The sequence below is a fragment of the Mucilaginibacter kameinonensis genome (genome assembly GCF_003675385.1).
In the GTDB taxonomy this organism is placed as follows: Bacteria; Bacteroidota; Bacteroidia; order Sphingobacteriales; family Sphingobacteriaceae; genus Mucilaginibacter; species Mucilaginibacter kameinonensis.
Genome location: NZ_RCWZ01000001.1, coordinates 344,435 through 459,777, shown reverse-complemented (window position 1 = coordinate 459,777; position 115,343 = coordinate 344,435). Strand labels below are relative to the sequence as shown.

General features: G+C 43.9%; 110 protein-coding genes (1 of these 110 cut by a window edge). 55 read left to right on the top strand and 55 right to left on the bottom strand.

All coding sequences use genetic code 11. The features are described 5' to 3' along the window. The first annotated feature begins 7 nt into the window (after positions 1-7). Positions 8-523, top strand: a complete 516-nt coding sequence (locus EAH55_RS02025; protein WP_091210258.1) for a glutathione peroxidase — start codon at positions 8-10, stop codon at positions 521-523. A gap of 479 nt (positions 524-1,002) precedes the next feature. Further along, positions 1,003-1,884 carry a DMT family transporter gene (locus EAH55_RS02020; RefSeq protein ID WP_121808281.1) on the top strand — a complete coding sequence of 294 codons (882 nt, stop codon included), beginning with the start codon at positions 1,003-1,005 and terminating at the stop codon, positions 1,882-1,884. 54 nt (positions 1,885-1,938) lie between these two features. On the opposite strand, the gene EAH55_RS02015 is transcribed toward EAH55_RS02020, so the two are convergent. Then, positions 1,939-2,379, bottom strand: coding sequence for a nuclear transport factor 2 family protein (locus tag EAH55_RS02015; protein ID WP_121808280.1), 441 nt, complete (start codon positions 2,377-2,379; stop codon positions 1,939-1,941). Between the two features lie 125 nt (positions 2,380-2,504). Between EAH55_RS02015 and epsC the strand changes: the two genes are divergently transcribed. Genes epsC through EAH55_RS02000 form a run of 3 tightly spaced genes read left to right on the top strand, consistent with a single transcriptional unit; the run spans position 2,505 to position 4,444 of the window. Next, positions 2,505-3,335 (top strand): serine O-acetyltransferase EpsC, encoded by an 831-nt coding sequence (gene epsC, locus EAH55_RS02010; RefSeq protein ID WP_121808279.1) that lies wholly within the window; start codon positions 2,505-2,507, stop codon positions 3,333-3,335. A 23-nt stretch (positions 3,336-3,358) separates the two neighbouring features. Continuing rightward, positions 3,359-4,231, top strand: coding sequence for a cysteine synthase CysM (cysM, locus tag EAH55_RS02005; RefSeq protein WP_121808278.1), 873 nt, complete (start codon positions 3,359-3,361; stop codon positions 4,229-4,231). Between the two features lie 15 nt (positions 4,232-4,246). Next, complete coding sequence (locus EAH55_RS02000) at positions 4,247-4,444, top strand: DUF5808 domain-containing protein (RefSeq protein ID WP_112568264.1); 198 nt, start codon at positions 4,247-4,249, stop codon at positions 4,442-4,444. Between the two features lie 149 nt (positions 4,445-4,593). Here EAH55_RS02000 and EAH55_RS01995 read toward each other — a convergent pair whose 3' ends face one another. After that, on the bottom strand, positions 4,594-5,199 hold the full coding sequence (locus tag EAH55_RS01995) for an HAD family hydrolase (RefSeq protein WP_121808277.1): 606 nt from the start codon (positions 5,197-5,199) through the stop codon (positions 4,594-4,596). Between the two features lie 70 nt (positions 5,200-5,269). Here EAH55_RS01995 and EAH55_RS01990 point away from each other — a divergent pair, with 70 nt between their 5' ends. Both EAH55_RS01990 and EAH55_RS01985 read left to right on the top strand, forming a co-directional pair. Then, positions 5,270-5,455, top strand: a complete 186-nt coding sequence (locus EAH55_RS01990) for a hypothetical protein (protein WP_208644771.1) — start codon at positions 5,270-5,272, stop codon at positions 5,453-5,455. Continuing rightward, positions 5,443-5,655 (top strand): type II toxin-antitoxin system RelE/ParE family toxin, encoded by a 213-nt coding sequence (locus EAH55_RS01985; protein ID WP_208644770.1) that lies wholly within the window; start codon positions 5,443-5,445, stop codon positions 5,653-5,655. Before EAH55_RS01990 ends, EAH55_RS01985 begins: the two co-directional genes overlap by 13 nt. Positions 5,656-5,750: 95 nt before the next feature. On the opposite strand, the gene EAH55_RS01980 is transcribed toward EAH55_RS01985, so the two are convergent. The 4 genes from EAH55_RS01980 to thrA form a co-directional block, all read right to left on the bottom strand. After that, a complete protein-coding gene (locus EAH55_RS01980) occupies positions 5,751-6,107 on the bottom strand; it encodes a hypothetical protein (protein ID WP_121808276.1) in 357 nt (118 codons plus the stop codon). A gap of 185 nt (positions 6,108-6,292) precedes the next feature. After that, a complete protein-coding gene (gene thrC, locus EAH55_RS01975) occupies positions 6,293-7,603 on the bottom strand; it encodes a threonine synthase (protein WP_121808275.1) in 1,311 nt (436 codons plus the stop codon). Between the two features lie 200 nt (positions 7,604-7,803). Further along, on the bottom strand, positions 7,804-8,802 hold the full coding sequence (locus EAH55_RS01970; protein ID WP_121808274.1) for a homoserine kinase: 999 nt from the start codon (positions 8,800-8,802) through the stop codon (positions 7,804-7,806). Between the two features lie 173 nt (positions 8,803-8,975). Then, positions 8,976-11,426 carry a bifunctional aspartate kinase/homoserine dehydrogenase I gene (gene thrA, locus EAH55_RS01965; RefSeq protein WP_121808273.1) on the bottom strand — a complete coding sequence of 817 codons (2,451 nt, stop codon included), beginning with the start codon at positions 11,424-11,426 and terminating at the stop codon, positions 8,976-8,978. Between the two features lie 1,074 nt (positions 11,427-12,500). On the opposite strand from thrA, the gene rsgA reads away from it, so the two are divergent. Next, positions 12,501-13,421 carry a ribosome small subunit-dependent GTPase A gene (gene rsgA / locus EAH55_RS01960; RefSeq protein WP_121808272.1) on the top strand — a complete coding sequence of 307 codons (921 nt, stop codon included), beginning with the start codon at positions 12,501-12,503 and terminating at the stop codon, positions 13,419-13,421. 245 nt (positions 13,422-13,666) lie between these two features. Here the strand turns inward: rsgA and EAH55_RS01955 are convergent, their stop codons facing one another. Both EAH55_RS01955 and EAH55_RS01950 read right to left on the bottom strand, forming a co-directional pair. Continuing rightward, on the bottom strand, positions 13,667-14,860 hold the full coding sequence (locus EAH55_RS01955; protein WP_121808271.1) for a serine hydrolase domain-containing protein: 1,194 nt from the start codon (positions 14,858-14,860) through the stop codon (positions 13,667-13,669). Positions 14,861-14,993: 133 nt separating this feature from the next. Then, positions 14,994-16,232 carry a cystathionine gamma-synthase family protein gene (locus EAH55_RS01950; RefSeq protein ID WP_121808270.1) on the bottom strand — a complete coding sequence of 413 codons (1,239 nt, stop codon included), beginning with the start codon at positions 16,230-16,232 and terminating at the stop codon, positions 14,994-14,996. 185 nt (positions 16,233-16,417) lie between these two features. Here EAH55_RS01950 and dtd point away from each other — a divergent pair, with 185 nt between their 5' ends. From dtd to EAH55_RS01930, 4 genes are all read left to right on the top strand, one after another. Continuing rightward, a complete protein-coding gene (gene dtd, locus EAH55_RS01945) occupies positions 16,418-16,876 on the top strand; it encodes a D-aminoacyl-tRNA deacylase (RefSeq protein WP_121808269.1) in 459 nt (152 codons plus the stop codon). Positions 16,877-16,980: 104 nt separating this feature from the next. After that, the gene (locus tag EAH55_RS01940) at positions 16,981-17,838 is read left to right on the top strand and encodes a KilA-N domain-containing protein (RefSeq protein ID WP_121808268.1); all 858 of its coding nucleotides are present in this window, start codon (positions 16,981-16,983) and stop codon (positions 17,836-17,838) included. A 5-nt stretch (positions 17,839-17,843) separates the two neighbouring features. Next, positions 17,844-19,172, top strand: coding sequence for an APC family permease (locus tag EAH55_RS01935; protein WP_121808267.1), 1,329 nt, complete (start codon positions 17,844-17,846; stop codon positions 19,170-19,172). 107 nt (positions 19,173-19,279) lie between these two features. After that, positions 19,280-20,926, top strand: coding sequence for a M28 family metallopeptidase (locus EAH55_RS01930; RefSeq protein WP_121808266.1), 1,647 nt, complete (start codon positions 19,280-19,282; stop codon positions 20,924-20,926). A gap of 201 nt (positions 20,927-21,127) precedes the next feature. Here the strand turns inward: EAH55_RS01930 and EAH55_RS01925 are convergent, their stop codons facing one another. From EAH55_RS01925 to EAH55_RS01915, 3 genes are all read right to left on the bottom strand, one after another. Next, on the bottom strand, positions 21,128-21,490 hold the full coding sequence (locus EAH55_RS01925) for a TM2 domain-containing protein (protein WP_121808265.1): 363 nt from the start codon (positions 21,488-21,490) through the stop codon (positions 21,128-21,130). Positions 21,491-21,815: 325 nt separating this feature from the next. Then, positions 21,816-22,124 (bottom strand): DUF2752 domain-containing protein, encoded by a 309-nt coding sequence (locus EAH55_RS01920; protein ID WP_244228077.1) that lies wholly within the window; start codon positions 22,122-22,124, stop codon positions 21,816-21,818. Further along, positions 22,117-22,527: a DUF4199 domain-containing protein gene (locus EAH55_RS01915; protein WP_112568296.1), complete on the bottom strand. Its 411-nt coding sequence runs from the start codon at positions 22,525-22,527 to the stop codon at positions 22,117-22,119. Before EAH55_RS01915 ends, EAH55_RS01920 begins: the two co-directional genes overlap by 8 nt. A 156-nt stretch (positions 22,528-22,683) precedes the next feature. Between EAH55_RS01915 and mfd the strand changes: the two genes are divergently transcribed. Continuing rightward, positions 22,684-26,031, top strand: coding sequence for a transcription-repair coupling factor (gene mfd, locus EAH55_RS01910; RefSeq protein WP_121808263.1), 3,348 nt, complete (start codon positions 22,684-22,686; stop codon positions 26,029-26,031). A gap of 315 nt (positions 26,032-26,346) precedes the next feature. Here mfd and EAH55_RS01905 read toward each other — a convergent pair whose 3' ends face one another. Further along, complete coding sequence (locus EAH55_RS01905; RefSeq protein ID WP_112568303.1) at positions 26,347-26,847, bottom strand: hypothetical protein; 501 nt, start codon at positions 26,845-26,847, stop codon at positions 26,347-26,349. Between the two features lie 95 nt (positions 26,848-26,942). Continuing rightward, entirely contained in the window at positions 26,943-27,482 is a 540-nt protein-coding gene (hpt, locus tag EAH55_RS01900; RefSeq protein WP_121808262.1) for a hypoxanthine phosphoribosyltransferase, read from the bottom strand. Positions 27,483-27,629: 147 nt separating this feature from the next. Here hpt and EAH55_RS01895 point away from each other — a divergent pair, with 147 nt between their 5' ends. The 11 genes from EAH55_RS01895 (at position 27,630) to EAH55_RS01845 (ending at position 37,968) form a co-directional block, all read left to right on the top strand. Then, a complete protein-coding gene (locus EAH55_RS01895; protein WP_208644807.1) occupies positions 27,630-28,859 on the top strand; it encodes a M16 family metallopeptidase in 1,230 nt (409 codons plus the stop codon). 17 nt (positions 28,860-28,876) lie between these two features. Then, positions 28,877-29,449: a peptide deformylase gene (gene def, locus EAH55_RS01890; protein WP_112568308.1), complete on the top strand. Its 573-nt coding sequence runs from the start codon at positions 28,877-28,879 to the stop codon at positions 29,447-29,449. A gap of 170 nt (positions 29,450-29,619) precedes the next feature. Then, entirely contained in the window at positions 29,620-30,504 is an 885-nt protein-coding gene (locus tag EAH55_RS01885; protein ID WP_121808260.1) for a sugar phosphate isomerase/epimerase family protein, read from the top strand. Positions 30,505-30,625: 121 nt separating this feature from the next. After that, the gene (locus EAH55_RS01880) at positions 30,626-31,156 is read left to right on the top strand and encodes a peroxiredoxin (protein ID WP_112568533.1); all 531 of its coding nucleotides are present in this window, start codon (positions 30,626-30,628) and stop codon (positions 31,154-31,156) included. Further along, the gene (locus EAH55_RS01875) at positions 31,157-31,492 is read left to right on the top strand and encodes a DUF1475 family protein (RefSeq protein ID WP_121808259.1); all 336 of its coding nucleotides are present in this window, start codon (positions 31,157-31,159) and stop codon (positions 31,490-31,492) included. Continuing rightward, complete coding sequence (locus tag EAH55_RS01870) at positions 31,485-32,276, top strand: DUF1295 domain-containing protein (RefSeq protein ID WP_121808258.1); 792 nt, start codon at positions 31,485-31,487, stop codon at positions 32,274-32,276. Before EAH55_RS01875 ends, EAH55_RS01870 begins: the two co-directional genes overlap by 8 nt. Positions 32,277-32,372: 96 nt before the next feature. After that, positions 32,373-33,407: an SAM-dependent methyltransferase gene (locus tag EAH55_RS01865; protein WP_121808257.1), complete on the top strand. Its 1,035-nt coding sequence runs from the start codon at positions 32,373-32,375 to the stop codon at positions 33,405-33,407. Next, complete coding sequence (locus EAH55_RS01860; protein ID WP_121808256.1) at positions 33,404-34,540, top strand: alpha/beta hydrolase; 1,137 nt, start codon at positions 33,404-33,406, stop codon at positions 34,538-34,540. The genes EAH55_RS01865 and EAH55_RS01860 overlap by 4 nt, the downstream gene beginning before the upstream one ends. Before the next feature lies 1 nt (position 34,541). Next, positions 34,542-35,828 (top strand): NAD(P)/FAD-dependent oxidoreductase, encoded by a 1,287-nt coding sequence (locus EAH55_RS01855; RefSeq protein WP_121808255.1) that lies wholly within the window; start codon positions 34,542-34,544, stop codon positions 35,826-35,828. Positions 35,829-35,844: 16 nt separating this feature from the next. Then, the gene (locus EAH55_RS01850; protein ID WP_162996719.1) at positions 35,845-36,654 is read left to right on the top strand and encodes a DUF1365 domain-containing protein; all 810 of its coding nucleotides are present in this window, start codon (positions 35,845-35,847) and stop codon (positions 36,652-36,654) included. A gap of 75 nt (positions 36,655-36,729) precedes the next feature. Continuing rightward, positions 36,730-37,968, top strand: coding sequence for an SAM-dependent methyltransferase (locus tag EAH55_RS01845; protein WP_121808253.1), 1,239 nt, complete (start codon positions 36,730-36,732; stop codon positions 37,966-37,968). A 17-nt stretch (positions 37,969-37,985) separates the two neighbouring features. Here EAH55_RS01845 and EAH55_RS01840 read toward each other — a convergent pair whose 3' ends face one another. From EAH55_RS01840 to EAH55_RS01825, 4 genes are read right to left on the bottom strand one after another with little or no spacing between them, the layout of a single operon-like run. Then, the gene (locus tag EAH55_RS01840; protein ID WP_112568326.1) at positions 37,986-39,338 is read right to left on the bottom strand and encodes an MFS transporter; all 1,353 of its coding nucleotides are present in this window, start codon (positions 39,336-39,338) and stop codon (positions 37,986-37,988) included. 53 nt (positions 39,339-39,391) lie between these two features. Beyond that, on the bottom strand, positions 39,392-40,201 hold the full coding sequence (locus EAH55_RS01835) for a molybdopterin-dependent oxidoreductase (protein ID WP_162996718.1): 810 nt from the start codon (positions 40,199-40,201) through the stop codon (positions 39,392-39,394). Beyond that, a complete protein-coding gene (locus EAH55_RS01830; protein WP_162996717.1) occupies positions 40,176-40,883 on the bottom strand; it encodes a cytochrome b/b6 domain-containing protein in 708 nt (235 codons plus the stop codon). Before EAH55_RS01830 ends, EAH55_RS01835 begins: the two co-directional genes overlap by 26 nt. Positions 40,884-40,915: 32 nt before the next feature. Further along, positions 40,916-41,752, bottom strand: coding sequence for a DUF1223 domain-containing protein (locus EAH55_RS01825; protein WP_121808252.1), 837 nt, complete (start codon positions 41,750-41,752; stop codon positions 40,916-40,918). A gap of 244 nt (positions 41,753-41,996) precedes the next feature. Between EAH55_RS01825 and EAH55_RS01820 the strand changes: the two genes are divergently transcribed. Both EAH55_RS01820 and EAH55_RS01815 read left to right on the top strand, forming a co-directional pair. Next, positions 41,997-42,572, top strand: a complete 576-nt coding sequence (locus EAH55_RS01820) for a sigma-70 family RNA polymerase sigma factor (protein WP_121808251.1) — start codon at positions 41,997-41,999, stop codon at positions 42,570-42,572. Between the two features lies 1 nt (position 42,573). Then, a complete protein-coding gene (locus EAH55_RS01815; RefSeq protein ID WP_121808250.1) occupies positions 42,574-42,849 on the top strand; it encodes a hypothetical protein in 276 nt (91 codons plus the stop codon). A 299-nt stretch (positions 42,850-43,148) separates the two neighbouring features. On the opposite strand, the gene EAH55_RS01810 is transcribed toward EAH55_RS01815, so the two are convergent. Beyond that, positions 43,149-44,903 (bottom strand): M61 family metallopeptidase, encoded by a 1,755-nt coding sequence (locus EAH55_RS01810; protein ID WP_121808249.1) that lies wholly within the window; start codon positions 44,901-44,903, stop codon positions 43,149-43,151. 182 nt (positions 44,904-45,085) lie between these two features. Between EAH55_RS01810 and EAH55_RS01805 the strand changes: the two genes are divergently transcribed. The 8 genes from EAH55_RS01805 (at position 45,086) to EAH55_RS01770 (ending at position 54,214) form a co-directional block, all read left to right on the top strand. Further along, the gene (locus EAH55_RS01805; RefSeq protein WP_121808248.1) at positions 45,086-45,553 is read left to right on the top strand and encodes a MarR family winged helix-turn-helix transcriptional regulator; all 468 of its coding nucleotides are present in this window, start codon (positions 45,086-45,088) and stop codon (positions 45,551-45,553) included. Positions 45,554-45,560: 7 nt separating this feature from the next. Next, positions 45,561-46,643 (top strand): efflux RND transporter periplasmic adaptor subunit, encoded by a 1,083-nt coding sequence (locus tag EAH55_RS01800; protein ID WP_121808247.1) that lies wholly within the window; start codon positions 45,561-45,563, stop codon positions 46,641-46,643. Positions 46,644-46,650: 7 nt separating this feature from the next. Next, positions 46,651-49,809, top strand: coding sequence for an efflux RND transporter permease subunit (locus tag EAH55_RS01795; protein WP_121808246.1), 3,159 nt, complete (start codon positions 46,651-46,653; stop codon positions 49,807-49,809). A 6-nt stretch (positions 49,810-49,815) separates the two neighbouring features. Beyond that, positions 49,816-51,138 (top strand): TolC family protein, encoded by a 1,323-nt coding sequence (locus tag EAH55_RS01790; protein WP_244228076.1) that lies wholly within the window; start codon positions 49,816-49,818, stop codon positions 51,136-51,138. 41 nt (positions 51,139-51,179) lie between these two features. After that, the gene (locus EAH55_RS01785; protein WP_112568344.1) at positions 51,180-51,560 is read left to right on the top strand and encodes a response regulator; all 381 of its coding nucleotides are present in this window, start codon (positions 51,180-51,182) and stop codon (positions 51,558-51,560) included. Further along, on the top strand, positions 51,557-52,423 hold the full coding sequence (locus EAH55_RS01780) for an N-acetylglucosamine kinase (protein ID WP_121808244.1): 867 nt from the start codon (positions 51,557-51,559) through the stop codon (positions 52,421-52,423). Before EAH55_RS01785 ends, EAH55_RS01780 begins: the two co-directional genes overlap by 4 nt. A gap of 354 nt (positions 52,424-52,777) precedes the next feature. Continuing rightward, positions 52,778-53,527 carry a glucose 1-dehydrogenase gene (locus EAH55_RS01775; protein ID WP_121808243.1) on the top strand — a complete coding sequence of 250 codons (750 nt, stop codon included), beginning with the start codon at positions 52,778-52,780 and terminating at the stop codon, positions 53,525-53,527. A 105-nt stretch (positions 53,528-53,632) separates the two neighbouring features. Continuing rightward, entirely contained in the window at positions 53,633-54,214 is a 582-nt protein-coding gene (locus EAH55_RS01770; protein WP_121808242.1) for a TetR/AcrR family transcriptional regulator, read from the top strand. Here the strand turns inward: EAH55_RS01770 and lnt are convergent. Continuing rightward, positions 54,211-55,845, bottom strand: a complete 1,635-nt coding sequence (gene lnt, locus EAH55_RS01765; protein WP_121808241.1) for an apolipoprotein N-acyltransferase — start codon at positions 55,843-55,845, stop codon at positions 54,211-54,213. The genes EAH55_RS01770 and lnt overlap by 4 nt on opposite strands. A gap of 229 nt (positions 55,846-56,074) precedes the next feature. Next, positions 56,075-56,806 (bottom strand): 16S rRNA (cytidine(1402)-2'-O)-methyltransferase, encoded by a 732-nt coding sequence (gene rsmI, locus EAH55_RS01760; protein ID WP_121808240.1) that lies wholly within the window; start codon positions 56,804-56,806, stop codon positions 56,075-56,077. 118 nt (positions 56,807-56,924) lie between these two features. On the opposite strand from rsmI, the gene serS reads away from it, so the two are divergent. After that, complete coding sequence (gene serS, locus EAH55_RS01755; RefSeq protein ID WP_121808239.1) at positions 56,925-58,196, top strand: serine--tRNA ligase; 1,272 nt, start codon at positions 56,925-56,927, stop codon at positions 58,194-58,196. A 183-nt stretch (positions 58,197-58,379) separates the two neighbouring features. Here serS and ypfJ read toward each other — a convergent pair whose 3' ends face one another. Both ypfJ and EAH55_RS01745 read right to left on the bottom strand, forming a co-directional pair. Further along, positions 58,380-59,231, bottom strand: coding sequence for a KPN_02809 family neutral zinc metallopeptidase (gene ypfJ / locus EAH55_RS01750; RefSeq protein WP_121808238.1), 852 nt, complete (start codon positions 59,229-59,231; stop codon positions 58,380-58,382). Between the two features lie 115 nt (positions 59,232-59,346). Then, positions 59,347-60,042, bottom strand: coding sequence for an SIMPL domain-containing protein (locus EAH55_RS01745; RefSeq protein WP_121808237.1), 696 nt, complete (start codon positions 60,040-60,042; stop codon positions 59,347-59,349). 309 nt (positions 60,043-60,351) lie between these two features. On the opposite strand from EAH55_RS01745, the gene ku reads away from it, so the two are divergent. The 3 genes from ku to EAH55_RS01730 all read left to right on the top strand — a co-directional run bounded on the left by ku (position 60,352) and on the right by EAH55_RS01730 (position 63,617). Next, a complete protein-coding gene (ku, locus tag EAH55_RS01740; RefSeq protein ID WP_121808236.1) occupies positions 60,352-61,122 on the top strand; it encodes a non-homologous end joining protein Ku in 771 nt (256 codons plus the stop codon). A gap of 232 nt (positions 61,123-61,354) precedes the next feature. Next, the gene (locus EAH55_RS01735) at positions 61,355-61,900 is read left to right on the top strand and encodes a YciE/YciF ferroxidase family protein (protein WP_208644769.1); all 546 of its coding nucleotides are present in this window, start codon (positions 61,355-61,357) and stop codon (positions 61,898-61,900) included. Between the two features lie 325 nt (positions 61,901-62,225). Further along, the gene (locus EAH55_RS01730) at positions 62,226-63,617 is read left to right on the top strand and encodes a hypothetical protein (protein WP_121808235.1); all 1,392 of its coding nucleotides are present in this window, start codon (positions 62,226-62,228) and stop codon (positions 63,615-63,617) included. A 1-nt stretch (position 63,618) separates the two neighbouring features. On the opposite strand, the gene EAH55_RS01725 is transcribed toward EAH55_RS01730, so the two are convergent. Continuing rightward, positions 63,619-64,785 carry a hypothetical protein gene (locus EAH55_RS01725; RefSeq protein ID WP_162996715.1) on the bottom strand — a complete coding sequence of 389 codons (1,167 nt, stop codon included), beginning with the start codon at positions 64,783-64,785 and terminating at the stop codon, positions 63,619-63,621. Positions 64,786-64,952: 167 nt separating this feature from the next. Between EAH55_RS01725 and EAH55_RS01720 the strand changes: the two genes are divergently transcribed. From EAH55_RS01720 to EAH55_RS01705, 4 genes are all read left to right on the top strand, one after another. Beyond that, the gene (locus EAH55_RS01720) at positions 64,953-65,108 is read left to right on the top strand and encodes a lmo0937 family membrane protein (RefSeq protein ID WP_112568370.1); all 156 of its coding nucleotides are present in this window, start codon (positions 64,953-64,955) and stop codon (positions 65,106-65,108) included. Positions 65,109-65,279: 171 nt separating this feature from the next. Next, positions 65,280-66,107, top strand: a complete 828-nt coding sequence (locus tag EAH55_RS01715) for an N-acetylmuramoyl-L-alanine amidase (RefSeq protein WP_208644768.1) — start codon at positions 65,280-65,282, stop codon at positions 66,105-66,107. Between the two features lie 81 nt (positions 66,108-66,188). Next, a complete protein-coding gene (locus EAH55_RS01710; RefSeq protein ID WP_121808233.1) occupies positions 66,189-66,998 on the top strand; it encodes an AraC family transcriptional regulator in 810 nt (269 codons plus the stop codon). A 77-nt stretch (positions 66,999-67,075) separates the two neighbouring features. Beyond that, positions 67,076-68,017, top strand: a complete 942-nt coding sequence (locus tag EAH55_RS01705; RefSeq protein ID WP_121808998.1) for a nitrilase family protein — start codon at positions 67,076-67,078, stop codon at positions 68,015-68,017. Here the strand turns inward: EAH55_RS01705 and EAH55_RS01700 are convergent. From EAH55_RS01700 to EAH55_RS01670, 7 genes are all read right to left on the bottom strand, one after another. After that, positions 67,958-68,428, bottom strand: a complete 471-nt coding sequence (locus EAH55_RS01700; RefSeq protein ID WP_121808232.1) for a hypothetical protein — start codon at positions 68,426-68,428, stop codon at positions 67,958-67,960. The genes EAH55_RS01705 and EAH55_RS01700 overlap by 60 nt on opposite strands. Position 68,429: 1 nt before the next feature. Continuing rightward, positions 68,430-70,184, bottom strand: a complete 1,755-nt coding sequence (locus EAH55_RS01695; protein WP_121808231.1) for a carboxypeptidase-like regulatory domain-containing protein — start codon at positions 70,182-70,184, stop codon at positions 68,430-68,432. Between the two features lie 146 nt (positions 70,185-70,330). Continuing rightward, entirely contained in the window at positions 70,331-71,326 is a 996-nt protein-coding gene (locus EAH55_RS01690; protein WP_121808230.1) for a FecR domain-containing protein, read from the bottom strand. Continuing rightward, on the bottom strand, positions 71,323-71,961 hold the full coding sequence (locus EAH55_RS01685) for an RNA polymerase sigma-70 factor (protein ID WP_114939501.1): 639 nt from the start codon (positions 71,959-71,961) through the stop codon (positions 71,323-71,325). The genes EAH55_RS01690 and EAH55_RS01685 overlap by 4 nt, the downstream gene beginning before the upstream one ends. A gap of 23 nt (positions 71,962-71,984) precedes the next feature. Further along, positions 71,985-72,668, bottom strand: a complete 684-nt coding sequence (locus EAH55_RS01680; RefSeq protein ID WP_121808229.1) for a DUF6134 family protein — start codon at positions 72,666-72,668, stop codon at positions 71,985-71,987. Positions 72,669-72,845: 177 nt separating this feature from the next. Continuing rightward, positions 72,846-73,229, bottom strand: coding sequence for a (deoxy)nucleoside triphosphate pyrophosphohydrolase (locus EAH55_RS01675; protein ID WP_121808228.1), 384 nt, complete (start codon positions 73,227-73,229; stop codon positions 72,846-72,848). Positions 73,230-74,278: 1,049 nt separating this feature from the next. Next, positions 74,279-75,814, bottom strand: coding sequence for a Do family serine endopeptidase (locus EAH55_RS01670; RefSeq protein WP_121808227.1), 1,536 nt, complete (start codon positions 75,812-75,814; stop codon positions 74,279-74,281). 192 nt (positions 75,815-76,006) lie between these two features. Between EAH55_RS01670 and dapF the strand changes: the two genes are divergently transcribed. Beyond that, positions 76,007-76,792: a diaminopimelate epimerase gene (gene dapF / locus EAH55_RS01665; RefSeq protein ID WP_121808226.1), complete on the top strand. Its 786-nt coding sequence runs from the start codon at positions 76,007-76,009 to the stop codon at positions 76,790-76,792. A 172-nt stretch (positions 76,793-76,964) separates the two neighbouring features. On the opposite strand, the gene EAH55_RS01660 is transcribed toward dapF, so the two are convergent. The 3 genes from EAH55_RS01660 to EAH55_RS01650 form a co-directional block, all read right to left on the bottom strand. Beyond that, a complete protein-coding gene (locus tag EAH55_RS01660) occupies positions 76,965-77,378 on the bottom strand; it encodes a hypothetical protein (RefSeq protein ID WP_114939495.1) in 414 nt (137 codons plus the stop codon). A gap of 169 nt (positions 77,379-77,547) precedes the next feature. Further along, positions 77,548-78,423 (bottom strand): DUF4349 domain-containing protein, encoded by an 876-nt coding sequence (locus EAH55_RS01655; protein WP_162996714.1) that lies wholly within the window; start codon positions 78,421-78,423, stop codon positions 77,548-77,550. 116 nt (positions 78,424-78,539) lie between these two features. Beyond that, positions 78,540-78,866, bottom strand: a complete 327-nt coding sequence (locus EAH55_RS01650; protein WP_121808224.1) for a nucleotide pyrophosphohydrolase — start codon at positions 78,864-78,866, stop codon at positions 78,540-78,542. Between the two features lie 140 nt (positions 78,867-79,006). On the opposite strand from EAH55_RS01650, the gene EAH55_RS01645 reads away from it, so the two are divergent. Then, complete coding sequence (locus EAH55_RS01645; protein WP_121808223.1) at positions 79,007-79,375, top strand: pentapeptide MXKDX repeat protein; 369 nt, start codon at positions 79,007-79,009, stop codon at positions 79,373-79,375. A 57-nt stretch (positions 79,376-79,432) separates the two neighbouring features. Here EAH55_RS01645 and EAH55_RS01640 read toward each other — a convergent pair whose 3' ends face one another. Continuing rightward, positions 79,433-81,856 carry an outer membrane beta-barrel family protein gene (locus EAH55_RS01640; protein ID WP_121808222.1) on the bottom strand — a complete coding sequence of 808 codons (2,424 nt, stop codon included), beginning with the start codon at positions 81,854-81,856 and terminating at the stop codon, positions 79,433-79,435. Between the two features lie 457 nt (positions 81,857-82,313). On the opposite strand from EAH55_RS01640, the gene EAH55_RS01635 reads away from it, so the two are divergent. Then, entirely contained in the window at positions 82,314-82,910 is a 597-nt protein-coding gene (locus EAH55_RS01635; RefSeq protein WP_112568402.1) for a Crp/Fnr family transcriptional regulator, read from the top strand. A gap of 115 nt (positions 82,911-83,025) precedes the next feature. Then, positions 83,026-83,613, top strand: a complete 588-nt coding sequence (locus EAH55_RS01630) for a DUF308 domain-containing protein (RefSeq protein ID WP_121808997.1) — start codon at positions 83,026-83,028, stop codon at positions 83,611-83,613. Positions 83,614-83,939: 326 nt separating this feature from the next. Here the strand turns inward: EAH55_RS01630 and EAH55_RS01625 are convergent, their stop codons facing one another. From EAH55_RS01625 to EAH55_RS01535, 18 genes are all read right to left on the bottom strand, one after another. Then, complete coding sequence (locus EAH55_RS01625) at positions 83,940-84,299, bottom strand: 3-hydroxyacyl-ACP dehydratase (RefSeq protein ID WP_121808221.1); 360 nt, start codon at positions 84,297-84,299, stop codon at positions 83,940-83,942. Then, a complete protein-coding gene (locus EAH55_RS01620; RefSeq protein WP_121808220.1) occupies positions 84,299-84,934 on the bottom strand; it encodes a hypothetical protein in 636 nt (211 codons plus the stop codon). The genes EAH55_RS01625 and EAH55_RS01620 overlap by 1 nt, the downstream gene beginning before the upstream one ends. Then, positions 84,897-85,520, bottom strand: a complete 624-nt coding sequence (locus EAH55_RS01615) for a LolA family protein (RefSeq protein WP_121808219.1) — start codon at positions 85,518-85,520, stop codon at positions 84,897-84,899. The genes EAH55_RS01620 and EAH55_RS01615 overlap by 38 nt, the downstream gene beginning before the upstream one ends. Before the next feature lie 157 nt (positions 85,521-85,677). Continuing rightward, positions 85,678-86,451: a polysaccharide deacetylase family protein gene (locus tag EAH55_RS01610; RefSeq protein ID WP_121808218.1), complete on the bottom strand. Its 774-nt coding sequence runs from the start codon at positions 86,449-86,451 to the stop codon at positions 85,678-85,680. Beyond that, a complete protein-coding gene (locus EAH55_RS01605; protein ID WP_121808217.1) occupies positions 86,445-87,494 on the bottom strand; it encodes a beta-ketoacyl synthase N-terminal-like domain-containing protein in 1,050 nt (349 codons plus the stop codon). Before EAH55_RS01605 ends, EAH55_RS01610 begins: the two co-directional genes overlap by 7 nt. Before the next feature lie 3 nt (positions 87,495-87,497). Next, positions 87,498-88,697: a beta-ketoacyl-[acyl-carrier-protein] synthase family protein gene (locus tag EAH55_RS01600; protein WP_121808216.1), complete on the bottom strand. Its 1,200-nt coding sequence runs from the start codon at positions 88,695-88,697 to the stop codon at positions 87,498-87,500. Positions 88,698-88,700: 3 nt separating this feature from the next. Beyond that, on the bottom strand, positions 88,701-88,964 hold the full coding sequence (locus EAH55_RS01595) for a phosphopantetheine-binding protein (RefSeq protein ID WP_121808215.1): 264 nt from the start codon (positions 88,962-88,964) through the stop codon (positions 88,701-88,703). Beyond that, a complete protein-coding gene (locus tag EAH55_RS01590) occupies positions 88,957-89,571 on the bottom strand; it encodes a hypothetical protein (RefSeq protein ID WP_121808214.1) in 615 nt (204 codons plus the stop codon). The genes EAH55_RS01595 and EAH55_RS01590 overlap by 8 nt, the downstream gene beginning before the upstream one ends. An 87-nt stretch (positions 89,572-89,658) precedes the next feature. Then, the gene (locus EAH55_RS01585; protein WP_121808213.1) at positions 89,659-90,909 is read right to left on the bottom strand and encodes an NAD(P)/FAD-dependent oxidoreductase; all 1,251 of its coding nucleotides are present in this window, start codon (positions 90,907-90,909) and stop codon (positions 89,659-89,661) included. 1 nt (position 90,910) lies between these two features. Further along, entirely contained in the window at positions 90,911-92,050 is a 1,140-nt protein-coding gene (locus EAH55_RS01580) for a beta-ketoacyl synthase N-terminal-like domain-containing protein (RefSeq protein ID WP_121808212.1), read from the bottom strand. Positions 92,051-92,062: 12 nt separating this feature from the next. Beyond that, positions 92,063-92,488 carry an acyl-CoA thioesterase gene (locus EAH55_RS01575; protein WP_208644767.1) on the bottom strand — a complete coding sequence of 142 codons (426 nt, stop codon included), beginning with the start codon at positions 92,486-92,488 and terminating at the stop codon, positions 92,063-92,065. Positions 92,489-92,500: 12 nt separating this feature from the next. After that, positions 92,501-93,145: a hypothetical protein gene (locus EAH55_RS01570; protein WP_121808211.1), complete on the bottom strand. Its 645-nt coding sequence runs from the start codon at positions 93,143-93,145 to the stop codon at positions 92,501-92,503. An 8-nt stretch (positions 93,146-93,153) separates the two neighbouring features. Continuing rightward, positions 93,154-93,579 (bottom strand): 3-hydroxyacyl-ACP dehydratase, encoded by a 426-nt coding sequence (locus EAH55_RS01565; RefSeq protein WP_121808210.1) that lies wholly within the window; start codon positions 93,577-93,579, stop codon positions 93,154-93,156. After that, complete coding sequence (locus tag EAH55_RS01560) at positions 93,576-94,454, bottom strand: LpxL/LpxP family acyltransferase (RefSeq protein ID WP_121808209.1); 879 nt, start codon at positions 94,452-94,454, stop codon at positions 93,576-93,578. The genes EAH55_RS01565 and EAH55_RS01560 overlap by 4 nt, the downstream gene beginning before the upstream one ends. Continuing rightward, positions 94,454-94,711: an acyl carrier protein gene (locus EAH55_RS01555; protein ID WP_112568432.1), complete on the bottom strand. Its 258-nt coding sequence runs from the start codon at positions 94,709-94,711 to the stop codon at positions 94,454-94,456. Before EAH55_RS01555 ends, EAH55_RS01560 begins: the two co-directional genes overlap by 1 nt. 10 nt (positions 94,712-94,721) lie before the next feature. Next, on the bottom strand, positions 94,722-95,942 hold the full coding sequence (locus EAH55_RS01550) for a beta-ketoacyl-[acyl-carrier-protein] synthase family protein (protein ID WP_121808208.1): 1,221 nt from the start codon (positions 95,940-95,942) through the stop codon (positions 94,722-94,724). A gap of 412 nt (positions 95,943-96,354) precedes the next feature. Next, positions 96,355-97,083 carry a 3-oxoacyl-ACP reductase FabG gene (fabG, locus tag EAH55_RS01540; RefSeq protein ID WP_121808206.1) on the bottom strand — a complete coding sequence of 243 codons (729 nt, stop codon included), beginning with the start codon at positions 97,081-97,083 and terminating at the stop codon, positions 96,355-96,357. A 32-nt stretch (positions 97,084-97,115) separates the two neighbouring features. Next, entirely contained in the window at positions 97,116-98,660 is a 1,545-nt protein-coding gene (locus EAH55_RS01535; protein ID WP_244228075.1) for an HAL/PAL/TAL family ammonia-lyase, read from the bottom strand. A 382-nt stretch (positions 98,661-99,042) separates the two neighbouring features. Between EAH55_RS01535 and EAH55_RS01530 the strand changes: the two genes are divergently transcribed. The 8 genes from EAH55_RS01530 to EAH55_RS01495 all read left to right on the top strand — a co-directional run bounded on the left by EAH55_RS01530 (position 99,043) and on the right by EAH55_RS01495 (position 111,012). After that, positions 99,043-100,239, top strand: a complete 1,197-nt coding sequence (locus EAH55_RS01530; RefSeq protein ID WP_121808205.1) for a DUF2062 domain-containing protein — start codon at positions 99,043-99,045, stop codon at positions 100,237-100,239. A 3-nt stretch (positions 100,240-100,242) separates the two neighbouring features. Beyond that, a complete protein-coding gene (locus EAH55_RS01525; protein WP_121808204.1) occupies positions 100,243-104,097 on the top strand; it encodes a trifunctional MMPL family transporter/lysophospholipid acyltransferase/class I SAM-dependent methyltransferase in 3,855 nt (1,284 codons plus the stop codon). Next, positions 104,098-105,612 carry a phytoene desaturase family protein gene (locus tag EAH55_RS01520; protein ID WP_121808203.1) on the top strand — a complete coding sequence of 505 codons (1,515 nt, stop codon included), beginning with the start codon at positions 104,098-104,100 and terminating at the stop codon, positions 105,610-105,612. Beyond that, positions 105,605-107,287: a C45 family autoproteolytic acyltransferase/hydolase gene (locus tag EAH55_RS01515; RefSeq protein ID WP_121808202.1), complete on the top strand. Its 1,683-nt coding sequence runs from the start codon at positions 105,605-105,607 to the stop codon at positions 107,285-107,287. The genes EAH55_RS01520 and EAH55_RS01515 overlap by 8 nt, the downstream gene beginning before the upstream one ends. Then, complete coding sequence (gene acpS, locus EAH55_RS01510; protein WP_114939471.1) at positions 107,284-107,661, top strand: holo-ACP synthase; 378 nt, start codon at positions 107,284-107,286, stop codon at positions 107,659-107,661. Before EAH55_RS01515 ends, acpS begins: the two co-directional genes overlap by 4 nt. Further along, positions 107,658-108,959: a phenylacetate--CoA ligase family protein gene (locus EAH55_RS01505; RefSeq protein ID WP_244228074.1), complete on the top strand. Its 1,302-nt coding sequence runs from the start codon at positions 107,658-107,660 to the stop codon at positions 108,957-108,959. The genes acpS and EAH55_RS01505 overlap by 4 nt, the downstream gene beginning before the upstream one ends. A gap of 24 nt (positions 108,960-108,983) precedes the next feature. After that, the gene (locus EAH55_RS01500; RefSeq protein ID WP_121808201.1) at positions 108,984-110,237 is read left to right on the top strand and encodes a cation:proton antiporter; all 1,254 of its coding nucleotides are present in this window, start codon (positions 108,984-108,986) and stop codon (positions 110,235-110,237) included. 193 nt (positions 110,238-110,430) lie between these two features. Beyond that, entirely contained in the window at positions 110,431-111,012 is a 582-nt protein-coding gene (locus EAH55_RS01495) for an HPP family protein (RefSeq protein ID WP_121808200.1), read from the top strand. A 223-nt stretch (positions 111,013-111,235) separates the two neighbouring features. Here the strand turns inward: EAH55_RS01495 and EAH55_RS01490 are convergent, their stop codons facing one another. The 3 genes from EAH55_RS01490 to EAH55_RS01480 all read right to left on the bottom strand — a co-directional run bounded on the left by EAH55_RS01490 (position 111,236) and on the right by EAH55_RS01480 (position 114,803). Further along, positions 111,236-111,724, bottom strand: a complete 489-nt coding sequence (locus EAH55_RS01490; protein ID WP_121808199.1) for a hypothetical protein — start codon at positions 111,722-111,724, stop codon at positions 111,236-111,238. Between the two features lie 69 nt (positions 111,725-111,793). Next, positions 111,794-112,573, bottom strand: a complete 780-nt coding sequence (locus EAH55_RS01485; protein ID WP_121808198.1) for a DUF4261 domain-containing protein — start codon at positions 112,571-112,573, stop codon at positions 111,794-111,796. A gap of 13 nt (positions 112,574-112,586) precedes the next feature. Next, a complete protein-coding gene (locus tag EAH55_RS01480; protein ID WP_244228073.1) occupies positions 112,587-114,803 on the bottom strand; it encodes a CRTAC1 family protein in 2,217 nt (738 codons plus the stop codon). A gap of 357 nt (positions 114,804-115,160) precedes the next feature. On the opposite strand from EAH55_RS01480, the gene EAH55_RS01475 reads away from it, so the two are divergent. Further along, positions 115,161-115,343: the 5' portion of a DUF4242 domain-containing protein gene (locus tag EAH55_RS01475; protein WP_112568454.1), read on the top strand. Its footprint extends 99 nt past the window's final position; the window shows 183 of its 282 coding nt (coding positions 1-183); it begins with the start codon at positions 115,161-115,163; the stop codon falls past the right edge of the window.

The following is a 115,343-nucleotide window of genomic DNA, read 5'->3' as shown; positions in this document are numbered from 1 at the left end:
AAAAACCATGAAAACACTGGCACTCATCATCGCCTTATTATTTGCTGCCGCACCATCTTCAGTATATGATTTTAAACTGAAAACTATCGACGGCAAGGATTTTAGCTTAGCTAAATACAAAGGCAAAAAAGTATTGATCGTAAACACCGCTTCAAAATGTGGCTTCACCAAACAATACGCCGATCTGGAAAAACTGTCTGAGCAATACAAAGGCAAGCTGGTAGTAGTAGGCTTCCCAGCCAATAACTTTGGCGGCCAGGAACCAGGTACAAACCAGGACATCAAAACCTTTTGTAAAGAAAATTTCAACGTGAAATTTCCGATGAGCGGAAAGGTTAGCGTTTTAGGTTTGGATATCGATCCCTTGTTCCAATACCTTACAACTGCTCCAAACCCAGATTTTACCGGCGACATTAAATGGAACTTTGAAAAATTCCTGATAGACGAAAATGGCAAACTAATCCACCGTTTCAGGTCACAAACAACACCGCTATCTGAGGATATCACTAAATATCTGAACTAAACGTTTTGTTATTGAAGAAATGCAGGCCCCGGCGATAGCCGGGGCCTTTTTTGTTGACGGAAATTAAAAAAGCCGATGTCATTTCGATAGAGCAAGGGAGGAGCGGTGCGTAGGGGCGAAAGAGAAATCTTATACGCCAACTGCTTGCGAGGAAAGGACAGTTTGATCCGATTTTTAGTGTCAAAACAACACAATGTATTGGCGCAATAAAACTTTTTCCTATCTTTGGCTTATCAACAAATGATAACAGCAAACATTAAATATGGCGCCAAAGAGAATCTCAAATCTCTAATCCGGACATTTTTGGTCTCGGAGCCTTTTTTTAATGATCCACCATTCTTTCTTTTTTGCTAATCAAAACCGGTTGTAGTGCAACTGTATTTGATCCTTTTTCAACACTATTTTCAAAACAATTTAATTCAACGCGGGCAATCATATGCATCGTTGTGTTTGCCCGCTCAATCTTATTTTAGCAAAAAATGAAAAAAACATTTGTTCTGTTACATATAGCTGTAGTTCTTGCCGGTTTTACTGGCGTGTTCGGGAAACTTATCTCTTTAAATGAATATTTACTTACCTGGTACCGCACCCTGTTTTCTTTTTTATTCCTTGTAGTTATTGTTTGGATTCAAAGGGCGCAGTTTAACCACTCACGGGCCAACATTTGGGAAATGGGGAAGGCCGGGTTATTGATAGCCTTTCACTGGGTGTTTTTTTATGCCAGTATCAAATATTCAAATGTATCTGTAGGCGTAGTTTGTTATTGCCTTACCAGCTTCTTTACCGCGTTCCTGGCCCCGCTTATCAACAGGAAGCCATTTAACATAACCGAGCTGCTGTTGAGCACGCTTACATTGGCTGGCATTGGTTTGATCTTTCATTTCGATACCTCGTTCCGTACCGGGATTGTGCTTGGGGTAATATCGTCTTTCCTGGCATCACTGTATACTATTTTTAATGAACGACTGGTTAAAAAGTATGATGCCACCGTGATGAATATGTACCAGATGCTGACCGGAAGCGCTGCCTTAACTATAGTACTGCCGGTATATCTGTATTTCTTCCCGTCAAAAACAATATTGCCGGGCACTTTGGACATATTTTACCTGCTCATTCTGGCGCTTTTTTGCACCGTTGGGTTATATGTAATGGTAGCTGAGGTTTTAAAAAAGATCTCGGCCTTTACGGTTAACCTCACCTTTAACCTGGAACCCGTTTATAGCATTTTACTGGCGATGATTTTATTCAATGAATCCCGCCAGCTTAATGTATCTTTTTATGCGGGGTTGTTAGTGATCATCGTTTCTGTGATATTGCAGGCGGGATTAAGCCGGAGAAAAAGGATAGAGGCAGATTTATAGTGTAAACCCAGACTTACGAAGTTTTTAAAACTTCGTAAGTCTTCAATTTTACAGTTAATCCTGCTCCGAAACTCTGGCCGCGGCCTTCGCCGGTAAATCCATATTACCATCCTGCTTAATGAGGTTAAGCTTATGCTTGGTGATGATCCATTTGCCATCCGTTTCAATAAGTTCGGTATCATAAGTGCCTTCCACAATCCATAGCTCGTCGCCAATAAAATGATCGGCCTTGCCGTAATAATGCACCAGGGCTACCGTGCCGTTTTGCATCACATAAAAATCTGCCAGTTGATGATGTGTCCTGTCGAAGCCGGGCAAGAAGCCCCGCCATGCGGCAATGATATCAGCGGATGATGCGATGCTGGCCGGGTTTCCGGTCATGGAGCTATAGTCAAGTTCTACATTTTCGGCAAATGCGTTTTTTACTTTGGCCCAGTCCCGTTCATCGGCTCCGCTAAACAGGGCAGTTACTGTAGCAATTATTTGATCTTTCATAGGTTGGGTATCGATGTTTTATAATCAAATATCAATTATCCGGTTCATTTTACATATTAACAACAATCTTTTATATAAACTTGTACTGTTAATGGTTGTTTTCCCAAAACAGCCCACCATAAAACATGAGTCAGGATTTTTATCAACATATTTTTGCTAAACAGCAAAACCTGGAGGCTGTGCCTTCAAACCGTGAAATTACGGCCTGGGCGCTTAAAGTGATCCATTTGCTGTATCCCGAACAAACCGGCAAACAGTTTGCTTCGGTGGAGGAGCTGAAGGATGAGTTTTTAAGGCTTGAGAATGAATTGTGTGAAATTATGCATGCCACCAAAGCCTGCAGCAATTGCGATACGTCAAAACTGTCAAAAAAATTTTTTGAGGGGCTTCCAGAATTATTTCGTGTGCTGAATACCGATATTCAGGCCATTTTTAACGGCGACCCTGCTGCCCGCAGCGAGTTTGAGGTGATCCGTACTTATCCGGGCTTTTATGCCATTTCGCTTTATCGTGTTGCGCATAGCCTGTATGTTGATGATATACCTTTGCTGCCGCGCATCCTTACCGAATACGCGCATTCAAAAACGGGAATCGATATTCATCCTGCTGCCAAAATAGACGAGTATTTCTATATAGATCATGGCACCGGTATTGTTATTGGCGAAAGCTGTATAATAGGCAAGCATGTAAAACTATACCAGGGCGTTACCCTTGGTGCCTTGAGCGTAGATAAAAGCATGGCGAATACCAAAAGACACCCTACAGTTCAGGATAATGTTGTAATTTACTCTGGCGCTACTATTTTAGGCGGAGAAACCGTTATTGGGCATAACAGTGTGGTAGGAGGGAACGTTTGGCTGACCAAAAGTTTGCCACCCAACTCAAAGGTTTATCATGCCCCAAATCACAGGATTTTGAAAAGGCTGAGCATAAAACTGTTCGGACATAAAAAATAAAATTTACCTAATAAAAATATACAATGGCTGGATTAATAGACCTGATAGGCAATACGCCTATGGTAGAAATAAAAAAGCTGAACCCGAATCCCAAAGTGCAGATCTTCGCCAAATTGGAGGGTAATAACCCCGGTGGCAGTGTGAAAGATCGTGCATCACTCAATATGATCAGGAGCGCCATTGAGCGTGGTGATATCAAACCCGGTACCAAGCTGATTGAAGCAACAAGCGGTAACACGGGTATTGCGCTGGCGATGATAGCCCGTTTATTTGATCTGGAGATAGAACTGGTTATGCCCTCAAACTCCACCCGCGAACGTACGCTTACCATGGAAGCCTTTGGTGCTAAAGTTACCTTGCTGGAAGGTATTGAGCTTTGCCGCGATTATGCCGAAGAAAAAGCCGCTACCGGCGAATATTTTCTGCTGAACCAATTCGCCAATCCGGATAACTATATGGCGCACGTGAAAACTACCGGCCCCGAGATCTGGAAGGATACGGAAGGCAAGATCACTCACTTTGTAAGTGCTATGGGTACAACCGGTACCATTATGGGCTGTTCGAGATATTTGAAGGGGCAAAATGCCAATGTGCAGATTGTAGGCTGTCAGCCCGTTGAGGGTTCATCGATCCCGGGTATCCGCAGGTGGCCGGAGGAATATTTACCTAAGATTTTTGATGCCACACGGGTTGACCGGGTTATGGATATCTCACAGGAAGATGCAACTCAAATGGCACGCCAGATGGCCAAGGTAGAAGGTGTGTTTGCCGGGATGAGTAGCGGTGGTGCGTTGTCAGCTGCTATAAAGCTGGCCCGGGAACTGGAAGAAGGCGTAATCGTATTCATCTGCTGCGACCGTGGCGACAGGTATTTAAGCAGCGAGCTGTTTGGATAATAGTATCCTTTAATTATGGAGCCTACAGAAGACCTAAGCAATTATAAATACGGCGTGTTTTACTACAACAAGGATGACAACCGTATAATCGTACCCAAAAGGATCAAGTACCTCGGCTGGACACTGAATTTTGCCCGGCCGGTTAGTTATTTGATTATGGGCATATTATTAGCGTTGGTAGTTGTAGCGTGGATAATAGCGCCAAGTAAGTAGAGGTAAAGAATTCATGTCATTGCGAGGAGGAACGACGAAGAAATCGCATGCTATACAGGGCGACCCTGCTTCCGTGCGGTTGCCACGCTTCGCTCGCAATGACATTTTTTAATCAAAGGCCGTGTCCCCATGGCCGACTTGAAAAGTGTTTATAACACCTCCAGGCTTTTCAACTCTGCCTCTAAAGCCTCTGATGATGTAAAGTGAATACTTTTAATCCCCATTTTTTCGGCTGCTAATATATTGCGATAATTATCGTCAATAAATAAAGCTTCGTTGGCTTTTACATCATAACGATCAAGTAAGAGCTGGTAAAAAGCAGGTGATGGCTTTCGCATTTTTTCGGCGCCGGACATTACAATGCCGTCAAACCAGTTCAAAAAAGCATAACGCTCTAAAGCAAATGGGAAAGTTTCGGCCGACCAATTGGTTAACGCGTAGATCCTGTATCTGCCGCTCGCTTTTAATTGTTTAAAAATTTCAACTGTGCCATGAAGTGGCTCGCCCAGCATCTCAACCCAGCGGGAATAAAAGGCACGAATATTAGCTTCGTGTTTGGGATATTGAGCAACAAGCAGATCTGTTCCTTCCTGTAGTGGCCGGCCGGCATCCTGCTCTTCATTCCAGTCGGAGGTACAGATATTGGCCAGAAAATCTTTCATTTCCTGCTCATCGGTAAACAGGGTGTGATATAAATAATGCGGGTTCCAATCAATCAGGACAGCGCCCAGATCAAATATTATGGTGTTGATCATGCTATGTGAAAACTTAAAGCTAATAAACACTTTAAATTTTAATTAGTAAATTTAGATTATTAAATAGTTAATGATGTTGACGAAAGAAGAAGTGTTGAAAACGGTAAATGAGCTTCCGGGAGAATTTAGCTTTGAGGAAATATTAGACCGGTTAATGCTGTTGAATAAAATCGAAATTGGTATTGAGGAATCAAACAAAAACGAAATACTTTCAACGGAAGAAGCAAAGAAAAGTCTGGGTAAATGGTTGAAATAAACTGGACTAAACAGGCTGTTAAAGACATTGACAACATAGCCGAATTTATAGCCAAGGATTCAGAGCATTACGCCCAAATACAGGTTCAACGCTTACTATTAAGCGTTAAGCCATTGGAACGATTCCCGAAAAGAGGTAAAGTTGTTCCCGAAAAACAAGATCCTTCAATAAGAGAGGTGCTTGTTGGTAGTATCGGGTGATTTATAGAATTGTAAGCAAAACCAGAATAGATGTGCTTACCGTTCATCACAGCAAACGATTACTTAAAAACAGCCCTGCCTTCAAAACAAAATAATCATTTCTTCTTCGGATGGGTTTCATGAACCTCGGCCTTGGTAACCACCGAATCTTTCAGGAAAACAACAAGTGTTTGGGTGTAAGTTAATACTCCCTTGTCGTATTTCCTGTCAAGGTCGTACACCATACTGTCCTTGCTGCTTAACTGCGGTCGGTGAAGCAGGTGTATCACCTGTTGATATTTAAGGTTATTGAGCTGCTTACTGGCTATCAGGTCATCCACCAAAGCTGGCCGGTAGGCAAATGTTAAGCCATCGCCATCATCCCATTTATCACGGTCGAACTTTTGTTTGCGATTGCAGGCTGTCAAGAAAACTGCCACAAGGCAGGTAAATATCAGGGTTTTGTTAAGCATTTTATATTTCGGTATTGAATCAGACGCTGGGTGTGCCTACCCACGATGTCATTGCGAGCGATAGCGCGGCAATCGCATGCTATACAGAGCGGATCTGCACAGCTACGGGATTGCTTCGTCGTTCCTCCTCGCAATGACATGGTGGGTAATTGAGGGGCTATTTCCAGCATCTAAAAATACTGAAATTAATCAACCCCTAAAAGGTAGCCTTTAAAATCAGCAAAATCTTTACTGATGGCTATAGCCAGCTTTGTTTTTGATTCCAGTTCTTTTACCTGTTCCGGTACTTCAATTTTAGCTGCAACCTTTTCGCTGAAAACATCAGGGAATTTACAAGGATGTGCGGTTGAAAGGAATACGCCCGCAGTATCAGCGGCGGCGTGGTCTTGCTTATAATCGGTTAGTGCCTGCCATGCAATAGCTGTATGCGGGCAAACTACATAGTCGTAATTGTCAAATACCCAGTTAATGGCTTTTACAGTTTCCTCATCATCATATTTAAAACCTACAACCAGCTCTTTAAGGGCTTCGGTATCGTTTTTAAACAGGTCGGCAATACGTACCCAGTTGCTTGGGTTACCTACGTCCATCGCGTTTGAAAGCGTGGCTACGGATGGTTTTGGCTGATAAACGCCGGTTTTTAAAAACTCAGGCACGGTATCATTAACATTGGTAGCCGCGATAAATTTTTCGACAGGTAAGCCCATTTTCCAGGCTAACAAACCTGCGCCAATATTACCGAAGTTACCGCTTGGTACCGAGAATACTACTTTTTTAATGCCTTGTCTTAATAACTGGGCGTAAGCATTGAAGTAATAAAAAGTTTGCGGAACCAGACGTGCTATATTGATAGAATTGGCCGATGTAAGGCGGAACCTTTCATTCAACTCATCATCAACAAAAGCTTGTTTTACCAGTGCCTGGCAATCATCAAAAGTACCGTCAACTTCTAATGCGCGGATATTTTGACCGTTGGTAGTTAGTTGCTGCTCCTGTACGCCGCTCACCTTGCCTTTTGGATATAGGATAGTTACCCGGGTATTTGGAACGCCTAAAAAGCCAAGGGCAACAGCACCACCGGTATCGCCGCTGGTGGCAACCAGTACGTCCAGTTGTTTCTCGCCTGGTTCAAGGAAATAGCTCATGACACGGCTCATAAAGCGAGCACCAAAATCCTTGAACGCCAATGATGGTCCGTGGAAAAGCTCAAGGACGTAAACATTGTCCTCCAGCTTTACAATAGGGGCAGGGAAGTTAATGGCATCGTCAATCAGGGCTTTCAGGTCAGCCTCCGGGATGGAATCTCCAAGCAGGTTTTGAGCTACTTTAAACGCAATTTCGGGCAGGGAATATTTATCAAGGTTATTGATAAACTCATCATCCAAGCGAGGGATGGTGTATGGCATGTAAAGGCCTTTATCCTGCGGCATGCTGTTAAAAACCGCGTCTTTGAACGATACTTCGGATAGGGTATTATTGGTACTGTAGAGTTTCATTTTTTGATTTCGGAATTCGGATGTTCGATTTCGGATTTAATTTCAATTTGTGGATTTCTCCATCTCGTCACTGCGAGGTACGAAGCAATCGCGAACTATACAGGGCGAACCTGCTAATCGGGGATTGCTTCGTACCTCGCAATGACGTGGCTTTTATTATTTCGACTTAAAACTTATAACTCAAAACCTCAGACTTAGGACTATCTCAAAACCTTTGGTCCTGCGTCATTAATGGTTGATACGTAGCTGTTTGAACCGATCTTAAGGCCGGTTAAATGGTGTTGTAGCTTTTGGGTGATGGCGCGGGCTGTTGCTTCATCTTTAGTAAAGGCAAAAACCGAAGGGCCTGAGCCTGATATACCAAAGCTTACAGCGCCAAGTTCCATCGCCATTTCGCGCATTTTATAAAAGTCGGGGATGAGCATGGAGCGCACAGGTTCAACCAACACATCTTTCATGCTGCGGCCAATCAGGTCGATATCCTGCATAAACAAGCCACTCACCAGACCGGCAATATTGCCCCACTGGGTTACGGCATCCTTCATCTGGATGTTTTTGCGGATAATCTGACGAGCTTCTCTTGTTGGTACATCCACATCCGGGAATACGATAGCACACCACAGGTTTTTAGGGTGTGGCAGCCTAACCACATCAAGCGGCTCATAACTGCGGATCAGCACAAAACCGCCAAACAAGGCAGGGGCAACGTTATCCGCGTGACCATGACCGCAGGCCATTTCTTCGCCTTTCATTGCAAAAGGCAACAGTTTTATCGGGTCGGCATCATCGCCTAATAATGTTTTGATGGCAAACAAACCTGCAACAGTACTGGCCGAGCTTGAGCCCAAGCCGCTGCCAATGGGCATTTTTTTATGCAGTTCGATATCTAAACCAATATCGCTACGGCCAACACTTTGTAAATAATGCTGAACACTAACGCTTACGGTGTTTTTTGCCGGATCAAGCGGCAGGCGACCGTCATCGCCGGTAATTTTGCTGATGGTGATACCTGGTTTGCCGGTCAGGCGCATGATTACCTCATCACCAGGCTCATCAACCGCGAAACCCAGTACATCAAAACCGCAAACCACGTTGGCCACAGTTGCCGGAGCAAAAACGTGGATGCTCTCCCGGCCCCCGCCCACTGAAAGGGGAGCCGAAGGTGTAGGGGCTAATTCTTGTAACTTATTATCTTCCATTATTCAAAATATCAAACTATCATTCGTCGCTTTTAAAGCGAGGCCTGTGCGATTCCCCTCTTGAGAGGGGTGGAGGGGTGTGTTTCTGCTTTTTGCCTATCGCCTGGATAACACACCCCTGCTTTCGCTCATTTCCTGCGCGCCCCCTCTCAAGAGGGGATTGAAAACGGCTCTTAATTTGCGCCTACGTTTATTAAATCAGCAAATACGCCGGCGGCGGTTACTTCGGCACCTGCGCCAGGGCCTTTTACAACCAGCGGGCGCTCACGGTACCTGTCGGTAGTGAAGGATATGATGTTATCACTGCCCGACAGCATGTAGAACGGATGGTTTTCATCAACCATTTGTAGGGTAATGCTTACTTTACCATCTTCCAGTTTACCAATATAGCGCAATACTTTGCCGTCTTTTTCGGCTGCATCTTTTAGTTTGGCAAAATGCGCATCTTCAGTTTTTAGTGTCGCGTAAAAATCTTCAACGCTTTTTGCTTCCAGACTTGCTTTTGGCAGTACGCTTTCAATTTGTACGTCACTTTCTTCAAGCGCATAACCGGCATCGCGGGCCAGGATAAGCATTTTGCGCATAAAATCCTTTCCGCTCAGGTCATCACGCGGGTCTGGTTCGGTGTAGCCTTTGTCTTGTGCCTCTTTTACCACGTCGTGGAAATTGGCATCACCCTTAAAATTATTAAAGATGAACGATATAGTGCCCGACAGTATTGCTTCAATGCGTTGCACCCTGTCGCCGCTGTTCATCAGGTTTTTAAGGGTATTGATGATTGGCAGACCGGCACCAACGTTGGTTTCATAAAAGAAATCGACACCATGGGCGCGGGCGGTATCTTTAAAAGTACGGTATTGCTGATAGCTGCCAGAGTTGCCTATTTTATTACAGGTGATCACCGAGATATTGGCTTTAAAAACCTCTTCGTAAAAACCAATCGGAACCGGACTTGCAGTATTGTCGATAAACACACAGTTTGGCAGGTTCATTTCCTTCATCCGGTTGATGAATGATTGCAGATCGGCCTCATAAGGAGACGCCTGCAAATCATCCTGCCAGGTATCTAACGAAATACCATCACTGTTGAATGTCATTTTGCGGGTATTGCTGATACCGGCTATTTTAACCTGGATGCCGTTATTGTCTTTCAGATACTCGCTGTGGGCGTTAAGCTGGTTAAACATAGTTTTGCCGATGTTGCCGGTGCCCAGGCAAAATGCATGCAGGGTTTTGGTAAGCTGCACAAAGAAAGCGTCATGCACGGCATTCAATGCCTTTGACAGGTCATTAGCAGAGATGATCACTGAGATATTATATTCTGACGAACCCTGAGCAATAGCCCTTACGTTTACACCATTACGACCAAGCGCATGGAACAATTTGCCCGACATGCCAGGCGTTTGTTTCATGTTTTCGCCTACGATAGCCAGGATAGCCAGATTTTTTTCGATTACTAAATGCTCCAGTTTTTTTGCGGCAAGTTCCAGTTCAAACTCCTGCTCTATAACTTGTTTAGCCCTTTCGGTATCCTGTGGCTGAACAGCAAAGGTGATGCTATGCTCTGATGACGACTGGGTGATCAGGATAACGTTTATCTGTTCGCGGGCAAGTAGTGAGAACAAGCGGCCACTAAAGCCGGATTTGCCCACCATGCCGCTACCTTCTAAATTGAGGATGCTAATATTGTTGATAGACGAAATACCTTTGATTGGCAGTGTAGAAGCTTTGCAATCATGACGGATTACGGTACCTGCAAACTCGGGCTCAAAAGTATTTTTGATAACGATAGGGATCTTCTTTAAGAACGCCGGGATCATGGTTGGCGGATAGATCACCTTGGCACCGAAGTAAGAAAGCTCCATAGCTTCGGTATAAGTAAGTTCGGTTAATGAGAATGCTTTTTTCACCATGCGCGGATCGGCGGTCATCATGCCGTTAACATCTGTCCAGATCTGGATTTCTTGGGCATTTAATGCCGCGCCAAAAATAGCAGCGGTATAATCAGAACCTCCGCGACCCAATGTTGTGGTTTGCCCGGCATCGTTTGAGGCAATGAAACCGGTAACGATTAGTGTTTTACCTCTGTTTTCGGCATAAAGGCCCTGTACCAGGCGTTCGGTAAGCTCGGTATTTACCTTGGCGTTGCCGAATGCACTGTCGGTTTTGATCACATCGGCAGCATCAACAAACAGTACATCGCCAAAGTGCTGAGCTGCAACTTTGCTCACCATCAGGGTTGAGCAGCGCTCACCGAAGGCCAGCACCTGATCGCGCGTTTTCGGGGTAAGTTCGCGAAGGGTAAGCACGCCCTGTAAAAGTTCTTCCAGTTGGTTAAAGTGAATTTTTAAACGTGTAAGCGCCGGGTTTTGGTTTTGAACATCCAAAAGGGCTTTCACCGTATCAAAGTGGCGTTTCTCCAATTCGGCCAAACCGGCAGTAAACTCTTTACCATTTGCCGCGTCTTCGGCCATGGCCGAAAGCAGGTTGGTTACGCCGCCCATGGCAGATAATACTACCACCGGCTTCTCTTCATTTTTTACTTCATCCTTCAGGATGCTTAACAGGGTTTGGATACTGGCTGCGGATCCAACGGAAGTACCTCCGAATTTTAAAACTTTCATTTATGGTTTAGTAATCGTTCTATAACAAAAAAACCTTCCTCTTTGCGGAGGAAGGTTTTTCTTTTGGTTTTCATTTTATGTTTTTACACCATACGATTATCTTCCTCCGAGGTTTATGCCGGTGGTAATAATAATTGTAGTAATGGTGTTGTTAATTGTCATATATAATGTCTGTAAAGTAAGTAGATTATTTTTTAATAAACAAGGATTATTTTACAAATTATGATTTTCGCAATAATTATCAGGTAGTTGGGTAGGTAAATGATGGATTTGATAATGAGAGAGATAGGTAAAAGGTTTTATCAATGACCTTGCGTTATTAAATATTTATACAAGGTGTTTAAGACTTACGAAGTTTCAAAAACTTCGTAAGTCGGGATGCTGATTAAAAGCAAGATTATTGAGGCAAATCAATGATGGTGGATTTAATAAATGGGTGCCATGTTAAGTGAAAAAAATGGGATCTATGAAGGAGAGATGACATTAACTCTTATTGTCATCCTGAGGAACGAAGGATCTTCTTCGATCAGCAAAGCGACGACTTTTCAACTGCAGAAGATTCTTCGCTCTCGCTACCCATGACATAATTAAAACCGGATGTTTTTCGCAGTAGATCAGCTTCGTGTGAAAACGGGCAGAACAGTGCGGGGAATGTGCGGCTGCAGGGGCATAGCAAGTTTTTGCAGAAGCTGGAGATGGGGCGAATCGGGGCAAAATAATTGCAGCCCGTGGTTCTGTTCGTTTTGCAGGGTAAAGGCCGGGCGGTGGACTTAGGGTAGGGTGTGCGCAAAGAAGCCTTTCTGCTGCAAGCCTTTTTGGGTACTTTTGTGGCGACAAAAGTACCTGGCCCCGCGCGGCCAGGAGCGCGACGATGTAAGTTCATTACAACAATAGTCGTTACCTGCCTTTGTGCGATTGCTTCGTGCCTCGCAATGACGTGGCGGATATGTCATTTGACCTTCACAGATCTCTATTTTCTTCCACTCAGAATGACAGACCTCCACTTCGAATTAAAACACCTCTCCCTCAAAAATCTGCAATAAATTTAATTTGCTACTTTTGAGGCTCGATAATATGCAGGGATTAATAACAAAATCAACCGGAAGCTGGTACCAGGTACAAACCCCCGATGGGCAAAAGATAGATTGCCGCATTAAGGGCAAGTTCCGTATAAAAGGTATTACTACGACCAACCCTATCGCGGTTGGCGACGTGGTTGACTTTGAAATGGAGCCAGATCGTGAAGACGGTGTGATCACTAACCTACATCAGCGGAAAAACTATATCATCCGTAAGGCGATTAACCTGAGCAAACAGGCACAGATAATAGCTGCCAATCTCGATCAGGCCATTTTGGTGGTTACGTTAGCCTCTCCCCGTACGTCCCTCGGTTTTATCGACCGTTTTTTAGTAACCGCCGAAGCTTACGATATCCCCGCGAGATTGGTGTTTAATAAACTGGACCTTTTCAGCGATGAAGGCCTGGAGATTTTAGCCGATTACAAGGCTATTTATGAAGATATCGGTTATCCCTGTTTTGAAGTTTCAGCCATTGAAGGCACAAATATCGACCAGGTACAGGACCTGCTGAAAGATAAGGTAACCCTGTTTTCCGGTCACTCGGGTGTAGGTAAATCCAGCCTAATTAATGCGCTGCTGCCCGAGCTTGAGCTACGTACCCATATGATATCCGACTGGAGCGATAAAGGCATGCACACAACCACCTTTGCCGAAATGTTTGAACTGCCACAGGGTGGCTTTATCATTGATACCCCCGGCATTCGCGAACTGGGCGTTATCGACATTGAAAAACCGGAGCTCGGCCATTTCTTCCCAGAAATGCGCAAACGCATGAACGAATGCCGTTTTAATAATTGCCGCCACATCAATGAGCCCGGCTGTGCCGTACTTGAAGCTTTGGAAGAAGGCGAGATTTCGCCGACTCGTTATGATAGTTACTTGAGTATTTACAACGGCAACGACACAAGAGCCTGATTTAGAAGCAAGACTGTTAGAGTCAGGAAGCAGGAAAAGGAATCAGGACTTTTAGAATCAAGAGACAAGAAAGCAAGCATTTTTTAAGCAAGGCCTCGTTAAAAAATATGTCATTACGAGCGCAGCGTGGCAATCTCGTAGCCAATGCATGACCGATCTGTATAGTTACGAGATTGCTTCGTCGTTCCTCCTCGCAATGACATTGTTTTTTAGGCTGATGATCACCTCGCTATTTTTAGGTTTACTTACTTCTTCGCCGTTTCCTTCACCAGCACATCAACAATAGCTTGTTTATTAGGCAGATATTTATTGGTCAAAAATAAGCCGCCTTTACCGGTAGCAGAGTTAAAGAACAAATATGTCCCAACGCCCGGATCATCACCATCATGGCCAATAGTGCCGTTGGTATATAAATTCCAGAAAATGCCTTTATTGCGGTAGGTTAAATTGATGTTTTTAGGAGGATGCTCTTTACTGAACTGCGCCGTAAACATGGCCTGATATGATGCTTCGGTTAGCAGTCTTTTGTCATGCCTGGCAATCGCCATTAAATACTTGCTCAAATCTTCAGGCGAAGTCTTGAGGCCACCGTCGGGATAAGTAACCAGGTCATATAACGGAAACCGGTTCTTGAGGTCGAGATACAAATAGGCGTGCTTTTTTAAATCTATATCTGATACATGCCAGCCTGAATGGTCCATCTTTAGTGGTTTAAGAATATATTTCCTGGTGAAATCCGCGTAAGTAAGTCCCGATTTAATCTCGATAAGATATGCCACCAGCGCCGAACCAATGTTGCAGTATGAGGACGTGCCTCCCGCGGGCCCTTCGCCAAAATTGGCTTTGCTGTAATACTGGCCTTGTGGCGATAAATAGTTAAAAAAGAATTGAGCCAGGGTAGTATCCTTTAGTTTATCGCCAAAGCCCATCTGATTCAGCGTGTTTACCGAAACACTGTCATAAGCCCTTAGTTTAGGATAAAAGTGATAGCTGTAGTGATAAATTTCGGGGTTATCAACAATGCCCGATGTGTGGTTGGTTAATTCCCTGATGGTTATTTTTTCGTTGGGATCATTAGGATTGGTTACTTTAAAAGGCAACACATCGTTAATGTCTGTTTCCAATGTAAAATACTTTAACTCGATAGCTTTCATCAAAGCAACGGCTATAACTGTTTTGCTCACCGAGCCAATGTTTTGAATAGTGCTGGCCGAATAGGGAACCTGGTTGGCAACATCGGCGTAGCCAAAACCATGCGAGTAGGTAATTTTACCACCATCGGTCATGATCACATACATACCGGGCAGGCTTTCATTTGTAAAGGCCTGCTGCAATTTGGTTGTTAAAGAATCTGGGTTGGTTTGTGCTGCAATAACGTTTGACAGCAGCACGAAGGTCAGAATGGAAAGAAGTGTTTTCAAGGTTTTATAGGTTTTCATATGTCTATATTACAACAAAGAATACGTAAACCCCTATCGGTTAATGGAAATTATTTTGCATGCTGATAAGATAGTTTTTGGCAAATAATCATTCAATAAAAAAGGCCTTGTGTTATTCACAAGGCCTCAGTATTTATTCGCCTAAAGCGGTTTTGAAATCTTCAAGTAAATCGTCAAGGTCTTCAATACCTACTGACAGACGGATCATACTTTCGGGGATGCCCATTTCGGCGCGGCGTTCGGCACCAAGCTCAAAGAAAATGGTTTGAGCAACCGGGATAGCCAATGTGCGCGTATCACCAAGGTTGCTTGATTTTACTACCAGTTTCAGTTTATTCAAAAATGCAAGGCAATCGATACTTTCATCCAACTCGATGCTCATCAAACCGCCGTAGCGGGCGAAGAGCTCGCCTGCCAAAGCATGCTGTGGGTGCGACTCGATGCCTGGATAAAACACCTTTTTAACCATCGGGTGATTGTCAAAATATTTAGCCAGCGCCAAAGCATTGCTGCAGGCACGGTCAAGGCGTAGAGCTAATGTTTCGGCACCTACAGAAATGCTGTGCGCAGCCTCTGGCGATAAAGTACCGCCGCCGTCACGCAAACCTTTCTTGCGGATCTGGGTCATGCCCAGGTTTTCCGGTTTAACAATTGCTTTAAAGCCTGGGAAAATGTTTGGATAATTTGCCCAGTCAAACAAGCCGGTGTTGGTTACCGCGCCGCCAAGGGCATTGCCGTGACCACCTATATATTTAGTAAGCGAGTTAATTACCAGGCTGGCTTTAACATTGATTGGGTTAAACAGATATGGCGAGGTCATGGTGTTATCAACCACGTACATAATGCCTTTTTCCTCGCACAGGTCGCCAATATTTTTAAGGTCGGCAATTTGAGTGGCGGGATTGGCAATGGTTTCAACAAACACCATGCGTGTATTTTCTTTTACTGCCGCGCGCACATGATCAACGTTGGTTGCATCAACAAAATCAATGCTGATACCCATATCAATAAAGGTTTGGAAGATGCTGCGGCTGTTACCAAACAGGAATGAGCTGGCTACAATATGATCGGTACCTTTAATAAGTGCCATCACCGTTGCCGAAATAGCCGCCATACCGGTTGAGAAAGCGATACTTGATACACTTTTTTCCATTTGGGATACCTTTTGCTCCAAAGCGGTAATAGTAGGATTACCCTGACGAGAGTAAGCATAGCCACTCTTTTTGTTCTGGAAAATATCAACCAAATCCTGCACATCCTCGTGCCCGTAGGTTACCGAAGTGTGAATGGGTTTATGTAACGAGCCGTGTTCGGGTTTGCCCAAACGGTCGGCATGTAATATGTTGGTAGTAAAGCCTCTTTTGGTACTCATTTTTTTATCCTATTAATTAGATATACATAATAGCGGTTGCGAACTTAATTAATTACGCCCTAATTAAACGAATGATAGGCCACGAAAATTCATTAACCGGCCGAATTGACACTAATGTTATCAAAATAGTAGCCGGAAATTTGCGAAAATCGTTTTATTCGTAAAAAATTAATGTTCGATAATATATGAGAGCTGTTCTGCAACGCGTTACCCAGGCAAGCTGTACTGTTGATGGAAAAGTCACAGGTGAAATAGTCGCCGGCTTTTTGGTTCTATTAGGCATTGAAGATGCCGATACTGCCGAGGACCTGCATTGGCTGGCTAATAAGATAGTAGGTATGCGTGTTTTTAGTGATGAGAACGGCCTGATGAACAAAGCCCTTGCCGATATTGATGGCGATATTTTGCTCATCTCCCAGTTTACGCTTTTTGCACAAACCAAAAAGGGCAATCGCCCGTCGTTTTTAAGGGCTGCTAAACCCGATAAGGCAATACCAATGTATGAGCAGATGATCCAGGCACTTGAAACGCTAACCGGCAAAAAAGTAGCAACCGGTATTTTTGGCGCGGATATGAAAATCAACCTGCTGAATGATGGCCCGGTCACGATTATCATGGATACCAGGGATAAGGATAATCATTAGAAATGATCACTGTTGGGATGGCTACAAGTGCTACAAAAAAATAAAAATATTAACGTATAAGTTATATTTTTATAACTTATTGTAATCCGACTTAAACCAGTTCAATGAGTAAAATTAAAGTTGAGGGTATTGAGATTTCCTTTTTTTCTGTTAATGAGAGTGATTTTATCTCTTTGACGGACATGGCTAAAAGCCAGCATGAAAATATTATTATCACAAAATGGCTTAGTTTAAAAAACACGATTGAATATTTGGGCGAATGGGAGATCCTTTACAATAAAGATTTTAATTATACCGAATTCGGTATAATTAAAAATGCGGCAGGTAGTAACAGTTTTGTATTGTCTGTAAAAGAGAGGATACAGAAAACAAATGCAGTTGGGATAACTGCCAAAGCCGGAAGATATGGGGGCACTTATGCTCATAAGGATATAGCCTTTCAATTTGGAATGTGGATAAGTCCTCGATTTCAACTATTGTTGGTAAAAGAGTTTCAAAGATTAAAGGAAGAAGAACAAAAGCGGCTTGGATCAGAATGGGATTATCGTCGCTTTTTATCAAAGGCTAATTACACTATACATACTGCCGCAGTTAAAGATTTTGTTATTCCAAAACTAAATATTGAAAAAGAGAAAGAATGGCTGATTTACGCAAGTGAGGCCGATTTATTAAGTGTTGCCGTATTTGGTTATACTGCGAAGCAATGGCGTGAAGCAAACCCCAAGCTTCATTTGAAAGGGTTAAATATGCGAGATTTAGCAGATGCCCATCAATTACTTGTTCTTTCAAATCTTGAAGGTTACAATGCTATATTAATTGAACAAGGGATTGAAAAACTCCAACGCCTGCTTTCATTAAAAAAAGCAGCAGAACAGCAGATCAAAGCATTAAGAAACTCCATTTATACGGAGGAAAAAATTCAAAGCCCGTTTTTACCGGATAGAAAAATCAAGAACGAGTAATAAAGATGCCCTCTGCAGCCTCATTAAAAAAAATACGTCCTATACAGCTTGTCGCTGTTATTTTCTTTACTGTATCCGGCGGCCCTTATGGCCTCGAGCCGTTGTTAAGCTATGCCGGCGATCATGGGGCATTGATCATTCTGCTAATAACCCCGTTGATGTGGGACGTTCCGGCCATATTTACGGTGCTTGAACTGAATAGCATGATGCCGATAACCGGCGGCTATTATAAATGGGTGAAATATGCATTGGGGACGCATTGGGGTTTTATTGAAGGCTGGTGGACATGGCTTTATACTTTTGTAGATCTCGCTATTTATCCTGTGCTGTTTGTACAATATGCCGGTTTCTTTTTTCCCGAGCTGTTAAATTTTCAGATCCCGGTTTGTTTGGTGATCATCTGGGCATCGGCAGGCTTAAACATTTTGGGTATTATGCCCGTTGGGAAGGTTTCGGTATTTTTGAGCGCAGCAGTGCTTGCCCCAATCATATTGCTGATAGCATTGGGTATATACCACCATAGCGGTGCAATGCATATTCCGGCAACTTCGTTGAAAGGGCTAAGTTTTCCATCATTCGGGATGGCGTTATATACTGTAATGTGGAACTGCCTGGGTTGGGACAACGTAACTACATATGCCGAAGAGGTTGAAAAACCGATACGCTCTTACCTGGTTTCTATTTTTACCGCTTTTGCTCTGGTAATGGTGATATACTTTTTTGCCATTTGGGTTGCTCAGCAATCGGGCATTAATCATGATACCTTAACCGATAGCGGCTTCCCGGCATTGGGTGTGCTTGTTGGCGGGCATTGGCTGGGGATAGTTGTGGCAGCGGGCGGCATGGCCAGTACATTAGGTATTTATACCGCGGTTTTGTTATCGGTATCGCGCGTGCCGCAGGTTATGTCCGAAGATAATTTACTGCCCAAAGGACTCAACAGGCTTCACCCTCGTTTTAAAACGCCGTTTATCTCCATCATTATCTGCTCCATAGTTGTAAGCTTTATGGTGTTATGGACTTTTGCCGACCTGCTTATTATTGATGTGACGGTTTATGGTGCCGGACTTTCGTTAGAGTATATCGCGCTTATAAAACTCCGTATTAAAGAGCCCTTAAAGGAAAGGCCTTTTCGCATTCCGCTTAGTGTTACAGGGCTTTGCCTGGTTTTGTTGTTGCCATTTATTGTTTACAGTGTGGCGTTGGGTGGGGCACTAAGCTCAACACCCAAGGCACTTTCTGCAGCCATATTTGCGTTGGTGGCTTTATCAAGCGCGGAGGTGGCCTGGCAACTGATCAAGCTAAGCAGGCCCGAGTTGAAGCTTAAAAAATAACGGTAAATGAATAATTCCGGCTAAAATCCTCCTCGTGGAGGGGGCCCATTGGATAATTGCCGGGGATTTGTGTAAATTCGGTTCTTTCTCAAAAATTTCTCATCAATATGAAAATCAAACACAGATACCTAATGCTCTTAGGCGGTCTTGCTATTTTTGCAGGCTGCCAGAATAACAAAAACGTACCCGCCGAAAAAGCCATTACCGCTGCCGAAATCAAAAAGTATATCTCGGCATTGGCTAATGACTCGATGATGGGCCGCAAGCCTTTCACCGCCGGGGAAGACAAGGCTATCAAATACATCTCCGAGCAATTTAAGGCAGCCGGACTTGAGCCGGGTAACAACGGAAGCTATTTTCAGGATGTACCCATGGTGCAAATCACCAGTACGCCATCGCCTGTAATGGAGATCACCGGCGGTAAAACCCAACTCAGCCTTAAAGCTACTACTGATTTTGTGACGTTCAGCCGCCGTGAGGTTGATTCGGTAACGCTTAAAAACTCGCCGCTTGTTTTTGCGGGATATGGCGTTGTTGCGCCGGAATATCACTGGAATGATTATGCCGGCCTTGATGTTAAAGGCAAAACCGTTGTGGTGTTGGTAAACGACCCTGGATTTAAAAATGGTGATCCTACATTTTTCAAAGGCGATACCATGACCTATTACGGCCGCTGGACTTATAAGTATGAAGAAGCTGCCCGCCAGGGAGCAGCGGGAGTGCTCATCATTCACCAAAAAGAACCGGCAAGTTATGGCTGGGAAGTAGTGGCTAACAGTAATACCGGCGCCAAACTTTACCTGCAGCAAAAAGATAAGCATATGAACCGTTGCAAGGTTGAAGGCTGGATCACCGAAGATATGGGTAAAAAGCTATTGGCTGAGGCCGGCATCACAGGCGATTTTCGTGCGCTGGCCCGCAAAAAAGATTTTAAGGCTATCCCGCTAAAACAGTCTGTTAACCTCACTATTACCAACCAGTTGAAGTACTCTACATCGCACAATGTTATAGGGACGCTCAAAGGCAGTTCCAAACCGGATGAATATATCTTGTACACAGCCCATTGGGACCACCTTGGGGTAGGTAAGCCCGATGCCAAAGGCGACAGTATTTATAATGGCGCTGTTGACAATGCCGATGGCGTTGCAGCTATCATAAGCGTAGCAAAAGCTTTCAGCAAGGCAAAAGAAAAACCAAAACGCTCTATTGTGTTTTTAGCAGTTACAGCCGAAGAGCAGGGTTTACTGGGCTCAGAATATTATGCCACTCACCCGATTTTCCCGGTTAACAAAACCGTTGCCGACCTGAATATGGACGCCTTGGGTGATTATGGCGAAACCAAGGATATCGCCGTAACCGGTAAAGGTCAGAACGAACTGGAAGATTATGTTGATGAGATTGTTAAAGCGCAAGGCTTGAGCACAGTTGGCGACAGGCATCCCGGTTCTGGCAGTTACTACCGGTCAGATCATTTTAACTTTGCTAAAGTGGGGATCCCGGCACTTGATATTAACAATGGAAGCATCAGCGTAATACATGATGGCAGTTATGGCGAAGCCAAACAAAAGGACTATGGCGATAACCGTTATCACCAGCAGGCAGATAATTATTCTGACACCATGGATGCTACCGGTATGGCGCAAATAGCAAATATCCTGTATGAGGTTGGCACCAGGCTAAGCAACGAAACAACTTTCCCCGGTTGGAAAAATGGTTCGGAATTTAAAGCGATAAGGGAGAAATCGATGAAATAAAGGTACAGATGTCATTGCGAGCGAAGCGTGGCAATCTCGTAGCCAATGCATGTCCGATTTGTATTGCTACGAGATTGCTTCGTCGTTCCTCCTCGCAATGACATGATTTTGCTTGTTTATATTCAATAAAAAAAAATCCACCCCGTAACAGAAGGTGGATTTTTTTATTGATATATAGTGAAACTATACCCTTAAAGGGATTTAGTTGCTCATTTTAGCGATGTTGAAGCTTTCGTAGGCCATTTGCCTGTTGTAATCATTGGCGATGGTTTTATAGTTGATCAGGTCGACAATGGTACCGATGAAACAGAAACCGGCGGTGAAAAAGTAAAGGATCCCCATACCAATCTGATCTGTCATGAAGCGTTGTACGCCGGATACACCGAGGAAACCGGCAAGCGTAGCGAACATGATATCTTGCGGGTTGCGCCTTTTACTGGCATAAAATGACATAAAAGTACGGGCATGGTCTTCTGTTAGTGAGGCAGTAGCCTGTTGCAGAAATGTATATTCTTCGGAAGTGATACCGTCGAATGACATATATGGATTTTGATAAGCGTTCATCTCAGTAAGTTTTAAAGTTTGCGATTGTTTTATGATATAAAGGTACAGCAGTACCCAGAAAACGCCTACTGGAGATAGGTTAGCGGAGATAAGTAGTCGGTGAAATGACGGGTTTTGACGGTGAAAAGTAGCGGGGAAATCTTACCGATGGGTAACTAAAGATGTGTCATTGCGAGCGAAGCGCGGCAATCGCACGGAAGCAAATCCGCCCTGTATAGCACGCGATTGCCACGTCGCGTCCATGCGCTTTCCCGTTGAGATCCTCTCAATGACATGTTTTTTGGCCTTAAGTTCGCGCCGGAGTTAATAACACACTCTATAAAAATCAAGTCAGGCTCTTAAACTGATTTCTCTCCATCAATCTCGCTTTAGTAAGTACATAAATGCGGTTGAAGATCACGGCTGCGGCAGGGATGCCAAGCCAGTGTGCACGGAACGAATTGCTGATATCGCCGTGAAAAAGATAAATAATACTATGCCCCAGGCCACAGCCCGGGCACCAGCCAATGCCCATCAGCTTGAGCGGACACAGCGTAAAGTGCGAGGCCTCCGTTGGCGAACTCATAGCCAACGAAAGCATCGCTGCTGTCCAGAACAATAGTTCGAAATATTTTGAAAAATAACGCTTAATCAAGTTTATTTGCTTTGTTGGCGAACAATAATGATACCGCGAAGGCGAGCAGCACCCCAACTATCAATGCACCAAAAATCCGTTCAGAAAAATCCTTTATGTTATCGCCCGATGATGATACGTAGCTGATATAAAGGATTGAACCAAAAACGGCTATGATACCGCCTACTATTAATATTTTAAAACTCTGAAAAAGGGCTTCTAAAAACCCCATCTGGCCGTTACAGTCATTTTTTCGATAGCTCATGATACCGAAGAAAAGCCCGATGGCCGGTATTATAAATGAAAAGTATTCGGCCGGGGATACCACATCTTTTTGCGGCATAACGCCTAAACGCGGCATGGCAAAAATCCAGATAATACTTAGTATTCCAATAATGCCCCCTGATAAAACTGCATTCTTCATAATTATAAATTTATATAGGTTTATAAGTGCGTCTATGCTTGTTTACACGCATAAATTTATCATTAAAAAGTAAATAAGTCTGCATATTGTTTTCATTAATTTTTACCATAACGCTTTTTAATTTGGTTTTTCTTTTTTACTTATCTTTGCGCCGATTTGAATATCCGTGATATATTAGACAGATACAAAGCTGATGACCGGATCAAAGCGTTAGCTACCGCGCTTAACGCGTCAAAAAATCCGAGAGTGCAGTTACGTGGTTTGGTGGGATCAAGCGATTCGGCCATGGCGGTAGCATTGTATTTTCTGCAGCATAAACACATGGTGTTTGTACTGCCCGACCGTGAAGAAGCGGGTTATTTTCAGGCCGACCTGGAAAACCTTACCGGTAAAGAAGCTTTATTATTTCCTTCATCGTACCGTAAGCCATTTGAATTTACCCAGCCAGATAGCAGTAATGTGCTTGCACGTGCCGAGGTTTTGAATGAGCTTAACCATAGTACAGAGTATGGCCAGCTGATTGTTACCTATCCCGAAGCCCTGGCCGAAAAGGTTATAGATCGTTCCTCACTCGAAAAGAACACGCTTGAAATTGCTGTTGAAAATAAACTCAGCATCGATTTTATCAATGAGTTTTTGATTGAGTACGATTTTGAGCGGGTTGATTTTGTGTATGAGCCGGGGCAATTCTCCATTCGTGGCGGTATCGTTGATATCTTCTCGTTTTCGCATATGCTCCCTTACAGGGTAGAGTTCTTCGGCGATTACATTGAATCCATCCGTACGTTTGAGATCGAGAGCCAGCTGTCGGCTGAGCGGGTTAAAAGTATAACCATTGTACCTAATGTACAATCTAAGTTTTTAACCGAAAATAATATCTCCCTGCTGGAATATGTTGAGCCTGGCACGCAGGTGTGGATAAAAGATGTTCAGTTTACGCTGGATATTATCCAAACCGGGTACAAAAAAGCGGTAAACCTGTGGAAAGCACTATCTGCCGATGAGAAAGCTCAAAACCCGGAATGGATTGACCCTAAGTTTGGCTTTACCGACGAAAAGCTGATTGCCGATCAATTACATGATTTTCCGGTGGTGGAGTTTGGTAAGCAGTTCTTTTATCATGATGCTACCGTTGTCAATTTTGATATGCGGCCTCAGCCATCGTTCAATAAAGACTTTACACTGCTCATTCATAACTTTAAAAACAACGAGGCCGAAAAGATTGAGAATTTCATCCTGACCGATTCGGCCAAGCAGGTTGAGCGTTTATATGCCATTTTAGATGATCTGGATAAAACCGTAAAATTTACGCCTATCAGCATTTCGGTACGCGAAGGTTTTATCGACCAGGAACAAAAACTGGCCTGCTATACCGATCACCAGATTTTTGACCGTTACTATAAATATAAAACCCGCAAGGGCTATCAGCGATCACAAGCCATCACCCTTAAAGAACTTCGTGACCTTAAACCCGGCGATTACGTTACCCATATAGATCATGGCATAGGCAAATATGCCGGCCTGGAAAAAGTGGATGTAAACGGCAAACAACAGGAAATGATCAGGCTTATTTATGCCGATAATGACCTGTTGTATGTGAACATCAACTCGCTTAACCGAATCTCTAAATTCAGTGGTAAAGAGGGCTCCGTTCCTAAAATGAATAAGCTGGGTACTGATACCTGGGAACGCCTCAAAAAAACAACAAAAAAAAAAGTTAAGGACATAGCCCGTGATCTGATCAAGCTTTACGCCCTCCGTAAAGCCCAGCACGGTAATGCCTTCTCGCCCGATAGTTATCTGCAAACCGAATTGGAAGCCTCGTTCCTTTACGAGGATACGCCCGATCAGGAAAAGGCAACGGCCGATTTCAAAAAAGACATGGAATCGCCACACCCTATGGATCGCCTTATTTGCGGCGACGTAGGCTTTGGCAAAACAGAAGTAGCTGTTCGCGCGGCTTTTAAAGCCGTTGCCGATAGCAAGCAGGTGGCCATATTGGTACCTACAACTATCCTCGCGGCACAGCATTATAAAACTTTTACCGACAGGCTCAAGGGTTTTCCGGCTAACATTGATTATGTAAACCGTTTCAAGTCAACCAGGCAGATCAAGGATACCTTAGAGAAACTGAAGGAAGGCAAGGTTGACATCATCATAGGCACCCATCGTTTGGTAAGCAAGGATGTGAAGTTTAAAGACCTTGGCCTGATGATCATTGACGAGGAGCAGAAGTTTGGCGTATCAACCAAAGAAAAGCTGAAACAGATGCGCGCCAATGTGGATACGCTTACATTAACTGCAACGCCAATCCCGCGTACGCTACACTTTTCGTTAATGGGCGCACGTGACCTTTCTATCATATCAACGCCGCCGCCAAACCGCCAGCCGGTTGTTACCGAATTGCATGTTTTTAATGATAAGCTCATTAAAGAGGCCGTTGAATTTGAAATAGACCGTGGCGGACAGATCTTCTTTATTCATAACCGTGTGGCCGATTTGCCGCAATTGGGAGGTATGATCCGCAAGCTGGTTCCTAAAGCCCGTATAGGTATAGCCCACGGGCAACTGGAAGGTGACGATCTGGAAGACGTGATGTTGAAGTTTGTGAACCACGAGTATGATGTATTGGTGGCCACAACAATTATTGAGGCCGGGTTGGATATTCCTAATGCCAATACCATCATCATCAACTACGCCCACATGTTTGGCCTAAGCGATTTACACCAGATGCGTGGCCGTGTGGGTAGGAGCAATAAAAAAGCATATTGTTATCTGTTAAGTCCGCCACTGTCAACACTTACCAGCGAGGCCCGCAAACGTCTTAGCGCTATTGAAGAGTTCAGCGACCTTGGCAGTGGTTTCAACGTAGCTATGCGAGATCTGGATATCCGCGGTAGCGGTAACCTGCTTGGCGCCGAGCAAAGCGGTTTCATTGCTGAAATTGGGTTTGAAATGTATCACAAGATACTGGACGAGGCTATTCAGGAGTTGAAGGATGATGAGTTTAAAGATGTATTTCCGGAAGATAAACCGCGGCCATACATTTCTTTCACACAGATAGATACTGACCTGGAGATCCTTATCCCTGATGAGTATGTTACTAATCTATCTGAACGATATAACCTGTATACCGAGCTTTCTAAACTGGAAAACGAAGTTGAATTGAATGCTTTCAGGCAAAAACTGCATGACCGGTTTGGCCCTGTTCCATCGCAGGTTGATAGTTTGCTGAATACCATGCGTTTACAGTGGCTGGGTAAGGCAATTGGATTTGAAAAGATCTCGCTCAAGAAAAACGTGTTGAGAGGGTATTTTATCACCAACCAGCAGTCAAGCTATTTTGAAACAGAAGCTTTCCGTAATGTGCTCGATTTTGTAAAAAATAATCCAAGGCGTACTAATTTAAAAGAGGTTAAGAACACGCTTCGTTTGGGCATTGAGGGTATTGATAGTGTTGATGAGGCGGTGAGGATGTTGAGTGAGGTGGCTGGGATAGCATAATTACCCTTTCATACTTTTCCCGTTGCTGTGTCCGCATGGCAACACTGCTTTTAATACAACGAGTTGGCGTGGAGAGACGCCAACGGGGAGTAAAAATGTGCCTTGATACCCCCACCTCCGGTTGCCGTGTCCTCACGGCAACTTTTTAGAATTGAGGGAATACCAATTTAGTTTATCAGGTATGTTGTCGTGAGGGCACGACAACCTGGGCGGAGAGGGGGCATGGTGAATTTAATAAAAAAGCTATCGGATTTATCCGATAGCTTTTTTATTATTTTATCCTGTTGCCGTGTCCTCACGGCAACTTTAAACTTCTTAATAAACCGCGGTACTGTAAGTTAGCGTTTGCCCTGATTCCAGGAACAAGAGCGGCGCATGCGTTTTGTCCGAATCATTAATAACACCATCGCCATTAGTATCTTTAAACTTTACCGAACCTATTGTTGCAGCCGGAGTTTGCTTTGGGCTTGCGTCGATATCCGATTGTGTTTTGAAAATTCCTATCGGAATAAGGCCGCCGTAATAGCTTTTGCGGGCGCCGTTTTCAGCAACAACGTAATAGCCGCCAATGTAGGCGACCGGTGCAGATATTTTTCCTGAAGCATCTGCAGTAAGTGTATATGCAGGGGCTTCGCCGGTGTTGGGTTTATTTACGTCGTCGTATAATTTTACAGTCGCCCCGGCTGATCCGGCTCCGGTTAAGCCATCGGTTACAGTAATAGCAACATTTGAGGTTGTTGACGTTTCTTTATCACATGAAGAGAACAAGAACGATGCTGCTACGCAGCCTGATAAAAGTAAAGATGTATATTTCATAAACCCTAAAACGGCATAGGCCGGTCTTTGTTTTAATCGGGTGTTAAAAAAATTGCGCGCAACTTCCTATAAACCAATCGAAATGCCGGATTGCTTTAGCCTACTTTTTTGTAAATATCGGCCAGGTTCCTGCCCATTTCTTTATAGTCGAGCCCGTAACCCACAACAAATTCGTTTTCAATTTCGAAGCCCACATACTTAAGTTCTTCTATCTTCTTTTGCAGGGCGGCCGGTTTTAGTAGTAACGAACACATTTTTAATGAGGCGGGGCCCCTTTCTTTTAATTTCTCAATTAAATAATGAGCGGTATTGCCGGTATCAACAATATCTTCAATAATAAGCACATCGCGGCCTTTTATATCAACGGTTAAATCAATATCCTCTCTTATTTTTAAAGTACTGGTGGTACCTCCATAATAGGAAGCCAGCTTGGTAAAATTGATCTCGCAGGGAATAGATACTTTTTTAATTAAATCGGCAATAAAAAGGAAGCTGCCGTTAAGTACGCCTACTAAAACCGGAACGGTGTCTTTAAAATCTTCGCTTATTTGTGCGCCAATAGCTTTCACCCTTTCTTCGATCTGTTGGGCGGTAATCATTGGTTCAAATTCAAGGTCGGCAATTTGTTTTTTCATTGGGGTCAGTCTTTTTGTTTTTCAATGTGTTAAATATTGCTATTTAACGGTAGATGTAGTTGGATTTAAGCGCCTAAAATACCATAAATCACTTACAATAGCGTGAAAAATAATTATGACTTATAAGCGTATCTTTGCAGCCGAATGATTGACTATCAACTTTATACTTTGCCCAATGGCATTCGTATACTTTACAAACACTGGCCATCGGCAATTACACATTGCTGTTTTATAGTAAATGCAGGTTCGAGAGACGAGCTTCCGGGACAGGAGGGGCTTGCACACTTTATTGAACACCTGCTGTTTAAAGAAACCGAAAGGCGCAATACCAGCCAGATCCTCAACAGGCTTGAGCTTGTTGGTGCCGATCTGAATGCCTATACCACTAAGGAATATACCTGCATCCATGCGTCGCTGCTTAACCAGCATCTCGACCGCACGATGGATCTGTTTGAGGATATTTTATTTCATTCCACCTTTCCGGATGATGAGCAGGAAAAGGAGCGGGGTGTTATTTTAGATGAAATAGCATCTTATCTTGATCAGCCGGAAGAAGCTATCCAGGATGATTTTGAGGAGCTTTTGTTTAAGGGGCATCCAATGGGGCAAAACATTCTGGGAACTCCCGAAACGGTTGGCAGGCTTAATGGCGATGATATCCGCAACTTTATCTCGGCCAATTACAACACTACAGAAATGATTTTTGCTGTTCATGGCAATTATGATTTCAAAAAACTGGTGGCTATGTCCGAAAAATATTTCGGGCATGTACCTTTCAATCAGCTTCAGAAAAACAGGGTGCAGCCGGTGTTAAGCCCGGCCGGTATCCATCTCGTTAATAAACCTATTTCGCAAACGCATTGCATTATTGGTACGCAGGCTTATTCAACGGCACATGAACACAAATGGGGTTTGTTGTTGCTTAATAACCTGCTGGGCGGCGTTGGCATGAGCAGCCGCTTAAACCTCGAGATCAGGGAGAAGTACGGAATAGCCTATACTGTCGAATCAAACTATACCCCGTTAACCGATACCGGGATCTTCTCGATATATTTTGGTACCGATGCCGAAAAGGCGGCCAAGGCCTCAAAACTGGTGCATAAAGAGTTGAAGAAACTGAGGGAGCAAAAGCTGGGTACATTACAGTTGCACCAGGCCCGGCAAAAATTTATAGGGCAAATAGCCCTGGCCGAGGAAAACCGCATGAGCCTTATTATAGCCATGGCCAAAAGCATGGTTGATTTTAACCGCATTGATACGCTGGAAGAGATCTTTGCTAAAATTAACCAGGTAAGCGCCGAGCAATTATTGGAGATCAGTAATGAAATTTTTGATAATAACCGCTTGATAACTTTGCTATTTGAGCCTAAGCAATAATCCGTTATTTTTGCACGATGAAGTATCCTATCATTGCCTACGGTGATCCTGTTTTAAGAAAAAAAGCTACGGCCATTGAGCCCGACGAATACCCGCATATAAAAGAATTGGTTGAAAACATGTTTGAAACCATGTATGCTGCCCGCGGTGTTGGTTTGGCTGCTCCGCAGGTAGGTATGTCTATGCGTTTATTTGTGGTTGATGCTACCCCATTTGATGATGATGAGCCGGAATTGAAAGATTTCAAAAAGGCATTCATTAATGCTACTATTTTGGAAGAAACAGGTGAGGAGTGGGGCTTTAACGAGGGTTGCCTGAGCATTCCGGATATCCGCGAGGATGTATACCGCAAACCCGTTGTGCGCATGTCATACTATGATGCCGACTGGAAACACCACGAAGAGACTTTTAAAGGTATGGCAGCACGCGTTATTCAGCATGAGTATGACCATATTGAAGGTAAGCTGTTTACCGATAAGCTAAGCCCGCTGCGCAAGCGCCTGATCGAAAAAAAGCTTAACGATATTTCAAAGGGTATGGTTGATGTAGATTATAAAATGAAATTTCCGAACGTTAAAAAAGGAAGATAATTTTTAAAATATTGAGTTAGAAGGCCGCTTTAGCGGCCTTTTTTGTTGAGCCTAATCCTGTTTGTGTTATTTTTATTGGATACGGCATTAAACCAATCAATGTTGTTTGTGTCTTTGAATTGGCATTTTTAATGTGTTATATTTACACAACCAATCAAAAAACATAACCAATGACTACCAGACGCTCTTTCCTTAAAACCTCGGCGCTACTTTCAGCAGGCTTGCTGGCAGCTCCTAATTTGTTTGCTTATGATAAAAAATACATTGGCTTACAATTATATACTGTACGCGATGCTATGGCTGCCGATCCGGTTGCCGCGTTAGCAAAAGTTGCCAAAACAGGCTTCACATCTGTTGAAGGTGCAACCTATACCGGTACCGAATTATTTTATGGCATGCGTCCAAAGGATTTTGCCAATGTTTTAAAACAGAACGGCCTGATTATGCCAAGCGCGCACTATCGCTTAGGTGAAGAACTTGTTAATGGCGAACACCAGAAAGGTACCATCATGAACGACTGGAAAAAGGCTGTTGACGATGCTGCCGAAGCAGGTGTAAAATATATGGTTTGCGCTTATCTGTCGCAATCTGAGCGTGGCAACCTTGATCATTATAAAAACGTTGCCAATATGCTTGATATAGCCGGCGAAACCTGTAAAGGTGCAGGCATCCAGCTTTGCTATCATAACCACGATTTTGAATTTATCCAGGAAAACGGGAAGTATCCTTACGAGATTTTGCTGGATAGCACCGATAAAAGCCTTGTAAAAATGGAGATGGACCTTTACTGGGTAACCAAAGCCAACCAGGATCCTATCGCGTTGATCAACAAGCATCCGGGCCGCTTCCCGTTATGGCATGTTAAGGATATGGATAAAACACCTGAAAAGAAATTTACTGAGGTAGGTAACGGTACTATCGACTTTAAAAAGATCTTTACCCAGGCCAAAAAATCAGGCCTTCAGTATTTCTTTGTTGAGCAGGATGTTTGCCCTGGCGATCCTTTCGATAGTATCAGCCAAAGTATCAGTTACATTAAAAAGAATTTGGTGTAATATTGCTTTTACACACAGATATAAGGGCCTGCAATTAAAACAAATTGCAGGCTTTTTTTATTTCATAAGTACAAATCGCTGTGTGACACATTTAACGTAAGTAAGGAAAATGAGCCCGACCATGATCAAATACCTCATTGCCGTTTTACTGGCTTCGTTTCTTTTTGCCTGTGCCGCCGAAGCGCAAAGCAGCAAACAGCTTGTATCCGGCGATAAAATACCCACATTTTCACTTACCGACCAAAACGGCAAAACCTTTAACACTGACGATTATGTAGGTAAAAAGGTATTGGTAATTTATTTTTATCCTAAAGATGAAAGTATGGTTTGTACAAAGGAAGCCTGCGCGTTTAGGGACAGCTTTGATAAATTTACCAAAGCTGGCGCTATGGTTATTGGCATAAACAATGGTACCGTAGCAAGCCATAAGGCTTTTGCCGATCATTATAAATTGCCTTTTACCGTTTTGAGCGATCCCGACAATAAGGTTTACGATATGTTTGGTGTAAAGAAAAAGTTCTTTATGTCTGGCCGGGAAACTTTTGTAGTTGACTTGAAGGGTAAGATAGTTTATACCCATGAGGCTATGTTACAAGGTAAAGAACATGCCGATGATGCTTTAGCGTTTATCAATTCGGCTAAAGCAAAATAGGTGGTAAGTTTTCTGAAAATATTATTCAGTATTGTGTTTGTATGGATGTGTTACGTTGTTGTAAACACAAGCCTGGAGCATAACCTTTTTAAAGAGTGGGATTATTTAGGTGCTATAGCCTGGATGCGGGCCACGCTTTGGGATTTTTATGCCAACATCCTGGTTATTTACGTATGGATTTGCTACAAAGAGAAAAACTGGCTTTGGAAAATAGTTTGGCTCATATTACTTATTACTTTGGGTAGCCTGGCCAGCTGTGCTTACGTACTTATCCAGCTTTTCAGACTAAAAGATAAAGAAGGTTTAAAAGAATTTTTCGGCCGGCAAAATGGATAACTCAGTTTGGATGTTATTGGTATATTGCCTTATTGCCTGCTGCGGTATCATGGCCCTGGTGTGGCTATGGGCTTACAAGATCAGGAACGCCGGCGTGGTTGATATTTTTTGGTCATATAATTTCCCCGTCATAGCTGTTGTTTTATTTTTTCTTGCTCCTGGTTATCATGACCGGAAGGTGCTCATTTGCGCAATGGTGATTATTGCGGGTGTACGCCTCGGTACACATTTGGCAAAGCGCGTTATTACTCATTTGCATGAAGAGGAGGGGCGCTATCTGCAGCTTCGTAAAGAGTGGGCGCCAAATGCCGAAAGAAAGTTTTTCTTCTTTTTTCAGTTTCAGGCCATGTCAAATGTGCTGTTGGCCATCCCGTTTTTTATCAGCTGCATGAACACCAAAAACGCACTGTCGCCGCTTGAATACATGGGTTTTATCCTCTGGTTCATCAGCGTAACAGGTGAGGCTATCGCCGACAGGCAACTCGCCTTCTTCAAAAAGGACGCGGCAAATAAAGGCAAGGTTTGCAATACTGGTTTGTGGAGCTATTCGCGCCACCCTAATTACTTTTTTGAATGGCTGATGTGGGTATCCTACTCCATCTTTGCTCTGGCATCGCCCTATGGTTATTTAGCGCTCATCAGTCCGGCAATCATCCTCTATTTGTTATTAAAAGTAACCGGTATCCCTGCTACCGAAGAGCAGGCTATCCGTTCTAAAGGTGAGGCCTATAAACGCTACCAGGAAAGCACCAGTGTTTTTGTGCCCTGGTTTAAAAAACAGTAGTACTCAAAATCCATAGCACTCTTCTTAACGTATAACCATAAAATACAAAATACATTCAGCGTAAAACGTACTGCGTAATACGTTCAACCTAAAATTATGTGGTACGATAAACTAATACAACAAGATCGCGTTCCTGATTTTTTACTGCGGCAAGGCATCCGCAAATTGTTGCAACAACGCCTTGCCGACGAAAACAAAGGCAATGTTGAAGCGCAACAGGCCCATTTAATGAATCTGATAGCCGAACTTAAGGCATCGCCAATTGCTGTAAATACCACCGATGCCAATGAACAGCATTACGAAGTTCCCACTCAATTTTATCAGTACTGCCTGGGTAGAAACCTCAAATATTCAAGCGGGTATTGGAAACCTGGAGTAACCGATATAAACACCTCCGAAGATGATATGCTTGAACTTACCTGCCTGCGGGCCGAGCTTAAGAGTGGGCAGGATGTATTGGAGCTGGGTTGTGGCTGGGGATCGCTGTCTTTATATATGGCAGCTAAGTTTCCGCAAAGCAATTTTAAAGTTGTATCCAACTCGCGCACCCAAAAGGTTTACATTGATGAGCAGGCTCAAAAGCGGGGTATTAGCAACCTGACGGTGATTACTGCAGATATGAACACATTTGATATTGAAGAAAAGTTCGATAGGGTGGTATCTGTAGAGATGTTTGAGCATATGCGTAATTATGAGTTGCTGCTTAAAAAAGTGGCATCATTCCTGAAAGCAGACGGCAAACTGTGGATCCATATTTTTACGCATAAGGAGTACGCTTATAAGTTTGAGGTAATTGACGAAACCGACTGGATGAGCAAATACTTTTTTACAGGAGGTATTATGCCCAGCGATGACCTCATGTTTTATTTTAATGATGACCTGGTGGTTGAAAAACACTGGCACGTGAGCGGCAACCACTACAGCAAAACATCAGAGGCATGGCTAAAAAATATGGACAGTCATAAAAGCCAGATCATGCCGCTGTTTGAACAAATCTATGGTGCAGATCAAGCTGTAAAATGGTGGGTATACTGGCGCATATTTTACATGGCTTGCGCCGAGCTTTGGAATTTCAACAATGGCAACGAGTGGATTGTAAGTCACTATTTATTTCATAAAACCACTGCATGATCCGTCTGGTTATTATCATTATATTATTCCTGGTATCGCTGCTAACTGTTTTTAAAGCATTTGAATACTACATGTGGATGTTTGCCATTATTGCAACTGAGTTTTCCTGGTTTTTTATTTTGTTGACACTAATAGCATTAGGAAGTGGCTACTACACCAATAAATATCAACTTGCCGGCACCATTTTGGGTTTGATTGCCTTGCCGTTTTTTATTTCGCCGATTGTACGGGCCTACACTGTAGCAGGCAGCCTGAAACAAGATTTTACTAAAGCATTTGGGGCCGGGAGTACCATTATCAACGGAGATAATAACCAGAAGTCTTTTAGCTTTTGGAAAATGTTTTCGGGCAATAAAACAGTGAATTACAAACAGCTTAACTATGTTTCGTATGCTGATGGCACAACGCTCTCCATGGATTTCTATCCATCACAAATTGTGGGTAACAGGGCTTGTGTAATTGTAGTGCACGGAGGCGCGTGGAACAAAGGAGATAACAAACAACTCCCCGAACTAAACAGCCATTTAGCGCTGATGGGCTATAATGTAGCGGTGATCAACTATCGGCTTGCACCTCGATATCAAAATCCAGCCCCGGTTGAGGATGTCAATGCCGCTCTTGTTTTTTTAAAAAAACGGGCTGCGGATCTGCATATCGATGCTGGCAGCTTTGTGTTACTTGGCCGTTCGGCCGGAGCGCAGATAGCTTTATTGACTGCTTATGCAGGTCATGATAAAAGCATTAAAGGTGTGATTGATTACTACGGGCCGGCAGATATGGTTTGGGGTTATTCTATACCTTCAAGCCCGCTTATTATGGATTCACGCCAGGTAATGCGCGATTATATCGGCGGCTCGTATCAGCAAGTTCCTGAAAAGTTTGCAGCAAGCTCGCCATTGGAATTCATTGATCATCAGTCGCCGCCAACGCTTATTATTCATGGCGATAATGATGTATTGGTATCACCTGAGCATAGCAGGCGCATGAACGAAAAACTGGCTGAGAACGGCGTAAAACATTTTCTGCTTAAGCTTCCGTGGGCAACCCATGGTTTTGATTTTAATTTGAACGGTCCCGGCGGGCAGCTGGCTACCTATACTGTCGAACGGTTTTTAAACACGGTAACCAGATAATATGTTAAAAACAGCCATCATAGGTACAGGCATAGCGGGTATGGGTAGCGCCCATTTCCTCCACAAAACACATGACATTACCATTTACGAGCAAAACGATTACATTGGTGGCCATACCAATACCGTAATTGTTGATGAAGATGGCAGCCCCGTTTACATTGACACCGGCTTTATGGTTTTTAATTATAAAACCTATCCCAACCTTTGCCGCCTGTTTGCAGAGATTGGAGCGCCTGTGAAAAAAACCGATATGAGTTTCAGTGTTCAGCATGTGCCAACAGGCCTGGAGTATTCGGGTTCAAGTGTTAACCATCTGTTTGTCCAGCGCAAAAACATCTTCAATATTAAATATCTAAAAATGCTGATGCAGATCAAGCGTTTTAATGAAGAAAGTATCAAAATTTTGGATGATCCAAAGTATGCCGATTACTCCATCGGGCAATATATCGAGGAGTTTGGCTTTGGCAAGGATATGCTTTGGAAATATCTTGTTCCCATGAGTTCGGCAGTGTGGTCTACCCCAATGGAGCAGATGCTGGATTTTCCGGCGGTAACGCTCATCCGTTTTTTTCAAAACCATGGTTTTTTAGGGCTTGATACGCAGCACCAGTGGTATACACTGGATAGGGGTAGCCAAAGCTACCGGGAAATTTTGATCCGGCCGTTTAAGGATCGTATCCACATCAATCGTAAAGCGGTGAAGGTAACCCGCGCAAATAGTAAGGTTACGGTGTATGCTTCAGATGGCACGGCAGAAGTATATGACAGGGTAATCATCGCCACCCATGGCGATCAGGCCCTGAATCTTTTGGAAGCGCCAACCGTTGATGAGCAACACGTGCTTTCGTGTTTCAAATATCAGTATAACAAAGCAACCCTGCATACCGACGAAAGTATTATGCCCAAAGCTAAGTTAGCATGGAGCAGCTGGAACTATCGGATACAACAACAAAACGGACAACTTGCGCCAAGCACCATTTACTGGATGAATCAGTTGCAGGGTGTATCCGATAAAAAGAACTATTTCGTATCCATCAATCCGCATGATAATATCGACTCAAAAAAAATCATCAGGGAAATAGATTATGAACACCCTTTGTTTGATGTACCGGCAATAAATGCCCAGGCCCAGCTGCATAAATTAAACCAAAGCGGACCTGTATATTTTTGCGGCAGTTATTTTAAATATGGTTTTCATGAAGATGCGTTTGCCAGCGCGGTGCAGCTTAGCTCTCAGTTGTTAGGAAAAGCTGTTTATGATCATACATTCATCCAGCCGCCGGTATAACCCGTATATTAACAAAATGGCAAATACGGCTATCAATTCATGCTTATACAAAGCCAAAGTGATGCACCACAGGCTTGCTCCCAAAGAGCATAGCTTTCACTATAATGTTTTCATGTTTTATCTTGACCTGGATGAGATAGACATGCTGGGCAAAAGGCTGAAATTCATGAGCCGAAACCATTTCAACCTGTTTAATTTTAGGGATAAAGACCACCTGCAGTTACCCCGCGAAAACCCGGATATCACGAAAAATGTGCGCCGGCATATTGCTGCTTACCTGCAACAAAACGGGGTAGATATTGGAAATGGCCGTATCATGGTACTTACCAATCTGTGTACGCTGGGCTACCAGTTTAACCCGGTGTCGTTTTATTTTTGTTATGACGAGGCGGGTTTGCCGGTTTGCTCGGTTGTTGAGGTTTGCAATACTTTTTTGGAGATGAAGCCCTATTTTTTAGGCCCGGATACCCGGCAGGGAGAGGGATTTAAACTCAATACCGAAAAGTATTTTTATGTGTCGCCCTTCATTGATATGGATACCAATTTTGATTTTGACCTGAGCATTCCGGGTGAAAAGCTAAATGTTAAAATTGACGATTACGATAAACAAGGCAAGCTTTTTTTTATCAGCACACTTCTTGGCGTTAAAAAGCCACTTAGCGATAAAAACCTATTATTATATTTTTTTGGTTTTCCGCTCATCACAATAAAAGTGATCGCGCTTATCCACTGGCAGGCATTTAAGCTTTGGCTCAAGAAAATCCCATTTCATAAAAAAGACAGTAACAAGGAGCTACAAAAAGAGGTTTACCGGCCTTACTCATAAAATGAATAGTTCTGCTTAAAACTATCAGACCGCCTAATTCGTAACTATGGTAATTCAATTATATATCAGCAAATTATGGCAGGCACCTTGTCCGTTGTTAAAAAAAACAGTTTTTACCAGTATTTAATTCTGAAGTTTTTATCTAAAATGGATAAAGGCACGTTACACTTAACGCTTCCCCATGGCGAACAAATTGCTATTGGTACCGGCGAGGGCAATATCAGCGCCAATATCGTGGTAAACGATGAGGATTTTTACAAACGCCTTATCCTGTTTGGTGATATCGGTTTTGGTGAAGCTTATGTTGACGGCCTGTGGGATACCAATAACATTACCAATGTGATAAAATGGGTACTACTTAATATTGAAAACGCTCCCGGCGTATCAGGCAGCAAAACGCAGGCGCTATCATTAAACTTGCTCAGGTTTTTTAACAAGCTTTCGCATTTTAAAAGAGCTAATACGGTAGATGGCTCGCGCAAGAATATATCTGAACATTACGACCTCAATAACGACTTTTTTGCCAGTTTCCTTGATCCCACCATGACTTATTCGGCTGCATATTTTTATAAAGACGGACTAAGCCTGGAGGAAGCACAGCTGGCTAAATATGAAAGGTTATGCCGACAACTACACCTCAAACCCAGTGATCATGTACTGGAGATTGGCAGTGGATGGGGCGGCAACGCCATTTATATGGCCAAAACATACGGCTGTCGGGTAACATCGCTAACCATATCTGAAGAGCAACATAAACTGGCAGTTGAACGTGTTGAGGAAGCTGGTTTAGCCGACAAGGTGAGCATTGAACTTAAAGATTACCGCCAAATGGAGGGGATGTTTGATAAGATCGTATCGGTAGAGATGTTGGAAGCCGTGGGACATAATTTTATGGATGTGTACTTTAAAAAATGCCACGACCTGCTTAAAAAGAACGGCATCCTGGCCATACAAGTTATTACATCGCCCGACTCGAGGTATGTTGCGCTTCGTAAAGGGGTAGATTGGATCCAGAAGCATATCTTCCCGGGTTCGCTTTTGCCATCGGTAGGGGCTATCAACAACTCTATCAACCGAACAGGTGATATGACCATGGTAGACCTGAAGGATATCGGTCTGGATTACGCTACAACGCTCAAACTTTGGTTCAATGCATTTAACGCCAACCTGCCAACTGTACGGTCTTTAGGTTTTGATGACCGTTTTATCCGCAAATGGAATTACTACCTTTGCTACTGCGAAGCAGCATTTGAAATGCGCAATATTAACGTGATGCATTTGGTTTACACAAGGCCCAATAACATTGGCAGATAAATAACCATAGCGGCTAATTAACTACTTACCCGCTTCTCGTCTTCCCTAAACCTGCTGAAGAACACAATTGCCAGCAGGCATAGCACACAGCCGCAAATACCATTTAAACGCAGGCCGTAATCATTGCCCGGATCTTTACCATACACCGTCAGGAAAGCAAACAATGCTATCCCCAGCGTTTGGCCGAGTTTTACAAACAGGTATTTTACCGCGAAGAACATGCCCTCCCGGTTTTCACCGGTTTGTTGGGCGTCGTTTTGGGCTATTTCGGCAAGAATAGCGTTGGGTAATATACCTAACGAAGCCAGCGGAAAAGAGGCGCTGAGTACCAAAGCATAGATCTGTACTTTTGGTGCCATAGGAAATTTTCCCAGGAAAAATATGGCTATAAAAACAAGGCTTAGTAAACCAAAAGAAAATATCACAATCGGTTTTTTACCTATTTTTTTACTGAGATAATTTACCAGTGGATAAAACACCAGGGATACCAGAACCATGGAGCCCATCAATTCGCCGCCCAGAGATTCGGGCAGTCCCAGCAACGATTTTAAAAAGAATAACAGTCCGCTTGATATGATGCTGAGCGCCATATAAAACGAAAAGTCTGAGATGAGGTAATATTTAAAATTGCGGTTTGCGAAAGTTTTTTGAATAGCAGGCAGCAATGGCAGGTGCGATGGCTGACTGTTTGAATATCGTTTTTCATCAATGGCAAACACAGGCACCAGCATCACCAGGCCTGCAAAAATTGCAAGTCCCCAAATGGTATATTGTACCGCCGTATCACGACTGGTAATATGTGTGAAACTTTGTAACCAATCGGCAAAGTTGTTTACCATGGCCGACAGGATAATGCCTATCACAAAACCAACCTGTTGCAAGGATGATAATTCAACCCGTTCGGCGCCGGTGCGTGTAAGCTCGGGGAGCAGCGCATTATAGGGTATGATGTAGGCTGTAGCACCCATAAAAAAGCAGATAAGGGTAAAAACGAGCCAGTATGCGTTGTGGATGCTTTCGCCCTTTACCAGCGGGCAAAAAGTAAGGGAGCAAAAAACAACAGCCGGAATAATGGCCCATTTCATATATGGGATTCGCCTGCCTTTGCGGTTTTCGCTTTTATCGCTTAGCGAAGCAATAAAAGGATCAAAAAAAGCATCAACCAAACGCCCCGAAGCAGTTATGGCCGACATGATATTAAACACCCCGAAAAGCAGCAGCTGGGGAACTAAGGGGGTAAGCCGGGCATTACTTGGCGGCAAATAAAAGTAGGGCAGCATCACAATAATAATATTGGTCATGATGCTCCAGCCTATCATTCCGCAGGCATAGGCAAGCTGTTTGGAAAGTGGTGGTTTATCCGCTGGCATCTAATGCAATATGCAAATATTACATCAGATATCTCAAAGGTTTAACGGGATCTTTACAACCCGGCGTAATAATCATATCCCTGTTCGGCCCAGTAATCAGGGGGGCGGGTATTGCTAAAGTTGATACTCCCAATCCGCTTCAGGTTTTTGATGCCATATTTAACCGGAATAATGAGCCGTAACGGCGCGCCATGTTTAGGCGGCAGCGGTTTTTCATTTACCTCATAAGCCAGTAAGGTTTGCGGGTGCATAGCGCTCGGCATATCAACCCCCACATAGTATTCCTTATCGGGTGTCTCCATGCCAACATATTCAAATTGAGTTTCGGCATCAAGCTTAAAATGCGCTATAAAATCGCTGAATTTTACACCGCCCCAGTGCGAGATCTGGTCCCAGCCTTCAACGCATTTAAAATCATAAATGATCTCAGTTTTGGGCAGCTTCCTTATTTCATCAATCCCGATATTCAGCACCTCGCCACTGTTTTTCCTGACCGAGAGCTTCCATGCATCTACATCAATTAATCCTTCCGAGCCTATATCGCTGTTATGGCGCACCACTTTAGCGGCCATTTCTTTTGGATATGTTTTTACAAGGTTGTTATTGCTGTATAACTGGCGTACTACTTTTTCGTTGGTATTAAGTACTGCACGCAATGGGCCGTGGGCACCCGCGGTTACCCCGCCTTTTTCTTCGGGCGAAGTGTACAGCCAACGCCAGCCGCCGTATGCCGCGCTACCCAAAGCCAGGAAACTGCCAAAGGCGATAAAATTACGACGACTTATCTTCTGCTCAACAGTAAGCTCCTTTTTGGGGGCTTTATTTTTGCTGAAAACCTTACTCAGCTTTTTCGTTAGTTTCATCGTTTTGAATTTGAATAGCGGGTTGCGGTTTTTCGTCAATCACCTCAAAGCCCGAAATAACCGATCTGAAATTGTTCCAGCCGGCAAGTACAACCTGTACAACATGTACCAGGAAAAACAACACATAACCAATGGTGAGTACAAAATGCCATATGCGCGCTAAATGGTAACCGCCGCAAAGCCAGGCCAGGTAATTAAACTGTACCGGCTTGTATATGGCCAGTCCTGTAATTAACGAGCCAAAGCCCATTACAATGATGGCGGTGTAGGCAATACGTTGGGCGGCGTTGTATTTGTTTTGAGGTGGCGCCATTTTACGGATATGCAGGTCGTGCAAAATCACCAGCCAGGCTTCTTTAAATGAATGTTTATTGGGCACCAGTTCCCGCCACTGACCGGATATAATGGTGTATGATACGTACAGAAACCCGTTCAGCGCGAAAAACCACATAAACAAAAAGTGGAAAGCCATACCCTCGGCCAATCGTTTTGGGATATGCAAGGCGTCATAAAACTCCTGCGGAAAAAACCGGATAAAAGTAACGCCAAAAAGCGTGAACGTATAGGTGTCGTTAGCCCAGTAAATAAGCAGCCCGCTCCAGATCATGATGGTCAGGATAGGGAAGTTTACCCAGTGCGTCCAGCGCATTAATAGCGGGTGTTTTTCTTTAATCACTTTCATTTAAATGGCTTTTTTACACGAGCGGTGTTTAACTATTGTATGTTTTTAGCGTCCCTTGGGCTGCCGCTATCTACCGATACTTTAAATGAGGCCTTAGTCGCGCTCAAGATATTTCCGTTACCGGTATTTTGCACAAAGCCTATTATTTCCCAGCCCTGGGCATCAAACCCTGTGGGTAAGGCAACGTTTGTACTGCCTTCGGTATTGTTTAAAGGGATTGTTTGCAGGTTGCGCACAATTTGGGTGTGTTCCAGCGTACGGCCGCCGTTTTCGCCACGCTCAACTTTTACAACAGCTTGTTTTTGAACCAATGCGAGGGATATTACACGGTGAGCGTTGTCGGTTTCTCCTTCAATTTTATATTGTACCGAAGCTGTATTGTTGGCATTGCGTGTAGCGTTGAGCAATAACCTTGTATTGCTGTTGCCTTGCAGCCCGGCTTTGATGGCGTTGCGTAAAGCGCCTTCCTGCGAACCTACAAATTCCGTTTTGCCATTAACCACAATCTGCGGGGTATATACCTGCGACAGGTTCAACCAATTAGCGTACTCATTTTGCCGTTTTGAATAATCGGCACTGCTGAAAACATCTTTCCAGCCAAGACGGTTCCAATAATCAACATGGTAGGCTAAAATATAAATAGGCTTATCGCCAATTTCTTTCTGCACTTTGGCCACCAGGTTATCGGCCGATGGGCAGCTTGAGCATCCTTCGGATGTGAATAGCTCTACCAATGCAAAGCCTTTACCGTCAAACACCGGCGTTTTACTATTTCCTTTGGCTGTATTTTTACAATTAGTAAAAGCGACTGAAAGAGCTATCGCGCCGATTAAAAGCGGCACGAGCGCGATTACTTTGATCTTTCTCATGATATTTAGATTAAATGATATACGTTTTTACTGCTTTGTCGGGTTTACGGGGATAACCTTACAATAAATTTTTTCTTTTTTGGCTGATATAAATATCGGCATAATAAGCTCATTATCAATGAGGATAATGCAGGGTGGTAATAAATGGAATGGCTTGGTTTAAAATAAACCTAATTTTGAGTTTAATTTGTAAGGATTAGCGCCTGCGCCCGACTAACGTGGTATTGTATCAGCTTAAGCATTCATGATATCCGAAACTAATGTATTAAACCCGCACAAATGGGTTGCCACCTATGCCGATTACCTGTATATGTATGCCATTGTGCGTATCAATGACGAGGACCTGGCTAAAGACCTGGTGCAGGAAACTTTTTTAGCGGCGCTTGAAAGGGTTGACAGGTTTGAGGGCAAAAGCACCGAACGAACGTGGCTTACAGCTATCCTCAAAAATAAAATTGTTGATGTGTACCGGAAAAAATCGTCCGGTTTTGCTATAGCGGCTGCCAATAAAGCAACACAGGAGCAGGATGAATTTTTTGATGAAGGGAATGGTCATTGGAAACCTGAGTATGCGCCGCAACCCATTGCCGGGATGGATGAGCAGGATCCATTATTGAAAAAGGAACTGAACAAAATTTTACAATTATGCCTGCAAAAGCTCCCTGCACTGTGGAACGCGGTTTTTACCATGAAGCACATTGATGATGCCGCAACCGAGCATATTTGCACCGAACTGCATGTTACCCAGGCTAATTTCTGGGTAATTATTCACCGGGCAAAAGTTAACCTGAGGGCTTGCCTCCAAAAAAACTGGAATTAAAATGAGTTACCTGAAAAAAGTCATATACAACTGCAAACAAGCTACTTTCCTCATCGAAAAAAAGCAGCTTAAACGGCTTAGCTTCCGCGAGGAAATAGAGCTGCGCATTCACCTGGCGGGTTGCGGTATGTGTGTGTTATACAACAAGCAAAGCCGTGTTATTAATGCCATGGTACAACAACTTTTTCATGATTCGATGAAGAGTGAACTGAAATTAGATGAGGCTTTTAAAGCTGAGCTGCAAGCAAAGATTGAGGAAGGGCTGGGTAATAATTAGATCTTATTACGAAGACATATATACCACACCTTTGACGCAAGTGTTGTGTGGCTACCTGCGGGTATTGCTCCCTTGTGCCTGCCCACGAGCGTTAACGGGTATCATGCTGAGCCAGTCAAAGCATAGTGGGTAGGGCCTCTGCGCGCGTTCTTCGACTGGTTCAGGGTGACAGTCCCTATACATTTAATGTCACTTCACTTTTTAAAAGTTTAATTTTCTCCTTCCCCAGGAATAACAAGTTTTCAAACGAAAAAAGGGCCAGCTTTTCAGCCGGCCCTCCATTATTAATAAAACATATCTTATATACTCAACCACTTTTTCCTTACAACCAGTTGCTGTTCGGTTGGGTTGTCAATTGTAGCAATGTTGTATTTAACGCGGTTGCTTTTCAGCAGGGTAACCGGCAGGATAATGGCCTGTCCGTCGCGGGTTACTGTAACCTGGATCTTATCTCCCGGGTTTTTATCTTTGATCATGGTTGCCGCGTCGGTAACGGGATTGCCATCAATAGCCGTGATTTCGTCGTTAACGTTAATGCCGTCTATATAGGCTGCAGTGCCGCGTTGTACTCCGGTAACAATAATTTTTTTGGCGGCGTTTGTGGCTGTAGTGATTCCTAAGGCCGCATCGTTTTTGCCAGCCAGTTCATCAACTATCTTGTAACCCGCATAGCCCAAGTATTTGTTATAATCTACCGGGGTTAGACCATTGATGTATTTAGCATAAAAGTCATCCAGTTTTTTACCAGCAAATTTTTCAAAGGCGGCTTTAAACTCTGCATCGGTATAACCGCGTTTTTTTGTTTTGTAAAACTGGGTATACATATATCTCATCGCATCATCTAAGGAGTATTTGCCTTTGCTGTCGTTAATGATCTCCAGGTCCAGCATCATGCCAATAATAGCGCCTTTGTTGTAGTACGATATGGTGCTGTTATTTGAGTTTTCGTTAGGGCGATATGCCTTGATCCAGGCGTCGAAGCTTGATTCGGCAACGGTTTGTACATCCTTGCCCGGCAGGTTTTCAAGGATGTTGAATTCGCCCTCCAAAGTGTCAAAATAATTTTCGACAGGAAACAATTGCGTACGGCGAACAATAATGCCCTGGTAATATTCGGTAAAGCCTTCGGCTATCCACAGGTTGGTGGTATAGTTTTCATTATCATAATCAAACGGGCCTAAAACAATTGGGCGCAGGCGTTTTACATTCCATAAATGAAAATGCTCATGGGCAACCAGGCCTAAAAAGCTTTGGTAGCCTTTATCGTTAGCGTAATTGTCGCGCGAAGCGCCTAAAACAGTCGAGCTCAGGTGCTCCAAACCACCACCGTTGCGCTGGCGATTATGTACTATAAATACATAGTGCTTGTTAGGGTTTTCACCAAATACAGCAGTTTCCTGGTCAACAATTTTGTGGATATCGGCTTTTAGCTTCTCCCTGTCGTAGTTGCCACCGCCATACATGCAAATTTCATAATGAACGCCAGACGCGTCAAAGCCAAAAACATCCTGGTTGCCTACTTCAATAGGCGAATCAAACAGGATGTCAAAGTTGGGTGATAAACGGGTAAAAGGATCATTATTTACGATATCTAAGCTGGTGGAAACCTTATCCCAGTTTTTATAAGGCTTAATATGGATGGTAGCCGGCGAATGCAGCATGTTTGCCGGGTAAATAAAGATACCAGTAGTTGAAAGGAATGCATGTGACGCATCAATAAAGCTGGTGCGTACCGAAAGCTCAAAGGCATAAACGCGGTATTTTACCGTTACCGATGAAATTCCTTTTGTAACAATTTGCCAGGTATTCTTATTGATTTTGGGTGCTGCAACCGGCTTGCCACTGGTTTCGGCACTTAATGATTCGATGTTTTTCGCGAATTCGCGGACAAGGTACGAGCCGGGTGTCCATACCGGCATTTTCAGTTCAAGGGTGTTTTGCTGAAGCCCGGAAATGTGCATTTCGATATCGGCATAATGGGCCTGGGCTTCCGGAAACGAAACATTGTAGGTAATCTGAGCGTTGGCGGCTGCCTCGCTGATGGTAGTACTCATAATTAAAATCGTTAGAAAAAATAACGTGCGTAGGTTGGTCAGTTTCATGCACGCAATTTATAAAAATTATATAATCAGTTAAATATCTGGCATTCCTGTGCCTAAAACGTCGTTGTAAAATGGTTGATACATGCAACTATTGTTAATATTATGCTATTAGTTTTACATCGATTTTAAGTAAAATGGAACTGATTGAACCTATTTCGCGCAAGCTGCTCCGCTTGGGTAAATTGTACCTGGATGTACTGGTAAAGCAAACCGCTCATCTGGAAGTTACAAGGTACCATTATATCATTTCGCTTATTTACATTCATGACGGACAGCTTACGCAAAACGCGCTGGCGCATATGCTGGGCAAGGATAAATCGGCCATGGTGAACATCATCAACCTGCTATCGTCAAGGGGATTTGTTTACCGTGAAAATAACCCGAACGACAGGCGCCAACAATTACTACGGGTAACCGAAAAGGCTAAACTGGCCGTACCCCAGATACTCGAAACATTTGGAAACATCAACACTGATATTACTGAGGGCATATCTGAAGCCGATATGCAGGTATTTGAAAGTGTACTTACCCGGATGCACAAAAATTTAAAACCATTAATATCACCCGAAACAACCCTACAAGCTAAACCACACACGGATTAAACAAAGTATGAAAACGAAATATATTATTTACACGGCGCTGGCCCTGCTGGTTGCCTATTTAATTTACAACAAATTTTTTAGCGAGGGGGCAAAGAAATCGGCCGCGGCTATGGCTTCGGGTAAGGGTGATAAGAAAAAAGGCGGTGGCCCGGTGAATGTTAATGTGATGATAGTTAAGGACACCGCCGTTAGCAACGTCATAGATATTACCGGTACTATTGATGCTAACGAAAAAGTAAACCTTGTGAGCCAGACAGCCGGCAACATCACGGGGATTTATTTTAATGAAGGAACTAAAGTTACCAAAGGGCAGTTGTTGGTTAAGGTATATAATCAGGATCTGGAAGCTTCATTGCAACAGAACCAATACCAGGTTGCGCTGGCTAAGCAACAGGAAAGCCGCAACCGCCAGTTATTGCAAAAAGAGGCCATAAGCCAGGAAGAATATGATACTTCATTAACTTCCCTTAACTCGTTAAAGGCTGCTGCCGATGTAATCAAGGCACAATTGGCCCGTACCGAGATCCGCGCGCCATTTTCAGGCACTATTGGTTTAAGAAATGTTAGCCCGGGCAGCTACCTGTCGCCATCATCAACTATCGCTACGCTGGTTAATATCGATCCGGCTAAGGTTACTTTTTCGGTGCCTGAAAGGTATTTGTCTATCCTTGGCCCGGGAAGTAAGATCAGGTTCCGTACCGAAAGCTCGATGGAAAACTTTGTTGGTACTGTTTACGCTATCGATCCGGCAATTGACGCCACTTCACGTACTATTACAGTGCGCGCTAAGGCGCCAAATCCTAAAGGCTTGCTTACCGCCGGTGGTTTTGCCAAGATCAGCTTAACACTTGATCAAATCCCTAAAACTATCCTGCTGCCAACGCAGGCTGTTATTCCTGATTTGAAAAGCAATATAGTTTGGATTTACAAAAATGGAACCGCGGTTTCAAAGCCGGTTAAAACCGATTTGCGTACCGATACCAAGATCCAGATAATTGAAGGCTTGCAACCTGGCGATAGCGTGGTGGTTTCAGGTTTGATACAAATGAGGCCAAAAGTGCCATTGCATATTTCAAAAGTTATTAAATAAATCCGATATGAGCTTATCCTCAGTAAGTATTAAAAGGCCGGTATTGGCAACAGTAATGTCTGTAGTTATTGTTGTGTTCGGTATTATCGGCTACAAATTTTTAGGTGTGCGGGATTTCCCGTCTGTGGATCCGCCCATTATTTCGGTATCTACCAGTTACTCTGGCGCAAATGCCGATGTAATTGAATCGCAGATAACCGAGCCGCTCGAAAAATCAATCAACGGTGTGCCGGGTATCCGTAATATTTCGTCAACCAGCTCGGTTGGGCAAAGCAACATCACGGTTGAGTTTGACCTTGATGCCGACCTGGAAACGGCTGCTAACGACGTGCGCGACAAAGTGAGCCAGGCACAGCGCCAGTTGCCACAGGATATCAACGCGCCGCCGGTAGTGACAAAAGCCGATGCCAGTGCCGACCAGATCATTACCCTAACAGTAAGCAGCGACTCGCGTAATATTAACCAGCTTGATGATTACGCCGAGAACGTTTTATTGGAGGGTTTACAAACTATTCCGGGTGTGAGCACCATTAACGTGCAGGGGCAACGCCAGTATGCTATGCGCCTGTGGATTGATCCGGCCAAACTTTCGGCTCAGGGGCTTACCGCAACAGATATTGGCGCGGCTTTGGCTAAAGAGAACGTAGAGTTGCCTGCCGGTAAAATTGAAGGCAATAATACCGAGGTTACCATCAGGGCGCTGGGTAAACTGGCCACCGAACAGGATTTTAACAACCTTATTCTCCGTACAGACAGCAATAAAGTTATTCGCCTGAAAGATGTAGGTTACGCGGTGCTGGGTTCTGCAAACGAAGAAACCATATTTAAAGAATCGGGCGTGCCGATGGTTGGTTTGGCTTTGGTGCCACAGCCGGGTGCCAACTACGTGCAGATAGCCAAAGATTTTTATGTTCGTCTTGAGCAGATCAAAAAAGATCTTCCAAATGATATCCACGTAAAAGTGGCCTTGGATAATACCAAGTTCATCAACCAGTCGATATCCGAAGTACAGGAAACGCTTATTGTAGCCTTTGTGCTGGTGGTAATTATCATTTACCTCTTCTTCCGTGATTGGCTTATCGCTTTCCGTCCGCTGATAGATATCCCGGTATCGTTGATCGGGGCTTTCTTTATCATGTATATCTTCGGTTTTTCCATCAATATCCTAACCCTGCTGGGGATAGTACTGGCAACGGGCCTGGTGGTAGATGATGGTATTGTAGTAACAGAGAATATCTATAAAAAAGTAGAGGCCGGCATGGCTATCCGCAAGGCTGCTTTTGAGGGCTCGGCCGAGATTTTTTTCGCGGTAGTATCCACATCGGTTACGCTGGCAGCGGTGTTTTTACCAATCGTATTTTTACAGGGTTTTACAGGCCGCTTGTTCCGCGAGTTCGCGGTGGTTGTAGCGGGTTCGGTATTGATCTCTGCGTTTGTATCGCTTTCATTAACGCCGATGCTTAACGTGAAACTGATCCGTAAAAACCAGAAGAAATCTAAATTTTACGAAAAAACAGAGCCTTTCTTCGTGAACATGACCAATTCGTATTCGGAGTCGCTCATTAAGTTCATGAAGCGTAAGTGGGTCTCATTCGCCATCCTTGCGGCCTCTATCGTAATTATCGGTATCCTGGTAAAAGTGATCCCTTCAGAATTGGCTCCGCTTGACGACCGTAGTTTGCTCCGTTACAGCGTCACCGGATCGGAAGGTGCTACCTATGAATACATGACGAAGTATATGGACAAGGTATCTAACCTCGTGGCCGACTCTATCCCGGAGGCTGACGTAAACCTTGAAATTGTTTCGCCATCATTTGGCGGCGGTGGTGCAGCTAATACCGGTTTTGGCAGGGTGGGGCTTGTTAAGCCGGATGAACGCGTTCGTACTCAACAGGAGCTTGCCGACTGGCTGAACGGTAAACTACGCAAAATGCCAGATGCCCGTGCCATTGTTATACAAGAGCAAACGATAAGCGGCGGCGGTTCGGGTTCAAAAACTTCGTTACCGGTGCAGTACGTAATCCAGAACCAGGATTTTGAAAAGATCCGCAAGGTATTGCCAACGTTTTTTGCTGAGGTTTCAAAAAGCCCGGTTTTCCAGGGAACGGATGTTAACCTGAAATTTACCAAGCCCGAGTTGCGCGTAATTACAGATCGTGAGCGTGCGCGCGATTTAGGTGTTTCGGTTGATGATATTGCTCAAACGCTACAGTTGTACTATAGTGCCGGTCGTTTGGATTACTTCCTGATTAACGGTAAGCAATACCAGGTAATAGCTCAGGTTGACCGTGCAAACCGCGACCAGCCGCTTGACTTGAAATCGGTTTATGTGCGGAGTTCAAAAGGTAATTTGGTACAGCTGGACAACGTGGTGAAAACTACCGAAGGTGCCACTCCTCCCGCTATTTATCACTTTAACCGTTATAAATCGGCTACGCTATCTGCCGGTCTGGCGCCAGGCTATACCGTAGGCGATGGTATTAAGGAGATGGACAGGATAGCCAAAAGTTTGCTTGACGATACCTTCAGTACCGCGCTTAGCGGCCCGTCACGTGACTATGCCGAAGGTTCGTCAAATATTCTTTTTGCCTTTGGATTCGCGTTGTTGCTCATTTACCTGGTACTTGCAGCGCAGTTTGAAAGTTTTATGGATCCGTTTATTGTGATGCTTACCGTACCGTTGGCGATTTCGGGCGCGTTTTTATCGTTGTGGTTGTTTAACCAAACACTCAATATCTTCAGCGAGATCGGGATCATTACCCTCGTGGGCTTAGTAACTAAAAATGGTATCCTCATCGTAGAGTTTGCCAACCAGCGGATGGAACAGGGTGTGCCTAAATATGAGGCTGTTATTGAAGCAGCTACTGCCCGTCTTCGCCCAATATTAATGACCAGTTTGGCAGTAGTACTTGGTGCTGTGCCTATCGCGTTTGCATTGGGTGCCGGCGCAAAAAGCCGTGTATCATTGGGTATTGTTATCATGGGCGGGATGTTGTTCTCGTTGGTATTAACACTATATATTATCCCGATGATGTACATGTTGCTTGCTGCTAAAACCCGTAAAGATCATGACCATGATCCTGAAGATATGGCTGCCGAAGCCGAAATAGCCGAGGCTGCACGTCACCCGCATCACCACGAACCTAAACTGATCGAAAACCTGTAATATAATATGATGATCAAGAAAATAGCTTGCCTGGTATTTACTTTCGCGATGGCATCGGCCATCGCGAAGGCCCAGCAGCCTGAGCAACCACTGCTAACGCTTAAAGACGCGGTGGAAATAGCCCTGAAGAATAACTATAATATTAAGCTGTCGCAAAACAATTCAACCATAGCGTCAAACAACGTTACGGCGGGTAACGCGGGGATGCTGCCTCAACTTAATGGTAATTTTACCGACAACAACAGCCGCCAGTCAACCAAGCAAACGCTTAACACCGGCAAATACAATAACATTAATGCCCATAACTCTAACAACAGCTATGGTGTAAACCTTAACTGGACAATTTTTGACGGCTTTGGCATGTTCGCCAACTACGATCAGCTTAAACAGCTGGATAAGCTTGGCGTTTTGAGGTTACAGGATACCGTACAGCGTACGGTTGCCAGCGTGATCAATACGTATTACGATCTCATTAGTCAAAACGAACAGGTGAAGGCATTGAAAGGGGCGATAGATATATCCCGGACCCAGCTACGTATTGCCACCGATAAATTTAATGTAGGCCGCGCCTCAAGGCTTGATGTATTAAACGCACAGGTAAATTTGAATACCGATACCGGTAACCTGATTATCCAGTACCAGTTATTTAAATCAACCAAAATACAGCTTAACCAGTTGCTGATCCGCGATCTGCAAACTGATTTTTCGGTGGCAGACACCATTGTGGTTGATGATAAACTTATTTTGGCCGATGTGCTCAATAACGCGCAGCTGCAAAACCCGGGGATCTTATCGGCACAAATTAACCAGCGCCTGGCCGAGATCAATCTGAAACAGGTACGCTCGACACGTTACCCACAGGTTGGTTTAACATCGGGTTATGTGTTTACCAATAGCAAAACACCCGCAGGTTTTACCATATCACAAAATGCCCACGGGCTTAACTACGGGCTTACAGCAAGCATTAATATTTTTGACGGCTTCAATCAAAACAGGCGCGAAAAAAATGCCAAGATCCAGATTGATAATGCCGGTATTGCGGCCAAACAAACCAAGCTGAATATCGAAAGTCAGATTAACAGTTTGTTTGTGGCGTACCTTTCAGGACTCGACCTGGTAAAACTGGAAGAGGCTAACGTAAACCTTAACAAGAAGAACCTGGATATTACGCTTGATAAATATAAGCTGGGCAACATTACGCCACTTGAGGTAAGGGAAGCACAACGTAATTACCTTGATGCACAATCCAAGTTTTTTGCTGCCCAATACCAAAGTAAACAGGCCGAGATCATGTTAAAACAAATCACCAATAGTATTAACATCCAATAAAAAATATTTTAAAAATAGGTTTAAAAGCCTACTTTTGAGATATGACTACCCCTTTTAAAACCTGCCTGCTTATTGATGATAACTACATTGATAACTTCATAACGCGGCGGGTTTTAGAGAGCAGTAATTTTGCCGAGAACATCATTGTGCGTCAGTCGCCGATGGAGGCCATTGAATCATTAAGGGACGGATCGGTAGATCCCGACGTTATTTTTTTAGATATCAGGATGCCAATGATGAGCGGTTTTGAATTTCTGCACGAATATGATGGGTTGGAAATAGCTAAAAAAGGAATTAAAATATATATGTTATCGTCATCGCTTGATCCTACAGATATGAAGCAGTCAAGTGATAATAAGCATATTACTCAGTTTATTCATAAACCACTTACCGTTAAAGTGCTCGAAGAAATTTGTCAATGATATTAGTTGCAGATAGCGGGTCATCAAAAACCGACTGGCTGCTTACCGTTTCAGACCAGGAAACCCGCTCGTTCCTTACAGCCGGGTTAAACCCTTATTTTTTAACCGAAAAGGAGATTGCCCGTATTATTCTTGAACAGGCACCTGAAATGGTAGCGTTTGCGGCCGAAATTTCTGAAGTATACTTTTTTGGCGCCGGTTGCAGCAGCCCGGATAGGCATGAGGTTGTATCTAATGCCCTAAGCCAGCATTTTGGCAAAGCATATATTAGTGTCGACAGCGATTTGCTGGGATGCGCCTATGCAACCTGCGGCCATGAAAAGGGGATCTGCTGTGTGTTAGGTACTGGCAGTAATATTTCCTTTTTTGACGGTGAAGACATCTACGATGGCCAGCACGGCCTTGGCTTTGTTTTGGGCGATGAAGGCTCGGGCACCTGGTTTGGCAAAAAACTGATCACCGATTTTTTATACGGCAATATGCCGCATGAGATCAGCCAGAAATTTGATAAGGCCTATCGCCTGAATAAGGAAATCGTGATCAAAAATGTATACCAGAAACCTAATGCCAACACGTATCTGGCATCGTTCAGTAAGTTTGTAAGCGAGATCAAGGAAACCGAATATGGCCACTCCATGCTGGTTGACGGCCTGGTAGAATTTATTGAAAGTAACATCAAATCGTACCCCGAGTATCATAAATATAAATGCCATTTTGTAGGCTCCATAGCCTACTCTTTTGCCGATGAATTAACCGCGCTTTGCACGCTGCATGGCGTAAAAACCGGCAAGATCATCAAACAGCCAATCAACGATCTGATGGCCTTTGTGCTCAAGCGCAATGAAATGGCTACTGAAGAATAGGGTTTCTCGCACAAAGTATTTTTACAAACCAATAACCTGGTTGTCATTTCGAACGAACAGTGGGATGGAAAAGCGCGGGGAGTGAGAAGAAATCCTATACGCTCGCCTTTAAAGCATGCATGATGGATATACAGGGCGTATAAGATTTCTCTTTCGCCACCGGCGCTCTATGCCCAATGGGCTCTTTCGAAATGACATTCTTTATTTAACTCTCCGTTCTCCGTTTTTTAGTCCAAAAATCATAAGGTGCTTTTGTCATCCCAGCCTAATAAAAAATAATTACGGAACGTTTATTCCAAAATGAACTTACCTTTACGGAACGATTGATCCAAAATAAAATTAATCTTCCAGAAAATGAAAAAATTAGAGAACAAAGTTGCAGTAGTAACAGGAGCATCAAAAGGTATTGGCGCAGGTATAGCTAAAAGCCTGGCTTCAGAAGGTGCAGCAGTAGTAGTAAATTACGCATCAGATAAAACAGGTGCCGATAAAGTGGTAGCCGAAATTACAGCTAATGGCGGCAAAGCCATCGCGGTACAAGGTAGCGTAGCAGTAAAGGCAGATGTTGACCGTCTTTTTGCTGAAACCACAGAAGCTTTTGGTGGTGTTGACGTTTTGGTAAACAACGCAGGTGTATATCAATTTACACCAATTGAAGCAGTTACCGAAGATGAGTTTCATCGCCAGTTTAATACCAACGTACTTGGTTTATTACTTGCATCACAAGCCGCTGTTAACAGCTTTGGCGATAAAGGCGGCAGCATAATCAACGTTAGCTCAACTGTTACCCGTATTACTCCGCCACAAAGCGCTATTTATACTGGTACTAAAGGAGCTGTTGATTCTATCACACAGGTATTATCGAAAGAGCTTGGTGCTAAAAAGATCCGCGTAAACGCCATCAATCCAGGTATGGTTGAAACAGAAGGTACACATACTGCAGGCTTTATAGGTAGCGATTTCCAGATAGAGATAGAAAAAACTACACCGCTTGGTCGTATCGGTCAGCCGGATGATATCGCTCCAATAGCGGTGTTCCTGGCTTCTGACGATTCACGCTGGTTAACCGGCGAAATTATCATTGCCAGCGGCGGTGTAAGATAATTAATCCGGAAGGTTCCGGTTAAAAACAAACCGGGCACGGCATTAGATTAAACAATTAATTAAAAATGAATAGCTTTGCCCACAAACGGGTAAAGCTTTTCTGTTATGGCACGAAGTAAAGATTTTGATGAAGCCGAGGTACTGAGCAAGGCCGTTTGCATTTTTTGGCATAAGGGCTACAATGGTACGTCCATGCAGGATCTGGTGGAAGGTTTGGGCATAAGTCGTTCCAGTTTGTACGATACCTTTGGTGATAAACACGCTTTATATATTAAAGCCCTGGATAGCTATCAAAAAGCGGGGGATGACCAGATGTGCAACATCATAAAAGATGAAACATCGGCCAAAGAAGCTATCAAAAAGCTTTTGGAACTTACCACAACCTCATTGTTAAAAGATGAGCAGCGTAAAGGCTGCTTCATGGTAAACGCCGAAATTGAGCTTGCCGCGCATGATGCCGAGGTGAAGGAAATGATATGCCGCAACGAGCAGCAGTTTGAAAAAGCTGTTTACCTTGCTGTAAAAAAGGGACAGGATAGTGGTGAGATTCATAACCGACAAGATGCCCTGGCCCTGGCCCGGTTTATCATTAATGCCGTGCGTGGCATGCAGGTGTCGGCTAAGGCAACTGCCGACAAGGCATTTTTTGATGATATTATAAAAACGACCCTGTCGGTACTTGATTAAGCGGTTAGCGTTTGTTTCTTCCTCAATCTCATCCCCAGTAAAAACACCATTCCAATTCCTGCCATTACACTGCCTGTTTGCGGTATGTAATCGCCGTGTTTAACGTAAAAAGTAAGTTCGCTATTAAGGTTGATATCCTGTTTGATGGCCGTTTTAGTCCACCATTTGGTATGTTTAACAACATCGCCTCGTTGATTGATGAAGCCGGAGATACCGGTATTTGCCGATTGACAAACCCAACGTCGTGTTTCAATAGCTCGAAGTTTGGCGTATTGTAAATGCTGGTCTTTACCCGACGTGTTTTCCCACCAGCCATCATTGGTGATAATGGCGATAAATTGTGCCCCTTTTTTAACGGAGCGGGCAATATAGCCTCCCCATATCGATTCATAGCAGATAACGGGATCAACGCCGATGCCGCTTTGCGAGTAAAGCACTTTCGCGTCTTTGTCGGGAGCATAGTTACCTGTTGCGCCGCCTAAATGCTCAAATACAGGTTTCAGGAACGAGAGCGCTTCACCAAAAGGCATGGATTCGGCTCCGGGTACAAAACGCGATTTATGGTACGTCTGGATCCTGTCGCCATTTTCTAAATTAAGTGCAGTACTATAGAAATCAGCAAACTGGTCGCCGCCAAATGGTGAAGGTATTGCTGTTGGGGTAGCCCTGTTATTATAAAGCCTGTACGTTTCTGCCCCGGTAACCAGGTTGCCGTTAGGGTACTTGCGTAAAAAAAACTGGGCTTGTTTAATGAAAGTGTTTTGGCCTATCTGTTCTTCATTAATATAAACAGGCGCAGGGATAGCTGTTTCCGGCCAGATAAAAAACTCGGTATTGGGTTGCGCAACCTGCCTCGAAAGGTGGATGAGGATATCAACCTGCAAAGCAGGAGGAATGGTGCCATCCTTCTCATAAGGATCGATATTAGGTTGCGCGACAACAATGTTTGAAGGGTTTACTTCCTCAATATAATTGCTGTAAACGGATAAGGAATAGCCGATTGGCACTATGATGACGATCAGCAAAGCTCCGGACAATGCCAGCCGGGTTTTTTTTGCCTGGGCTTCACGGAAACTCGTGTAGATTAAAAAGGCCAGGATATTTGCAGTCCAGATCCATACGGTACCACCGTATACACCTGTGTATTCATACCATTGTATCCACTGATGCGCTACGGCAAAGCCATTGCCGAGTGTCATCCACGGAAAATAGAGGTCCCAGCTTTGGTGCAGGTATTCGTAGCCAATCCAGAAGCAAACCAGGCCAATGAGCGCTACCCAGCGGGGCGCGACCAGCCTCAATCGGTAATATAACCAGAAGGCAGCTGCCATCAGCAAGGGCCCAAGCGAATAGGGGATGAGCGTGATAGGAACAGCTACAAGCTCGCCCACTATTTTAAGCGCATTATAAACCCAGTAAACAGATAATGAGTTCCAGATAAAGAAGCCGATGAAAGTTACATTAAATACCCGCCTGCCTTTTTTAGGCTTATCATCATTAATGATGTTTTCGACAGCCAGCAGCATAGGCACAAAGCCAATGAAAAGTAAAAACGTAGTATAGGGAGTAGGTGGCCAGGCTATCCACAAAAGCAAGCCCGATAGTATGGCTAATGGTAGGTTTTTTTTCATGTAGAGTGATATTCACACGCGTCATTACAAGAAACGAAGCAATCCCCGGTGAGCATGGCAGCTCTGCAAGGTTTGGGATTGCTTCGTTCCTGGCAATGACGGATTTTTATTTAGTTATATTAAAATGTGTCATTGCGAGCGAAGCGTGGCAATTGCACGAAGACATATCCGCTCTGTATAGCATGCGATTGCCACGATTCGCCCGCAATGACATGGTTGTGTTTACCGGCTATTCTTCCTCCTCGTCCCTGTCATACTTTCCCTTTGCGGGCTTAGCAGTCGCCCCGGCCACGCACATTACAAATTCGCCTTTCATGGGGTGGGTTTCAAAGTATTGTTTTACTTCGATAACAGTACCCCGTACGGTTTCTTCAAACATTTTAGTAAGCTCGCGCGATACCGAGATCTGTCTGTCGGCACCAAAATAGGTAGCCATCTCATCCAGTGTTTTTAACAAACGGTGGGGCGATTCATATAGTATGATGGTGCGCTCTTCTTCGGCCAAAAACTTGTACCGGGTTTGACGGCCCTTTTTCAACGGTAAAAAACCTTCAAAACAAAATTTATCTGTCGGGAAACCAGAGTTAACCAGGGCCGGTACAAAGGCCGTAGCTCCCGGAAGGCATTCTACCGCGATATTAAACTTTAAAGCCTCACGTACCAGGAAAAAACCCGGATCAGAAATGGCAGGCGTACCCGCATCCGAAATAAGCGCGATGTTTTTACCTTCCAGCAAAAACTTAACAATCTCGTTGCTTGATTGGTGCTCATTATGCTGATGATGCGCGAACACTTTTTGATGGATTTCAAAGTGTTTCAACATCGGGGCAGAGGTACGGGTATCCTCGGCCAGTATCAAGTCCACCTCTTTTAGTATCCGGATAGCCCTGAAGGTCATATCCTCCAGATTACCTATCGGGGTGGGGACTAAGTATAGTTTGCCTGTTTGTGTTTGGTTCATGAGTTTTTAGTGGCAGTTGCAGTGGGTAGTTGCAGTTATCAGGCTATGTTCTAAAAAAAACTGCCGCTGCTACTTAAAACTGCTACTTAAAAAATATCTTTGCCTAAAAAATAAAATAATGCTGCAAGTTAGTTATATCCGTGATAACCGGGAACAGGTTTTGGAACGTTTGGCTGTAAAAAATTTTAAACAGCCCCAACTGGTTGATGAAATAATTGAACTGGACGACAAACGCCGTTCCACTCAAACCAGTATGGATAATGTTTCGGCCGAGGCCAATGCAGCTGCGAAACAAATTGGCGAGCTGATGCGCGGCGGCAAAAAAGAAGAAGCCGAAGGTATTAAAGCCAAAACAGGTGCATGGAAGGAAGAGATCAAAAAGCTTGGCGACCTGCTTACCATTACCGAAGAAGAATTATATCAGAAATTAGTATTGCTGCCTAACCTGCCACACAGCTCGGTACCTAAAGGCCTTACGCCGGAAGATAACGAAGTGGTTTTGGAAAACGGCGACAAACCGGAACTGCCTGCCGATGCTTTGCCGCATTGGGAGCTGGCAGCAAAATACAACCTCATTGATTTTGAACTGGGCGTTAAAATAACCGGAGCCGGGTTCCCTGTATACAAAAACAAAGGAGCTAAACTGCAACGCGCTTTGATCAATTATTTTATTGACGAGGCCGAAAAAGCAGGTTACAGTGAAGTTAGTGTACCTTTAATGGTAAACGAAGCATCAGGATTTGGTACTTCACAATTGCCGGATAAGGAAGGGCAGATGTACCATGTAGGTGTTGATAACCTGTACCTGATCCCTACTGCCGAGGTACCTATTACCAACCTGTACCGCGAGGTGATATTGAAGGAAGATCAGTTACCTGTACGTAACTGTGGCCATACCCCATGTTTCCGTCGCGAAGCAGGTTCATATGGTGCGCACGTGCGTGGTTTGAACCGCTTACACCAGTTTGATAAAGTGGAGATTGTAACCATTGCTCATCCGGATAAATCATATGAGATATTGGAACTAATGAGCAGCCATGTACAAGGATTGTTGCAAAAATTAGGTTTGCCATACCGTGTATTGCGTCTTTGTGGCGGCGATATGGGTTTTGGCTCAGCCTTAACTTATGATATGGAAACTTGGAGCGCTGCACAACAGCGCTGGCTGGAAGTATCATCAGTATCAAACTTTGAAACTTTTCAAAGCAACAGGCTTAAACTGCGTTTCCGTAATGCCGATGGTAAAACACAGTTGGCACATACGCTGAATGGTAGCGCGCTGGCCCTGCCACGTATAGTAGCCACGCTGTTAGAAAATAATCAGACTGAAAAAGGCATTAAAGTACCGGAAGTGCTTGTGCCTTATACTAAGTTTGAATGGATTGATTAAGTTTTTTAATCAGCTAATAACAAAAGCGCGCCATTGTGATATCCTCATAATGGCGCGCTTTTATTATAAAGCAATACAATCAATCGAAATTTTTGTCCCATCAGGGTCTCTCGGAGAGGACCCTGATGCTCTGCGCCATGCTATTGCAAAGCTTCGTTTCGTCACAACATATCTATTGGCTAATCAATCCAAATCTCCATTGCCAAAAGTATCCCCCTGGTTAATATCCCCGGTTTCGAACCCTTTTTTAAACCAATACATACGCTGGGCGCTGGTGCCATGGGTAAAGCTGTCCGGCTCAATATGTCCTTGAGCTTGTTTTTGCAGCCGGTCGTCGCCAATGGCATTTGCGGCATTTAGAGCTTCTTCTATGTCGCCTTTATCGAGTACGTTTTTCATGCTTTTTTCGTAATGTGCCCATACGCCGGCATAAAAATCGGCCTGTAATTCCAGCTTTACGGATAGTTTATTGTATGCACGTTCGCTAAGCCTTGAACGGGCCGCGTCCATTTTTTGTGAGATGCCCAGCAGGTTTTGCACATGATGGCCAACCTCATGAGCTATAACATAAGCCTGGGCAAAATCGCCGGCCGCGCCAAAACGGTTCTTAAGCTCGTCGTAAAACGAAAGATCGATATAAACCTGCGAATCGCCCGGGCAGTAAAACGGACCGCTTGCAGAGCTGGCCCTCCCACAGGCCGACTCAACATAGTCATTAAATAACGTCAGCTGAGGTTTTTCATAGGTACGGCCCATATCGTTAAAAAGCTTTGTCCAGATATCCTCCGTATCGGCCAAAACAACACGTACAAAGTGCTTTCCGGCATCTTCGGGGCCTTTGTTGGCTGTTTGCTCCTGCAGGGCGGGCTGATTGGTTGCCACCTGGTTAAGCAGGGCAGAAGGATCAACCCCGGTAAAGAAATAAATAGCAGCGGCTATCAGGCCAAGCACCCCGCCGCCTATGGCTAATCTGCCGCCACCACCGCCGCGTTCATCATTAACGTTATCGCTTTCGCGTCTGCCAAACCATTGCATATGCCTCCGGCTCCCTAAAGGGGGAGCCATAATCAAGAAAATGAAAAAAGCCCCTGTTTGTTTTAACAGAGGCTTCGGATTTTTTCGCTCCCCCTTTTAGGGGGCTGGGGGGCGCTTATTTCACAATCTCAAATACCGCCTGGATCTGGAAGTTGAGCTTAATGGTTTTGAAGCTGATATCCGAGTCACCAACGTTGCTGTCGGCCGAAGCTTTGAACATCATAGTGTTGGCATAAACACGTGGCTGAGGAAAACTGCTGTTATCGCTTTCGGTGATGTTAATGGCACCACCTAATTTTTCGCCAAGGGCAGCAAGTAAATAAGTTGCCTTATCGCGGGCGGCCAACAGGGCTTTAATTTTAAGGTCACGTTTCAAATCGGCCATTTTTGAATAGTCATAGCTTTCAATATTGGTAGACTGGATACCTTTAGGATCAATTTTCGACATGATCTGGTTAAACTTGTTCAAATCGCGAACACGTAAACCATATTGTTTGCTGGCCAAAAAGTCGGGTGCTTTTTTCTTTTGATAAGTGTTGTTCCAGGCCGATACATTGTTCACTGTAAAATCGGCCGACGGAATGCCGGCATCTTTAACGGCTTTTTCCAGTTGGTCTTCCAGATCATTAATGGCGATGTGTTTTTTGCCATCCATGTATTCCTGTAGTGATATGGTTACGTTTATAATATCAGGAGTAACTTCCTGTTCGGCAATACCTGTAACTTCAATTTTACGCCTAAGGTCAACGTTTTGGGCAAATGCTCCAACAGTAGTTGCTAATAGTGCGGCAAGGATAAATAGCTTTTTCATGTGTATTTTATTTGATGTTATGACTAAGGTAACGTGTATTTAGTTTAATATGTAACAGGAAGGCTACAATTATTTCCTAAAGCATTGGTATGCTTGTAAATAAATGAGGGGCTGGTTTTGTTTGGGGGATAGTCGATTATAAGAAATAAAAGGCCATTGGGGGATTTTAAGTGGGTTGGGCCGTGCGATTCCCTCCCCTGGGAGGGTGTAGGGAGGGGTTTTACCCGCTACCACTGCTTTTGCTGCTCCGAATTTCCAAACCCTTTACACCCTTTATGGTTATATTACAATACATTAAGTTATTGGGCTATGAGATCGATATGGAAAGGTTCGATAGGGTTTGGGTTGGTGAGCATCCCGGTTAAATTATATTCGGCAGTGCAAACCAGCTCGCTTGATTTTGATATGCTGGATAGCCGCGATCATGCCCGCATCCGTTATCAGCGGGTTAATGAAAACACCCATAAAGAAGTACCTTATGACAAAATTGTTAAAGGGTATAAGCTTGATGATGAATATGTGATCATGGATGAGCAGGATTTTGAAGATGCCGCGCCGGAAAAAAGTAAGGTAATTGAAATAGAAAGCTTTGTTGATATAGCCGATGTAAATCCCATGTTTTACGAAACCTCCTATTACACCGAGCCCGACACCAAAAACAATAAGGCCTATGCACTGCTCATCCAGGCCTTAACGCAATCAAAAAAAGCGGGGCTGGCGCGTTTTGTATTACGCAGTACCGAAAGCCTTTGTATTGTCCATCCGTTAAAAAATGTATTGGTAGTAACCCGCATTCGTTTTGCGCAGGAAATTCGTGATACGGAAGACCTTAACCTGCCCGATAAAATTGACGTGAGCAAAAAGGAGTTGGATATGGGGCTTACGCTAATTAATCAATATGCCGAGGATTTTGATGTATCCAAATTTAAAGATGAATACAACAATGAGTTACTTAAGATCATCGAGGCTAAATCAAAAGGCAAACGCGCGAAGGTTAAGAAACTTAAACCACGAAAAACCGGCAGCGATGATTTGTACGACCAGCTGATGGCCAGCTTAAAAACCAAGAAAGGGGCTTAGGTAAGTCTTAAGCTGGGAGTTGGAAGCCCTAAGTCACCCGGTAAATTCCTTAAAATCGGGCAGGCTGTATATTTTTTAGAACTTATAGTTGTAGGGCAAGACGATCAAGGGTACTTTATTGAGATAAAAATTCAAGCTAAAATTATCCTAATAATTAATTTACTTATTTAAAATAATAAAATTGGCGTTGTGTTTGTAGATGTTATTTCACAAAAACATTAAAACATCTACCATGGCAACAACTAAAGTAAAATCACCCGAACAAACCAACAATGTGCAGGAATCGGCCCTGAACGAATTGTTTATTGATGAACTAAAAGACATTTACTGGGCCGAGAAACACCTCTCAAAGGCATTGCCTAAAATGGCTAAGGCAGCAACTTCAGATGAGTTGCGTTCGGCTATTGAAAACCATCAGGCCGAGACCGAGCGCCAGATCATCCGTCTGGAGGATGCTTTCGCTTCTATAGGTCAAAAAGCTGTAGCTGTAAAATGCGAAGCGATGGCAGGTCTCATCAAAGAAGGAGAGGAAATTGTGGCTGAAACCGAAAAAGGTAGCATCACCCGTGATGCCGGTATTATTTCGGCCGCGCAAAAAATTGAGCACTATGAAATTGCTTCGTACGGTACGCTCCGTACACTGGCCAGTGTATTGGGTTATGAGCATGCCGCCGAGCTGCTTGACTCAACCCTACATGAAGAACGGACATGCGATAGCCTGCTTACCCAAATAGCCGAAGCCGGCATTAACCAGGCATCGAAAATTGAAAAAGCTTAACCATTTATTAGTTTTTTAAGAGCGGTTGTGAGGGAGTTATTCCTTGCGGCCGTTTTTTATTGGAGCGTATTGTTATCTAAAAAAATGTCATTTCGATAGAGCAGGGGAGGCCCGAGCGCTTGGGCGAAAGAGAAATCTTATACACCAAGCAAGACGGAATGACACATCGGTGAGCAGGACGTATAAGATTTCTCCTCGTTCCTCGTCGAAATGACATAAGGGCTTCATATTAAGCGTTCTCTTCAACGTTAATTAGATATTAATTAAAACATTTCTACAAACAATAGTTGGCAAATGCGGTTTATCGACAAAAAACCGACGCCCTATGAAACAATTCAGCCTGGTACTATTTGCCTTGTTATGTTGCTTTTACGATCATGTTTTTGCCCAGGATAAGTTAGATGGCGTTTATGCCGGATGTGAGTTCTCGCCAAGCCCCATATTTGGCGGTGGAATGAACAGGCGGGATGTTTCCGTATTGTTCAGGCCGGATGGTACGTTCAATGATTTGCTTAACCGGAACGACTGGCAAACCAATGTAAGCGGCAGATATACAATAAACAAAGGGGAGGTAACGCTTAAATATACCAAAAGCTCGTCTGTTTATACCATAACCAAGTACGGGAGCCTTTCTAATTACGCGCATGAGTTGTTCAAACTTCAGGGTAACATTATACCGGAAGGTTACTATTCATTTATCAGCGCTATGGGTGGCGGTGGCGCGGCCTATGGTACAACTTATGTTGGCGCTTTGAGTACACAGGGATTAAATTTTGATGGTAAAGGACATTTCAGCAATTCGCGCTATTCGGGTTCCGTTGTAGCCGGTGAAAATGTTGGTGGCGGCAGTTCAAGCAGCAAGGACGGTAGTGGTACCTATAAAATAAACAAGGGTGTACTTACGCTTACCTATACAGATGGCCATACCGAATTGCACAGCTTTTTTTGCGACATGGGCGGTAAAACCCGTATGGCTGTAGTTGATGGGCGGGTATTTTTTGTAGATAATAATGATAACGCCGCTTCTAATAATGCGAAGTCGTCAACTGTAGCAAAAAAAGCTTCTGGTAATTCTACAACTGCCGATAATAACGCTGTGCCCGATGGCAAAACATTGCTTTTAAAAGCTAATGCCGCGCACGGCGGCGATAAATTGAACGCTTTGAAAACAGCACGTTTGACCGGTTCTGTTTCGGGCTTAAAAGTTGTGGAGCTGATTGATATTCCAAATAGTAAGGTGCGCGTCGAAATATGGAAAAACGGCAAACCTGTTTCAGTGCAGCAAACAGAAGGCAATACCGGATGGCAGTGGAGCAGCGGCAACAAATCTGAATTGCCGGCCAATAGTGTGGCCGAAGTAAAAACTGCCCTGTACACCGGCGTTATCGGCTTACGTAAATCATTGCTTGATCAAATGCAGGTCATGAATACGCAAAAAATCCCCAACAATAATATGTACACCGTTCAATGCAAGTTAAACGGCAACGAATACGTGTTTGCTATAAATGATCAAAACCAACTGATGGCTTATGGCTATAAAGTTGGCGATAAAACACTTTTCTCCATGCTTTCAGATCTTCGGCCGGTACAGGGTATCACCATTCCGTATCGTGAGGCAACAACAAGCGGTCAGCAAAAGCTAAACATACAGTATGATAATATGGACGTAAACCCTGTGCTGGATGGGCAAAGCTGGGCGGTACCTGCCGGGAATTAATTTAGCTTGATAATTTATTGGGTTTCATGTACAGGTAATCATTCTTAAAGTCGAGGATCATATTAAACCGTTTCAAAAGCCCGTTGCCCAGATAGTTGATTTCAAAACCAAGCGGATTCTTATTGCTCAAAATAAGTGTAGGTATATTGGCAGTAGGGAAGCCATTGAGCCTGAACAGCGGCGCTTCCACTATTTTCATTTCATATTTTACCCCAAGCGGATCACTGATGGTTGACGATTTGATAAGCTTTAAATTGGCCGGAAAATTGTTTTTAGCTACCCATCCGCTATCCAGGATCAATGACTGATCGGAACCCGTATCCATCGTAAAATTGCCGATGTATTTTTTACCGGCTATTTCAAATGTTCCGGTAGCATAAGGAAACGACTTGATAAAGCCGATTTTCGACCGTTCGTAGCCTTTCAATCCTTTAGGCATTTTGTTATAAATGATTATGCGGTTGTTATCATAGTCAACCTCTACCTGTTTGCCTTCAAACAGGTTCCAGGCAAAGCGGCCATCCATTTCGTATGATGTTAATCCGGTGGGCAGTATCTCCTGGTTAAGCCAAACAGCCGTTCCCATCTGGAGCTTTTGGGCTTTATTCATTCCGTTAAAATTGGGCTTGGCTTTGCCTGCCAAAACATCGGCCTGGTTGGGAAGCAGCTTTGTCTTTTTTATAATAGCATCTCTTGTTAAATGAAAATCGAAAGAGCTTGCGTCAAAATGCAGGTTTAAAGTATCGGTATCATTCAGTATGGCCTTTACCGCTATGGCATTATAGGCTGAAAGTTTGAAAGGAATGGTATCGTTTTTAATTGATACCTGGTGTTTATCTACCGGTGGAATAGCGCTTGCTACCTGCGTATAACATGAATCCTTACCATTAAGCAGGATGATGAAATCATATCGTGTACCAGGCTTAACTTTCACCCTTATCGAATCAATATCGGTATAAAAAGTAACCCATTTGGTTTCCCGCGTTCTGTCAGCAGTATAGATATCGGGCCTTGTTTTCGGCGAAAGCGACCACGCGTTTTTATCCAGAAAGCCGCCATCATTAATAGCAACACTTTTTGATGTGGCCCGGATAACCGGCAACTTTGATTGAGCATTGACAACAGCGGCGACAGTTAGCAGGCACGCAGACAGAAAAATATGTTTCATTGTTTTCATGAGGTTAGGAGCCTAAATATACATCAGGAATAATTCTCACCAAAATACAGTTGTAAACGAGCTCCATCGATCACAAAAAACACAAAATTTAAAACTTTTAGGCAGTATCGGCTATTATATTGATATCTATGAAAATCATTAATTAAAAACAAAGTATTATGAACTCTCTCCTGTATATAATTGCAGTCATCCTGATTATAGGATGGGCAATTGGCGTATTCTTTACAACTGTAGGTGGCCTTATTCATATTTTACTGGTGATAGCCGTTATCGCGCTTTTATTAGGCGTAATAAGGCGGTCGACAGCGATATAAGGTTGATAGAAATATAAAGCTGAATAGGCTATCTCAAAAAGGAACCTTGATACGCTTGATTTACGGATTTCCCTGACTAAATCAGAATGTCTTTAAATCAAATGCATCAAGGTTTTTTGTATACTTGTTTTAAATCATCAGTGTAAATCCTAAAATCAAGCAAATCAAGGTTTGAAAAATAGATACATTTTACTAATAACCGCTTCGATAGCTGCCATCAGCGCATGCTCGCCTAAAGTACAGCCCTATGCCGCTACCAATAAAGTATATCATACACAAACCGACTCGTTAATTGAAATAATTAGCCGGGAGCAGCCTGCCATGTTGGTCGACAGCGCCGGCGGAGCCATTCCGTCGGAGTGGGTGGGCACCGTGAACTTCAACCTGCGTAAGCCTAATTATGTGATCATTCACTATACCGCACAGGATTCGGTTAAGCAAACCCTCAATACTTTCACGTTGGTAAAACCACAGGTGAGCGCGCACTATGTAGTGGGTAAAGACGGTAAGGTTTACCACATGCTTAATGATTACCTGCGGGCTTGGCATGCGGGCATCAGTAAATGGGGAAGCGTTAGTGATATGAATAGCTGCTCGATTGGTATCGAAATTGACAACAACGGGCACGAGCCTTTTAATGATATACAGGTTAAAAGTCTGCTGGCGTTGCTGGCCCAGCTCAAGAAAACCTATAACATTCCGCAGGCCAATTTTATAGGCCATCAGGATATAGCACCATTGCGCAAGCCCGATCCTGGGCCCTTGTTTCCCTGGAAACTGTTAGCCCAAAAAGGCTTTGGCTTTTGGCGGGAAGAACTGCTTGAACTTCCGCCGGATAATTTTGATTATGCCACAGCGCTTAAGCTAATAGGTTATGACATCAGTAACCTCCCTGTAGCTATTGTTGCTTTTAAACGCCATTTTGTTCAGACTGACGAAACACCAACAATGACACAACTGGATTTGAATATTCTTTATAACGTGTACAGGAAATATTAACCATCTGGCTTCCTAAAGGGAGAGCAGCAGGCAGTTTATCAGGTAAAATAATGATTATCTTTATCAAGCCTTTATAATATCATGCAAATAGCACCACACCCTTTGCTCTCGGGTATTGTTAAGCACTATTTAATTATAGCGCATGATGAACACGCTGCCATAAATTACCGCCTGTTTTCGGACGGTAACCCCGGAATGGTATTTCATTTAAAAGCGCCCTTGTTGCAGTACGACCAACATCATGTTGTCGCCAGTGAGCAACCGTACAGTTTTGTTTACGGGCAGATAACGCATTATAACGATATTGTTTCGGCTGGTGAATTGGCTATGCTGATAGTGGTTTTGCAGCCCAACGCGTTATTAACCCTCCTTGGTGTGGCTGCTTATGAACTTAATAACAATACTGTGCCCTTAAAAGATTTTTTTGGACAGGATGCCGCAGATCTTGAAGATCAGATCGCAAACGTCACGGATCTCTCCACTGCAGCAAGTATTACCGAACAATTTTTATTGAGAAAAATGACTTTTAAAGATAGGGGAGTAAGCATTACAGATCGCGCTATAAGCATCATTCAGAAGCACAGTGGGATCATTAATATTAAAAGCTTGCTGGATGTGCTGCCCGTAACAGAACGGCAGCTTGAGCGCAGGTTTAATGAGGAAGTAGGGATCTCTCCTAAAAAGTTTATCGACGCGGTTAAGTTTCAAAACTATCTCAAACAGCTTCAAAAGCTCACTTTGGTAAAAGAAGTAGGCAGTCTGAGTTATGCCTGCGGGTACTACGACCAGGCGCATCTTAACAATTTTTTCCGAAAGCATACGGGCGTTACTCCGTTGCAATACAAAGCCAATCATAATTTGCTGGCCATAAATTTTATGCCCCTCGCTTAAATTGACGTTTGTCGGTTTTTTACAATGGCTTTTGTTATGTTCCTGGTAGTTTTGGAATGTTAAAACAAGATCAGCATATGGAAAACCTAAGGATAGCCACGGCACAATTTGAAAATAAAAGCGGGGATAAGGCCTATAACTTATCAATCATTGAGCAAATGGCAGCCGATGCCGCGAGAAAAGGGGCCAAAGCCATAGCATTTCATGAATGTTCGGTAACTGGTTATACGTTTGCCCGGAATCTGGACAAAGCACAAATGCTTGACCTTGCCGAGGAAATCCCCAACGGACCGAGCATCATAGCACTGACCGAATACGCCCGGCGGTATGATATTGCCATACTGGCCGGTCTGTTTGAAAAGGATCAAGACGATAACCTATTTAAGGCTTATGTATGCGTTGATAAAACCGGACTGATTGCCAAACACCGCAAGTTACATCCTTTTATCAACCCGCATCTTTTACCCGGAACGGCGTATACCGTATTTGATTTATACGGATGGAAATGCGGCATACTTATCTGTTATGACAATAATATAATTGAAAATGTACGCGCGACCACGTTGCTTGGCGCCCAGGTAATTTTTATGCCGCACGTTACCATGTGTACACCATCAACCCGGCCAGGAGCCGGTTTTGTTGACGCTGAGCTATGGAAAAATAAAGAAGCCAATGCGCAACTGCTGCGACAGGAATTTGATAGTTTAAAAGGCAGGCAATGGTTAATGAAGTGGCTGCCTGCCCGGGCGTATGATAATGCCGTTTATGCCGTGTTCTCCAATCCGATAGGAATGGATGACGACCAGCTAAAAAATGGCTGCTCCATGATCATTGATCCATACGGGGATATCATGACTGAATGCCGGTCATTAGATAATGAATTTACAATAGCCGAGCTTACGCCAGATAAACTAACCAAAGCAGGCGGCTATCGTTACATCCAGGCCAGAAAGCCTGAGTTATATCGGGATATCATTGGCCAGGAGCATCAAAGCTTTCAAAAAGTGGTTTGGTTGTAAAATTAGGGTACCTGAGTAGGCTACAAACACGCCGTTGTAAATAAACTGGGCGGCTGTGCTTTCGTGCGGTTGCTTCGTTCCTCGCAATGACATGGTTTTATTATTTTCCCTCTTTTTTTCTTTCCCAACTCTGTCAGCAGGTAAGCTTCGGGCGAAAGCGGGCAGAACAATGGCGGCTTGTGCGGCTGCAGGGGGCATAGCAAGTTTTTGCAGAAGGGGAGGGCTATGAGCGAGCGAAGCTGGGCAAAATAATTGCAGCCCGTGGTTCTGTTCGCTTTGCGGGGTAAAGGCCTGTGCGGCAAAGAAGCCTATCCGCTGACTTGATTTTTGGTTCTTTTTATCAAGAAAAAGAACAAAGCCCTCCCGCGGCGATTGAGCGGGCCAATGATTGTTAAATACAATAAAGGGCACTTTAAAACAGATTAATCCCGAAACTCCATCCAACCCAACCGGTCCAGTTACGATTATCACGGATAAAAGAATGGTGCAGGTCCCGGACATAAGCATAGCCATCAACCGGAGTTCGTTGATCTGAATATAGAAAGTTTAATGATGGCCCGGCGAAAATGGAGAACTTGCGGCTTACCTTGTAAGTAAAATCCAGATTGAACTTATTAAGCTGATTGGTTTTTAACCAGGTGCCCTGGTACAGGTAACTTGAGCCTATTTCGGTATTAATAGCCAGATGTTGCCCCAAACCAAATTCCCGGCCGAAGCCCAATCCGAAGGAATAGAGTTTACTGTTTCCATCTACCCGCATACCGCCCTGCCAAATGGTGTACAGTTTATTGTTCCCATTTTTAAAGGCAAGGTTGATGTTCTGCGTTTCGTTAGTGGAAATAGCCAGTTTGTGGTAACCGCTATTGATAATATTCAGCAGACCAATGCTAAAACCCGACGAAGTATCAGCGATGTTCACCAACGCGAGTTGAACACCGGTAAGATGTTTGGCATAATTGAACAAGCCCGCCACCTGCAACCCGCCAAACTTTTGTTGGGCGATATTACCAACTCCTCCAATCTGCAGTGCGTCGGAGTTTTTACCAGCGATATTGCCTATCGCGCCCAACTGGATACCACGGACTGAACCCCGGGTATGGTTATAGAGCGCCGATAACTGCAGGCCATTCATGTTTTGTTTTACGCTGTTATGCAATAGCGCCAGTTGAATGCCCCGTACATTACCCAGCACATTGTTATACAAACCGCCAACCTGAATGCCATTAACGGATCCGCCGACAACGTTAAAGATGCCCGCTATCTGTACCGCGCCGACATCACCTTTATCCAAATTGAAAATGACACCCATTTCAAAACCATCTACACCGGCATTATACCCGCCGACAGCATTGAGCGAAACTACGTTTACCACCTGTCCGCTGAAATTGCCGTGAGTACTTACACCCGGTATGGCCGAAGCCTGGAATGGCGCCTGCGCAATCAGTCCGCCGAGATTAGCAGCCTGGATCTGTTGTTTGGTGGAGAGGAATAGCTTGCCCAGTGCAGTATTTTCAACACCCGAATAATCATCGCTTAATATATAACCTAATAGGCCGCGCTTTTTCTTCAGCGTGGTATCGGTGCTTCTTACATTAACATCTGCCAAAAAGGTAACGGTAGTGTCCTTGTAAAACTCCCTGCTGATGGTGAGGGTGATTGGCTGACCTTCATTGCGGAGCGTCATATCAAAATGGCCTTCTCTATCGGTTAACACCGATTGTAGTTGCTCATGCGAGTAAACGCTGGCGTTAGGCAGTTTGTGACCAGTTTGCTCATCGGTAACTGTTCCGCTGATGCTATAGCTATCGCCCTCGGTTGCGGCTTTGTCGGTAACTATGGTGAGTTGGAGGGGCGCATATCTCAGGATGATGAAATTCTTCGTCTCGCGGTATTCAAACCGGTAGCTGAGCATATGGTCAAGCACCTCTTTGATGGTCCAGTTATCGGCATTAACTGTTACAAGGCTGTCGGTTTTTACGATATTGCTATTGTACGAAAAGTAGAAGTTGCCCTTTTGCTCGATAGTTTTTAGTACGGTGCCCAGGCGCATTTCGGTTACATGTACAGATATGTTTTTGGATAGGATAGAATCGGCATGAGCGGTTAAGGCCGTGAGGAGGAGCAGGCAACAGGTATAGTTTAGGTAACGATGTAGTTTATACAACATAAATATCTAAAATTATGTCATTGCGAGGAGGAACGACGAAGCAATCGCATGCTATACAGAGCGGCCCTGCTGCCGTGCGATTGCCACGCTTCGCTCGCAATGACATGGTTTTATAGTAATGCCCGTTTCTATTTATAGTGCAGTGCTTACTTCAACACAATCCCCTTTTTCCCGCGCTCCACTTTAATCTTAAAGGTCTCAGAAATCACCAGCAGCGTTTCATCTAACGATTGATCGTTAAACACCGTGGTAATAGGCAGATTATTAATAGCCTTGTTGCCGATAACAATATGCGATCCGTAAATCTCATTCAGCGAACCTACCAGTTCATGTAGTGGGGTTTCGTCGCAAACCAGTTCGTGAGTTGCATAATAGTTATACAAACGACCTTTGATAATCTCCTTAGCCTGTAAACCGTCCTTTTTGGTAACCAGCACCTTTTCGCCGGGATTAAGGTTTACATTCTTGCTCTTCTCGCTAACGTTAACAATGCCCGTTTCCACAATTACCTGCGTTTTATCGTCGCGGCTTTTCACATTGAATGACGTGCCAACCACCCTAACTGTTACACCGTTCACCTTAATTATAAAAGGTTTTGTTTTATCAGGCGTTACCTTAAAGAAAGCTTCGCCCAGCATAGTAACCGGACGAATGGCGCCTGTAAACCTTTCCGGGTAAATAAGGGTACTGTGACTGTTCAGTGTAACCACCGAACCATCGGGCAGCGTTTGTATACGGGTTTTAGCCTCGCTCTCTATCTTTACAAAAGCAATAGCCCGGTTGTCATAATAATGGCTGATAGTTAGCCAGGCCACGGTACTAATCAATAGTAACGATGCCGCTATGCCAATCCACCAACTAAGTTTCATTTTGCGGACATGCACTGGTCGGGCTTCAACGTTCGGTGCTGTGTTGTTTAGCCTTTTTTGCAAGCGGAGATAGGCGGCATCTTCATCCAAGGCTTTGGTAGAGGCGATATGCTGGCTCTCATCCCAAATCAGTTTAAAATTATCAAACTCCTGCCTGTTAGCAGGCGAAGCGGCAATCCAGTTCTGTATAGCTTCCACCTCGGCGGACGTAGCTTCGCCAACCAGGTATTTCACCAGCAAATCATCATCTATGGGCATACCGGTATAGCTCATACAAACCAATTAATAAATAACAATAAAATAATGGGTAAAAATTCGGCCAGTTTCTGGCGCATCACCCGCAGCGCCTTGCCCATCTGGTTTTCGATAGTTTTGATAGAAAGCCCCATCTGATCGGCAATTTGCTGGTACTTAAGCTGCTCAAACCTGCTCAGCTGAAAAATGATGCGGCATTGCTCGGGCAGTTCGCTCAGGGCTTTTTCTATATGCTTTTGCAGTTCGGCCGTAAGCAGTTTTTTTGAAGCCGAATCATCGTTGCCTACCTGCTCCATTTCATCGGCATAATAAACGCCAAAATTGGCGCGTACCTTCTGGTGTTTTAAGTAGTTCAAACTTTCGTTATGTACAGATCGGTACAGGTAAGCCTTGATACTGCCATCGGTTTTAAGCTGATCGCGTTTTTCCCAAATGCGGCAAAAAACATTTTGTACTACCTCTTCGGCCATTTCATCATCCTTTAAAAAAGTGTAGGCGTAGGCATGCAGGCTTTTAAAGTGATCTTTAAAAAGTCGCTCAAAAGCCTTCTGGCTTCCCTGTTTAATTAAACCAATGGCCGTGCTATCGCTATATTCCACTTTAAGAGGGGAGATGTTAGCGCTAAAGATAGCTTGTTTGGCCGTTAAATTCATAGAGCCCAAATGTTAAAAATCAATCACGCCAGCTGAATCTGGATGGTGTATAATGTGTGATGGATATCAACCTTGCTGCACACACCATTGGTATAGCTGTAGAAATTGTAGTTACCATCGGGCAAGTCTATCCGGTATACATGCGGGCTCACCTGTTTAACCTGCAAAAACTGCTGAAAGTTATCAGAGTATACCTGCGCCTGGTTTTCGGGCTCCCGGCAGTACAACAACATCAGGTTGGCAGCAATTTGCTTTTGATCAACAGTTTTGCCGCATTTGCCTTCGGCGATAGTTTGATAACCTGAGGCAATGGCTTTGGTTTGGCGATTACACTTTTCGGTTCCGTTGACATTACGGCAAACCTGCGAACTGATGAGCTTGCCATTATTAAAAGTGCTCTCCTCCTGTATATCAACTTTAACGCTGAAAATGAAGCGCATTTTTACCTCGGAGATCATTTTGAGGTACAACTCATCGCCCTGGCGTTTCTGGTACAGGTTCATGTGGCCAACCACCTTGCCGCTGTGCAACACGTTGTACTTAACTGTTTGTTCCTGTGCAACAGCACCGGCAGCAAGGCATAATAAAGCAGCTACCATTGCAGCCCACCTAAGCGGACCGAATATATTTAACGTTGGGAAAGTTTTGTTTTGGAGGGCAGGCCGGATATATTTTTTAAATAACCAAATTATTAAAGCGGGTATCATGGGTAATTATTTTAAAGTGATTGAATAAAGCTTTTAACGCGTTTACTTTATTACAACACTCTAAATTTTTACCCCTATGCCTTTGCATTATTTTGTTTGATTAATTAATGTATACTATGTCTATCTGAATTATATAGATTCAAATATAGAAAAAATAAATGGAAAGAAAAGAGAAACTTAATTTTCAATATAATACCTAACCACCGGCACATCCGCTTCCGCCCAATCCAAAACTAATAATTCATCTTTAGCCACCCATTTAAAATCGAGATGTTCTTTAAGCAAGATCTCGCTGGCGATAATCCTACACACAAAGGGGATCAGTTGTATAGTAAAATTAGGATACTGATGTGTGTTAGCTGGCAAAGAAGAAACAATCTCAATATCCACATGAAGCTCTTCCTTAATCTCGCGGATGAGGCAGGCTTCGGCGGTTTCGCCGGGTTCAATTTTGCCGCCGGGGAACTCCCACTTTAGCGGCTGGTTCATGGTTGCGCTCCGCTGGGCGGCGAGAACGAGTCCGTCGGCATTAACAATAATAGCGCAGGTTACTTTGATCACGTTTCTAAGATAGGAGATTGGAAGAAGAAACAAGACGGCAAGAGTCAGGAAACAAGAATAATAAAAAACGTGAGCGCTGTGTGGCAACCGCACGGAGGAAGCATGGTCGCTCTGTATAGCATGCGATTGCCGCGTCGCGTCCCCGGCTCATTCCTATGCACGCTCCTCGCAATGACATTTTGGTAGTAAAAACAAAAGCGCGCCGGCCCGACAAAAAAGCGGGCCGGGGAGTATGGCCTGCGGGGGGAAGCATTTTTTTGTCTTGATGTTTGGTTGCTTTGCATCTAAGGTAAAGTAAAGGCCCCCGCGGCCAAGAGGGCGACGGTGTAGGTTGATACAACAATGCTCTTTTTAAAACCCGAGAATTTCAGCCTTCTTCAAAAAAACAAAAGAGAAGCGGGTTGCCTATCGTAGAAACACTCCCCTGCACCCCTCTCAAGAGGGGAAGTGCGCAGGCCCGGGCTTTTTCTTCCTTACGTTAAGTGTCACTCAGCACCAGTTGAGCGGCGGATTTAGGCGTAACCCTTGTTTTTATTCAACATATTGATTGTCAGGATATTGATATGTGATAATTTGAATTTCTGTTAACCCTGTTAACCCCCCGCTGCTGGCTCAAGTTAAGGCTATAGCGCAGGCAGGAGGGCGACGATGTATGCTATATTACAGCAAAGCCCTTTTCATAACAAGGAAAAAAAACTGCGGGTCGGGGGGCATATATCATCACAGAAACATGCCTCTATGCCCTTCTCAAGAGAGTAATAGCCCATCAAAAGGCAGTTAGATGGTTTTAAGGGAGTGGGCTGTGCGATTCCCTCCCCTGGGAGGGTGTAGGGAGGGGTTTCATCAACAGGCTTATTCGCTAAATGGTGTATAAACCCCTCCCTACCAATACGCAATCCCGACGCATCCCTCCCTTGGGAGGGATGCGTCAATAGATGGGCTGTTAGTCTCAAGAAGGAAATCGCACAGGGACATGCTTTTTTTAACCCTAAAAAGAAAGCCCCGATCCAAATAGACCAGGGCTTTCATATAAAATCACTTATAAAAACTTATTGAGCCGGGAACGCGCTACTGAAGTGCGAACCATCAGGGTAGATACCGGCAATAATAATATTGCCTTGTATTGGTTTTACAATTGCCCTGTCAATATCATCAATACTGCCGATGGCTATTTTATTGATGCTGGTGATCACCACACCTTCAGGAATTTCGGCAGCATCAAATAAACCACCTTCACGTACCTGGGTTACCAGTACACCACCGTTAACATGCAGTTTTGCTTTTTCGGCTGGGGTTAAAGCGTGGAAGCTTGCCCCCAGTTTGTTAAACAGCTCTTCGGCCGATTTAGATGTGGCTGCAGTACGGTTAGTTGCCGGTGCCGCGTCGCCTTTAAGGGTTACCGCGAAATCTTTATCCTTGCCATCGCGCAATACGGTGACGTTGATCTTGTCGCCAGGTTGCAAACGACCTACACGTTCCTGCAAGTCGGATGATTCATAAACCTGCTGACCTTCAACTTTAACAATGATATCGCCTTTCTTTAAACCTGCCTGCTCGGCGCCACCGCCCGGTACAAGATCATTAACATATAAACCATTGGTGGTTGTTACGTCGAGTTTTTGAGCTACATCAGGGTTAAGTTCGGTGAAAGTAACACCTACGAAACCACGTTTCACGGTACCGAATTTTTTGATATCGTTCAATACTTTTTTAGCCAGATTAACCGGGATAGCAAAACCATAACCTTCGTATGAGCCGGTGTGCGAAGCGATAGCGGCGTTAATACCAATCAGCTCGCCACGGGTGTTAACCAGCGCGCCACCACTGTTTCCAGGGTTAATGGCCGCGTCTGTTTGAATAAACGACTCGATAGCTTTATTCAATTTTGGAGCTGTTTGCTGACGGGTACGGCCGAACGGATTTTCGTCCGAATTATCTTCGCTGCCTATGATGCCTATATTACGGCCTTTGGCGCTGATGATACCGGCTGTAACGGTTGATGTTAAGTTAAAAGGGTTACCAACGGCTAAAACCCATTCGCCAACTTTAGCGTCGTCGCTGTTGCCTAATTTTACAATAGGCAGGTTGGTAGCGCTCACTTTAATCAGGGCAAGGTCGGTGCTTGGATCGGTACCGATAACTTTGGCGCTAAATGTACGGTGATCATTGGTGGCAACAGTAATTTTGTCGGCCTTTTCAACCACGTGGTTGTTGGTTACGATATAGCCATCAGGCGAAATGATAACGCCCGAACCAGATGCCATTTGCGGACCTTGCGGACGCGAACGCTGACCAAACATATCGCCAAACATTTGCTCCAGCTGATCCTGACCGCCACCGCTGGCTTTGCTGCTATACGTGGTGCGGATGTAAACAACCGCGGGGGTAGCTACGGCAGCCGCTTGTGTAAAATCCAGATCGCCGGTTGATGATACCGGAGCCGACGGGTTGCTGGTAAAATATACTTTCTGTTTGTCCTCAAAGCTCATGTTGTCTGAGTACTTGTTTTCGATAACCTTGTATACCCCTAAGGCCATCGCCCCTCCAACAAAAGCGGTTAATAGTGTTAAACCTATCTTTTTCATTTATAATTTGCCTTTCTTATTATTAAGTTTACTTATTTTACAAATCAAATTTAATACCATATAGACGAGATAATCAACGATAAGTTATTGTGTTTTATGTTAAAATTTGTTAAATAGATCAACATTGGCTTTTTTGATTGTTAGCACGGGTTTTGCTAACATTAATGAGCTGACATTAAATAGTATAATAACGTGAATTTACATTTTTATAAGTACCAGGGCGCCGGAAATGATTTTATTTTGATAGATAACCGCGATAATAGCGTTGATCATCACAATCCTAAGCTAATTTCAAGCCTTTGCGACCGCCGTTTTGGTATTGGGGGCGATGGCCTCATGTTGCTGCAAAACAAAGAAGGGTACGATTTTGAGATGGTTTATTACAATGCCGATGGTCAGCCGAGCAGCATGTGCGGCAATGGCGGTAGGTGCATTGTGGCTTTTGCCAAATTTTTAGGCGTTATTGAATCCGAAACTGAATTTTTGGCTGTCGATGGTCCGCATTATGCCAAAATTTCAGACGAGGGCGATTGGGTGAGCCTGCAAATGATAGATGTAAACGATGTTAGTAAAGATGCTGAAGCCTATGTACTCAACACCGGCTCGCCGCACTACGTAAAGCTGGTTGATGGCCTTGCCGAACGCGATATGTATACCGAGGGCTATGCCATCCGTAATAATGAGATCTATCATGAAAAAGGCATCAACGTAAACTTTGTTGAACCTGCCGAAGACGGTTATTTTGTACGCACCTTTGAGCGTGGGGTAGAGGATGAAACTTTTGCCTGCGGTACGGGTGTTACAGCGGTAGCATTAGCCATGGCGCAACATAACGAACAAACAGGACATATCACCACTCCTATAAAGGTATTGGGCGGTAACCTCAACATTCGCTTTGATTATGATGGCAAAGCTTTTACCGATATCTTCTTAGAAGGTCCGGCTGTTAAGGTTTTTGAGGGAGAAGTTGTTGTTTAAGAATCAAGACTGTTAGATTCAGGAATCAAGAAATAGAATAACAAAGGGCGCTAATTAAAGCTATGTCATTGCGAGGAGGAACGACGAAGCAATCGCGTAGCTATGCAGATCGGACATCCATTGGCTACGAGATTGCCACGCTTCGCTCGCAATGACATTTATGTAAAAGGGCTTAATGTACCGGTTTTAGTAAGTTGAAAAACGTTCCATCCATTATAACATCGCCGATGGCTTCAAAGGCGGTTTTGCGAGAGGCTTCCTGCTTCATGTCTTCAGCGTAAAAAATATGATCAACGCCTAAGGTTTTCAGGAAAGGATCGACTTTAGAGTGCCATTTATTTTTATAGCAGCAAATTTTGATGCCTTTGTATGCGGGGTTTGAACTTAAGCGACGAAGGATTTTTTCGATATCCTGAACAAGATAGTCGTAATCGAGAATGAGCAGGTTGGGTTTGATATCATGTATGACCGGAAAGATAGCCGCGGTTGTTGAAATATGTTTAAAAACCTTGTTATTAGGCAATACCTCAAGCCCAACTACATGTGGGGCAACCAACAGTACAACTTTAGACCGTACACGGATCATGATCAATCAATTAGGATGCTTAAAATTAGCGTTAAATTTCTACTTGTCAAGCATTTATTAATTAATTTAATAAAGATTCTACTCTTATAATTAAATCTTCATAAAGTAATACCTTTTATCATTTTCGGTTTTTATAATTTTAATATTAAATTAACTTTTGCGATAATTTTTACACCTCGCTTATAATATTTGCTTTTCTCCGCCTTTTCCAACGCCTGATCAGCAGCAGAAGGATGACAGCGCCTATCATTAAAGGCCACAATGCTATAAGCGCGAAAAACAGGTTTTGTAAAACTTCCCAGCCTTCGCCAAGTGCAGTTTTAAATTTATAACCAAAGCCGTTACCAGTGTTTACTTCTCCCGTATGCCGGGTATAAAAGCTGATATCAAGCGAGCTGTAACTAACCTGGCTGCTCAGGTAATTAAGTTGCCCCTGAGCCGAATCAATGGTTGTACGGATACCGGCCAGTTTATCCTCTATCGCCAGCAGATCGGTCATTTTGGTTGCTTTGGCTGCCAGTTGCAGATAACGTTGTTCTAACTGTTTGTTATTGCCGATCTCGGCACGAACATCAATAAACTGTGTGGTTACATCACGGATGTGGATATTTTTTGATTCTATGTGATCTGAGCTGGATGTTAGGTTGTTTAAAAACACATCGAAGTTTTTGGAGGGCACCCTGATCTTGAGGCTATACTCTTTTTGATTGGTTTCGCTGCTGGTAGTTTCGTTTTCTTCAGCAAGATAACCGCCTAACTTTTTTAGTGAAGAGACGATATTTTGTTTAGCCGCCTTTGGGTTACCTGTTTCAAAGCGAATATCACCTTCCTTAATGATCTTTTTGGCGGTATCGGCAAGATTAGGCGCGGCCGGTTTAGCTATATTGTTATCTTCCAGCTGATCGGCAGCTGTAATGCTCTTTTCTTCTACAGTAGGAGGTGGCGTTAACACTACGTCTTGCACCTTTACTTTTTGTTCTGTATCATGTTTGCATGATGTTAGTACAAGCAAAAAGCTTATCGACAGGAGAAAATAGGTTTTCATAATAAGGCTGTTTAATTGTTTTAGATTAAACGCCATTGGCCTTATTAAATTGTATCAAAACAAAGTTTTGAAGAATTTAATTTTGTTTTTACTAAATAGATAAAATTAAATTTTATCTATTTGAGCTTTTCATTGTTTTTATGCCGTTCGGCATCGCGGATACTTTTCTTCTGCATATTTTTTTCAAGGGCTTCGGTAAGGTCGATGCCGGTTTGATTGGCCAGGCAAATGAGCACGAAAAGCACATCGGCCATTTCATCGGCAAGGTTAACTTCGGTATCCGATTTTTTGAATGATTGCTCGCCGTATTGTCTGGCCATAATGCGGGCTACTTCGCCAACCTCTTCCATTAAGATGGCGGTGTTGGTGAGTTCGTTAAAGTACCGGATCCCCATTGTTTTTATCCAGTTATCTATCAGTTTTTGTGCTTCGCTGATCTCCATAAAACAGTTTTATTGTGGCCGAATTTCATGAAATTTTTTGGATTGGGGCGAATGGATACTTACCGAAAACAAAATGAAAATACATTGTAAGGTTTCGTCGCCCGGGCCGACTAAAGGGCAAACAACTTAAAAAATCAAACATGAAAACCAGATCAATCATTTCAGGCGCTTTTATCGCCATTTTTGCTATTGCCGGCCTTACAGTTAATGTACAGGCTAAAACATCGGCTCCTTTGCATAATACCGTTTTACTTAGTGATACCGGTAAAATGAAAAAGGATAAGATGAGTAAAGACAAAATGAGTCATGATAAAATGGCCTCAGATAAAATGGGCAAAGACAAGATGGGTTCGGACAAGATGAGCCACGATAAAATGGCATCAGACAAAATGGGCGCTGATAAAATGTCAAAAGACAAAATGGGTTCAGATAAAATGAACCACGATAAAATGTCTAAAAGTAAAATGAGTAAAGGTAAAATGGGCAAAGACAGCTCAGGTAAAATGTAACCTTGCTTTTGTTTTGTGATTGTTTAAAGGGAGCCCGCAGGAGCTCCCTTTTTGCTTTTAATGGATCCTGCCTTTCTCGTCCTGGTTGCCGGTATCCTGTTTCTCTGCCTTAGTTAAGCTATTCCCAAAACGATAGCTGATGCCCACCAGGGCATACCTGTTAATCTGGAAGTTGGTATATTTTTGCCGTACACCATTAACAACGGTAGTAACTGCCGAAGCGCTGCTCCTGAAAACATCATTCATCACAAATGAAACATCTACCTTCTTTTTAAAAACGGAGGCCTTAATACCGAGATCAAGTTTATAATAGGCATCACTCCGGCCAATATGGTCAATCTCCGGGAACTGGTACCAGAAATTCACCGCTCCTGAAAAACTTTTATCCGCATTAAAATAAATATTATTGTTGGTAGCGATATAGGCTCCGAACCCGCTGATCCCTTTTACTGCCGCTAATGCCGATTTTGCATCGGTATGGTAAAAGGTGAACTGGTTATTATTATCCAGCCAGCTCAACAACTGCATCGAATAATTTTCGGAGATGCCAAGCCGGTAAGTTTTAATAAAGTTGAGCGGCGTAGTATAAACCAGGTTGGTATCTGCCCGGGCAATGGTTACGTTGTTGAAACCGTTATTGGTGACGTTTAAAAATATGGCCGATGTAAGCCTGTTTTTGTAGGTATGCGAAAGTTCAAAATTGGTATTGTATTCGGGCTGGAGGTAAGGATTGCCCTCGCCATAACTGTAAGCAGTGAACAGGCTCTTGAAGGGGTTTAGGTTCCAGAATGTTGGCCGGTTAACCCGCCTGCCGAAATTTAGCGCAAGGCTGTGATCAACACCGGCCTGGTAACTAACCGTTGCGGATGGGAATAACCGGGTATAATTGTTAATAGTTGTTTGATTAAGCGTATGCGAAAAACCTTTGGTTTCGGTACGTTCTACGCGCAGACCGGCCTGGTATTTCCATTTGCCATCCTCTCGGTTGATACTGCCATAAACGGATTGGGTGTTTTCGGTGTAAGTAAACTCATTGCTCAAGTTGCGATCATAACTCAATGAATCGTTAGCTGTCTTTTTATAGTAAAAAGCGTTGCTGTAATTATTGATAAAACTCAGTTTACCACCAAAAGCAAAGCGGGCGTATTTGGTAGGCAAAAAGGCATCGGCTTTAAAAGTGTAAATATTGATATCCTGTTTATTGGTATCGTGATAGCGGTTGCGACTGGCGGCATTCAATGAGCCATCGGCAAGGTAGGTGTTGCTCTCAAAATCAGATCGGTCGGTTCGGTAATAATTAAAATAATCGGCATTAAGCACCAGTTTTGCGCCGGAGGTATCCAGGCTTATGGTGCTATGCAGGTTCACCGCGTTGCTGATGGCTACCGGGTGATAGGTGGCGTAGGTTTTCAGCGTTGAATCGATAGCACCGCTGCCGTTGTTGATGATAGGGTTATTTACATGGTCCGATCCATCATAAGTGTTTTTTCCGCCCTGGTAATTTATACCTGCAGTAACCTTCGGACTAAACCGGTAATCGGCCCCGGCAATAAAGTTTAAGTTATGGTAGCGGTAATTGCCCGTATCAGTTTGCAGCCAGGTTTGTTTGGGATAATAGATATCAGTTTCAAAGCCCTCCAGCTCGTGATCATGATCAACGTTTACATTGACATAGGCTGATAGTTTGGCTGTATTATAATTGATATCGCCGCTCGCGTTAAGCCACCAGTAATTGCTGGTGCCATAAACCGAAGCCGGATTATGCAGCCATTGTTTTTGATTTACCTGTACACTGCCCGAATAGCCCTGCTTTTTGCTATGTTTTAAAGTGATATTGATAAGCCCGGCATTCCCTTCGGCATCATAAGCGGCCCCCGGGTTTTTAATCAGTTCGATGGTGCCAACCTGGCTTGCGGATAACGACCGCAGGTAACGGAGCAGATCGGTACCCGCCAATTGCACCAACCGTTCGTTTACCATAACTTTAACACTGCCTTTGCCAACAATACTTAAATCGTTATCGCCAACTTTTACGCCCGGTACACGGCCAATAACCGTGAGCGCATCCGCCCCGGCAGATGTTGCACTTGTGGATACGTTGTAAACCAGCTTATCGCTCTTATTTTCAACAGAAGCTTTACTCGCGGTTACTTTTACCTCACTCAATTGGGTGGTGTTATCTATAAGGGTAACAGATAAGGTAGTATCCTGCTGAAGGTTTAATTTAAGTACTGTTGTTTGATAGCCGTTATAAGTGACGGTTAGGTTGTAATGGCCTTTATCAACAGCAGTAAAACTGAATATACCAGCCGAATCGGTTTGTACCGCCCGGGTTTGCTCGGAGTTTTGCTGTTGCAGATTAACAACGGCAAAGACTAAGGGATTTTGGGAAACGCCGGTTACTTTACCGGATACTTTTACCTGGGCAAACAGGCCGCTATAAATCAAACTGAAAAACAGAACGCTGTAAATATGTTTCAAAAGGGAGCAGGTTGTGGTTTATAATGTTTGTAAAATAAATAAAAAACCGCCGCTAATTGTTTAGCGACGGCTCTATTTTATTTTCAGATATGTTTCCGGAGGCTTGGCCTTGTATTAGATTTCGCTTTTTACATGTTCCAATCCCCCGTTTTCGGTAACGTAATATTCAGAGCGCAAATGCGCGTCCGGATTGATGTTACTGTCTTTCTTTTTGCTTTTTCGTGGACCCGACACGGTCAGAATAATGACTGCCAGGAAGAGGGTTATCTCTATCAAACTCACTAACATGGGGAGATGTATTTATATTCTTCATGATGTTGATTGATTACGTGATTGTTTTTTGTTCAATTTAGTTTGATTGTAAAATAAGAAAATAAAACCTCATGTTATTAACCCAGGTGAAAATTACTGTGGTTTTTTGTGCCGATATTTGGAATGATTACGCTTTGTTAACAGTATGGAATCAAAACAGGAAGTATTGAACGATTTGCTTGGCAAGTTTGCCGAACTATCGGCAAACGATGTCAACGTCAGTTTGCCTTACTGGCGCACCCGTAAAATTGAGAAGAGCGATTTTTTTAACATGCAGAATATAGTATGTACCGATCTGGCGCTGATCACCAAAGGCCTTTTCCGGATCTACTATGTACATCCCGAAACGCAGGAAGAAAAGAACATCTACTTTTTCTCCGAGCGGCAGTTCCTAGTATCATTCCGGAGTTTTGTCAATCAGTATCCCTGCGCTTATTATATCCAGGCTATGGAAGATGCCGAGATTATCTCCATCAACTACAACGACCTGCAGTATCTTTATGGCACGCCAACCGGCTGGCCACGCTTCGGTCGCCTGATAGCCGAATTATTCTTTAACCAATCGCAGGCCCGCACCGAAGAATTTATGTTCAATACCGCTGAAGAACGTTATTTAAAAATGATAACCCAGCATCCCAACATTGTAAGCCGTATTCCTGCTTATCACATTTCATCCTATCTGGGCATCAAAAACCCGTCGCTAACCCGCATCAAAAAGCGGCTGTCGCAGCAAAAGCCCTAAAAACGAAACTCTGCTGACAAATGCCCTCAATAGTTTTCACCCAGGTGAAAATTACTGCCTCGTTTTGTGCCCACCTTTGCTTCATCAAACAAGACACAAACAAAAATTGAAAACCATGTCAGCAAATAAAACATTGATCATAGAAACATCGGCCTCGGCTAATACAGCGCGCGAGCTGCGCAAACTTTATTTTATCAGGGTAGCCTTTTCGGTTACCTGGGTATTATTGGTATCCTTATTGGCTAAAACATCTTATACGGCAGCTGTAGTACTGCTCGTGATCTATCCGTTGTGGGATGTTGTAGGTACATTCCTCGATATCCGCGCTAATCAGGGTAATGGAACATCAGTAACGCCACAGTATGTCAACGCCGCCATCAGCATTGTCACCACCTTAGCGGTAGGTTTTGCTATAACCAAAGGCGTACCTGCGGCCTTAATTGTATTTGGCGCCTGGGCCTTGTTAACAGGGTTGATTCAACTGGTATTGGGCTTAAAAAGGCGGAAAGAATTTGGCGGCCAATGGCCAATGATATTAAGCGGCGGCCAGTCCATGCTTGCCGGTATATCATTTATCGCCATGGCACATTCGCCTAATATGGGTATTGTGAACTTGGCAGGATATTCGGCCTTTGGGGCTTTTTATTATTTGTTAGCTGCTATAAGGTTAGGTAAAAGTGCTAAAGCGGTTGCGCAGAATTAAAAATAGATCATCAGGCTGGTGGAGAGCCTCGGGTGGTTTCATCCTTCCGGTAAATGCATACACTACTTATTATTGCATAATTCCCCGTAGGGGATACCTATTTGTAGAAAAATAATTGTAATAGTCTTTTGCCTCGTAGAGGCTACCCGCTCGATATAACTGCAAACATCGCTCTGTTGGGGTAGCACCTACGGCGCACAAAACTTTTTTACTCTTTTGCTACAAACAGGTAGCGCCTACCGGCGCATAATAGAAGGGTGGTTATTGAAATAACCTTGATAGAAATAAAAACTATGTCATTGCTGCGAGTGAGGCAATGATATAGTTTACTTAAATATTGCTTTAAACTTCAAAAACACAACCCCTTCATTTACCAGTTGCGCATCGGTTTTAACCTGTTCATTAACCACGCTCATCTTTACCTCCAATCCAACCTGCCCGTGTTGATTAGGATCAATGAACGATAGAAACTTGATGTTATCCGCCTTAATAAGCCTTAGCTTTTTACCTGAATAGTTCTCCAATACCTCTTTAATCATCTGCATCATGCAAACGCCCGGCACAACAGGGTTGCCCGGAAAATGCCCTTTGAAAATATCATGCGCCGGGTTAAGGGTAATGGTGGTTTTAATCAAACCGCCATCAAATTCAGGAGTGCTGAAAGTAAAAAAAGTATCCTTGAGCATTATCGTTTAAGGCGTTTGAGGCCAATATTAAATTTAAAGTTTTTGTGGCTGATGCCTATGGTATCGGGAATGCCATCGTGAAAATTATGCATAATAGCCTGCACCACAGGTTTTCTATCGGAGGAGCGTTCCATGCGGATGAGATCTGTTCCTGCTTTGTTGGTAATGTAATAATTAGCGCCTCTTTCCTGCGGAAAAACATAGTACAGGAAGCTATTATCCTGGCGCATATAACCTGTTTCGGGGTTTTGTTTACACATCATTACCAGTTCAAAATCTTTTTGCAGGGTGATGATCACCGGGCGCTTATCCATTTGCTTAATGATATAGTACACCTTAAAGCCGCCATCGGGTTTAAATTCAAAATCGAAGAACTTAAAGCCCATCTCATTACTGAATACCATGCGTACGCTTTTATCGGGCAGGGTTTTAATCAGCAACAGACCGCTTAAATGGTGGCCGCCTATGACATCTACCTCGGTTTTATAAAGTACATTGGTAAAATCCGGAGCGAATTTCTTGATCTCACGTATGTTACCCTCTGCCGGTTTCAGGTTTTTGTAAACCGACGAGCAGCCAGCCAGTACGAGCAGGAAACTACTTAATAGCAAAAAGCGCGTCCGGAATATTGGCATTGATCTCTTTATTAGTAAAATGCAGGATGGTGCTATCGCCTGAACTTTCCAGCATTTCGATGGTGTTAACCGAATAATCTTTTTTATCTACGGTGATTTCAATGGTTTTGAAAAAATCGCTCAGTTGTTTGTTAACCGGCGAAAGCGAAACCAGGTACGTGCCCTTGTTTTCATAAACTGCCGATTTAAAATCGCCGCTGTTAAGGGCTGTGCCCTGGATGCAGTCGACCACAATTTTGTTGATCTGTTTAAAAACTTTATTTGAACGGGTGGATACCTTGTTTTCCTTTTGACCGTCTTTAATGTATACATTATCCTTATTCAGGATCATGAGGTAACTGAATGGTTGGGTATATTCCATCCGCAACATATTGGGTTTCCGGTACCAGAATTTTCCTTTTGAGGTAATCTTTTCCGATAGCATGCTCAGGTTTTTTTCCTGAGTGAAATCGCTTTTGATACTGTTGGTTTTCGCGGTTACTTCAGCAAATTGCTGTTTGAATTTGGTGAGATCGGAGAGCTGGGTGTAGCCTGCGTGTTGGGCCTGGGCGTTAAAAGTCAGACAAATAACAGCAACTAAAATCATTGCCAATTTAAAAAGTAGGGGCCCGCGCGATTCCCCTCTTGAGAGGGGTGTAGGGGTGTGTTTCTGCTTTGATAAGCCAATCGCAGGAACACACCCCTGCTGCCGCTCGTTGCCTTCGCACCCCCTCTCGAGAGGGGAGCTTGGTATCGTTATTTCTTTACGCATAAGCCTGTAAATTTAGCATTTTATCCAGTCGCACTATCTCGTAGCCCTGTGCTTTGGCCTGTTCAATAAACAGGGGCAATACAGAAATTGTTGCGGCTCCCGTATCATGAAACAGGAAAATGGCACCGGGGTTTAAACGGCGGGTGGTCTTTTTTAATAGTTTTTCAGGATCACTAATAACAGTATCCATTGATCGTACACTCCAGCCGATAGGCGTCATCCTGCTTTTCAAAATGGCTTTTTTAAGGTTGGGGTTAATCACTCCATAAGGAGGTCTGAACAATAACGGGCTTAAATTAATAGTCTGCCTGACCAGCTGGTTGGCCTGAAGCAGGTCATCGAGCATTTTGGCTGAAGAAAACAGATCGAACCAAAAATGATGTGAAAAACTATGGTTGCCGATAATGTGGCCCTGTTCATGAATTTGTTTTACAATAGCTTCATTGTCCTGGATCCTATTGCCGATGCAAAAAAATGCTGCCAGGGTGTTATGCTGTTTTAAAATATCCAGGATCTGAGGGGTAGCCGCGGCATCCGGCCCGTCATCGAAAGTAATGGCGATGATTTTTTTGTTTGTTTTAAGCGAACACATCACCCGCATAAAAAAGTTAGAGCCAATATAATAGCATCCGTAAAACAATATCAGCGAGTAAACAAAGATCAGCACCGGGTAACTCCACCACGATACCCCTTCGGTAATATGCTGCCAGATTATTAACCCCAGCAAACCGACAAAAAGGATATTGGTATTCCTGAAGTTTAGCATGCAGAAAGCAGGATTAACGAATGGTGGATCATTTGGTAATGATTATAAATGAGCACTTTTTTTAACGGAATTTCTTCGCTTTCTGATACAAATGAACAGGTGCCATTTTTAATTTCATGGGCAGCCAGCCACATTGCAAACGCAGAAGAGGTTGGGTATTCGCCACAGAGGGCTTTGTAATTGATGGCGGGTACACCAGCAAAATCGTACTGCTGCAACTGCCCGTAAACGGCATCATTTTTTAAATCCCCGTTATTGCCGGTTATTACAAGGTCTATCTCATGGATATTGGTGTTTTGGCTTTGCAAAAAGATGCTGATCTGTTGCTTTATTTCAGCAGTATTGCGAGGTTTATAAAAGCTGGATACACTATCAATTTTAGCCCAATCAGCACCGGAGGCTTCCTTGCTTAAGATAAAAAACGCCGAACCTTCGCCAGCCATTGTCCCCTTGCCCGGAGCATTGAACAGTTCAAAGTTTGAGACCGGTTGACTGCGATATAAGCCCATCCGCTTTAAAATAGCGTGGCTGTTAGCGGTAACTTCGTCTATGCCACCAACTAATACGTTGGAGGCCTCTCCCTCGTACAAAAGCATCATGGCATCAAGTAACGCGTTTTCAAATGATGCTCCGCCGTTAACAAATGTATTGTTGTATTGATGGCATTGGAGTAACAGGGCTATCTGCGCGCTGATGGTATTATGAGTTGATTGGATAAACGCGGTAGGGGCAAGCGCTTCCTCGTTTTGCTGTACCATTTTACTCAGGAAAGTATTGGTATCTTCCAAGCAGCCATAAGCAGTTCCGGTGATGATGGCGTCAGGTATTTGGATCCCGGCTTGTTTCAAACAATCCATCCCGGCGGCTACGCCCATTTTAATGATGCGGCTCATGCGGCGGATAAGTTTGGGATCGATCAGGGCTTTATAATCCGGTTCGATACAGCTAAGCCTGTCGCCGGTGTATTCGGCCAGTTCCTGAAGGAACGGCTGATTACCGAAAGTGTTTTGTGGCGATATATTACTTGCTGCCCTGATGTACATCGCTTATAGTTTTGAAAATATTAATGATGAACAATTACCGCCAAACCCGAACGAGTTGGATAGCACATGTTTTATTGCCGGCTGTGATGAAAAGCGGGTTTCTGGCGTAAAGGAAAATCCTTCAATAGGCGTTTCAAAACGAAGATTAGGGTACACCAAGCCCCGTTGTACCGCCAATGCCGAAAATACGGCTTCAATGCCGCCGCTGGCTCCAAGCGTATGCCCGGTAAAAGCTTTGGTAGAGCTCATTTTTGGATTATGCCCCGCGAATAATTTGCTGATAGCCGCCCCCTCCGAGCTGTCATTATTTTGTGTGCCTGTACCATGTAAATTGATATAGCCGATATTGGCAGGCTGTAAACCGCTTCTTTTCAGCGCGCCTTCCATAGCCAGTAATGATCCTGTTCCTTCGGGCGATGATGCCGTTTGATGATAGGCATCATTAGCATTGTGATAACCACTTAATGTACAATACAATTCTTTTTTAAGCGATGCCGCTATTCGCTCAGACACCAGTACTACATAGCCTGCACCTTCGCCGAGATTAAGGCCACGGCGATTGGCATCAAATGGCTGACAAGGCTGCTTATCCAATATCATAAGGGTATTAAAACCATTCAGCGTAAAACGGGTTAGGGCATCGGTACCTCCGGCTATCACCACGTCCAGCATATGGTTTTTGATGAGCCTTGCACCGTACATGATGGCATTGGCCGACGAAGAACAGGCCGTGCTGATAGTACTTACATAATGCCGGATCCCCAGTTGATCAGCAACTAAATTGGTAACTGCTCCACATTCGTGGTTAACTACGTCGCGTAACCTGCCTTTGGCATTATCGCTTAAAAAATCCCTGAAAAAATCTTCGGTTTTATCCATGCCGCCAACGGTATTGGCGGAGACAAAGCCGGTTCTTAAGGCGGCAAGATTGGCGATCCCTGCATCTGTCAAAGCCTCCCGTACGGCGATTAAATTCAGCATAGCCGTGCGGCTGATTCCGGGTTTAAATCCCGACAGTTCCGCAAGCTCATCATTGCTTAGTTTAACTTCGCCAACCGGAAATTCATCCCGGTGTTCGGTATCCAGGTACCGGATAGGGGCAATGCCCGTTTTTTCCTGTTCAAGCGACAGCAGGTTTTGGGCCACAGTATTACCTATGGCCGAAATTACCCCTAAGCCGGCTATAAAAACAGGTTGATCCATTGTTTAGGCGTTCGGGATCTTGTTGCTTTCAATAAACTCGGCAATGGTACGTACCGAACGGAAGATTTTCGGGCCATCCTCTGCATTAGAGAGTTTTACTTTGTATTTCTGCTGTAACAGCACAATCAGCTCCAGCGCGTCTATCGAATCAAGTCCCAAGCCATCACCAAAAAGCGGCTGATCATCACCGATATCCTCCGGCTTCACATCCTGTAAGTTCAACTGTTCGATGATCTGCTCTTTCAGATCGGCTATTAATTTATCCATTTGCTGTACTGTAAATTTTATTAATATTTTCTGTTGTGAAGGGTGTTGCTCCTTCTTTTTCTATCAAAAACAAAACGGCTTTATAGCCTGTCGCGGTCATTTCCACCCAGCCGCAGATGCAGGCTTGTAGTTGCCCTGGCTCCAGTAAAACCGAAACATAGCTGCTTATGAAATCGGCATTGAACCGCTCAAAAATATAAAAAGCGTTTTCGCCTTTAAAATGATGACGGATGCAGATCTCTCCAATAACAATATTGGGCAAGGTATAAACAAACAATGCCGGACTTGCAATATCCTGCACCGAATCATAATACCGCTTATCAGCATCAAGGCTCGACCCCGCGTTGGTTAATACCACGCCTATGTCGGTCGGTTGATATTTGGTCTTGTCAAAATCCTTCAGCAAAACCTCGGTGGCAAGCCAGCCCAGTTTTGCCAGGTTATCCATTTTATAAAACTTAGGATACTTTATCCCAAGGTGCTGGTAAACCGACAATAAAAAACCGGCAATATCTTGCTCCGCCCCCTCAAACACCACCTCGTTATTATAACTAACAAGGTTATTGCTGATACTGCAATGGGCCGATATGTAATACTGGTTGTTCAATTTATATAGTGCCTGTCGATAGATTCATAATCAAGTAAAAGGCTTTGAGCTTACGGCTTACGGCTTTCAGCGTTTAGCCTTCCGCTTTCAGCTTTTCCCATCCAAAACCATATCCCTTAATGTAATGGTGCGGGCCAGTTTATGCAATGCTGTTTCGTGATTTTTAACGTACGGGTTATCCAGGTCCCAAACATAACCAGCCAATACCGAGCAGATCTGACTTTTAACAAGCGGGTCCTGGTTGTCTGCAAAAAATATGGTATCCAGCACGCCCGCATACCATGAGGTAACATATGAGCGGAAGGTATTTACACCCTGCATCATATGCTGCATGTATTCTTTGTCCCAATCCACGGTTTCTCCGTTCAATTTGCGGATCACCAGTTTGGCTGCTGTCTGGCTCGACACCGTTGCCAGCGTTACGCCTGACGAAAATATCGGATCAAGGAACTCCGTAACGTTGCCCGTGAGCACAAAGCCATCGCCATAAAACTTATCAGTAGTGGCCGACCATGACTCCAAAACCCTTGGCGCAAAGACAAACTCCACATCTTCAAAACGCTCGGCAAAATAAGGCTGCGACGCGATTAAGCCACGCAGAATTTCCTCGTCGGTACCTTCGTATTGTTTAAAAAACTCAGGATTGCCCACAAAGCCCAGCGAGGTAATGCCATTGGCAAATGGAATGACCCAGATCCAAACGCCGGGCTGGTGAACCACAATGGTAATACGGTTTGGCTCATCGGCCATTGATCGTTTTTTATCAACCGTATGCGCAAAAAGCGCCTTGCGTGGAACCTGGGTTGATGGCCTGTCGAGGTTAAACAGTTTTGGGATCACCCGGCCGTAGCCGCTGCCATCGATAATGAAGCGGGCCGAGATTTCAGTTTGGTTACCCTCTTTATCTTCAACAGTAGTTACCGAATCCTGACCGTTAAAAACGATGTTGGCAACGGTAGTTTCGTAATGAACAGGCACACCCATCTTTTCGACTGTATCGGCCAATGTTTTATCAAAATCGGCGCGGGGCACCTGCCAGGTCCAGTTCCAACCGGGAGTGAATTGATCGGCAAATTGATAATCGCAGATCTTGCCATCCTTCACAAATTTAGCCCCCGCCTTTTGCTGAAAGCCTTTTTCGCTTACGGCATCTACAAAACCTGCTTCGGATAATGCTTCCATGCAGCGTGGCAGCAAGCTTTCGCCAATTACAAAGCGAGGAAAAAGCTGTTTTTCTACAATTTTTACCTTGAATCCTGCCTGGTGTACAATGGATGCGGCTACCGTTCCCGCCGGACCGGCACCTATTATCAATACGTCTACCTGTTCTGTATTCATGTTATGAAATATCCTGTTGTGATTTGGTTAAAATTATAGCCGCGTTACAGCCCCCAAAGCCCGATGCTATTTTAAGGCAATTGCCGAGCGGCTTTGATATCAATTGACTGCAAACATTTACCGGGTTGGCATCGCCCTGCTTGCTAAAGCCCTTTGTTGGTATAATAGTATTTTGCCTCAGCGATTGCGCTGAAATAATAGCTTCTATCAAGCCCGAAGCACCTAAAGTATGCCCATAAAAGCCTTTCAGGCTGTTGAGCGGAACATCCTGCAAACCGGCCAGCGTTACAGCCTTTGCTTCCATTTCGTCGTTATAAACGGTCGCGGTGCCATGGGCAGATATGAAGTCGATATCTTCAGACTTTAAACTCGATGCATCCATCGCTTTATTGATGGCATAAAATAATTCCTCGCCGGTGCGTGATGGCCCCGAAATATGGTTGGCATCGTTACTCACGGCGCCCGAAGCTAATTCAATAACTTCTCCATCCGGTCTTTCTGCCGATAGAATAACTGTAGCCGCGCCTTCGCCCAAATTGATACCGTCCCGGTCGGCATCAAAAGGTTTGCACAAGCCTGGACTGACAGCCTGGAAAGATTGAAAACCAGATAATACAAATTTTGAGATCACATCGGCCCCGGCAACAACAACATGATCGTATTGGCTGGATTGGATTAACCGCATCCCGGTGATCATGGCAACCAGGCCGGAAATACAGGCATGTGAAACTACTATTGGCTCGTTTACAAAGCCAAAGTGTTGGGCTATTTTTTTTGCTGAATTATGCAGGGCTATGCGCGCATCTAATTCCGGGCCTGGTTCTTCAGTTTCCAACAGGCTGATATTGCCTTTAGTGGTGGAAATGATCAGAACAGTTTTTTTGTCGGAGATATTTTTATCGACTCCATACAAGATTTCGGTTAATGAAGCGATGAGCAGGTGCTCAAATTTTGTCCAGCACTCATCAGTTTGAAAATATCCTTTTTCAAATAACGATGCGAAAAAAAGCTCATCAGACATGGCTTTATCATCATGTTGCCTCACGCCCGTAACATCGTTAATCAAGTGCTCAAAGTTTTGCGCAGTCGTAGTGCCCAGCGGCGAGGTAATATTATCGGCAACAAGGAAAACCTTCTTCATCGTGGAGTTGTGTTATATCAATCCTTGTTTTTGCTTCCAGTCCAAAAAGAAATCCGGATTGGTGAGTTGCAGTTCAAAACTTTCGCGGCGCACAAATACCTGTACGGTTGAGCCTTTAACAATCAATTCGCCGGTTTGAGCGTTGAGCAGCCGGTACGTAAAATTGATCTTCGCCGATTCGGTAGGGGTGTAGATGGTTTCGATGATCACTTTGTCTTCGTAGCGCAAAAAGCGTTTATAATCACAGTTTACGTTAACTATTGGTACAACATAGCCCGCGTTATATACATCCATATAACCCAGGCCATATTGCTTGCCGAAAGCTTCGCGGCCGTCCTCAAAATAACGAATGTAATTGCCATGCCAAACCACACCCAGCATATCCACATCGCTGAATTTGACCTCTATTTCGATAGTATTTATTAAAGATTGCTGCAAAACGCTATTGGCTTAGTATCTTTTGAAAAGGTCAAAGTCGGAACCAAAATCGTCCAGGATTACTGGCCATGGGTGTGCCCAGTAATTCCTAAAACCGAACCCACGGCTGTTTCCGGTGCGGAACACGGTATATAAAACGGTTTTCTTATCCATATCAACAAAAGTTACCCAGGCCCCACCTTGCGCACGTCCTTTATCCATACCTTCAATAATAAGCAACATACCAATGCCTTTATTGCCTAAAAAATCATAGTTTTTTATGATGGCATCAATATCTTTTTCGGTAAGCGCTTTGAAATGACCGGGATCGGTATCAAAGAAGTTTTTAGTAAGGGCGCTGTTCACTTTTTCGGTAACATTCATGGCAAAATGAACCGTATCGCGGTGTACCGCTCTCGCCGGGTTATATTTTTTAGGTTCCTTTAAAAAGAAGTTTTCCCATAGCGGAATGTACTTACCAACAAATTCGGCATTGATCACCTCATTTTTGTACGCTGCTTCCGAACCGATGAATTTCATCTGCGAAAAATCCATGCCGAGCCAGGTTATTGGTGTTTTTTTGTCGAACACCTCGGCTTTGGTTTGGGCTGATGCCGGTTTTAAAAAAGCGGTTAATAAAACTATAAGTAAACTCAGTTTAATTGCGGTTTTTTTCATGGTTGATATTATTGTTGGGGTTGTATAAATATTTTCATTTCGCATTGGGCTAACGTACTGCCCTTGCAGGTAACACTTCCTTTAATGATGGTAACATTGAAAACCTGGTTCTCAATTTTTACTTCGGTTTCTATGATGTCGCCAACTTTTGGTAAAGCAAAAACTTCCAGGTTTTTTACAGCGCCAATAAAGCCCGGCGGCACGGGTTTGCCCAGTTGTTGGGCGACATATCCGGCGCCTGCCGCCGCCGTTTGAGCAATGTTCTCTACCATACCGGCTTCACTTAACTCTCCGTCACTTACCAATACATTTTCTGATAGTATCAGCAGCGAGGTCAACGTGGTATTATCAGATGAAGATACCAGTGTATCAACCATCACAAATGGTGGGCGTTGCGGAATCAGTGATAAAATATCCTGTGTTGGTAAGGTCATTGCCAAAAATTATAATAGTTGTACCACTGTTCGGGATACGTTTTTACCTTGTTTTCAAAGCTGCTGATAAAATCACCGATCAGCTGTTCCATTCCCTTACCCCTGCCCAGGTCCGAATAATCTTTTACCGGGCTGGCGAAAAAGTGATAGTGCAACGCGCTTTCTTTAAGTGCGTAAACAAATGTTACCGGCACTTTAAACTTTTCGGCCATTACAAACGGCCCTGCCGGGAATTTCGCATCCTCACCTAAAAACTCTCGTGTTATGGTTTTATTGCCCTCGATATACCTGTCGGCGTGCATGCAAACCAGCTCATTGTTCTGAAATGCCGCATTGATCTGAAAGATGTGCGATAGATCATTTTTGATGACAATGATATTTATTTTCCGCTCGCCGGTTACCGAATCCATGTACTGTTTGATCTGCCTGTCCTCGCCATCAAACATGACAATGTTAATGCGGGTGTTGATATGATCAAGCAGTTCGCCTGCTATTTCCCAGCTGCCTATGTGCGAACTGAGCAGTAAGCCGCCTCTGTTCATGGCAGCTATCTGCCGCAGGTTATCTATCCCATCAAAATTAAAGGTAAACTTGTTGGGAATGCCCGACATGATCACCACTTTATCAATAATACTTTGCCCAAAAAGGTAATAATTACGATAGAGCTTGAATATGGATTTTACCTTGCCGTAACCGAGCCGCTTATGGAAATAGTAGAAAGTGCCTTTTGATGTTTGCCACGAAAACAGGAAGTAGTAAAGCGCCACAAACCTCAGCATAAAATAAGCCGGCATTACACCGGCAGTTTTTAAAACGCTTACAAAAATGCGGTAGCCAAGGGTGTTGCCTTTAGATTTTCCCTGCCAGGCGGGCATTATGCAAGTTCCTTAGGTTGTACGCGTGATACTACGTAATCGTAAAAATCCTGGAAGGTAACAATGCCCGTAAAATCCTCGGGTTTTACTTTGAACCCAAAGTTGCTTTCAATCACAACAACAAGGTCGATATAATCAAGGCTATCCAGGTCGAGGGTTTCTTTCAGGTTTGCTGTGGGTACCATTTTATCTGCATCAACCTCAAATTCTTCGGCCAGGAAGCTGTTGATTCTTTCAATGATCTCTTCAATTTGCATAATGGCTGGTTTAAATATATTTTTTAATAATCAGGGACGAATTGGTGCCGCCAAACCCAAACGAGTTTGACAGGAATGTATCTATATTTTTTTCGACGGTTTCGGTAGCGATATTAAGCTTAGCCGAATCTTCATCGGGATTTTCAAAATTAATGTTAGGTGCCACGAACGAGTTTTGCATCATCAGCATCGAGTAAACGATCTCGCTCGCCCCAGCCATCCAGCACTCGTGGCCGGTCATGGATTTGGTTGAGCTTACCAGCGGTTTATAATCGCCAAAAACCTCGTCAATAGCCTTGGCCTCGCTGGCGTCGCCGGCAGGGGTTGAGGTAGCGTGGGCGTTGATATAATCAATTTCGGAAGCCTGTATACCGGCATCTTTGAGTGCCATGTTCAATGAGCGTACCGGACCTTCAACTGTGGGGTTTGAGATATGCGCCCCGTTTGAAGAAAAGCCATACCCAATAACCTCGCCCAAAATGGTAGCTCCCCTTTTCAGTGCAGAGTCCAAACTTTCCAGGATTACGGTAGCTGCGCCGCCGCTGGGCACTAAACCATCACGATCACGGTCAAATGGCCTGGAGGCTTTGGCCGGATCAGCTTCGTGCACCGAAAATGCCGAAAGCGCGTCAAAACTGCCCATCGAATAATGGCTCAGCTCCTGTGCGCCGCCGCAAATGATGCAATCCTGCATGCCACTTTTGATCAGGTGATAGCCCATTCCTATAGAATGCGAACCGCTGGCACAAGCCGCGCTGATGGTAAAATTAACCCCGCGAAGCTTAAATATGGTGGCCAGGTTCATGGTAACGGTAGAATTCATGGTTTGAAAAACCGCACCTGAACCAATAAGCATGGTGTCTTTTTTCTCGCGAATGATATCTGTAGTTTCAATGACAGCCTTGGCTGTGCTATCGTTACCATATAGAATGCCCACATCGGTTTGGGCGATGTAATCAGCATCGATACCGGCCTGCTGTAGCGCTTCGATAGTGGCTATATAGGCGTATTCGCCTTGTTCGGGCAGCATAATGCGAGCCCTGCGATCAAGCGTACCTTTCAGGTTTGGTTTTTCAACCGCGCCGGTTAAGCCTGAACGATAACCAAAATCTTTACGGATAGCATCGTATACAATGCCGGAACGGCCGGTATAAAGGGATTCTTTAACTTCATCAAGATTTTTCCCAATACACGAATAGATACCCATCCCTGTTATCACAACCCTATTCATATTTGAGCAAAAACTGATAGTACATAGTCAACAAAATGTGATAAAAATACAAAAAATAAAATTTATTAGGTTTTTGTATGTATCGCGTTTCTTTGGTGTTTCAAATATAAGCGGTTAAAATACCTGTATGTTAATAGCTTATAATTAAGTTAATATTAAGAGTTAATTACTCCGTTGTTTGTTACTCGCAAAATGAAATTTGCCACCGCTCGGCTGGAGCCGAGCGGCGGCTTTTTTCTTGCAAACGAGCGCAAGGGCAAAATATGTCATTGCGAGGAGGAACGACGAGGCAATCGCATGCTATACAGAGCGGATCTGCCTCCGTGCGATTGCCACGCTTCGCTCGCAATGACATGGTTTTGTTTGTTTTTCAAACGACTTTTATCTGCCCCATGTCCCTCGGTTGCTTTCTTTACGAATACAATCCCCCGTTTATCGAAAGCACCTCGGCAGTAATATAAGCGGCTTCCGGCGAAGCCAGAAAACCTACCGCGTGGGCAACCTCCTCCGGTGTGCCAAACCTTTTTAGCGGCACCATCGCTTTCAATTCCTTTTCATCAAGCCCGGCAGTCATATCCGTAGCTATAAAGCCCGGGGCTACAGCATTTACTGTTATACCCCGGCGACCAACTTCCTGCGCTAATGCCTTGGTGGCGCCAATAACCCCTGCTTTGGCGGCCGAGTAATTTACCTGTCCTGGCAAGCCTTTCAACCCCGAAAGCGAAACCACATTTACAATGCGACCATATTTTTTAACCAGCATGCTGTTCAACACCAAACGGGTAACATAAAAGAAACCGTTTAAGCTGGTGTTCAGCACGCCGTCCCATTGCTGATCGGTCATCCACATCATCAGGCCATCGTCTTTAACGCCGGCGTTGTTTATTAAAACTTCAATGTACTTTTCGGTATTGGTTTCTATCCAGCTACCTAATTTTTGTTGGATATCGTTCTTGTCGGCCACATTAAACTGCAACAGTTCCCCATCGCCGCCATTGGCTTTGATCTCGGCGAGGGTGTTGTCAGCTTCATCGATGTTGCCTTTATAATTAATAAGCACATAATAACCCATAGCGGCCATTTTGTAGCAAATGGCCCTGCCAATTCCTCTTGAGCCGCCGGTTACTAATGCACATTTCATATGATATTTTTGGTGTTGAAAGGTTTAATAATTCAGGAAATAAGTTCGGCCGATTCAACATAGGCTTTCACTTGTTGCAGGTCCTGGTATTTGGGTTTATCCTCAATAAATTTAGGGAAAATAGCCCTTAAGTCTGTATAAACTTTGTTGGTTTGGTTTGATAGCCTGTTGGCACAATCAAGATAATCGACAGCCTGTAACAGGGTCATAGCCTGTATAGCCAATACCTCGAAACTATTGTCGATCACTTTTTTGGTTAACAATGCCGCGTTACAGCCCATGCTTACAATATCCTGGTTATCATTGTTGTTCGGAATGCTGTGTACGTACATCGGGTATGAAAGGGTTTGATTTTCGGCAACAGTTGAGGTAGCTGTAAACTGCATGCCCTGCATCCCGAAGTTAAAACCGAGCACACCCAGGTTTAAAAATGGAGGAAATTTTTGGTTTAGTTTATCGTTGAGCAGGTAATTAAGCTGCCTTTCAGATAACATAGATACGCGGGTAACGGCTATCTTTAATTTATCCATCTCCAGCGAAACATAGTCGCCGTGGAAATTGCCACCGTGAAAAATATTATGGTTTTCATGATCGATAACCGGGTTATCATTTACCGAGTTTAGCTCATCTACAACCACATGTTCGGCCTGCGCAATGGTATCATATACCGGGCCGAGGATCTGTGTAACACAACGGAGCGAATAGTATTCCTGCACCTTATCCTCAAATACTTCCTGATCAATATTTTCGGGATTGTACAAATGCTCTGAACGGCTGCGGGTCATTTGGCTGTCTTTCAGGATTTCCCTCAGTTGCGACGCGACAGCATTTTGCCCTGTATGGAGTTTTACCCTGTTTAGCTCCTGCGAATAATGATCATCAAAAGCGCCCACTACCTCGTTGATCATAGCCGAAAGCATCACCGACCAGCCGAGTAATTTTTTTGCGCGGATGATATTCAGTAAGCCAATCCCCGTCATGGCCGATGTACCATTGATAATTGCCAACCCTTCACGGATATGGATCTGCAAAGGCTTGATATTTAGTTTTTCAAAAACCGAGGTAGTTGATAGGATTTCGCCGTTATAGATCACTTCCCCTTCGCCAATGAGTACCAGGGCAAGGTGGGCTAACTGTACCAGGTCGCCGCTGGCGCCTACGCCGCCGTGTTCAAATATGCAGGGGATAACGTTTTTGTTGATGAGTTCGGCAAGGAGGTTCACCAATTCGGGATGCACGCCTGAATGTGCCTGCATAAAGCTGTTAAGCCGTGCAAGCATTAAAGCCTTTACCAGTTGGGGCTGCATTAAGCTACCGCCACCCGATGCATGACTGCGGATGAGGTTGTACTGTAATTGCAACCGGTTTTCATCGCTCACCTTATATTGTGCCATGGGGCCAAAGCCGGTGTTGATGCCGTAAATCAATTTATTGGATGAAAAATTGCCAAGAAAGTTAAAGCTGGCCTCTACTTTTTCGAGCGCCTGCCCGTTGGGAACAATCGCGGTGTTTTTAAAAATTACCTGGTAAAAATCATCCAGTGTAAGGGCTTTTCCTCCAACCTGTAGTATGGGCACAGCAGTTTTATTTAATAAGGTTTGATTGTTCTTTTCCACAAAATCAGGGCGAAAATAAGGTAAATGTTCGGATTTAAGAATGGTTATTAAACGGTTGGAGGGAGGGATGTATTGCATGTGAAAGTGCCAGTAACAAATATGTCATTGCGAGCGTAGCGCGGCAATCGCACATAGGCAAAGCCGCCTTGTATAGCATGCGATTGCCACGTCGCCCTGGCGCGCCAGACCTGTCAGCTCCTCGCAATGACATGATTTATAACTTCCACACAAAAATTTAACGTTTAATTTAACCCGAAAGAATAACTTTGTAAAGCATTAAACGTAAACCCACAAAACCCATTGATAAAAACCTGGACTGAAGCCGGTACGTGCGATTGATTATATGACGGATAACTTACAACTTATACAGGCAAAGTTTAAACAATTACAGGTATGCGTTATTATACCCACCTATAATAACGAGGGCACGCTGGCCACTGTTATTACCAATGTTTTGGCTTATACCGACCAGGTTATTGTAGTAAACGATGGTTCAACCGACAGTACACAGGCCATTATCCAATCATTTCCGCAAATAAAATCTGTAAGCTATACCCAAAATGTAGGCAAGGGCTGGGCTTTGCGCAAAGCTTTTGAATTTGCTACCGAACAGGGTTATTTGCATGCCATCACCATTGACTCGGACGGGCAGCATTTTGCAGCTGACCTGCCCGCTTTTATTGAAAAACTGGAACAGGAGCCGGATTCGCTGATCATTGGTTCGCGCAATATGGAGCAATCATCCGTGCCGGGGAAAAGCAGTTTTGGACATAAGTTTTCTAATTTTTGGTTTTGGGTAGAGACCGGCATCAAATGTCCGGATACGCAATCAGGCTACCGTTTGTATCCCATTCACCTGCTCAAAAACACTAAATTCATTACCCGGAAATATGAGTTTGAAATAGAGGTAATTGTACGTGCCGCCTGGAAAGGTATTAAGATAGATTGGGTACCGGTGAAGGTTTATTACGCCCCGAAAGAAACGCGGGTATCGCACTTTCGCCCTTTTCAGGATTTCTCGCGCATCAGTGTGCTTAATACTGTATTGGTGATCATCACTTTCGCTTACATTAAGCCCCGCGATTTTTTCCGGACGCTTTTTGATAAAAAAAAAGCGAAGCAGATGCTCAAAAACCTGTTCTTTAACCCCGAGCATTCACCGCAGCTTAAAGCTAAATCTGTAGCCTTTGGCGTTTTTATGGGGATTGTGCCTATCTGGGGTTTCCAGCTGTTGGTGGCTATTTCGCTGGCATTCTTGTTTAGGCTCAATAAGGCCATAGTGGTTACGGCTGCCCACATCAGCGTAGCGCCCATGATCCCGGTAATCATTTTTTTGAGTTACAAAACCGGTGGCCTATGGATGGGCGGCAAGGATGTGGATATTCCCCTGGATAAAATTTCACTCAAATCCATTGGCGAACATCTGGAACAATATCTTTACGGCAGCATTTCGCTGGCAATTTTTGCAGGTATTATAGCAGGATTGCTCACTTTTGCGTTACTAAAGCTGTTTAAGCGGAGGCCTGTCCCCGCGCTGTAATTCATGGAAAAAATCCTGGTAGGCATCTATAATTATTTTAATGCCCGCAAGCCGCTGTTTTATACGGTGTTTGCGTTAAGCTTTGTGCTTGTCGGTTTTTTTGCTTCGCGGATAAGGTTTGAGGAGGATATCTCCAAGATACTGCCCAGGGATAAAAAGATAGAAAAGCTCAACTACATTTTCCAAAACTCCAAGTTTGTGGATAAGCTGGTGGTGATGGTGTCGCTTAAAGATTCCGCACAGCAGCAACCCGATAGCCTCATAGCCTTTGCTGATAATTTTACAGAAACCATTCAGCAAAAACTGCCCCGGTATATCAGCAAGATCAACGCTAAGGTTGATGATGGGCTGGTGTTGGAACTTTTTGGCACTATTAATAAAAGCCTACCCATTTACCTCACCGAACGTGATTACCTGAACATCGATACGCTCATCCGCCCGGATAAGGTCAAAGAAACCCTCGCCCGCGATCTGCGTACGCTTACCTCACCCGCCGGACTTGCACTGAAAAGCATGATCAGCAGCGATCCTGTTGGTATTTCATACCTCGGCTTAAAAAAACTACAGCAGCTACAGTATGACGAAAATTTTGAACTGTATGATAGCTATGTGATGACTAAAGATCACAAGAACCTGCTACTGTTCATCACGCCAAAATATTCGCCCAATAATACCGGCGAGAACGCGGTAATGCTTAAGGGCATCGACAAGGTTATCGATAGCCTGGAAGCTAAAAGTTTTAAAACCGTCAATTGCAGCTACTTCGGCACTACAGCCGTATCGGTAGGTAATGCCCTGCAATTGCGCCGTGACTCCATGTTTACCCAGGGCATTACGGTGGTGTTCCTGATCGTGTTCCTGGGTTTTTATTTCAGAAAAAAGCGGGCCCCGGTTGTGATCCTGGTGCCGGTGTTGTTCGGCGCTTTGTTCTCATTGGCGATAATTTATTTTGTTAAAGGCAGTATTTCGGTAATTGCCCTTGGGACAGGCTCGGTGGTGCTGGGCATAGCGGTTAATTATTCGCTGCATGTGTTTAACCATTACCGCCATACACGCAGCATTGAGCAGGTGATCCGTGATTTAGCCATGCCGCTTACCGTGGGCAGCTTTACAACTATAGGAGGTTTCTTTTGCCTGGAGTTTGTACAATCCGAAATGCTGAAGGACCTTGGCCTTTTTGCTGCCTTTAGTTTAATCGGAGCTTCGTTTTGCTCGCTGATGTTCCTGCCGCATTTCATCGCCTCAAAAAAAGAGCAGCATGAGCATATCGCGCAGCTTTCCTGGATCGACAAGCTGTCGGCCTACAACCCCGAGTATAATAAATTTATTATTTCGGCTATTGTAGTACTTACGGTTGTATTTAGCTATACGGCCCGCAATGTGAGCTTTGAAACGGATATGAACCGTATGAATTTCATGACCGATAAGCTCAAAGCATCCGAAGCCAAACTAAACGCCATAAATAAATATGCCCTGCAGTCGGTTTATCTCCTGGCCGAAGGCAAGACACTGGATCAAGCTCTTCGGACTAACGAAAAGCTCTCGGCCCGGATAGACTCATTGAAAGAAAAGAATATCGTCAAAAAATACTCCGGCGTTTCATCGCTAATCATTTCCGATTCGCTGCAAAAAGCGCGAATTGCCCGATGGAATAACTACTGGACACCCGCTAAGAAACAGCAATTGATGGCGGTATTGATTAAAGAAGGAACCGTTTTAGGTTTCAAACCTTCCGCTTTTGATCATTTTCAGGAGCTCGTCAACAAAAACTTTAAACCGGTTGGGCAGCAGGAGATGGCTGGTATCCGCAAAAGCTTGCTGGATGATTATATCACCGAGCGACTAGGCCGGGCCGGGGTGATCACACTGGTTAAAATATCCCCGGAGGATAAAACCAAACTGTACAACCTGTTTGAGAATTCAACAAATGTTACCGTAGTTGATAAACAATACCTCACCACCCGCTTTGTAGGTATCATCAATAATGATTTTGCAAGCATCGCCATCATGTCGTCGCTGCTGGTGTTTACCGTGCTGTTACTTACGTATGGGCGCATTGAGCTTACGCTGGTTTCATTTATCCCGATGTTTATTTCCTGGATCTGGATATTGGGGCTGATGGGATTGCTGGGCATCCAGTTCAATATCGTAAACATCATCATATCGGCCCTGATATTTGGTTTAGGCGATGACTATAGCCTGTTTATTATGGATGGGCTGTTGCAGGAGTATAAAACCGGCAAAAAAAACCTGTCGTCGTACAAGTCATCTATATTCCTGTCGGCCATTACTACAGTAGTAGGTTTGGGCGTGTTGATATTTGCCAAACACCCGGCTTTGCGTTCCATCGCGTTGATCTCCATTATCGGGATAGTTTGCGTGGTGGTGATGGCCCAGATCCTGATCCCGTTTTTGTTTAACCTGCTGATCAGGAACAGGGTAAAGGCCAGGCGCTTCCCGTGGACTATAAGCGGCTTTGTGATCTCGGTTTTCGCGTTCACTTATTTTGTAAGCGGTTGCCTGTTATCGAGCCTTATTGGTTTACTGCTTATCAAGCTTAATCCGTTTAAAGGCGAAAGGAGCAAATATGTTTATCATACAATCCTGTCGAAGTTTTGCTGGTCGATGATGTACATTATGCCCAACCTGCGTAAGCGCGTGGTGGATAAGGATAGCTTTGAAAAGCCCGCTGTAGTGATCAGTAACCATCAATCGTTTCTGGATATTTTGGTGCTGATCATGCAGCATCCTAAGCTCATCCTGTTTACCAACCACTGGGTATGGAATTCGCCGGTGTTTGGAGCGGTGGTGAGGATGGCCGGTTATTTCCCGGTGGCCGAAGGTATGGAGCAGAACATTGATGAACTGACTGAGAAAGTTAAACAAGGATATTCGATGGTGATCTTCCCGGAGGGCAGCCGCTCGCCCGATGGCAAAATGAAACGTTTTCATAAAGGCGCGTTCTTTTTGGCTGAGCAAACAGGAATGGATATATTGCCTATTGTGCTGCATGGTACGGGCTACAACATGACCAAAGGCGATTTTCTGTTGAAAAACGGAACTATCACCATCAAGTATCTGCCGCGTATAGCAGCTGATAATGCTTCATTCGGTACAGGCTACGCCGAGCGCACTAAAAATATCAGCCGTTATTTTAAAGAAGAATACCAGAAGCTAAGCGCCGAAATTGAGCAGCCCGCTTATTTTAAAGAGCAGCTGATTTACAATTACCTGTACAAAGGCCCGGTGCTGGAATGGTACATGCGTATCAAGCTAAGGCTCGAAAAAAATTACCAGATATTTCATGATCTGCTGCCTAAACAAGGCAAAATGCTTGATATGGGTTGTGGGTATGGCTTTATGCCTTACATGCTGTACTTTGCAGTACCAGGTCGGGAGTTTACCGGGGTTGATTACGATGAGGAAAAAATAGAGGTGGCTGCAAATTGCTTCGGCAAAGCGGACGATATCAATTTTGTTTATGCCGATGCCCTTGCCTTTGAAATGCAGCGTTACGATGCCATTATCATGGCCGATATGCTGCACTATTTACAACCCGATGAGCAAACGCGATTGATTGAAAAGTGCATCGCTAATTTAAATCCTGCCGGTATGCTCATTATTCGCGATGGGGATGCCGATCTGCAGCAGAGGCAAAAGGGAACGGCTTTAACTGAGCTTTTTTCCACACGTTTGTTGGGCTTTAATAAAACAGGAAAAAAAGGCTTGTCGTTTATTTCAGGAAAAGTGCTCCGGGAGCTGGCCGCGGTGCATGGTATGTCATGCACTCAGGTTGACAATAGCCGGTACACATCAAATATTATTTTTGTGATGAAAAAGGAAGGGAAGCAGGTTTAAATGGACGATAAGTTTGATGTACTGATCATTGGCAGCGGCATGGGCGGGCTGGTTTGCGCCGATATGCTCGGTCGCGAAGGTTACCGTGTTTGCGTTGTTGAAAAGAATAAACAGCTTGGCGGCTCATTGCAAACCTATGTGCGCGACAGGGTGATCTTTGATTCGGGGGTGCACTACCTCGGCGGGCTCGACAAAGGTCAGAACTTATACCAGATCTTTAAGTACATCGATATTATTGATAACCTGAAGCTGGAAAAGCAAAATCCCGACGCTTTTGATAAGATCATGATCGATAACGATCCGGTTGAATATCCGCAGGCTCAGGGCTATGATAATTTCATCAAACAACTGCTGGTTTATTTCCCGTATGAAGAGCCTGCTTTGCGTGCCTATTGTGACAAGCTGAAAGAGGTTTGCGATAAGTTTCCGCTGTACAACCTGCGCTCGTCGGATGATTTTTATGAAAAGGCCGATGTGCTGGAGGTAGATACTGAAGCATTCCTGGCATCTATAACCGATAATAAGAAATTGCAGCAGGTGCTGGCGGGTAATAACTCTTTATACGCCGGGGAAGCCGATAAAACGCCGCTGTACGTGCATGCGCTCATCCTCAATAGCTATATAGAAAGCTCCTGGAAATGTGTTGACGGCGGCTCGCAGATTGCTAAACTCATTGCCCGCAATATCCGCGACAGGGGCGGCGTTATCATCCGGAATAAAGCCGTAAAAAAACTGGTGGAACAGGGTGGTAAAATAGCGTATGTTGAATTACAGCATGGTGAAAGGCTGTATGCCGGTCATTTCATTTCCAACATTCACCCGGTAAAAACACTGGAAATGACGGATTCGGCAGTGATCAAGAACGTGTACCGTAACCGCTTGAAGAGCCTGGAAAACTCGGTATCATCATTCACCATCAACATTGTGTTTAAAAAAGACTCGTTCAAATATTTTAGCCACAACGTTTACAGTTTTAAGGACGGGCAGGTATGGCATATGGCCAATTATACGCAGCAAAATTGGCCCTTGGGTTATGCCGTGTTTATGACGCCATCATCAAAAAACAAGGAATACGCCGATGGCATGACCATCCTGGCCTATATGCGCTATGAGGAAGTAAAGCCCTGGGAGGATACTTTTAATACCGTATCTGATGAAGCTTACCGGGGCGAAACCTACGAGCAATTTAAAAAGCGCAAAGCCGAAGTTTTACTGGACGATGTGGAACTGAAATTTCCGGGTTTAAGGGATAAGATCTATTCATACTATACCGCCACACCGCTTTCATATCGTGACTATATTGGCAATGACGATGGCTCCCTTTACGGCATTGCCAAAGATTATAAACACCCGCTTAAAACGTTTATTTCGCCGCGTACCAAATTGCCTAATTTGTACTTCACGGGCCAAAATCTTAATTTACATGGCATTTTGGGTGCTGCCATGAGCGGGATAGTAACCTGTTGTGCTTTGTTGGGTAATGATGATCTGATAGATAAAATAAGAAATGCGTAACAGGAAATTCAGCTGGAAGCGGTTTGGGAAAGGGTTGCTTTACACAGGCCTGGTGTTTGTGGGGCTGCTGCTTATTGGCTTTATCTACCTGTATTGTGTAGCTATTGATTATCCCCCAAAACCTGCTGATTTGAGCAGTCTGCAATTACAGCGTAAGCAACCTTCACCTGGTTTTTACACTATCAATAACAACTGGTTCAGGAAAAGCAAGAGCGGTTTGTTTGAGATGTATGTGGAGGGAAAACCTTTTGAACGCGGTGTAATAAACGGTAAGCTGAGCAAAGAACTGGTGGTTAACCAGGAAGTTTACTTTACCGATCAGATCAACAAGATCATCCCTTCAAAATCTTACCTGTCATTCCTGAAGTATTTTATCGCCTGGTTTAACCGCGATCTGGCCAAGAATGTGAGCGAAGAATATAAAGAGGAGATTTACGGCATCTCTAAATCAGCATCGGATAAATACCAGTACATAGGTTCCAATTATCAGCGGATATTGAATTACCATGCCGCGCATGATATCGGGCACGCTTTGCAGAGCATGGCCTTGGTGGGCTGTACCTCCTTTGGTACCTGGAATGATCGCTCGGCCGACGGCACCATGATTGTAGGCCGCAATTTTGATTTTTATGTGGGCGATAATTTTGCGCACGATAAAATAGTGGCTTTCTTCAACCCGTCTGAAGGGTATAAATTCATGACCATAACCTGGGGCGGCTTCGTGGGCGCGGTGTCGGGCATGAACGAAAAGGGCCTGAGCGTTACCATCAATGCCGATAAAACCAATATCCCCTCAGGTTCGGCCACGCCGGTATCGTTAGTGGCCCGTGAGATATTGCAATACGCTCAAAACATTAACGAAGCCATCGCGATAGCGAAAAAGCGCAAGATGTTTGTGTCCGAATCATTCCTGGTAGCCTCGGCAGAGGATAATAAAGCGGTGGTGATCGAAAAAACGCCCGATACGCTGGATGTGTATGACCCGCACCAAAACTATATCGTTTGCGCCAACCATTTTCAAAGCAAGGGACTGGCACATTCAAAAGAAAACCTGGTACAGCTAAGCAACAGCGCCTCGCCGTACCGTTATCAGCGCTTAATGGAACTGCTAAACGCCGAGGGCAAAAACACCGTGCAAAAAACGGTTGATATTTTACGTGACCGCCAGGGTTTACACGGCGAAGATATTGGCATGGGGAACGAGAAAGCGTTGAACCAGCTGATCGCGCACCATTCGGTAGTGTTTGAGCCGCAGAAGCTGTTGGTTTGGGTATCCACTTCGCCATGGCAATTGGGCCAATTTGTAGCTTACGATCTGAAAAAGATTTTTGCCATGAAAGGCATGCAAGCCGATCATGAAGTTATCGACAGCGCCCTAACCATTAAACCGGACCCGTTTTTAAACACCATGGCTTATCATGATTTCATAACTTTCCGTACGCTGAAACAAAAAGCTTTTGATGGCGGCGAAATTAGCCCCGATAGTGTGGTAGCCAGCAACCCGCAGTTTTACCATGCGTATGTAATAGCCGGTGACTACTCGTTTAAGCACAACGATTATAAAAAAGCACTCGGTTACTATAAAACGGCTTTAACCAAAGTGATTGCCACTGTAAACGAGGAAAACTATATTAAAAAGCAAATTGAAAAATGTACTAAAAAGATAAGTTCATGACGGTAGCAGGAGTAGGTATTGATATGATAGAAGTGGAGCGTGTGCAAAGCAGCATTGCCAAAGAACAGGGCTTTCGTGAGCTGGTTTTTTCGGCAAGGGAGATTGCTTATTGCGAGAGTAAAGCCAACAAGTATCAGCACTACGCAGCCCGCTTTGCCGCTAAGGAGGCTTTTTTTAAAGCCTTAGGCACAGGCTGGCTAAAAGATACCGCCTTTAACGAAATTGAGATCAGCAATGATGCAAACGGCAAGCCATATCTTGAAGCCATTGGTGAAAGTGCCGTAGTAATCAATCGTGAGGGCCCGCTTAAAATATCCGTATCATTAACCCATTTAAAAACAATGGCATCAGCCGTGGTAATTATCGAAAAGTGATAGCATATCCACCTAAATCATTAGCATACCAACCCAAACATGAGGTTGTTGAAATACAAGAGCAAAAATTGCAGGAATTGCTGGCTTACCTCAGTCAGAATTCGCCGTTTTATAAAGACCTTTTTGTTAAGCATGATATAGATATCAGCCAGATCAAAACGCTTGGTGATCTGCGGCTGATCCCGACAACGACCAAAGAAGATTTGCAAAAGCATAACGATGATTTTTTATGCGTGGATAAGGGGAGGATCATTGAGTACAGTTCTACATCAGGCACGTTGGGTAGCCCGGTAACTATAGCGCTTACCGAAAATGATTTGGAACGGTTGGCTTATAATGAATATAATTCTTTCACCTGTGCCGATGGTTCGCCTGCCGATTTGTACCAGTTGATGCTCACGCTCGACAGGCAGTTTATGGCTGGAATGGCTTATTACTCGGGAATCCGTAAGATAGGCGCCGGTATTATAAGGCTGGGGCCGGGCGTGCCCTCATTGCAGTGGGAAACCATTTTAAGGCTGAAACCTACGGCTATTGTAGCCGTGCCATCATTCATTTTAAAGCTGATCCAGTTTGCGCAGGAGCACAATATCGATATCAGTGCTTCGTCGGTTAAAAAGGCGGTTTGTATTGGTGAAAACATCCGCAATACCGATTTTAGCCTGAATATCCTCGGCCAAAAAATAACCGAGGCCTGGAATATCAAATTGTATTCAACCTATGCCTCTACCGAAATGCAAACCGCTTTTACCGAGTGCGGCGAGGGCAGGGGCGGGCATCACCAACCCGAGCTGTTAATAGTGGAAGTATTGGATGAGCATAATAATCCGGTTGCTCCCGGCGAATCGGGCGAGGTGACCATTACTACGCTTGGCGTGGAGGGCATGCCATTATTGCGGTACAAAACCGGCGACATCTGCCATTATTTTGACGAGCCCTGTACCTGCGGTCGTACAAGCATCAGGCTGTCATCCATCGTTGGTCGTAAAAAACAAATGATCAAATTTAAAGGGACAACCCTTTACCCGCCGGCATTGTTCGATCTGCTGAATGGTATGGAAGAGATCAAAGATTTTGTAGCCGAAGTATACTCTAACGAAATAGGAATGGATGAAGTGCTACTGCATCTGTTGCCACTAAACTACACCGATGAGTGCGACCGGAAGATCCGTGCAAATTTACAGGCCCGACTGAGGGTGAGCCCGCACATCACTTATTTAAAACACGATGAAATGCAGAAATTACAATTCCCTGAGGCGGTACGTAAGCCGGTTAAATTCATCGATAAAAGAAAGTAAGTGATTATGTGCTAACTTTGCGGCATGCATAATGCCGATATCCTGGGCCGGTTAACGCAGCAGTTTGAATTGCCGTTTAGTAACCCGGTACTCGTTTTCTCGCTGATACTTTTGATCATTTTACTTGCTCCTATTATTATGGGCAAGTTCAGGTTTCCGGGCATAGTGGGTTTTATTTTGGCAGGGATAGCAATTGGTCCGCACGGGTTAAACCTGCTCAAGAAAAATTCGGCTATTGACTTGTTCTCTACCATAGGCTTGCTGTACATCATGTTCATTGCAGGGGTTGAACTCGACCTGAATGAGTTTAAACAGAAGAAACATCGCAGCCTGGTATTCGGCTTTTTTACTTTTTGTATTCCTATACTTATTGGCTTCCCGATATGTTATTACCTGCTGGGTTATCCGCTGATAACATCGGCATTAACAGCGAGTATGTTTGCTACGCATACGCTGGTGGCTTATCCTATTGTGAGCAAATATGGTATGGCTAAAAATGAGGCCGTGGCCATTAGCGTTGGTGGTACTATCCTCACCGATACCGCCGTACTAATATTATTGCCGGTAATTATGGGTGCTAAAAATGGCGGGCTGGGTTTCAGCTTCTGGCTGCAGCTGATGATCTCGCTGTCGATTTTCGCCTTTATCATGTTTGTGCTGATACCGCCACTGGCGCGTTGGTTCTTTAACCGCTATCGCGACAGCAAAACATTGCCTTATGTATTTGTGCTGTTTATCGTGTTCCTGTCGGCCTTTCTTTCGCAGCTGGCCGGGGTTGAACCTATTATCGGTGCCTTTGTGGCCGGGCTGGCGCTGAACAAGGCGGTACAGCAATCGCAGCAATTAATGCACCGGATTGATTTTGTAGGTAATGCCATATTTATTCCATTCTTCCTCATCAGTGTGGGTATGCTGGTTGATCTGCGGGTACTTACGCGTGGTCCGCAGGCTACTATTGTAGCCCTGAGCCTTACGCTCGGCGCTTTGTTAGGGAAATGGCTGGCGGCACTATCTACCCAAAAAATATTCAAATATTCGGCGACACAGCGTACGCTAATATTTGGCCTAAGCAGTGCCCATGCCGCCGCTACACTGGCCATTATACTGGTTGGCTTTAAGGCACAGATCATAGACGATAATATTTTGAACGGCACCATTATCCTAATCCTGGTGACCTGTGTGGTAGCTTCATTTGCTACCGAGCATGCCGGTAAGAAATTGGTTAAACGTTTGGAAGAACCGCCCGTTTTAACAGAAGAAGAATCAAGTATTGGTTAAAATCGTTGCAGATACTGCTGTTCGAAGTCTCTGACTTCGAATTAGCTATGGATGTAGTTTGTAACTACATGTAGTCAAAGACTACAAGCATAGTCGTCCGAAGTCACAGACTTCGGACAGCACATTAAACAGGCTAAAGAACTGCCTGTTTTAAAATAAGAAGAACAAACTATCGGCTAAAACCGATGATAATATGAGAAGAAGGATACACAGGCACATACGCACAGCAAAGTACATTGTTTACAAAGAAACCCTTGTTGATTTCAGGGAACACTTCTGGACATTTATCAGCTCGTTTTCGGGCATTGCGCTAATTGGCTTGCTAAACAGCAAATACTTTACTGCTTCAGATAATCTTTTCCTGATCGGCTCGTTTGGGGCTTCTTCGGTATTGATTTATGGCGTGATTAATAGTCCACTGGCACAGCCACGCAACCTGGTAGGCGGGCACGTGCTTTGTGCCCTGGTTGGTGTTACGATACACAAACTCGTTCCTAACGAATTATGGCTGGCCGCAGCACTTTCAGTGTCGATATCAATAGTATTGATGCAGATTACCAGAACCCTTCATCCGCCGGGCGGAGCCACAGCTTTGATCGCCAATATCGGCTCTGAAAAAATAAAAGCGCTGGGTTATATGTATGTATTTAGTCCCGTGTTTTCAGGTGCAATGATCCTGTTATTGATAGCCTTGTTGTTCAACAACATGACCAAACACAGGCATTATCCTAATAATAAAAAATGGCTGCAGGTATGGCGGCGATACCAGCGGTAATAATTGTACGTCATTATTGCCTGTGCTCTGGTAGTTTGATTTTTTCTAATGATTTGATCGCTAAGAACTAATGTTTATTTTAAAATAGTATTACGTCCAACCCAATTAGTTTTTCGGCGAGTTGGCGATTATATCTCAGTAACCCTTAAACATTATCTAAAGGAATATAACGACAGTTCGAAGTCTCTGGCTTCAGACAGCTTAATGTCAGCAATAGTTTTACTTAAGTTGTTTGTTGAATAAATGCCGGGAAGTGTTGTAATGTCCTTGCTAATAAGCAAATAATGATAATATAAAAGATAAGCATTCTGGTCTGCCTGGTTTTTAATTGAAAAGCCGTTAACCAGGAAATTATAGTGATAGTGACAGCGATAACCAGCATGCCGGCGAAGAAGTTGTTGAGCCTATTGGAAGGGATGAGTGAATAGCGTAAACCCTGGTATGTTAATTCTGCCAAGCATCCCGTTGCTGTGCCATAAAGTGTGAGTTTTACCATGCTCAAATCAGGTTGAAGACGAAGCATCCGTTTTTCGGTACCAATGCACATTCCTATTAAAATAGTGCTGAATATTACGCTGCTTGTCGTTATTGGGGTAAGCGGAATATATTCGGGAATATTAAAGTCGGATAAATAAAGAAGGTAGAGTGTTGCTGATAGTAACACAGCTTCAATTATACTGTATGTGATAATGGTTTTGAAAACAGGGCTCATGCTTGCTAAATATAGTAAAAAATGAAGCTTGAAACGTCAACAGCAGAACAACCTACTGGGTAAAGCAGATTAGTAGATCAACTTATAACTATCCCCCTCTACCAATACTGCTTTGGAGAAATCAACTCTGATCTTTTCATTTTCCGAACCTCCAACTGTTTCGCCTGCATTGAGTTTTATGCCGCTCATAAGCAAATAATGAGATACATTGTATAACAACTCATGAATATCCTTAAACGAGTGGTCGGAGTCAATTATCTCTATCTCATTTAATCCAAAAGCCTTAAGTCCGTAAGTGTAACCGCTGTTTTTATTGTCTGCTTTTCTTAACCCGAAGTAAATCCAAATACTTAGGGGCAGGTCCGAGGCACTCATAGCGGCAGCATTTACCAAATAATCGTTTTTGGGTATTAGTAATGATTGCGTACCGTCGTAAACGCCTATTGCATCAGTAGTTTTAAGAAGGCTGTTAGTAACCAGGGTAACCAGGCGAAAATGTTTAATATGATCGTTATTGGTTGATGATAGGGCTACGATAATATGGGCCTGATAATCTTTAAGGTCCTGAACTGCTGTTGGCCAGTTATAGGCGTACATGGCCGTGTTTTCAATATCTTCAGCAGGAATGGCAAAAGGCATTAACGATATAAAAAACTGTTCATCGTCAACTTTAAATGAACCTGTCTCCTGGCTGCTTTCAGATTCGTTTATGATTAGGTTGGTACGGAGGGTATCAATAAATTCATCAAAAGAAAAAGAACGGATATCAGGTATTAGAACCATTGCCAGTTTTATTTGTGGAGTATTTGATGGTTGAGGTTTTTTAAACAGCTTTTTAAGAAAGTTCATGGTAACTAATATATTAATTAGTTTTAACCTGTGTTGTTAAAGATACCGGCAAACAAACTGTTGTTCCTGCTTTGATTTTAAATTCAAGCGATTTCAATTTAGTTGGTCGCGGCACGTTATTACCCTCGGTAATTTGTAAAAACTGGTTGGGTGCTATATTTCTGAAATATTGCTTTTCCGCGGTTCCAGCCCATTTTATCTCTATCTCGGCAATTGATTTGGCCTGGCCTATCCCTATTTCCTGCCGAAGGGGCGATGAGCCAAAACTACCGCCGGAGTTTACATCCTTGTAAACGCTGCGTTTCACGCCGTTCTCCATAAATGTTAGTTTAATGTGACTGCCAATAGCTGCTTTGTTGGCTTTGGTACCCTCCAGCTTTAAGCTGATCCAGTTATTGTTGTTTTGGCCTGGATTTACATACAACGGGTTAGCGTACGAGTCGCCGTTATAAGTTCCGCCCATTTCGGCATAAATGTCTTGTTTGCCAACGTTCCTGAAGTCGGCGAAGGCAATGCCATGACCTTTTTGCAGGTTGCCAACCCGGGCCGATGTAGTTACATCAGAAAAACGTTTCCCACTCATATTACGAAACAATTTGTTGGGCACCAGCGAACGGAAATCGGGGTTGCCGGTGCCGAAATACATATCGGGATAGCCATCGTTATCAATATCGCCAAAGTTGCAGCCCATGGCAAATACTACCCTGGTTAGCCCGGCCTGGTCGGTTATATCGGTAAAAGTGCCGTTCTTGTTATTTCGGAACAGAAAGATGTTGCCGGCTCCTTTTACAGGTTTACCGAGGGCTTCGGAAGCGGCAAAGTAACCTAATGTGGTGGTATAGCTTTTAAAGTTGAAATTACAGGCTACCAGGTCAAGGTAACCATCGTTATTGTAGTCAAAAAACCAGCTGCCAAAGGTTGGGTTTGTATTATTTGCAAAACCGGCCTTGTCGGTCACGTTTTCAAAATTTACATTTTTTCCGGGCTGTGTTGTGTTGTGCAGCAGGAATTTTTTTCCGTCGATGCAGGATACAAAAATATCAGGTTTACCGTCGTTATCATAGTCGCCGGAGGTAACGCCTTTTACAAAACCAACCACATCACAATGGGCCTGTTCAGCCACGTTTACAAAACCCTCGCCATGGTTATTGATGTATAGGGCGCATTTTTCAATGTCATCGGGCGTTTTGCTTTCGTAGCCTATAAAAACATCCAGCCATCCATCGTTGTTAAAATCGGCCCAGGTAGCGGTTTGAGTGGAGTGATAAAAGAGCAGGCCGCTTGGTATGGTTACATCTGTAAAAGTGCCGTCGCCGTTATTACGAAGCAGGGAACTTGGCTGGTTGCCAAAGCCCTTATCAAGCCAGGCTCCCCGCAAAACAAAAATATCGGGTTTGCCATCGTTATTATAATCGGTTTGTTGAATGTTTAAGCCGCCGGTTATGCCTTTCAGTCCGGCGGTTTCCGCAATATCAGTAAATGTGCCATCCTTATTGTTTCTGAAGTAATGCATAGCATCATCAAAGCCCATACCCGATGTTATGAGGTCAATATAGCCATCACCATTAAAATCATCCGCAATAACGCCGCCTGCTTTGTTATTAACACTTAAGTTAAGACTGGGGCCTGCATCAACAAATGGTTTTACTTTAAAGCCGGTATCAATGTTTAGGTTAGGAATAAGGAGGTCGTGAGGTACTTCCTGCGGATATTTACCCAAAGTCATAAACGCTATATTCAGCAGCCATCTTGATTCCAGATCACCGGGGTTTTTTTTCAAGATCTGTTCATAAATTTCGATGGCTTTGGTTGATCCTGTTTTAATTACATGTACACCTTCGCCCCGGATAGGAAATACACACGATGAGCCGGTATGGTTAAGCATACAATTATTGCGCTCCCCAACACGCATATAGGCTATGGCCACTTCGGGCAGCATTTGCTTGCTCACTTCGGGATCCATCCTGTCCAGCAGATTTTGATATATAGATACCGCCTTTTCTTCCTGGCCAACCCTTACTAACAACGAAGCCTTCGCATAATTCAGGAAATTGATATTACCCTGGTCTGTAACCGTATGCAGGTCCGAATCGCAATGCAGTAACTGAGCTTCCGGGCAATTTGCATTCAGCCTGCTAAAGGTTCGTTTACTCTCGTTATGAAGAATATCTATCATATCCTGGTGTGATGAACCGCCGCATGACGAGATTAAACCCGCTAAAAACGGCATTGTCAAAAAAAACAAATAGCTTTTTATATAGCTGATATAGATGTGTTGCAAACGCATAATTGAGTTGAACAATGGTAGAAATTGGTGTGCGCCGGCTGGTTAGTAAATGCAAACCGGACTAAATAGGTAACCTGGGTTTAAATAGATGTAAAGGGTTGATTATAAAGGTACTGTTTTAGTGTTAAAGGATATTGTAACATCTGTGTGAGGTTGAAATAATCACAAATGTTTTGTAAGGAGATTTTTATAATATATATGATTTACATAACTTTATAAGTGTTTTTTGACACCGTTTTATCGATGGCCCTTGACCATCCCTTCCTAATCAAATCAATACTAACCCTTAAATTATGTGTCATGAAAAAATTTGTTATTGAACGGGAGTTGCCTGGTGCGGGTAACCTTTCGCCCGAAGAATTACAGGCCATTTCACAAACATCATGTTCGGTTGTAAATGACCTGGGCAAGCCATACCATTGGATCCAGTCGTTTGTTACTGCCGATAAGATCTACTGCATCCACATTGCCGAAAGCGAAGAT

Excerpts from the sequence above, each read along its gene's own strand:
- EAH55_RS01860 (WP_121808256.1), top strand. The coding sequence starts at position 33,404 with ATGATCCGTCTGGTTATTATCATTATATTATTCCTGGTATCGCTGCTA.
- EAH55_RS01615 (WP_121808219.1), bottom strand. The coding sequence starts at position 85,520 with ATGATTTTAGTTGCTGTTATTTGTCTGACTTTTAACGCCCAGGCCCAA.
- EAH55_RS01660 (WP_114939495.1), bottom strand. The coding sequence starts at position 77,378 with ATGATCCGTGTACGGTCTAAAGTTGTACTGTTGGTTGCCCCACATGTA.
- hpt (WP_121808262.1), bottom strand. The coding sequence starts at position 27,482 with ATGAAAAAACAAATTGCCGACCTTGAATTTGAACCAATGATTACCGCC.
- EAH55_RS01480 (WP_244228073.1), bottom strand. The coding sequence starts at position 114,803 with ATGCCGTTTTTAGCGGGTTTAATCTCGTCATGCGGCGGTTCATCACAC.
- EAH55_RS02015 (WP_121808280.1), bottom strand. The coding sequence starts at position 2,379 with ATGAAAGATCAAATAATTGCTACAGTAACTGCCCTGTTTAGCGGAGCC.
- EAH55_RS01625 (WP_121808221.1), bottom strand. The coding sequence starts at position 84,299 with ATGCTCAAGGATACTTTTTTTACTTTCAGCACTCCTGAATTTGATGGC.
- EAH55_RS01735 (WP_208644769.1), top strand. The coding sequence starts at position 61,355 with ATGGCAACAACTAAAGTAAAATCACCCGAACAAACCAACAATGTGCAG.
- EAH55_RS01520 (WP_121808203.1), top strand. The coding sequence starts at position 104,098 with ATGGACGATAAGTTTGATGTACTGATCATTGGCAGCGGCATGGGCGGG.
- EAH55_RS01790 (WP_244228076.1), top strand. The coding sequence starts at position 49,816 with ATGATGATCAAGAAAATAGCTTGCCTGGTATTTACTTTCGCGATGGCA.
- EAH55_RS01585 (WP_121808213.1), bottom strand. The coding sequence starts at position 90,909 with ATGAATACAGAACAGGTAGACGTATTGATAATAGGTGCCGGTCCGGCG.
- EAH55_RS01650 (WP_121808224.1), bottom strand. The coding sequence starts at position 78,866 with ATGGAGATCAGCGAAGCACAAAAACTGATAGATAACTGGATAAAAACA.
- EAH55_RS01620 (WP_121808220.1), bottom strand. The coding sequence starts at position 84,934 with ATGCCAATATTCCGGACGCGCTTTTTGCTATTAAGTAGTTTCCTGCTC.
- EAH55_RS01950 (WP_121808270.1), bottom strand. The coding sequence starts at position 16,232 with ATGAGTACCAAAAGAGGCTTTACTACCAACATATTACATGCCGACCGT.
- EAH55_RS01845 (WP_121808253.1), top strand. The coding sequence starts at position 36,730 with ATGGCAGGCACCTTGTCCGTTGTTAAAAAAAACAGTTTTTACCAGTAT.
- EAH55_RS01905 (WP_112568303.1), bottom strand. The coding sequence starts at position 26,847 with ATGAAATATACATCTTTACTTTTATCAGGCTGCGTAGCAGCATCGTTC.
- EAH55_RS01645 (WP_121808223.1), top strand. The coding sequence starts at position 79,007 with ATGAAAACCAGATCAATCATTTCAGGCGCTTTTATCGCCATTTTTGCT.
- EAH55_RS01855 (WP_121808255.1), top strand. The coding sequence starts at position 34,542 with ATGTTAAAAACAGCCATCATAGGTACAGGCATAGCGGGTATGGGTAGC.
- lnt (WP_121808241.1), bottom strand. The coding sequence starts at position 55,845 with ATGAAAAAAAACCTACCATTAGCCATACTATCGGGCTTGCTTTTGTGG.
- epsC (WP_121808279.1), top strand. The coding sequence starts at position 2,505 with ATGAGTCAGGATTTTTATCAACATATTTTTGCTAAACAGCAAAACCTG.
- EAH55_RS01745 (WP_121808237.1), bottom strand. The coding sequence starts at position 60,042 with ATGAAAAAGCTATTTATCCTTGCCGCACTATTAGCAACTACTGTTGGA.
- EAH55_RS01725 (WP_162996715.1), bottom strand. The coding sequence starts at position 64,785 with ATGAAACATATTTTTCTGTCTGCGTGCCTGCTAACTGTCGCCGCTGTT.
- acpS (WP_114939471.1), top strand. The coding sequence starts at position 107,284 with ATGACGGTAGCAGGAGTAGGTATTGATATGATAGAAGTGGAGCGTGTG.
- EAH55_RS01565 (WP_121808210.1), bottom strand. The coding sequence starts at position 93,579 with ATGACCTTACCAACACAGGATATTTTATCACTGATTCCGCAACGCCCA.
- EAH55_RS01880 (WP_112568533.1), top strand. The coding sequence starts at position 30,626 with ATGATCAAATACCTCATTGCCGTTTTACTGGCTTCGTTTCTTTTTGCC.
- EAH55_RS01635 (WP_112568402.1), top strand. The coding sequence starts at position 82,314 with ATGGAATCAAAACAGGAAGTATTGAACGATTTGCTTGGCAAGTTTGCC.
- EAH55_RS01805 (WP_121808248.1), top strand. The coding sequence starts at position 45,086 with ATGGAACTGATTGAACCTATTTCGCGCAAGCTGCTCCGCTTGGGTAAA.
- EAH55_RS01840 (WP_112568326.1), bottom strand. The coding sequence starts at position 39,338 with ATGCCAGCGGATAAACCACCACTTTCCAAACAGCTTGCCTATGCCTGC.
- EAH55_RS01770 (WP_121808242.1), top strand. The coding sequence starts at position 53,633 with ATGGCACGAAGTAAAGATTTTGATGAAGCCGAGGTACTGAGCAAGGCC.
- EAH55_RS01560 (WP_121808209.1), bottom strand. The coding sequence starts at position 94,454 with ATGCCCGCCTGGCAGGGAAAATCTAAAGGCAACACCCTTGGCTACCGC.
- EAH55_RS01655 (WP_162996714.1), bottom strand. The coding sequence starts at position 78,423 with ATGAAAACCTATTTTCTCCTGTCGATAAGCTTTTTGCTTGTACTAACA.
- EAH55_RS01695 (WP_121808231.1), bottom strand. The coding sequence starts at position 70,184 with ATGTTGTATAAACTACATCGTTACCTAAACTATACCTGTTGCCTGCTC.
- EAH55_RS01525 (WP_121808204.1), top strand. The coding sequence starts at position 100,243 with ATGGAAAAAATCCTGGTAGGCATCTATAATTATTTTAATGCCCGCAAG.
- EAH55_RS01775 (WP_121808243.1), top strand. The coding sequence starts at position 52,778 with ATGAAAAAATTAGAGAACAAAGTTGCAGTAGTAACAGGAGCATCAAAA.
- EAH55_RS01925 (WP_121808265.1), bottom strand. The coding sequence starts at position 21,490 with ATGAACGCTTATCAAAATCCATATATGTCATTCGACGGTATCACTTCC.
- ypfJ (WP_121808238.1), bottom strand. The coding sequence starts at position 59,231 with ATGCAATGGTTTGGCAGACGCGAAAGCGATAACGTTAATGATGAACGC.
- EAH55_RS01795 (WP_121808246.1), top strand. The coding sequence starts at position 46,651 with ATGAGCTTATCCTCAGTAAGTATTAAAAGGCCGGTATTGGCAACAGTA.
- EAH55_RS01670 (WP_121808227.1), bottom strand. The coding sequence starts at position 75,814 with ATGAAAAAGATAGGTTTAACACTATTAACCGCTTTTGTTGGAGGGGCG.
- EAH55_RS01580 (WP_121808212.1), bottom strand. The coding sequence starts at position 92,050 with ATGAAGAAGGTTTTCCTTGTTGCCGATAATATTACCTCGCCGCTGGGC.
- EAH55_RS01605 (WP_121808217.1), bottom strand. The coding sequence starts at position 87,494 with ATGTACATCAGGGCAGCAAGTAATATATCGCCACAAAACACTTTCGGT.
- EAH55_RS01710 (WP_121808233.1), top strand. The coding sequence starts at position 66,189 with ATGCAAATAGCACCACACCCTTTGCTCTCGGGTATTGTTAAGCACTAT.
- serS (WP_121808239.1), top strand. The coding sequence starts at position 56,925 with ATGCTGCAAGTTAGTTATATCCGTGATAACCGGGAACAGGTTTTGGAA.
- EAH55_RS02025 (WP_091210258.1), top strand. The coding sequence starts at position 8 with ATGAAAACACTGGCACTCATCATCGCCTTATTATTTGCTGCCGCACCA.
- EAH55_RS01870 (WP_121808258.1), top strand. The coding sequence starts at position 31,485 with ATGGATAACTCAGTTTGGATGTTATTGGTATATTGCCTTATTGCCTGC.
- ku (WP_121808236.1), top strand. The coding sequence starts at position 60,352 with ATGAGATCGATATGGAAAGGTTCGATAGGGTTTGGGTTGGTGAGCATC.
- EAH55_RS01690 (WP_121808230.1), bottom strand. The coding sequence starts at position 71,326 with ATGAGCTATACCGGTATGCCCATAGATGATGATTTGCTGGTGAAATAC.
- EAH55_RS01595 (WP_121808215.1), bottom strand. The coding sequence starts at position 88,964 with ATGGATAAATTAATAGCCGATCTGAAAGAGCAGATCATCGAACAGTTG.
- fabG (WP_121808206.1), bottom strand. The coding sequence starts at position 97,083 with ATGAAATGTGCATTAGTAACCGGCGGCTCAAGAGGAATTGGCAGGGCC.
- EAH55_RS01940 (WP_121808268.1), top strand. The coding sequence starts at position 16,981 with ATGAGTAAAATTAAAGTTGAGGGTATTGAGATTTCCTTTTTTTCTGTT.
- cysM (WP_121808278.1), top strand. The coding sequence starts at position 3,359 with ATGGCTGGATTAATAGACCTGATAGGCAATACGCCTATGGTAGAAATA.
- EAH55_RS01570 (WP_121808211.1), bottom strand. The coding sequence starts at position 93,145 with ATGAAAAAAACCGCAATTAAACTGAGTTTACTTATAGTTTTATTAACC.
- EAH55_RS01550 (WP_121808208.1), bottom strand. The coding sequence starts at position 95,942 with ATGAATAGGGTTGTGATAACAGGGATGGGTATCTATTCGTGTATTGGG.
- EAH55_RS01825 (WP_121808252.1), bottom strand. The coding sequence starts at position 41,752 with ATGAGAAAGATCAAAGTAATCGCGCTCGTGCCGCTTTTAATCGGCGCG.
- def (WP_112568308.1), top strand. The coding sequence starts at position 28,877 with ATGAAGTATCCTATCATTGCCTACGGTGATCCTGTTTTAAGAAAAAAA.
- EAH55_RS01885 (WP_121808260.1), top strand. The coding sequence starts at position 29,620 with ATGACTACCAGACGCTCTTTCCTTAAAACCTCGGCGCTACTTTCAGCA.
- EAH55_RS01830 (WP_162996717.1), bottom strand. The coding sequence starts at position 40,883 with ATGAAAGTGATTAAAGAAAAACACCCGCTATTAATGCGCTGGACGCAC.
- EAH55_RS01970 (WP_121808274.1), bottom strand. The coding sequence starts at position 8,802 with ATGGAAGATAATAAGTTACAAGAATTAGCCCCTACACCTTCGGCTCCC.
- EAH55_RS01515 (WP_121808202.1), top strand. The coding sequence starts at position 105,605 with ATGCGTAACAGGAAATTCAGCTGGAAGCGGTTTGGGAAAGGGTTGCTT.
- EAH55_RS01865 (WP_121808257.1), top strand. The coding sequence starts at position 32,373 with ATGTGGTACGATAAACTAATACAACAAGATCGCGTTCCTGATTTTTTA.
- EAH55_RS01485 (WP_121808198.1), bottom strand. The coding sequence starts at position 112,573 with ATGAACTTTCTTAAAAAGCTGTTTAAAAAACCTCAACCATCAAATACT.
- rsgA (WP_121808272.1), top strand. The coding sequence starts at position 12,501 with ATGCAGGGATTAATAACAAAATCAACCGGAAGCTGGTACCAGGTACAA.
- EAH55_RS01495 (WP_121808200.1), top strand. The coding sequence starts at position 110,431 with ATGAGAAGAAGGATACACAGGCACATACGCACAGCAAAGTACATTGTT.
- EAH55_RS01530 (WP_121808205.1), top strand. The coding sequence starts at position 99,043 with ATGACGGATAACTTACAACTTATACAGGCAAAGTTTAAACAATTACAG.
- EAH55_RS01785 (WP_112568344.1), top strand. The coding sequence starts at position 51,180 with ATGACTACCCCTTTTAAAACCTGCCTGCTTATTGATGATAACTACATT.
- EAH55_RS01730 (WP_121808235.1), top strand. The coding sequence starts at position 62,226 with ATGAAACAATTCAGCCTGGTACTATTTGCCTTGTTATGTTGCTTTTAC.
- EAH55_RS02020 (WP_121808281.1), top strand. The coding sequence starts at position 1,003 with ATGAAAAAAACATTTGTTCTGTTACATATAGCTGTAGTTCTTGCCGGT.
- EAH55_RS01780 (WP_121808244.1), top strand. The coding sequence starts at position 51,557 with ATGATATTAGTTGCAGATAGCGGGTCATCAAAAACCGACTGGCTGCTT.
- EAH55_RS01810 (WP_121808249.1), bottom strand. The coding sequence starts at position 44,903 with ATGAGTACTACCATCAGCGAGGCAGCCGCCAACGCTCAGATTACCTAC.
- EAH55_RS01680 (WP_121808229.1), bottom strand. The coding sequence starts at position 72,668 with ATGATACCCGCTTTAATAATTTGGTTATTTAAAAAATATATCCGGCCT.
- EAH55_RS02000 (WP_112568264.1), top strand. The coding sequence starts at position 4,247 with ATGGAGCCTACAGAAGACCTAAGCAATTATAAATACGGCGTGTTTTAC.
- EAH55_RS01835 (WP_162996718.1), bottom strand. The coding sequence starts at position 40,201 with ATGAAACTAACGAAAAAGCTGAGTAAGGTTTTCAGCAAAAATAAAGCC.
- EAH55_RS01820 (WP_121808251.1), top strand. The coding sequence starts at position 41,997 with ATGATATCCGAAACTAATGTATTAAACCCGCACAAATGGGTTGCCACC.
- thrC (WP_121808275.1), bottom strand. The coding sequence starts at position 7,603 with ATGAAACTCTACAGTACCAATAATACCCTATCCGAAGTATCGTTCAAA.
- EAH55_RS01610 (WP_121808218.1), bottom strand. The coding sequence starts at position 86,451 with ATGCTAAACTTCAGGAATACCAATATCCTTTTTGTCGGTTTGCTGGGG.
- EAH55_RS01995 (WP_121808277.1), bottom strand. The coding sequence starts at position 5,199 with ATGATCAACACCATAATATTTGATCTGGGCGCTGTCCTGATTGATTGG.
- EAH55_RS01720 (WP_112568370.1), top strand. The coding sequence starts at position 64,953 with ATGAACTCTCTCCTGTATATAATTGCAGTCATCCTGATTATAGGATGG.
- rsmI (WP_121808240.1), bottom strand. The coding sequence starts at position 56,806 with ATGAACCAAACACAAACAGGCAAACTATACTTAGTCCCCACCCCGATA.
- EAH55_RS01915 (WP_112568296.1), bottom strand. The coding sequence starts at position 22,527 with ATGAAGAATGCAGTTTTATCAGGGGGCATTATTGGAATACTAAGTATT.
- EAH55_RS01500 (WP_121808201.1), top strand. The coding sequence starts at position 108,984 with ATGCATAATGCCGATATCCTGGGCCGGTTAACGCAGCAGTTTGAATTG.
- EAH55_RS01705 (WP_121808998.1), top strand. The coding sequence starts at position 67,076 with ATGGAAAACCTAAGGATAGCCACGGCACAATTTGAAAATAAAAGCGGG.
- dtd (WP_121808269.1), top strand. The coding sequence starts at position 16,418 with ATGAGAGCTGTTCTGCAACGCGTTACCCAGGCAAGCTGTACTGTTGAT.
- EAH55_RS01800 (WP_121808247.1), top strand. The coding sequence starts at position 45,561 with ATGAAAACGAAATATATTATTTACACGGCGCTGGCCCTGCTGGTTGCC.
- EAH55_RS01955 (WP_121808271.1), bottom strand. The coding sequence starts at position 14,860 with ATGAAAACCTATAAAACCTTGAAAACACTTCTTTCCATTCTGACCTTC.
- EAH55_RS01685 (WP_114939501.1), bottom strand. The coding sequence starts at position 71,961 with ATGAATTTAACGGCCAAACAAGCTATCTTTAGCGCTAACATCTCCCCT.
- EAH55_RS01935 (WP_121808267.1), top strand. The coding sequence starts at position 17,844 with ATGCCCTCTGCAGCCTCATTAAAAAAAATACGTCCTATACAGCTTGTC.
- EAH55_RS01990 (WP_208644771.1), top strand. The coding sequence starts at position 5,270 with ATGATGTTGACGAAAGAAGAAGTGTTGAAAACGGTAAATGAGCTTCCG.
- EAH55_RS01980 (WP_121808276.1), bottom strand. The coding sequence starts at position 6,107 with ATGCTTAACAAAACCCTGATATTTACCTGCCTTGTGGCAGTTTTCTTG.
- EAH55_RS01930 (WP_121808266.1), top strand. The coding sequence starts at position 19,280 with ATGAAAATCAAACACAGATACCTAATGCTCTTAGGCGGTCTTGCTATT.
- EAH55_RS01985 (WP_208644770.1), top strand. The coding sequence starts at position 5,443 with ATGGTTGAAATAAACTGGACTAAACAGGCTGTTAAAGACATTGACAAC.
- EAH55_RS01850 (WP_162996719.1), top strand. The coding sequence starts at position 35,845 with ATGGCAAATACGGCTATCAATTCATGCTTATACAAAGCCAAAGTGATG.
- EAH55_RS01555 (WP_112568432.1), bottom strand. The coding sequence starts at position 94,711 with ATGCAAATTGAAGAGATCATTGAAAGAATCAACAGCTTCCTGGCCGAA.
- EAH55_RS01815 (WP_121808250.1), top strand. The coding sequence starts at position 42,574 with ATGAGTTACCTGAAAAAAGTCATATACAACTGCAAACAAGCTACTTTC.
- EAH55_RS01600 (WP_121808216.1), bottom strand. The coding sequence starts at position 88,697 with ATGGATCAACCTGTTTTTATAGCCGGCTTAGGGGTAATTTCGGCCATA.
- EAH55_RS01490 (WP_121808199.1), bottom strand. The coding sequence starts at position 111,724 with ATGAGCCCTGTTTTCAAAACCATTATCACATACAGTATAATTGAAGCT.
- EAH55_RS01630 (WP_121808997.1), top strand. The coding sequence starts at position 83,026 with ATGTCAGCAAATAAAACATTGATCATAGAAACATCGGCCTCGGCTAAT.
- thrA (WP_121808273.1), bottom strand. The coding sequence starts at position 11,426 with ATGAAAGTTTTAAAATTCGGAGGTACTTCCGTTGGATCCGCAGCCAGT.